Source organism: Saccharopolyspora oryzae (assembly GCF_027853915.1).
GTDB classification, from domain to species: Bacteria; Actinomycetota; Actinomycetes; order Mycobacteriales; family Pseudonocardiaceae; genus Saccharopolyspora; species Saccharopolyspora oryzae.
Genome location: NZ_JAQGLA010000002.1, coordinates 114,650 through 229,992, shown reverse-complemented (window position 1 = coordinate 229,992; position 115,343 = coordinate 114,650). Strand labels below are relative to the sequence as shown.

General features: G+C 69.2%; 101 protein-coding genes and 1 pseudogene (1 of these 102 cut by a window edge). 57 read left to right on the top strand and 45 right to left on the bottom strand.

Annotated features, from left to right (window positions below):
- The 16 genes from OU415_RS02335 to OU415_RS02260 form a co-directional block, all read left to right on the top strand.
- A protein-coding gene (locus OU415_RS02335; RefSeq protein WP_270946818.1) for a hypothetical protein crosses the window boundary here: on the top strand, positions 1–437 show its 3' portion. 202 nt of this gene lie to the left of the window's left edge; only the last 437 of its 639 coding nucleotides appear in the window; its start codon lies beyond the left edge, outside the window; it ends in the stop codon at positions 435–437.
- Positions 434–883: a hypothetical protein gene (locus tag OU415_RS02330; protein ID WP_270946817.1), complete on the top strand. Its 450-nt coding sequence runs from the start codon at positions 434–436 to the stop codon at positions 881–883. Before OU415_RS02335 ends, OU415_RS02330 begins: the two co-directional genes overlap by 4 nt.
- An 18-nt stretch (positions 884–901) precedes the next feature.
- Positions 902–1,099 (top strand): hypothetical protein, encoded by a 198-nt coding sequence (locus tag OU415_RS02325; protein ID WP_270946816.1) that lies wholly within the window; start codon positions 902–904, stop codon positions 1,097–1,099.
- Positions 1,099–2,082 carry a phage tail tube protein gene (locus OU415_RS02320; protein ID WP_270946815.1) on the top strand — a complete coding sequence of 328 codons (984 nt, stop codon included), beginning with the start codon at positions 1,099–1,101 and terminating at the stop codon, positions 2,080–2,082. The genes OU415_RS02325 and OU415_RS02320 overlap by 1 nt, the downstream gene beginning before the upstream one ends.
- Entirely contained in the window at positions 2,083–2,472 is a 390-nt protein-coding gene (locus OU415_RS02315) for a hypothetical protein (RefSeq protein WP_270946814.1), read from the top strand.
- Positions 2,473–2,482: 10 nt separating this feature from the next.
- Positions 2,483–2,959 (top strand): hypothetical protein, encoded by a 477-nt coding sequence (locus tag OU415_RS02310; protein ID WP_270946813.1) that lies wholly within the window; start codon positions 2,483–2,485, stop codon positions 2,957–2,959.
- Between the two features lie 200 nt (positions 2,960–3,159).
- A complete protein-coding gene (locus tag OU415_RS02305) occupies positions 3,160–8,418 on the top strand; it encodes a hypothetical protein (RefSeq protein WP_270946812.1) in 5,259 nt (1,752 codons plus the stop codon).
- Positions 8,418–9,926, top strand: a complete 1,509-nt coding sequence (locus OU415_RS02300) for a phage tail family protein (protein ID WP_270946811.1) — start codon at positions 8,418–8,420, stop codon at positions 9,924–9,926. Before OU415_RS02305 ends, OU415_RS02300 begins: the two co-directional genes overlap by 1 nt.
- 10 nt (positions 9,927–9,936) lie before the next feature.
- Positions 9,937–11,148 (top strand): Gp37-like protein, encoded by a 1,212-nt coding sequence (locus OU415_RS02295; protein ID WP_270946810.1) that lies wholly within the window; start codon positions 9,937–9,939, stop codon positions 11,146–11,148.
- Complete coding sequence (locus OU415_RS02290; RefSeq protein WP_270946809.1) at positions 11,148–12,161, top strand: hypothetical protein; 1,014 nt, start codon at positions 11,148–11,150, stop codon at positions 12,159–12,161. The genes OU415_RS02295 and OU415_RS02290 overlap by 1 nt, the downstream gene beginning before the upstream one ends.
- A complete protein-coding gene (locus OU415_RS02285; protein WP_270946808.1) occupies positions 12,161–13,159 on the top strand; it encodes a hypothetical protein in 999 nt (332 codons plus the stop codon). Before OU415_RS02290 ends, OU415_RS02285 begins: the two co-directional genes overlap by 1 nt.
- Positions 13,160–13,177: 18 nt before the next feature.
- Positions 13,178–13,402, top strand: coding sequence for a hypothetical protein (locus tag OU415_RS02280; protein WP_270946807.1), 225 nt, complete (start codon positions 13,178–13,180; stop codon positions 13,400–13,402).
- Positions 13,395–13,613 carry a hypothetical protein gene (locus OU415_RS02275; RefSeq protein ID WP_270946806.1) on the top strand — a complete coding sequence of 73 codons (219 nt, stop codon included), beginning with the start codon at positions 13,395–13,397 and terminating at the stop codon, positions 13,611–13,613. The genes OU415_RS02280 and OU415_RS02275 overlap by 8 nt, the downstream gene beginning before the upstream one ends.
- A complete protein-coding gene (locus tag OU415_RS02270; RefSeq protein WP_270946805.1) occupies positions 13,614–14,606 on the top strand; it encodes a glycoside hydrolase family 25 protein in 993 nt (330 codons plus the stop codon).
- Between the two features lie 70 nt (positions 14,607–14,676).
- Entirely contained in the window at positions 14,677–14,904 is a 228-nt protein-coding gene (locus tag OU415_RS02265; RefSeq protein ID WP_270946804.1) for a hypothetical protein, read from the top strand.
- 239 nt (positions 14,905–15,143) lie between these two features.
- A complete protein-coding gene (locus tag OU415_RS02260) occupies positions 15,144–15,284 on the top strand; it encodes a hypothetical protein (protein ID WP_270946803.1) in 141 nt (46 codons plus the stop codon).
- 232 nt (positions 15,285–15,516) lie between these two features.
- Here the strand turns inward: OU415_RS02260 and OU415_RS02255 are convergent, their stop codons facing one another.
- Genes OU415_RS02255 through OU415_RS02245 form a run of 3 tightly spaced genes read right to left on the bottom strand, consistent with a single transcriptional unit; the run spans position 15,517 to position 17,968 of the window.
- Positions 15,517–16,668 (bottom strand): methyltransferase domain-containing protein, encoded by a 1,152-nt coding sequence (locus tag OU415_RS02255; protein ID WP_270946802.1) that lies wholly within the window; start codon positions 16,666–16,668, stop codon positions 15,517–15,519.
- Positions 16,665–17,639, bottom strand: a complete 975-nt coding sequence (gene tgmB, locus OU415_RS02250; RefSeq protein ID WP_270946801.1) for an ATP-grasp ribosomal peptide maturase — start codon at positions 17,637–17,639, stop codon at positions 16,665–16,667. Before tgmB ends, OU415_RS02255 begins: the two co-directional genes overlap by 4 nt.
- Positions 17,636–17,968: a hypothetical protein gene (locus OU415_RS02245; RefSeq protein WP_270946800.1), complete on the bottom strand. Its 333-nt coding sequence runs from the start codon at positions 17,966–17,968 to the stop codon at positions 17,636–17,638. Before OU415_RS02245 ends, tgmB begins: the two co-directional genes overlap by 4 nt.
- A 599-nt stretch (positions 17,969–18,567) precedes the next feature.
- On the opposite strand from OU415_RS02245, the gene OU415_RS02240 reads away from it, so the two are divergent.
- Positions 18,568–19,659, top strand: a complete 1,092-nt coding sequence (locus OU415_RS02240) for a helix-turn-helix domain-containing protein (protein ID WP_270946799.1) — start codon at positions 18,568–18,570, stop codon at positions 19,657–19,659.
- A gap of 56 nt (positions 19,660–19,715) precedes the next feature.
- Here the strand turns inward: OU415_RS02240 and OU415_RS02235 are convergent, their stop codons facing one another.
- Both OU415_RS02235 and OU415_RS02230 read right to left on the bottom strand, forming a co-directional pair.
- The gene (locus OU415_RS02235) at positions 19,716–20,357 is read right to left on the bottom strand and encodes a SprT-like domain-containing protein (RefSeq protein ID WP_270946798.1); all 642 of its coding nucleotides are present in this window, start codon (positions 20,355–20,357) and stop codon (positions 19,716–19,718) included.
- 279 nt (positions 20,358–20,636) lie between these two features.
- On the bottom strand, positions 20,637–21,131 hold the full coding sequence (locus OU415_RS02230; RefSeq protein WP_270946797.1) for an MmpS family transport accessory protein: 495 nt from the start codon (positions 21,129–21,131) through the stop codon (positions 20,637–20,639).
- Positions 21,132–21,201: 70 nt separating this feature from the next.
- Between OU415_RS02230 and OU415_RS02225 the strand changes: the two genes are divergently transcribed.
- The 3 genes and pseudogenes from OU415_RS02225 to OU415_RS38285 form a co-directional block, all read left to right on the top strand.
- Positions 21,202–22,104: a glycosyltransferase family 2 protein gene (locus tag OU415_RS02225; protein ID WP_270946796.1), complete on the top strand. Its 903-nt coding sequence runs from the start codon at positions 21,202–21,204 to the stop codon at positions 22,102–22,104.
- Entirely contained in the window at positions 22,104–24,566 is a 2,463-nt protein-coding gene (locus OU415_RS02220) for a GtrA family protein (RefSeq protein ID WP_270946795.1), read from the top strand. The genes OU415_RS02225 and OU415_RS02220 overlap by 1 nt, the downstream gene beginning before the upstream one ends.
- A pseudogene (locus tag OU415_RS38285) lies at positions 24,563–25,165 on the top strand (PIG-L family deacetylase); the annotation flags it as partial. The gene OU415_RS02220 and the pseudogene OU415_RS38285, both read left to right, overlap by 4 nt.
- A gap of 477 nt (positions 25,166–25,642) precedes the next feature.
- Here OU415_RS38285 and OU415_RS02215 read toward each other — a convergent pair.
- The 3 genes from OU415_RS02215 to OU415_RS02205 form a co-directional block, all read right to left on the bottom strand.
- Positions 25,643–26,254 (bottom strand): hypothetical protein, encoded by a 612-nt coding sequence (locus OU415_RS02215; protein WP_270946794.1) that lies wholly within the window; start codon positions 26,252–26,254, stop codon positions 25,643–25,645.
- A 48-nt stretch (positions 26,255–26,302) separates the two neighbouring features.
- A complete protein-coding gene (locus OU415_RS02210) occupies positions 26,303–27,655 on the bottom strand; it encodes an MFS transporter (protein ID WP_270946793.1) in 1,353 nt (450 codons plus the stop codon).
- A 148-nt stretch (positions 27,656–27,803) separates the two neighbouring features.
- Positions 27,804–28,592, bottom strand: a complete 789-nt coding sequence (locus OU415_RS02205; RefSeq protein ID WP_270946792.1) for a DeoR/GlpR family DNA-binding transcription regulator — start codon at positions 28,590–28,592, stop codon at positions 27,804–27,806.
- Between the two features lie 123 nt (positions 28,593–28,715).
- Between OU415_RS02205 and OU415_RS02200 the strand changes: the two genes are divergently transcribed.
- From OU415_RS02200 to OU415_RS02175, 6 genes are all read left to right on the top strand, one after another.
- Positions 28,716–29,414 (top strand): HAD family hydrolase, encoded by a 699-nt coding sequence (locus OU415_RS02200; RefSeq protein ID WP_270946791.1) that lies wholly within the window; start codon positions 28,716–28,718, stop codon positions 29,412–29,414.
- 111 nt (positions 29,415–29,525) lie between these two features.
- On the top strand, positions 29,526–30,584 hold the full coding sequence (locus tag OU415_RS02195) for a 2-hydroxyacid dehydrogenase (protein WP_270946790.1): 1,059 nt from the start codon (positions 29,526–29,528) through the stop codon (positions 30,582–30,584).
- Positions 30,581–32,044 (top strand): FGGY-family carbohydrate kinase, encoded by a 1,464-nt coding sequence (locus tag OU415_RS02190; RefSeq protein ID WP_270946789.1) that lies wholly within the window; start codon positions 30,581–30,583, stop codon positions 32,042–32,044. The genes OU415_RS02195 and OU415_RS02190 overlap by 4 nt, the downstream gene beginning before the upstream one ends.
- Positions 32,045–32,066: 22 nt before the next feature.
- On the top strand, positions 32,067–33,806 hold the full coding sequence (locus OU415_RS02185) for a dihydroxyacetone kinase family protein (protein ID WP_270946788.1): 1,740 nt from the start codon (positions 32,067–32,069) through the stop codon (positions 33,804–33,806).
- Entirely contained in the window at positions 33,803–34,297 is a 495-nt protein-coding gene (locus tag OU415_RS02180; RefSeq protein WP_270946787.1) for a ribose-5-phosphate isomerase, read from the top strand. Before OU415_RS02185 ends, OU415_RS02180 begins: the two co-directional genes overlap by 4 nt.
- A gap of 13 nt (positions 34,298–34,310) precedes the next feature.
- On the top strand, positions 34,311–34,958 hold the full coding sequence (locus OU415_RS02175; RefSeq protein ID WP_270946786.1) for a class II aldolase/adducin family protein: 648 nt from the start codon (positions 34,311–34,313) through the stop codon (positions 34,956–34,958).
- Positions 34,959–34,971: 13 nt separating this feature from the next.
- Here OU415_RS02175 and OU415_RS02170 read toward each other — a convergent pair whose 3' ends face one another.
- The gene (locus OU415_RS02170; RefSeq protein WP_270946785.1) at positions 34,972–36,372 is read right to left on the bottom strand and encodes an HNH endonuclease signature motif containing protein; all 1,401 of its coding nucleotides are present in this window, start codon (positions 36,370–36,372) and stop codon (positions 34,972–34,974) included.
- 730 nt (positions 36,373–37,102) lie between these two features.
- On the opposite strand from OU415_RS02170, the gene OU415_RS02165 reads away from it, so the two are divergent.
- On the top strand, positions 37,103–38,371 hold the full coding sequence (locus OU415_RS02165) for a GNAT family N-acetyltransferase (protein WP_270946784.1): 1,269 nt from the start codon (positions 37,103–37,105) through the stop codon (positions 38,369–38,371).
- On the opposite strand, the gene OU415_RS02160 is transcribed toward OU415_RS02165, so the two are convergent.
- Positions 38,307–39,212, bottom strand: coding sequence for a DMT family transporter (locus OU415_RS02160; protein ID WP_270946783.1), 906 nt, complete (start codon positions 39,210–39,212; stop codon positions 38,307–38,309). The genes OU415_RS02165 and OU415_RS02160 overlap by 65 nt on opposite strands.
- 137 nt (positions 39,213–39,349) lie before the next feature.
- Here OU415_RS02160 and OU415_RS02155 point away from each other — a divergent pair, with 137 nt between their 5' ends.
- The gene (locus OU415_RS02155) at positions 39,350–40,240 is read left to right on the top strand and encodes a LysR family transcriptional regulator (protein ID WP_270946782.1); all 891 of its coding nucleotides are present in this window, start codon (positions 39,350–39,352) and stop codon (positions 40,238–40,240) included.
- Between the two features lie 127 nt (positions 40,241–40,367).
- Entirely contained in the window at positions 40,368–41,735 is a 1,368-nt protein-coding gene (gene dctA / locus OU415_RS02150) for a C4-dicarboxylate transporter DctA (RefSeq protein WP_270946781.1), read from the top strand.
- Positions 41,736–41,787: 52 nt separating this feature from the next.
- Here dctA and OU415_RS02145 read toward each other — a convergent pair whose 3' ends face one another.
- Both OU415_RS02145 and OU415_RS02140 read right to left on the bottom strand, forming a co-directional pair.
- Positions 41,788–42,786: an iron-siderophore ABC transporter substrate-binding protein gene (locus tag OU415_RS02145; protein ID WP_270946780.1), complete on the bottom strand. Its 999-nt coding sequence runs from the start codon at positions 42,784–42,786 to the stop codon at positions 41,788–41,790.
- A gap of 62 nt (positions 42,787–42,848) precedes the next feature.
- Positions 42,849–44,195: a CitMHS family transporter gene (locus OU415_RS02140; protein ID WP_270946779.1), complete on the bottom strand. Its 1,347-nt coding sequence runs from the start codon at positions 44,193–44,195 to the stop codon at positions 42,849–42,851.
- Positions 44,196–44,360: 165 nt separating this feature from the next.
- On the opposite strand from OU415_RS02140, the gene OU415_RS02135 reads away from it, so the two are divergent.
- Both OU415_RS02135 and OU415_RS02130 read left to right on the top strand, forming a co-directional pair.
- Positions 44,361–45,965 carry a sensor histidine kinase gene (locus OU415_RS02135; protein WP_270946778.1) on the top strand — a complete coding sequence of 535 codons (1,605 nt, stop codon included), beginning with the start codon at positions 44,361–44,363 and terminating at the stop codon, positions 45,963–45,965.
- Positions 45,962–46,624 carry a response regulator gene (locus tag OU415_RS02130; RefSeq protein ID WP_270946777.1) on the top strand — a complete coding sequence of 221 codons (663 nt, stop codon included), beginning with the start codon at positions 45,962–45,964 and terminating at the stop codon, positions 46,622–46,624. The genes OU415_RS02135 and OU415_RS02130 overlap by 4 nt, the downstream gene beginning before the upstream one ends.
- Positions 46,625–46,683: 59 nt before the next feature.
- Here the strand turns inward: OU415_RS02130 and idi are convergent, their stop codons facing one another.
- The 3 genes from idi to OU415_RS02115 all read right to left on the bottom strand — a co-directional run bounded on the left by idi (position 46,684) and on the right by OU415_RS02115 (position 49,968).
- Positions 46,684–47,262 carry an isopentenyl-diphosphate Delta-isomerase gene (idi, locus tag OU415_RS02125; RefSeq protein WP_270946776.1) on the bottom strand — a complete coding sequence of 193 codons (579 nt, stop codon included), beginning with the start codon at positions 47,260–47,262 and terminating at the stop codon, positions 46,684–46,686.
- Positions 47,263–47,295: 33 nt separating this feature from the next.
- Positions 47,296–48,279 (bottom strand): zinc-binding dehydrogenase, encoded by a 984-nt coding sequence (locus OU415_RS02120; protein ID WP_270946775.1) that lies wholly within the window; start codon positions 48,277–48,279, stop codon positions 47,296–47,298.
- A gap of 102 nt (positions 48,280–48,381) precedes the next feature.
- Positions 48,382–49,968 carry a helix-turn-helix domain-containing protein gene (locus OU415_RS02115; RefSeq protein ID WP_270946774.1) on the bottom strand — a complete coding sequence of 529 codons (1,587 nt, stop codon included), beginning with the start codon at positions 49,966–49,968 and terminating at the stop codon, positions 48,382–48,384.
- 159 nt (positions 49,969–50,127) lie between these two features.
- On the opposite strand from OU415_RS02115, the gene OU415_RS02110 reads away from it, so the two are divergent.
- Positions 50,128–52,164, top strand: a complete 2,037-nt coding sequence (locus tag OU415_RS02110; protein ID WP_270946773.1) for a hydantoinase/oxoprolinase family protein — start codon at positions 50,128–50,130, stop codon at positions 52,162–52,164.
- Between the two features lie 3 nt (positions 52,165–52,167).
- On the top strand, positions 52,168–54,141 hold the full coding sequence (locus OU415_RS02105) for a hydantoinase B/oxoprolinase family protein (RefSeq protein WP_270946772.1): 1,974 nt from the start codon (positions 52,168–52,170) through the stop codon (positions 54,139–54,141).
- Positions 54,142–54,195: 54 nt separating this feature from the next.
- Here the strand turns inward: OU415_RS02105 and OU415_RS02100 are convergent, their stop codons facing one another.
- Positions 54,196–55,515 (bottom strand): NupC/NupG family nucleoside CNT transporter, encoded by a 1,320-nt coding sequence (locus OU415_RS02100; RefSeq protein ID WP_270946771.1) that lies wholly within the window; start codon positions 55,513–55,515, stop codon positions 54,196–54,198.
- Positions 55,516–55,681: 166 nt separating this feature from the next.
- On the bottom strand, positions 55,682–56,692 hold the full coding sequence (locus tag OU415_RS02095; RefSeq protein ID WP_270946770.1) for a metallophosphoesterase family protein: 1,011 nt from the start codon (positions 56,690–56,692) through the stop codon (positions 55,682–55,684).
- Positions 56,693–56,924: 232 nt separating this feature from the next.
- Between OU415_RS02095 and OU415_RS02090 the strand changes: the two genes are divergently transcribed.
- From OU415_RS02090 to OU415_RS02080, 3 genes are all read left to right on the top strand, one after another.
- Positions 56,925–57,902, top strand: coding sequence for a M28 family metallopeptidase (locus OU415_RS02090; RefSeq protein ID WP_270946769.1), 978 nt, complete (start codon positions 56,925–56,927; stop codon positions 57,900–57,902).
- A 193-nt stretch (positions 57,903–58,095) separates the two neighbouring features.
- Positions 58,096–58,470, top strand: coding sequence for a DUF3592 domain-containing protein (locus OU415_RS02085; protein ID WP_456300257.1), 375 nt, complete (start codon positions 58,096–58,098; stop codon positions 58,468–58,470).
- A 222-nt stretch (positions 58,471–58,692) separates the two neighbouring features.
- Positions 58,693–60,354 (top strand): ABC-F family ATP-binding cassette domain-containing protein, encoded by a 1,662-nt coding sequence (locus OU415_RS02080; RefSeq protein ID WP_270946877.1) that lies wholly within the window; start codon positions 58,693–58,695, stop codon positions 60,352–60,354.
- Between the two features lie 77 nt (positions 60,355–60,431).
- Here the strand turns inward: OU415_RS02080 and OU415_RS02075 are convergent, their stop codons facing one another.
- Positions 60,432–60,680, bottom strand: coding sequence for a hypothetical protein (locus OU415_RS02075; RefSeq protein ID WP_270946767.1), 249 nt, complete (start codon positions 60,678–60,680; stop codon positions 60,432–60,434).
- A gap of 431 nt (positions 60,681–61,111) precedes the next feature.
- On the opposite strand from OU415_RS02075, the gene OU415_RS02070 reads away from it, so the two are divergent.
- Complete coding sequence (locus OU415_RS02070) at positions 61,112–61,960, top strand: helix-turn-helix domain-containing protein (protein ID WP_270946766.1); 849 nt, start codon at positions 61,112–61,114, stop codon at positions 61,958–61,960.
- Positions 61,957–62,130: a DUF397 domain-containing protein gene (locus OU415_RS02065; protein ID WP_270946765.1), complete on the top strand. Its 174-nt coding sequence runs from the start codon at positions 61,957–61,959 to the stop codon at positions 62,128–62,130. The genes OU415_RS02070 and OU415_RS02065 overlap by 4 nt, the downstream gene beginning before the upstream one ends.
- Before the next feature lie 132 nt (positions 62,131–62,262).
- Here the strand turns inward: OU415_RS02065 and OU415_RS02060 are convergent, their stop codons facing one another.
- From OU415_RS02060 to OU415_RS02045, 4 genes are all read right to left on the bottom strand, one after another.
- A complete protein-coding gene (locus OU415_RS02060; protein WP_270946764.1) occupies positions 62,263–63,615 on the bottom strand; it encodes an NAD(P)-binding domain-containing protein in 1,353 nt (450 codons plus the stop codon).
- Between the two features lie 55 nt (positions 63,616–63,670).
- Complete coding sequence (locus tag OU415_RS02055) at positions 63,671–63,802, bottom strand: putative transporter small subunit (protein ID WP_270946763.1); 132 nt, start codon at positions 63,800–63,802, stop codon at positions 63,671–63,673.
- Between the two features lie 34 nt (positions 63,803–63,836).
- The gene (locus tag OU415_RS02050; protein ID WP_270946762.1) at positions 63,837–65,420 is read right to left on the bottom strand and encodes a sodium:solute symporter family transporter; all 1,584 of its coding nucleotides are present in this window, start codon (positions 65,418–65,420) and stop codon (positions 63,837–63,839) included.
- Between the two features lie 595 nt (positions 65,421–66,015).
- Positions 66,016–66,735 carry a DinB family protein gene (locus OU415_RS02045; RefSeq protein WP_270946761.1) on the bottom strand — a complete coding sequence of 240 codons (720 nt, stop codon included), beginning with the start codon at positions 66,733–66,735 and terminating at the stop codon, positions 66,016–66,018.
- A 505-nt stretch (positions 66,736–67,240) separates the two neighbouring features.
- Between OU415_RS02045 and OU415_RS02040 the strand changes: the two genes are divergently transcribed.
- A complete protein-coding gene (locus OU415_RS02040) occupies positions 67,241–68,038 on the top strand; it encodes an SGNH/GDSL hydrolase family protein (RefSeq protein ID WP_270946760.1) in 798 nt (265 codons plus the stop codon).
- A 55-nt stretch (positions 68,039–68,093) separates the two neighbouring features.
- Here OU415_RS02040 and OU415_RS02035 read toward each other — a convergent pair whose 3' ends face one another.
- The 5 genes from OU415_RS02035 to OU415_RS02015 form a co-directional block, all read right to left on the bottom strand.
- A complete protein-coding gene (locus tag OU415_RS02035) occupies positions 68,094–68,807 on the bottom strand; it encodes a Mut7-C RNAse domain-containing protein (protein WP_270946759.1) in 714 nt (237 codons plus the stop codon).
- Positions 68,808–68,856: 49 nt separating this feature from the next.
- A complete protein-coding gene (gene helR / locus OU415_RS02030; protein WP_270946758.1) occupies positions 68,857–71,040 on the bottom strand; it encodes an RNA polymerase recycling motor ATPase HelR in 2,184 nt (727 codons plus the stop codon).
- Between the two features lie 167 nt (positions 71,041–71,207).
- Positions 71,208–72,665: an amino acid permease gene (locus tag OU415_RS02025; RefSeq protein ID WP_270946757.1), complete on the bottom strand. Its 1,458-nt coding sequence runs from the start codon at positions 72,663–72,665 to the stop codon at positions 71,208–71,210.
- A 249-nt stretch (positions 72,666–72,914) separates the two neighbouring features.
- Positions 72,915–73,058, bottom strand: coding sequence for a hypothetical protein (locus OU415_RS02020; RefSeq protein WP_270946756.1), 144 nt, complete (start codon positions 73,056–73,058; stop codon positions 72,915–72,917).
- Positions 73,055–74,182, bottom strand: a complete 1,128-nt coding sequence (locus OU415_RS02015; protein WP_270946755.1) for a Gfo/Idh/MocA family protein — start codon at positions 74,180–74,182, stop codon at positions 73,055–73,057. Before OU415_RS02015 ends, OU415_RS02020 begins: the two co-directional genes overlap by 4 nt.
- Before the next feature lie 535 nt (positions 74,183–74,717).
- On the opposite strand from OU415_RS02015, the gene OU415_RS02010 reads away from it, so the two are divergent.
- From OU415_RS02010 to OU415_RS01960, 11 genes are all read left to right on the top strand, one after another.
- A complete protein-coding gene (locus OU415_RS02010; protein WP_270946876.1) occupies positions 74,718–75,812 on the top strand; it encodes a DegT/DnrJ/EryC1/StrS family aminotransferase in 1,095 nt (364 codons plus the stop codon).
- Positions 75,809–76,525, top strand: a complete 717-nt coding sequence (locus OU415_RS02005) for a sugar transferase (RefSeq protein WP_270946754.1) — start codon at positions 75,809–75,811, stop codon at positions 76,523–76,525. Before OU415_RS02010 ends, OU415_RS02005 begins: the two co-directional genes overlap by 4 nt.
- Positions 76,526–76,591: 66 nt before the next feature.
- Positions 76,592–77,584, top strand: coding sequence for a glycosyltransferase (locus OU415_RS02000; RefSeq protein ID WP_270946753.1), 993 nt, complete (start codon positions 76,592–76,594; stop codon positions 77,582–77,584).
- Entirely contained in the window at positions 77,581–78,630 is a 1,050-nt protein-coding gene (locus tag OU415_RS01995) for a GNAT family N-acetyltransferase (RefSeq protein WP_270946752.1), read from the top strand. Before OU415_RS02000 ends, OU415_RS01995 begins: the two co-directional genes overlap by 4 nt.
- 63 nt (positions 78,631–78,693) lie before the next feature.
- Entirely contained in the window at positions 78,694–79,965 is a 1,272-nt protein-coding gene (locus tag OU415_RS01990; RefSeq protein WP_270946751.1) for a nucleotide sugar dehydrogenase, read from the top strand.
- A complete protein-coding gene (locus tag OU415_RS01985; RefSeq protein WP_270946750.1) occupies positions 79,962–80,762 on the top strand; it encodes a phosphatase PAP2 family protein in 801 nt (266 codons plus the stop codon). Before OU415_RS01990 ends, OU415_RS01985 begins: the two co-directional genes overlap by 4 nt.
- 163 nt (positions 80,763–80,925) lie before the next feature.
- The gene (locus tag OU415_RS01980) at positions 80,926–81,630 is read left to right on the top strand and encodes a GumC domain-containing protein (RefSeq protein WP_270946749.1); all 705 of its coding nucleotides are present in this window, start codon (positions 80,926–80,928) and stop codon (positions 81,628–81,630) included.
- Entirely contained in the window at positions 81,627–83,228 is a 1,602-nt protein-coding gene (gene murJ, locus OU415_RS01975) for a murein biosynthesis integral membrane protein MurJ (RefSeq protein WP_270946748.1), read from the top strand. The genes OU415_RS01980 and murJ overlap by 4 nt, the downstream gene beginning before the upstream one ends.
- Positions 83,229–83,296: 68 nt before the next feature.
- On the top strand, positions 83,297–84,667 hold the full coding sequence (locus OU415_RS01970) for a hypothetical protein (RefSeq protein WP_270946747.1): 1,371 nt from the start codon (positions 83,297–83,299) through the stop codon (positions 84,665–84,667).
- Between the two features lie 200 nt (positions 84,668–84,867).
- The gene (locus OU415_RS01965; RefSeq protein WP_270946746.1) at positions 84,868–85,701 is read left to right on the top strand and encodes a glycoside hydrolase family 18 protein; all 834 of its coding nucleotides are present in this window, start codon (positions 84,868–84,870) and stop codon (positions 85,699–85,701) included.
- 48 nt (positions 85,702–85,749) lie between these two features.
- Complete coding sequence (locus OU415_RS01960) at positions 85,750–87,096, top strand: phenylacetate--CoA ligase family protein (RefSeq protein ID WP_270946745.1); 1,347 nt, start codon at positions 85,750–85,752, stop codon at positions 87,094–87,096.
- A 40-nt stretch (positions 87,097–87,136) separates the two neighbouring features.
- On the opposite strand, the gene OU415_RS01955 is transcribed toward OU415_RS01960, so the two are convergent.
- The 4 genes from OU415_RS01955 to efeU all read right to left on the bottom strand — a co-directional run bounded on the left by OU415_RS01955 (position 87,137) and on the right by efeU (position 91,324).
- Positions 87,137–87,829: a class I SAM-dependent methyltransferase gene (locus tag OU415_RS01955; RefSeq protein WP_270946744.1), complete on the bottom strand. Its 693-nt coding sequence runs from the start codon at positions 87,827–87,829 to the stop codon at positions 87,137–87,139.
- A gap of 311 nt (positions 87,830–88,140) precedes the next feature.
- Entirely contained in the window at positions 88,141–89,370 is a 1,230-nt protein-coding gene (gene efeB, locus OU415_RS01950; protein ID WP_270946743.1) for an iron uptake transporter deferrochelatase/peroxidase subunit, read from the bottom strand.
- On the bottom strand, positions 89,367–90,476 hold the full coding sequence (efeO, locus tag OU415_RS01945; protein WP_270946742.1) for an iron uptake system protein EfeO: 1,110 nt from the start codon (positions 90,474–90,476) through the stop codon (positions 89,367–89,369). The genes efeB and efeO overlap by 4 nt, the downstream gene beginning before the upstream one ends.
- Positions 90,473–91,324, bottom strand: coding sequence for an iron uptake transporter permease EfeU (efeU, locus tag OU415_RS01940; protein ID WP_270946741.1), 852 nt, complete (start codon positions 91,322–91,324; stop codon positions 90,473–90,475). Before efeU ends, efeO begins: the two co-directional genes overlap by 4 nt.
- Before the next feature lie 570 nt (positions 91,325–91,894).
- Here efeU and OU415_RS01935 point away from each other — a divergent pair.
- The 3 genes from OU415_RS01935 to OU415_RS01925 all read left to right on the top strand — a co-directional run bounded on the left by OU415_RS01935 (position 91,895) and on the right by OU415_RS01925 (position 94,118).
- Positions 91,895–92,149: a biotin/lipoyl-containing protein gene (locus OU415_RS01935; RefSeq protein WP_270946740.1), complete on the top strand. Its 255-nt coding sequence runs from the start codon at positions 91,895–91,897 to the stop codon at positions 92,147–92,149.
- Between the two features lie 57 nt (positions 92,150–92,206).
- Complete coding sequence (locus OU415_RS01930) at positions 92,207–93,286, top strand: J domain-containing protein (RefSeq protein WP_270946739.1); 1,080 nt, start codon at positions 92,207–92,209, stop codon at positions 93,284–93,286.
- A gap of 145 nt (positions 93,287–93,431) precedes the next feature.
- On the top strand, positions 93,432–94,118 hold the full coding sequence (locus OU415_RS01925; RefSeq protein WP_270946738.1) for a dienelactone hydrolase family protein: 687 nt from the start codon (positions 93,432–93,434) through the stop codon (positions 94,116–94,118).
- Positions 94,119–94,220: 102 nt separating this feature from the next.
- On the opposite strand, the gene OU415_RS01920 is transcribed toward OU415_RS01925, so the two are convergent.
- From OU415_RS01920 to OU415_RS01905, 4 genes are all read right to left on the bottom strand, one after another.
- On the bottom strand, positions 94,221–95,381 hold the full coding sequence (locus OU415_RS01920) for an NAD(P)/FAD-dependent oxidoreductase (protein WP_270946737.1): 1,161 nt from the start codon (positions 95,379–95,381) through the stop codon (positions 94,221–94,223).
- The gene (locus OU415_RS01915; RefSeq protein ID WP_270946736.1) at positions 95,378–96,817 is read right to left on the bottom strand and encodes a sodium:solute symporter family protein; all 1,440 of its coding nucleotides are present in this window, start codon (positions 96,815–96,817) and stop codon (positions 95,378–95,380) included. The genes OU415_RS01920 and OU415_RS01915 overlap by 4 nt, the downstream gene beginning before the upstream one ends.
- A 16-nt stretch (positions 96,818–96,833) precedes the next feature.
- On the bottom strand, positions 96,834–97,970 hold the full coding sequence (solA, locus tag OU415_RS01910; protein WP_270946735.1) for an N-methyl-L-tryptophan oxidase: 1,137 nt from the start codon (positions 97,968–97,970) through the stop codon (positions 96,834–96,836).
- Positions 97,971–98,079: 109 nt separating this feature from the next.
- On the bottom strand, positions 98,080–98,802 hold the full coding sequence (locus tag OU415_RS01905) for a GntR family transcriptional regulator (protein ID WP_270946734.1): 723 nt from the start codon (positions 98,800–98,802) through the stop codon (positions 98,080–98,082).
- 186 nt (positions 98,803–98,988) lie between these two features.
- Between OU415_RS01905 and OU415_RS01900 the strand changes: the two genes are divergently transcribed.
- The gene (locus tag OU415_RS01900) at positions 98,989–100,140 is read left to right on the top strand and encodes a CaiB/BaiF CoA transferase family protein (RefSeq protein ID WP_270946733.1); all 1,152 of its coding nucleotides are present in this window, start codon (positions 98,989–98,991) and stop codon (positions 100,138–100,140) included.
- A 50-nt stretch (positions 100,141–100,190) separates the two neighbouring features.
- Here OU415_RS01900 and fabG read toward each other — a convergent pair whose 3' ends face one another.
- The 6 genes from fabG to OU415_RS01870 form a co-directional block, all read right to left on the bottom strand.
- Positions 100,191–100,919: a 3-oxoacyl-ACP reductase FabG gene (gene fabG, locus OU415_RS01895; protein WP_270946732.1), complete on the bottom strand. Its 729-nt coding sequence runs from the start codon at positions 100,917–100,919 to the stop codon at positions 100,191–100,193.
- A gap of 11 nt (positions 100,920–100,930) precedes the next feature.
- On the bottom strand, positions 100,931–102,079 hold the full coding sequence (locus tag OU415_RS01890; RefSeq protein WP_270946731.1) for a thiolase: 1,149 nt from the start codon (positions 102,077–102,079) through the stop codon (positions 100,931–100,933).
- Positions 102,079–102,456, bottom strand: a complete 378-nt coding sequence (locus OU415_RS01885; RefSeq protein WP_270946730.1) for a Zn-ribbon domain-containing OB-fold protein — start codon at positions 102,454–102,456, stop codon at positions 102,079–102,081. Before OU415_RS01885 ends, OU415_RS01890 begins: the two co-directional genes overlap by 1 nt.
- A 25-nt stretch (positions 102,457–102,481) precedes the next feature.
- Positions 102,482–104,524, bottom strand: a complete 2,043-nt coding sequence (locus OU415_RS01880) for an acetate--CoA ligase family protein (protein ID WP_270946729.1) — start codon at positions 104,522–104,524, stop codon at positions 102,482–102,484.
- Between the two features lie 106 nt (positions 104,525–104,630).
- Complete coding sequence (locus tag OU415_RS01875; protein ID WP_270946728.1) at positions 104,631–105,812, bottom strand: acyl-CoA dehydrogenase family protein; 1,182 nt, start codon at positions 105,810–105,812, stop codon at positions 104,631–104,633.
- A gap of 12 nt (positions 105,813–105,824) precedes the next feature.
- The gene (locus OU415_RS01870; RefSeq protein ID WP_270946727.1) at positions 105,825–107,120 is read right to left on the bottom strand and encodes an MFS transporter; all 1,296 of its coding nucleotides are present in this window, start codon (positions 107,118–107,120) and stop codon (positions 105,825–105,827) included.
- A gap of 254 nt (positions 107,121–107,374) precedes the next feature.
- On the opposite strand from OU415_RS01870, the gene OU415_RS01865 reads away from it, so the two are divergent.
- The gene (locus OU415_RS01865) at positions 107,375–108,280 is read left to right on the top strand and encodes a LysR substrate-binding domain-containing protein (RefSeq protein ID WP_270946726.1); all 906 of its coding nucleotides are present in this window, start codon (positions 107,375–107,377) and stop codon (positions 108,278–108,280) included.
- Between the two features lie 221 nt (positions 108,281–108,501).
- A complete protein-coding gene (locus OU415_RS01860) occupies positions 108,502–109,824 on the top strand; it encodes an MFS transporter (protein WP_270946725.1) in 1,323 nt (440 codons plus the stop codon).
- A gap of 118 nt (positions 109,825–109,942) precedes the next feature.
- Here OU415_RS01860 and OU415_RS01855 read toward each other — a convergent pair whose 3' ends face one another.
- From OU415_RS01855 to OU415_RS01840, 4 genes are all read right to left on the bottom strand, one after another.
- On the bottom strand, positions 109,943–110,545 hold the full coding sequence (locus OU415_RS01855) for a TIGR03086 family metal-binding protein (protein ID WP_270946724.1): 603 nt from the start codon (positions 110,543–110,545) through the stop codon (positions 109,943–109,945).
- A 58-nt stretch (positions 110,546–110,603) separates the two neighbouring features.
- Entirely contained in the window at positions 110,604–112,139 is a 1,536-nt protein-coding gene (locus OU415_RS01850; RefSeq protein ID WP_270946723.1) for a UxaA family hydrolase, read from the bottom strand.
- A 97-nt stretch (positions 112,140–112,236) separates the two neighbouring features.
- Positions 112,237–113,145 carry a GlxA family transcriptional regulator gene (locus OU415_RS01845; RefSeq protein ID WP_270946722.1) on the bottom strand — a complete coding sequence of 303 codons (909 nt, stop codon included), beginning with the start codon at positions 113,143–113,145 and terminating at the stop codon, positions 112,237–112,239.
- 73 nt (positions 113,146–113,218) lie between these two features.
- Positions 113,219–114,556: a GntP family permease gene (locus OU415_RS01840; protein WP_270946721.1), complete on the bottom strand. Its 1,338-nt coding sequence runs from the start codon at positions 114,554–114,556 to the stop codon at positions 113,219–113,221.
- A gap of 203 nt (positions 114,557–114,759) precedes the next feature.
- On the opposite strand from OU415_RS01840, the gene OU415_RS01835 reads away from it, so the two are divergent.
- Complete coding sequence (locus OU415_RS01835; protein ID WP_270946720.1) at positions 114,760–115,101, top strand: MmcQ/YjbR family DNA-binding protein; 342 nt, start codon at positions 114,760–114,762, stop codon at positions 115,099–115,101.
- Positions 115,102–115,343: the final 242 nt, after the last annotated feature.

Genomic DNA, 115,343 nt, shown 5'->3' with positions numbered 1-115,343 from the left:
ACCTGTTCCCGGTGGTGTCGGTGACCCAGGTCATCGAGTACAGCGACACCACTTCGACGGTGCTGACCGCGGAGTCGAACGCGGTGAAGCCGGACGAGGCGTATCTCCTGGAGCGCTACGACGTGATCCCGTCGCTGTGGTCGGGCCGGCTGTTGCGGCGCAGGGCGGGCAGACGGGCCCGGTTCGAGTCGGGGCAGGCGAACGTGGCCGTGTCCTACGTCGCTGGGCGGTGCGCGTCGACGGCGGAGGTCCCCGAGCGGTACAAGCTCGCGGCGAAGTTCATGCTGGAGAACTTCTGGCGGTCCCAGCTGGATGCCACCGGCGGGGTCAACGAGTTCGACATGCCGCAAGCCAACTTCCCGCGCTGGGGCATCCCGATGGCCGCGCGGCAGCTGGTGTCCGGTGAGATCCAGGAGCCCCGGCAGGTGGTGCTGTGAGCACCGGAACCACGCTGGTGGCGTTTAAACGAGCGCTCGTCGAGACCCTGCAAGCGCGCCCCGGGTTGGTCGGGGTGCAGATCTCCTACGGGTTCCCCGAAACCGAGATCTGGGACGAGTCGATCTGGATCGAGGACGCACGCGCCGAGCTGGGCATCCCGACGATGAAGATGGGCACCAAGCGCGTCGAGGAGAACTACTCGCTGACGGTGGCCTGCCAAGTGCTGCGTACCCAGGCCGAGGGGCAGGACGTCGCCGACGACCGGGCGGCTGAACTGCTCATCGAGCTGCAGCAGATGTTGGCCGAGAAGCCCGAGCTGATCCCAGAAATCTTGTGGGCCGAGATCGACGGTTGGACCCACCACGTCGGCGCGCTGGCGAAGAGCGATGGGCACGGCTCCCGTTTCGATGTTCGGGTCCGGGTGCGGGCTCGTCTTCACCCATAGGGAAAGGAAAGAGATCCCGTGCTGATCGTCTACAAGGGACGGTATGACGCCGTCGAGGTCCCCGACGTTGGGGGCGTCGTCCTCGAACATGGCGTGCCCAAGGAGATCGCTGACACCCCGAAGTCCCGCCAGCTGCTCGAGCAGCCGGACTTCGAGGAAGTGAAGGAAAGCAAGGCGAAGCCTGAGCGCGTCGCTAAGAAGGAGGACGACCGGTAATGGCTCTGTACTCGGGCCTGTCGGCGCAACTCGGTTTCGCCGAAGAGACCACCTACGGCACGTACACCGCGCCTACCCGTTTCTACGAGTTCCTGTCCGAGGAACTGAAGATGGAGATCGAGCGAGTCGAGTCCGAGGCCCTGCGCGCCGGCACCCGCACGCTGCGCTCCGACCGCTGGACCCCCGGCAAGAAGAACGTCGAAGGTGACGTCGAGCTGGAGCTGATGACCAAGGGCGCTGGGCTGATGCTCAAGCACATGCTCGGCGGGGTCACCACGACCCAGCCGGACGTGGCCAACTCGCCGACGGTCTACAAGCACACCTTCATTCCCGACGAGGTTCCGACCGGCCTGACGTGCCAGGTTGGCCGTACGTCCATCGATGGTGTGACCCGGCCGTTCTCCTACGTCGGCTGCAACATCAGCGAGTGGGAGCTGGAGGCCGGTGTCGGTGACCCGGTCAAGCTCACGGTCTCGCTGCTGGGGCGGGACGAGGCCACCAGCCAGCCGCTGGTGACCGCCACCTACCCGGCGAACAACCACATCTACACGTTCATCCACGGCTCGTTGACGATCGACGGAACCCCGCTGGACGTCAAGGAATTCTCGCTGTCGGGTGAGAACGGGCTGGATGACGACCGGTACTTCCTGGGCAGCCAGCTGCGCAAGAAGCCGGTGCAGGCGGAGCTGTTGAACTTCGAGGGCGAAGTTGCCACCGAGTTCAACAACCTGGACCTCTACAACAAGTTCATCCAGGGCCAGGAGGCGGCGCTGGTGCTCACCTTCGACTCGGGGGTGGTCATCGAGGATGCGCTGACCTACAAGCTCGTGGTGACCTGCAACGTCCGTTTCGACGGCGAGACCCCGACGGTGCAGGGGCCCGAGGTGCTGGAGCAGAACATCGCCTACAAGTGCATCGACTCGGGCTCGGGCCCGGGGTCTGCGGTGAAGTTCGAGCTGTTCACCAGCGAGGCGACTCCGTAAGTGGCAACGTGCAAGCGCCTGGACTGGGATTGGGATTCCCGGTTCGCCCGTGTGCAGGCCGCGATCCAGGAAGCGTCTGAGGACGCACTGGAGGCCGCCGCGGACAAGGCGTTGGCCGACGCTGATGTACCGGTCCGATCCGGAGCGTTGAAACGCTCCGGCCGGGCTGACGTGGCGTTCCCTGTCGCGGTGGTCCACTTCGGGTCCACCGGTAGCGACCCCCGCGGCAGGGGCACCGAGCACTACGCCATCCCGCAGCACCAGCGCTACGACTACACCCACCCCAGGGGCGGTAGCGCACGGTTCCTCGAATACGAGCTGTCCCCAGGGCGGCGTCTGTACGAGGTCATGGCCGATCGCATTCGGCGAGTCATCGAAGGCAAGAAATAGGAGCCCCCTCATGCCCACTGCACGTCAAAAGGTCGATTCGCAGTTCGACGTCGCTGCTTTCATGGAGTCCAAGGCACCCAAGGAGTCGATCAACTTCTTCGGTGTGTCCGTCCCGGTGCCCACCGACACCCCGCTGGGGGTGACGTTGCAGGCCAGGATGGCGCAGCAGTCCGAGGAAGAGGCCACCCAGCAGAACGTTCTGGAACTGCTGGCAGGGCTTCTCGGCCAGGACATCGCCGACCAGATCGAGGCAGCCAACCCCGGTGTGAAGGCGTGCGGTGTCCTGCTGCTGTGGGCCTACCGCAACGCGGGCGGCGAGAAGATGGGCTTCCCCGAGGCCTTCGAGGAGTACGAGGCCAACGAGGCGGCGGCTCGTGAGGCCGCGGCCGGCGAGGTTGAGGGAAAAGCAGCGGCGAATCGGGCGGAGCGGCGCGCCGCGGCCCGTACGACCCGGAATGGGAAAACCTCCGGCGGCACTTCACGCTGATTCTCGCCGACTTCCGGCGTGAATACGGGCTCACCCCAGACGAGATCTGGGAGATGCCCACCCGATTGTTCAAGTGGTATCTGAACGGGCTGAGTCTCGAGTCCCGGTTCATGAAAGCCATCGGCGAGAAGAAGCAGACGCGGGTGGCGACCCGCAGGGCGCGGAAATAGCGGAATAGCGGGGGTTTCGGCTCAATGGCAATGTCGGTCGGAACCCTGCTGGGACAGCTGCGCCTGGACAACGATCACTACCTGCGCGGGTTGCGGACGACAGAGGCCGCGACCCGCGCTTCCGCGCGTTCATCGGCCGATGAGGTCGAGAAGGCGTCCAAGCGAGTGGAGACCGCGCGCAACAAGGAACTCGACGCGGCCGGCAAGGTCCGGGTCGAGGAATCCAAGCTGGAGGAGCTGCGCGGCAAGTCCAACGTCTCGGCGTCGCGGTTGGCCACCGCCGAGGAGCGGTTGGCGTCGGCGCGTCGGGCGCACACTGCGGCCACCCGTGAGTCGGAGCGGGCCACCGCCAGCCACGACACGGCGATCAAGAAACTGGGCGAGTCGCTGGAGCAAGCCGCGAAGCCGCGGACCGCCCGCATTAACGTCGACACCAACCAGACGGTGCTGCGCGACATTGCCGCGCGGATCGACCAGGCGTCACGTGATCGTGCGGCGAAAATCGGTGTGCAGCTCGAGGGTCAGGCGGTCGCCAACTCGCGGCTGGACATGCTGGCCCGGGGGCGCACGGCCACGATCAACGTCGACGTCGACATGGGTGCGGCGTTGCTGGCGATGGCGGCGCTGGATGCGGTGGTAAGTCGCGTGGGCCGCAGCTCGGTGCGGGTGGCGGCTGGCGCGAGTGCGGCGGTTGTTGCGGTCGCCGCGCTCGGCGCGACGTCCTCCGGGGTCGCAGGGCTGGGTGCTGCTCTGGTGGCTGCGTCGGCGGCGGCGCTGATGATCCCCGGCGCGATCGCCGTGGGGGTGGGGGCTGCGGCCACCCTGGTCGTTGGTGTCCGTGGCGTCGGTGCTGCGTTGAGCGCGGTCGCGTCCGGTGACGCCGCGAAGCTCGATGAGGCGCTGCGGAAGCTGGCCCCGTCGGCACGCGAGTTCGTGCTGGCCGTGGCTGGGATTCGCGGAGAATTCGTCGCCCTGCAGCAGCACGTCCAGGGCGTGCTGTTCCAGAACCTCGCCGCCCCGTTCCGCGAGATGGCCCGTGCCTTGCTGCCGGAGCTGCACGCGGGAATGGGGCGAGTCGCCGACCAGATCAACACCCTGATCCGGCGAGTGCTCGAGTTCTACACCCAGGCCAAGACCGTGGCCGACGTGCGTCGGATGTTCGAGTCGATCGACCTGATCGTGCGCAACCTCGGCACGCAGGCCATGCCGTGGCTGCTGGCCGCGTTCCGCGACATCGGCGTGGTTGGCTCGCAGGCACTGGCCGACCTGACCGGTGGTGCGGGTGCTGCGGCGCAGCGGTTCGCCGAGTTCATCGCTCGCGCGCGGGAAACCGGGCAACTGCGCCAGTGGATTGACCAGGCGCTACAGGTGCTGCGCGACATGGGCGCGACGCTGGTCAACGTCGGTCGCATCGTCGGTGAGGTGTTCTCGGCGGCCAACCAGCACGGCGTCGGGTTCTTCCAGGTGCTGCGGCAGGTCACCGACCAGATGGTGGCGTTCCTGCGCAGTGCCGAGGGCCAGGCCGGGCTGCACAACTTCTTCAACACGTTGCGCCTGGTCGTCGACGCGGTGGCCCCGGGCCTGTCCGCAGTGGTGCGCATGTTCGGCGAGATCGTGCGCAGCCTCGGCCCCGCGCTGCCCGAGGTCGGGCGCGCCTTCAGCCAGCTCGCGATCGAGCTGCAGCCCGTGGTGACCGGGCTGGCTCACCTGGTCGCGGCCGTTCTTCCGCCGCTGGCCCGGATGATCGGTGACCTGGCCCCGTTGATCGTCCCGTTGGTCGGCGGGTTCGTCGGGTTCAAGCTCGCGTTGTGGGCGACCACCACGGCGGTCGGTGGGCTGCACGGTGCGCTGACGTTCCTGTCCACGCACCCGCTGGTGGCCGCCGCCGTGGCGGTGGGCACGCTGGTCGGCGCGATGGCGACGGCGGTCATCAAAATCAACGAGCAGGCCGCCGCCACCCAGGCCGCGACCGGGCGCGTCACCACGTTCTCCGACGAGATGAACCACTCCCAGATGGCCGCCGACCGCGCCAGCGGCGGTATCGGCCAGCTGGAGGCCGCACACCTGCGGATGGGCATCCAGGTCGACAACTCGGCGGTCAAGGCCCGCCAGCTGGAGGATCAGCAGCGCCGGACGGCCGAGGCGACGCGGGCGCACCTCCAGGCTGTGGTCGACCTGCGCAACGAACTGCTCAACGGCTGGGACAAGGACCTGCAATACCGGCAGGCCCTGCTGAGCGAGGAGCAGGCGCAGCGCTCCGCCGCCGACGCCGCACGCAACCACGGCGCGGGCAGCCTGGAGGCCCGCCAGGCCGGCCTGCAACACGAGCAGTCGATGCTGGCCGTGATCCGTGCCGCCCAGGAAGAGGCCCGGTCGCACTTCGCGGTCAAGGACTCGGTGGAGGCCAACCGGGCGGCTGTCGATGCGGGCACCCGGTCGCTGCTGGAGATGGCGGCGCAGGCGGGCGACAACCTGCCGCCGAAGCTGCAGGAAATGATCGCCAAGACCGACGCCGCTTCGTTGGCGGCGGCCGGGGCGCGGATCAAGACCGATGAGTTTGGCCACGCCGTGGCGGTGCTGCCCAGCGGCAAGGTCGTAAAGATCGACGCCGACATCGACATGGCCGTGGCCAAGATCGGCAGGCTGCATCAGCTGCTCATCGACCTGCCCGACGGCAACGTCGAGGCTGGGCGCGCCATGAACCGCATGGATGTGGCCCGCCGGATGGGTAACGCCCACGGCGCGATCGTCCAGTACGCCTCGGGAGGCATGTGGCGGGACCAGGCGCGGGCGCAGGGGCTGACGCCGATGTCGTCGCAGGTGGCCACCACGGTGCCGCCGAACACGTGGCGGGTGGTGGGCGACCGGGCCCGCGACGATGAGGCGTTCATCCCGATCAACAACGACCCGCGCTCGCGCGCGATCCTCGCTGAGACCGCCGCACGGATGGGCTTCGGGCTGACGAGGCTGGCCGAGGGCGCGATGCTCGGCGCTGCTGCAGCGAGCACGGCACCGGCGGATGGGGCCGCCCCTGCGGGCTCAGCGACGGGCGCGCCCGGCACGGCCGGGATGCTCCCGCTGGACGCTGCCGCCATCGCCGCGATCACGGCGGCCGTGCAGGCGCTCAACCTCGCCCTGCAGACCCTCGACCAGACGCTGGTCACGGTCAACACCCAGGTCACCGTGGCCAACACGACGCTGGCCGGGCTGTCGTTGGCGTTGGCCAACCACGGCGCGGCGCTGCCGCCGCTGACGCTGGCCTACCAGCTGTTCGGCCAGCAGGTCGCCGGAGCCTGGACGCTGATCAGTACCCAGACCGCAGCGTCAGTCGCGACCATCACGGGCGTGCACTTCACCGGCCTGCGGTTGGGGCTGACCGACCTGGGCATGGCGTTCGGCGCGTGGGCGCTGGCCGCGATGGATGCGTTTACACGCACCACGGGACACATCGGCGCGTCGACGGCGACGGTGAACGGCATCCACTTCGTGGGCCTGAAGACCGGGCTGGGCGACCTCGCGCTGTCGTTCGACCTCACCGCACAGTCGATCAACGGCGCCTGGGACCGGACCACCCAGCACATCGGCTCGTCGGCGCTGGTCATCACCGCCACCCACTACGGGACGCTGAAGGCGGGCAACGCCGACCTCGACGCCAACACGAACCTGCTGTCGCAGTCGGTGAACAACTCCTGGACCAACACCACCGGGCACATCGGGGTGAAGGTCGGCGAGATCCGCGGTCTCTACGACCAGCTGAACGGTGCGACGGCCGGGGTGGGCGAGATGTTCGCCCGCACCGCCGAGGGCATCCGCATCAACTGGGATCGCATCCGGGGCTACGCGGCCGAACCCATCCGCTGGGTGATGGACAACGTCTGGAACAAGGGTCTGGTGCCGATTTGGAACGACGCCGCCAAGGTGTTCGGCCAGCCCGAGCTGCAGCCCAAGCCCATCCCGTTCGCCACCGGTGGCCCGGTGCCGGGCGTGGGCAACAAGGACAAGGTGCCCGCCAAGCTGATGCCCGGCGAGTACGTGCTGAGCAAGAAGGCCGTGGCGAACATGGGCGGGCTCGGCGCGGTCGACGCCGCGCACCAGGCTGCCCGCGGCGGTCAGAAGACCCCCGCGCCGCGCCTGCTCGGCGGGGCGTCGGGAGACGGACCGGGCGGTGGCCCGGTGTGGGGGTTCGCCAGCGGCGGCCACACCTGGCAAGCGATGTCGAACATCGCGCGCCAGATGGGGATGACGGTGACCTCGGCGTACCTGGACCGCATTGGGCATTCCGGCTACCACGGTAAGGGACAGGCCATCGACGTCGTCCCGGCTGGGGCGGGAACGGCACAGCGGATTTTCGAGCGGTTCCCGAACGCCACCCAGATCATCTCGGCGCAATGGCGCGGTGGTACGGGTGTCCTCAACGGACAGCCGCACTTCTACGCCAAGGACAACGCCGACCACTGGGACCACGTGCACTGGGCGATGACCCCGGAGGCGATGGGTGGTGCGGTTGACCCTGGTGGGGCTGCGGGCATCGACTTCGGGCCGCACCCGGCGGCGGTGGAGGCAATCCGCAAGCTCAACGAGTTGAAGGCCAAGGTCGACCCGGGCGTGAACGGGGCGTGGTGGTCGCCGAACAAGGGCAACCTGTGGCCGGACCTGGTGCGCCGCACCGCGCACAAGATGATCGACGGCGCGATCGGCAAGCTCAACCAGGTCGGCATGATGGCCGGTCCGATCTCCGGCGGCGCGGCCCCGCCCGGCGTCATCAACGGCTGGATCATGGAAGCGCTGCGCATCCTGGGCTGGCCCGCCAACTACGCGCTCGGCCTGTTCCAGCAGATCATGTCCGAGACAGGTGGCCGCAACATCATGCAGCAGGTCCAGGACATCAACTCGGGGCCGAACGCGGCGCGCGGCGTCATGCAGGTCATCCCCACGACGTTCGCGGCCAACGCCCTGCCGGGCCACACCGACATCTGGAACCCGGTGCACAACATCATCGCCGGTGCCCGCTACGCCATGCGGAAGTACGGCGCGAGCTGGTTCAACCCCGGCCCGCACCACAACCACGGCTACGACTCGGGCGGCTGGCTGGATCCGGGCACCACGGCCGCGGTGAACAAGACCGGCAAGCCCGAGGCGGTGCTGACCGCTGAGCAGTGGCGCGCGGTCAAGGGCGGCGGTCTCGGCTCGAAGACCGTGAACTACCACCTCACCGTGTACAGCGCCGGGAACGACGAGATCGACCTGCGGGAGCAGTTCCGGCGCATGGAAATCCTGGGCGGTATCTGATGGCAATCCAGTTCCGCTCGGCGGCGTCCGCGCAGGCCGAGCTGACCCCGACGGTCACGGTGGCGAAACCGGCCGGGGTGCAGGTCGGCGACGTGCTGGTGGCCACCCACTTCGCCACCGGAGATCCGGAAGACATGGCCGCCCCGGCTGGCTGGTTGCAGGCCGGGGCTGATGGGCTGCAGTCCGGGGTGTCCAACGGCAAGGTCTGGTACCGCATCGTCGACGGCACCGACGGTGCGAACTACACCTTCACGATGACCAGCAGCGCCTCGTGCACGCTGGTCGTGCAGGCGTTCTCCGGGGTCGACCACGCGGTGCCGGTGCCGACGGTGGTGTGGGGCGGGGCGGCGTCCACCACCAACCTGCACGTCGCGCCGTCGGTCCAGCCGACCCTGCTGAACTCGATGCTGATCTGCGCGTGGGGCGCGACCGCCGGCGGTGGTGGCCGCGTTTACACGCCCCCGGCTGGGATGACCGAAGACGGCGATCTCGCCTCGGGCTGGTCCTTCGGGGCGGTCGCACACGAGCAGGTCACCGCCACCTCGCCGACGGGGCCCCGGACCGCAACGTGCGGAGTGTCGACGATCGGCCACCTGTCGGTGTCGCTGGCGCTGAGCCCGGCGGTCTCGTCGTTGACGTCGTCCGAGGGCGAGGTCATCTGGTGGATCGACCCCGAAGGCACCTCGACGGTGCTCGGGGTGTCCTGGGGCGTCTCCGGCCGATTCGCGCCACCGCCGAAGTACGACGAGGAAGTGGTGCCCGGCGAACCGGGCGCACGGGTGCGGTCGGTGCGCCACGACGTCCGCGAGTTCACCCTGCCGCTGTGGCTGGGCACCTACAGCTCCGAGGCTGAGCTGCGCCGCGAGATGCGGCGCATCGTCGCCCTGATGGACCCGGTGCGCGGCGAGGGCAAGATTCGGGTGCAGTCGCCGGCGGGCGACCAGCGGGAGATCCGCTGCCGGTACGCGGCCGGGCTGGAGATGGACGAGTCGCTGGGCGACAACACCGGGTTGCGGGCGCAGAAGGCCGCGGTGGTATTCCGGGCCCACGACCCGTACTGGATGGACGTCAACGACACCATCGTCACCCTCACCATCGGCGAGACCCCGAAGTTCTTCCCGATCTTCCCGATGCGGCTCACATCGTCGGAGATCTTCACCGAGTCCTCGATCGACAACCCCGGCGATGTGGAGGCGTGGCCGGTGTGGACCCTGCAGGGCCCGGGGTCGTCGATCGTGCTGCGCAACCTGACCACCGGCAAGAAGCTGGAGCTGTCCGCCAGCGGCGGGCTGGCGCTCAACGCCCGCGAGTCGCTGATCATCGACACCCGGCCCGGCAAGAAAACCCTGGTGCGCAGCGAGGGGACCAACCTGTGGCCCTACGTCTCCAACGACTCGGCGCTGTGGTCGCTGCGGCCCGGCGGCAACCTCGTGCGGCTGGAGATGTCGGGTTCCAACACGGATTCGTACCTGCGCGCCGCGATCCGGCCCCGGTACCTGACGGCGTAGGGGAGCGGCATTGGGCGCGGACTGGTCGATCTACGTGCGCGACCGTGCGCTGCGGCGCGTGGCGCAGGTCAGCGACTTCCGCTCGTTCGAAGCGGTCCTGAAGTTCAACGACATCGGCAAGTGGACGATGGAGATCGACGAGCGGGTGCCGGAAGCGATCCCGCTCACCACACCGGGTTTCGGTATCCAGGTCATCTCCAACGTTACCGGCAACACCCTGTTCACCGGGCCGATCGAGGGCCGTGAATTCACCCACGACGTGAACAAGAAGACGATCCGGTTGGAGGGCGTCGACGACAACGCCCTGCTGTCGTGGCGGCTGGGGCACCCGGTTCCGACGGCCAGCCAGCCTCCGTACAGCTCGCAGGAGAACCACGTGGTCACCGGCACCTGCTCGACGGTGCTGCGCACCTACGTGAACGCCAACCTCGGTCCCGGCGCGAACTCCGAGCGCCGCATGGACAACGTGGTTCTGCAGGCAGCAGACCCGCTGATCGGCAAGACGGTCACCGGCAAGCTGCGCTGGCAGAACCTGCTGACCGCGCTGCAGGACCTCGCGGTGTCCGGTGGCGGGCTGGGGTTCCGATGCGTGCAGGTCGACGACCAGATCGAGTTCCAGGTGTACGAGCCCGTCGACCGCACCGAGACCGTGAAGTTCGGCGAGGAGCTGGGCAATCTGATGGGCTACCAGTTCCGGTCGGTGGCCCCGGAAACCACCTACGTCTACGCCGGGGGCCAGGGGGAGGGCACCGCCCGCAAGATCAAGGAAGGGCAGAACTCCGGGGAGCGCATCACCTGGGGCCGCCGGGAGGAGTTCGTCGACCGCCGCGACACCAGCGACGACAAGGAACTCGATCAGAAGATCACCGAGACGCTGGAAGATAAGGGCGAGTCCGGCGAGCTGTCCATCACCCCGATCGACACCGAGGGCTGCGCGTTCGACGTGCACTACAAGCTCGGCGACAAGGTCACCGCGATCCTGTCCAGCCCCGGCCCCACCGACACGCTGATCAGCCAGCAGCAGGCCGACTCGCTGTACCTGGGCCGCAAGTTCGAGGGCGGGCACATCCAGGAGGTCGTCCGCGAGGTCAAGGTGTCGATGACGGCGGACAAGCAGCGGATCGAGCCGAAGATCGGCACCCCGAACAAGCAAGACATCTTCCGACTGTTCCGCGAGTTCCGCCGCCTGGCGGCGCGGGTGAACAACCTGGAGCGACGCTGATGGCCGTTTCCCTGGACGACTTCGCACCGTTCGACGCCGGATCCGGTGCGGACGTGGCCGAGGCCGAGTGGCGCAAGATGATGGGCCACACCCGCGACGACGGTGTGATCGCACGCCGCACCGCCCCGGTCGACGGTGAAAGCCCCAATGAGCTGGAGATCTACGCCAACTCCACCGGCATGAACGTCAAGGCCAAACCTGGCGAGGTGTGGATCCAGGGCCACTGGGGCGAATGCACCTTCGAGAAGACGCTGGCCATCACCGCCGCGAACCCCACCAACCCGCGCATCGACCGGGTGGTGGCGCGCGCGGACTTCGTGAACAACCGGGTGGAGCTGGACGTGCTCACCGGCACGCCGAGCACCAGCCCGGTCGCGCCGTCGATGGCGCAGAATTCGTCGATCTGGGAAATCCCGATGGCGCAGGTGCGCGTCGACGCCGGGGTGACCACGATCGCCGCGAACAAGGTCACCGACGAGCGGCGTCGCCGCGGTGTCGGGGTGTTCAACCACTTCGACCCGCCGCTGTACTACGAGGGCAGCACCTTTGGGTCGCTCAACGAGAACGTGGTGAACCTTGGCAGCGGCAGCGCGAAGTACTGCCGGTGGTTCATCGTCGGCAAGATCCTGCAGGTCCGCTACGACTTCCGGTGGGGCCCCACCGAATCCGAATGGTTCGGCGGCACCGGGCGCATCTTCACCAAGCTGCCCGCCGGCCTGAAGGCCGCACCTACCGGCGACCACCGCCTGCCCGCGCACCTGTGGACCCATTCCCGCGACCCGAAGGGCACGGGGGCCTTCACCGACCGGGACTGGCTGGGCACCGCCCTGGTGCCGTGGGCCAGCGAGCGGGTCTTTCCGTTCTTCCCGCTTTCCGAGTCCAACTGCCGCATCACCTGGATGCGCATCGACCACGAGGTGTCCAGCTCGCCAGCCGTGCCCGACGTCGGTGGGCTGGATGCCTTCCCCGAGGGCGGCTCACTGGTGATCAGCGGAACCCTGGAGGTGCAGTAGTGGCCACCACCCTCGACGTCTATGCCCCGTTCGATGCTGGGCCGGGGGCGAACGTCATGGAGTCGACCTGGCGCGGGTTCGCCAAGTACATGCTGGAGACCGGCATCATCCGCAACGGCGACGACCACTTCAAGGTCATCGCCGATTCCACCGGCATGCAGGTCAAGGTCGGTACCGGGCACTGCTGGATTCAAGGGCACTGGGGTGAGAACGCTGCCCAGAAGACCCTGCCGATCGTCGCGTCCGACCCCACCAACCCGCGCGATGACCTGGTGGTGCTGCGCGCGGACTTCGTGAACAACCAGATCGTGCTCGACGTCAAGACCGGTACCCCAGCGGCCAGCCCCACCGAACCGGCGCTGACGCAGTCGACGTCGTTGTGGGAGATCAGGCTGGCGCGGGTGCGGGTGGCCGCCAATGCCGTGACCATCACCGCGGCCAACGTCACCGACCGGCGGGAGCGCTACACCTCCAACGAGTACGGGCCTGGGGCGCTGATTGCGGAGGTCATCCCGACAGCGAGCACGACATCGATCGTGTTCGACAACATCCCGCAGACGTTCCGGCACCTGCAGATCGTGGCGTCGGTGCTGTCGTCGAACACCACGGCCAACCAGGCGATCTGGTGCCGTTTCAACGACATCGCGACCGCCTCCTATGACCTGCAGTGGACCAGCGCCCGCGCGGCGTCCGTGACTGCCGGTGAGATCGACGGTGCCACGCGAGTGGAGGTCGGGCACGCCTCGTCGAACGACTCCGGTGGGGACGTCAACCTCAGCTCCAGCGAGTGCCTGATCCCCAACTACAGCCGGACGCAGCGGCACAACACCCTGTCGCGCTCCAGCTTCACGACCCCCGGCGGCGGGACTCTGACGTGCTGGTCCTCGGCCGGGTGGCTCTGGGGCTCCAGCAGCCCCATCGCGAAGATCACGCTGACTCTCGCTGACGGGAGCAGCTTCAAGGTCGGTTCCCAAGTCAGCCTCTACGGGCTCGGCTGATCGAAAGGACGTTGCCCCGTGGACGTGATCGAGGTCGACTGCACCACCGGCGACCGGCACTGCCGCCCCCTGACCAACGACGAGCAGGCGCAGCGCAATACCGATGTGGCTGCGGCAGAAGCCGAAGCACAGCAGTTCGCGGACGAGGCCGCCGCGCGCGCGACGACGCTCACCAAGGTCGCCGCCGCAGCCGGCGTGAGCATCGCCGAGCTTCGCACCGCGCTGGGAGTGCCGCATGAGTGAAGACGGCGTCACCATCTCCTTCGCCGAGATGTACGGCGAGGTCCGCCAAACCCACGACGAGGTGCGGGAAATGCGCGCTGAGCTGCGCGCCATCACCGACCACGAAACTCGAATCCGTTCGCTCGAAAGGAAAATCTGGCTCGCCTGCGGCTGCGCGGCGGGCGTGAGCGCCGGACTCGCCGAAGCCATCCGGCTGATCGCAGGAGGTTGAATGCGCGGCATCGACGTCGCCAGCCATCAGGGCTACCCGAACTGGGGCGCGGTGAAGAACTCCGACGTCCACTACGCCTACATCAAGGCCAGCGAAGGCGCGAACTACGTCAGCACCCACGTCGACCGGCAGTGGGCCGAGGCGACCGGTGCGGGCATCGTGCGCGGGCTCTACCACTTCGCCCGCCCGGACCTCAACGGCCCGGAAGGCGAGGCCGAGCTGTTCGCGCGGATGGTCAACGCCAAGGGCGCGAAGGGCCCCGGGTTCCTGCCGCCGTGTCTGGACATCGAGGTCGGCGGCGGTCACCTGGGCTGGTGGGTGCAGCGGTTCATCACCCGGCTGCGCCAGCTGATCGGCGACCACAAGGTGATCGTGTACGCGGGCGGTTCGTTCTACCGCAACCAGGTCGGCGACGCCGCCTTGCCGCCCAACACCGTCGCGTGGGTCGCGCACTACAACGGTGCGCCGGGCAACTCGCCGTATCTGACGCCGCGGACCGTGATGCACCAGTACTCGGAATCGGGCCGTGTAAACGGCGTCGCGGGCAACGTCGACCTGAACTGGGCAACCCGCCCGCTCAGCGAAATCACCGGCGGGGGAACGGTTCCGTCGCCACCGGCACAAGGAGATGATGACTTGACGCCAGAGCAGGACACGATGCTGCGGCAGGTGCTGCACGAGCTGCTGGGCCCGCGCGGACCGCAGGGCCAGATTCAGGGCTGGGGCACCGAGAACGGGCCGCGCACGGTCGTGGCCATGCTGGTCGACATCGTCAACACCCTCGACGACGTCCGCGGGGCCCGCGCCGAAGCCGCCTCCGCCAACGCTCGCGCGGCTGACCTGCAGGGCCGGGTCGCCGAGGTCATCCAGAAGATCGAGGCCGGCCAGCACGCCGACGCCGCTGCGGTGAAGTCCGCCCTGGTGGCGGCGCTGGCGGAGAACCTGGTGCGCGTCGACGTCACCGTCAGCGGCCAGGAACCCGACGCCGCCTGACTCCCGGACTGCCCGTCCCCGGTCCAGGGCTCCTGGGGGCGGGCACCTTCTTCACAACTGGAGAACGTGCATGCTCAGCCTGAATCTGGCGCGGTCGCTCGCCGAACGCGCGCTGAATGCCGCACTGGTGGTGTTCATCGGTGCGGTGTCCGGCGACGCGCTGGACCTCTTCCAACTCGACTGGCCACAGGTCGGCAAAGCCGTGCTTGGTGCCGCCGTCCTCGAGGCCGCTCGCGGTCTGCTCGCCGCGACCGGAATGGTCGGGGACAAGGGGTCGGCGGCGACATTCAGGGAGTAGGCCGACCAACACATTCCGCGTTCCTACGTTCGAACTGTCCCGTGCCGTAGCCCCAGGCCTTTCGCTGAAACGTTGGTAGTGCAAGTGGTAGTGCAAGTGGTAGGGCAAGAGGCCTGTTTGCGCTACCGGTACGATCAGCACTGCCGCTGAACGACCTTCAGTGGTGAACGTGGGCATTGCTCCGCCCTTACCGCTGTGCACCGCAAGTAATTTGGCAGCGAGTGCTAAGGAGGAGCTGAATGCCCGCGAAGCGTGGGAAGAAGCCCGGGCCGACACGACCGTGGTGGGATGGTCGGCCCGGACTACTTGCAGTGGTGGCGCAAGCCGTCCTGTTCGCGATCAAGGTCGCGTGGGACATCGTGAACCGCTACCACCGGTAGTTAGGAGTCGTCCGGTTGGTCAACCAGCCGGACGGCTTCCCTCCCGTTGGAACGCCCCTAGTCAAGTGATAAACCGCGTAGGCGCGCTCCGGTTGACTACGATAGCTCAAATTACCTGTTTTAATGTCGTTAGAGCCCCATCAACTGGTTTACCAGCTAACTGGTATTCTGATCGGCTTTCAATCATGATTCGATCATGACTGAATCATGACTCGATCAGGACGTACCCCAGCTAGCGCGGCTCTGGGAGTGGCCACCGATGCCCGTCCGGTTCGTCGACCCAGACGGTCTGGTGGTCGGCAGTGACCGTGAGGCCGAGGCGTTCCCAACCCGGGTGGCGGAGACCCGCCCATGCCGTGTAGGCGTTCTCGACGGCGTCCCAGAGGTTGCGGTCGCCGCCTTGCCGTACGCGGCGGGGCTTGCCGTCCACACGCAGGTCGACCTCACACCAGCTGCCATCGACGTCGACCAGGTGAGTCCCGTCCGGCCTGCCCAGCGTCGAATCCATGGTCACGCCGAACGTCGCGCCTGCCTGCACCGTGCCGTCGAGATGGAGCATGAACCAGGGGACCAGATCGTCGAACCACGGCGTGCCCTCGATCAGGGTTGTTCGCTCCCGGACCTCGCCGGCTGAGCGCTCCTGCTGTGCGGGCGGATCGAGGGTCGCGGCGGGCTCCGGGCGCAGCGACATGAAGCTCCCCCAGCGGTTGACGAACCTTCCCTCAAGGCGATCAGGCAACCGGCGCAGCAGGACCAGGTTGCCCGCGTTCATGCCGAGCTTGAGATCGGCAAGCAGCAGGCCGTAAGTCCGCAGCTGCTCGAACCACGTGAGCGGGATGTGCGGCACCGAGCAGGTCGCGATGATGCGGTCGAACGGCGCGTGATCGGGCATGCCGTCGGCCCCGTTCATAGCTCGTAGGGTTGGCTTGTACCCAGTCTCAGCGAGTCGCTGTCGGGCAAGCTCCACCAGCTCGGGTTCGACGTCGACGCTGAACACGTGCGCATCGCCGAGTCGCGCGGACAACAGTGCCGCGTTGTACCCGGTCCCGGTGCCGATCTCCAGGACATCGTGGCCGTCGTGCACGTCCAGCCAGTCCAGCATTCGCAGCATCAGCGTCGGCGTGGTCGATGACGAGGTGGGCTGGCCATCGGTGACGTGGGTGACCAGCGTCTTCAACGAATAGGTGGCTTCCAGTAGCTGTTGACGGCGGGAGACCTTGCGCCACTGGTTGCCCTGCTGTTCGTAGAACTCCGGCACCAGCACGTGGCGGGGGACCGCTCCGACCGCAGCCCGCCACTCGGCGGACAGCGGCACGCCGGCCTTCTCGATGTCGTCGGCGAGTGCCGCGGCACGTGCAGTCCAGTCTTCGCTGGTGGTCGTCACGATGCGCTCCCGGTGGCGAGTAGGTCGGCGAGAGAGTCAGTGATGGGCACGGCCGCGGGCTCTTCCAGCCACCCATACTGGCCGCCGGGGTTGCACTCCAGGAACACCCACCGGTCATCCGGGGTAACGACGAAGTCGAACGCGCCGTACACCAGACCCATGGCGCTGAGATATCGGTGCACCCCGTCGGCGACCTCGGCGGGCGTGTCGATCTGTTCATAGCGTAGGGCGTCGTAGTCGGTGCGCCAGTCCACTTTCGACGATGCGCTGCCCGCGTGGATGGCTACCGAAAACAGCCGGTCGCCAACGGCGGTCAGCCGCACCTCGTACGCCTTCGGCACCCAGTCCTGCAGCTGGTGGGCGGTCGTCTCAACGCCCCGCAGGTCGGCTAGGTCGTCCTCGCCGAGGCGATGCGTGTGCGCTACGCGGCGCACGTCGCGGCCGTCGACGTGCTCGATCAGGCTGGTGCCGCCGAAGAGCTTGCGGACCGTCCCGGTGCCCGATGCTGCGGCAAACTCGCGGACACCGGTCTGCTCGTTCGATACCAGAGTCCGCGGCACCTCCAGGCCGCACCGGGCTGCGGTGACCAGCTGCAACGGCTTGTAGGCGGCGTCGGCGGCCCGCGCCGGATGGTTCACCCACAGCACGTCGATGCTCGCGAGTACGCCGCCGAGCCCGAGTTTCGCCTCGACGAAGGCGACGCGGCGTTCCTCGGCGGTCAGCCCGTCCGGGAACTGGAAAGCGGTAGGTGCGCGGTACCAGATGCTGTGGATGTCCTCGAGGTTGATGGTGTGGGCGGGGGTGTGCAGGTGCCCGGCCCAGTGGCTGCCGCGCAGCTCAGCGGTGAAGCTGAGCTGCGCGGGGAACCACCCGAGGTCGACGCGGAACACGTCAACGCTGCGACGCTGCAACGCGCGCACCATGTAGTCGGCGCTCACGTCGCTTTCCTCGGTGAGGATCAGAACACTCATACCGGAGACGGGTCCTCCGGCGCGTAGTCGTTGTTCCAGTCCTCAGAGCTGGGCCCATCTTCACCATCCACCGAGGAGGTCGTGTTCGCCGTCGGCGGGCCGGCCCGCAGTCCGTCGATCAGCGGCGCGCCGTCGCGGTCGACGTTCATCTGCAGCTCGTGGGAGTACTCGCCGAGTACCCCGCTGCAGGTGCCGTTGGCCGAACGGACGTTGCTCAGCGCCCAAGGGCGCGCGCCGACCTCCGACGGTTCTTCACCTTCCGGAGGTGCCGATGCCGGTCGCGTCAGCGGGAACTGGCCACTGATCGAGGCCATTGGATCGCTGGTCATCTGAGCCAACTGCGATCTCCTTCCTGATTTCGTCGTGCCCGTGGCCGGACACGTCCTGCGATCGCCCCGAAGGGTTCTTAGCGGGGCGTGGTGACCCGCGCCCGGTGCTGGTCGGGGGGGGATCAACAACACCGGGCGCGGGAGCCTTCAGAGATGGATGGCGTGCCGGATCGCGTACTTGACGCAGCCCTCACAGCCTTCGCGTGGCCAGGGCTCGTAGCCGTCGTCGGCGACGACCACCAGCAGTCCGCACAACGTCATCGCGAGCGCGCCAGGCCTGCGGGCGTGTACCAGGCGCGACCCCGGTTCCACCCACGTCTTATGGGCAGTGGTCTGGATCGGACGACGGATCACAGATAGACCCGGACCCTGCGGCGTTCCCGCTCCCTGCGGGCCCGCCAGACACGTGCCCACTCCTTGATCCTCTTGCACCATCGCCAGCGTCTCCACACGTCGTCCCTCCCGCGTTTTTGCTGGCGGCACTCCCGGAAAGGTCGGGGAATCTTCCTGGAAGTGCCGCCGTTAAGTAGCTTCGGGGCTACAGAACGTGGGCGATAGGGTTTGGCTGTTCACAGGTGTTCACAGCTGGAGTCGAAGGAATGCTTGCCGGTTCAGATCTGCGTGCTAAGCGGGAGGCGGCGGGCCTGAGCCTGAGCAGGATGGCTCAGCGGACCCATTTCGCCCGCTCGTACCTGAGCATGATCGAAACCGGTAAGCGGCCGGTCGCCGACGACGTGGTCGCAGCGTACGAGCAGGTGCTCGGGGTGCCCCTGGCGTTGAACCCGGGTGACCCGCTGCGCGTTGCGCACGAGTGGCTGGTCAACGACTCCCCAGTGGCAGTGCATACGCGGTCCGGACGCAAGGTGAGCGAATCGCTGGCCAGCGAACTGGAACAGCGAGTGATCGAGCTGCGGCACCTCGACGATGTGGTCAGCTGCCGTGACTTGTTGCCAGCGATCACCAAGGAGCTAGGCGAGGCTGAGCAACTGGTTAGCACCGCCAGTTTCAAGGAACCCGTTGGGCGGCGGCTGTTCGTCGCCGTCGGCGAACTGTCGCAGCTTGCAGGGTGGGTCGCGAGCGACGCTGGCGAATACGCGCGGGCGCAACGGTTTTACATGTCGGGAGTCGGTGCAGCGCGTGAAGCGCGCGACCGGGTCCTTGGAAGTCAGCTCCTGTCGAGTCTCAGCTACCAGATTGCCAACATCGGCGACCCGGCCGAAGCGGCGTTGCTCGCCCGGACTGCGGTCATGGGAGCCGAAAGCGCTACTCCGGCTGTTCGCGCACTGCTGCTGGAGCGGGTGGCGTGGGCATCGGCGCGAGCCCGAGAGACCGACGCGACATGGCGCGCGCTCGACGCGGTCGACGACTCCTTTGAACAGCGCGGCGACGGCGAACCGGAATGGGTTTACTGGCTCAACCGCAACGAGATCGACGTGATGGCGGGGCGCTGCATGATCGAGCTGGGCCGGCCGAACGACGCCGAGCCGCTGCTGGCCAACGCCATCGCCAACTACCCGCCGGAGCACGCCCGTGAAGTCGCGCTCTACCTGACGTGGCTCGCCGAGTCGCATGCGCGGGCAGGTGACCTTGATGCCGCGCGCCAGGCCATCCAGCGTGCGCGAAGCTACGCCGAAACCGTGTCGTCTGCCCGAACTGATCTGCGACTCGAAGCGGTGCAGCGGCTCGTGTGATGGCACCACCCCACAAGGAGAAGCGCCCGGTCCGAGTGGACCGGGCGCTTTCGTTTTCAGAGGCTCATCTCCTCGCCTGCGGGGCACCGGGGCATCCCCCGCTCCAGCCACTTGGCGGTGGTGCGGACGGTGTAGCCGCAGTGCCCGCAGGTCAGCTTGAGCATCCGGGTGCCCTGCTTGCGTGGACCCGAGTGGACCTTGGGGGGAAGCGGCCCGCCCGCGGGCACTGGGGTGGGGGCGGCGACCGGAACCGGGTGCAGCGCGCCGTGCGGGTAGTCGCCGAGGGTTTCGGCCAGGCACATGAACTCGGCGGCCAGTTCGACCGAGGCGGTGGTGGCGGTCATCCGGCCTTCCAGGCCCAGGCGGGTGGCGGCCTCGGCGAACTTGCCCTTGTGACCGGAGTCGTTGTTGTCGGCGGCGTGGATCAGCTCGTGCAGCAGGGTGGCCAGGACCTGACCGGTGTCGGCGATCTCCGGGCTGATGAAGATGTGGTTCACGCCGTCGTCGGAGGCTTCGCGCTTCCAGCACTGGCCCAGGATCTTGGCCGACTCGCGCTTCGCGCCGTAGCCGAAACCGACGCTGACGTGCACGCGCTCGGGAAGCGGGAGGCCGACCTCGGTGAAGCGGGGACGCAGGGCCTCGATCGCGTCTTCCAGCCAGAGTTCGCGGGTCCGAAGGTTTCCGTTCGCTGTGGTCATTGCACTCGCCCCCAGAAGTCCAATGATGGGATGACCGGATGTATGCATATAGCTTGACCTGCGATTTTCATGAACACAAGACGTTTAAACGAAGTCGGGACTTAAGGCCCGGTCGGTGCCGGATGGCGATCAGTCGAAACTATGTTCTAAGCTGCGGTCGCGCGGTTCGCGCACCATCGGCCGCCCACTGCACACCGACCGGGGCGGGGCGATGGGGGAGCCCCGGGAGAGTCGTGCAAGGGGAAGTTGCACTGCTCAGCCCGGGGCTTCATCGCGTTGCTAGCTCGTCGTGCACGACACGACGGCGTACTGCCCGCTGCTGGAGTTCTCGACGGCGACCTTGCCGTTGATCGTGATCCGGCATCCGATCGCGCCGGCGCCCGCGGTGTGCTGCGCGTTGATCGTCACGGGCCGGATCGCCGCCTTCTCGAACTCGATGGTCTTCGACCAGGGCAGGTCCACGCCGGTCTCCTGGGCGATCGAGAAGTTCGAGTCCGAGCTGTAGGTGACCATGCCCGTACCCGACCCGGTGATCTCGAACACGATGCTGTCCGTGCCCGTGAAGTCCGGGATCGCCGGGTAGCTCGGCGGCGTGTAAACGTACGGCGTCGCGGGCTGCGGGCTGGCTGCCCGGCTGTCCGCTGCTGCTGGGGCTGAACTCGGCGCAGAAGTGGGGCCCCTGCCGCCAGCGATACCTGCGATCACGCCGGCGGCGAGCAGGCCGATGGCGGGCAGCACGATGAAGTTGCGGACGCGGTGCTTCTTCTTGTTCATGGGACTGTCCCTTCGTGCTCTTAGTGCAGTAGGCCCATCCCATCCCATGTATGTCCCATGATCTTCATAAATGTGCTGGTCAGAAGCATGGGGCCGGGATTACGAGGTGATCCTGGTCGACGACGGCAGCACCGACCGGACGCTGCGCGAGGCCCGTCGGCTGGCGGCGGCGAACCCGCGTTTCCGCTACGTGTCGCTGAGCCGCAACTTCGGGAAGGAATCGGCGATGCTGTGCGGATTGCGGCACGCGCGCGGCGATCGCATCGCGCTGCTGGACGCCGACCTGCAGCACCCGCCCGAGTTGCTGCGCCGGATGCTGCCGCTGCTGGACTCCGGTTACGACCAGGTCGTCGCCCGCCGGAGCAGGAGCGGGGAGCGGCGTTGGCGGTCGACGCTGGCCAGGGCGTACTACCGGGCGGTTCGTCGCTTCGCCGGGGTCCGGTTGCTGGACGGTGCGGGTGATTTCCGGGTGCTGTCGCGGCGTGCGGCGGACGCGGTGCTGTCGTTGCCCGAGCACCACCGGTTCTCCAAGGGGCTGTTCTCCTGGATCGGTTTCGACACCGCCTACGTGTCCTTCCGGGGCGTGCCGAGGCGCGATGGTCGGTCGAAGTGGACGTTCGGCGCGCTGCTCGAGCACGGCATCGACGGGCTGACCTCGTTCAACGCCAAACCGCTGCGGATGTCGATCTACCTGGGGGCGCTGGTGGTGCTCGCGTCGGCCGCGTGGGTGGTGCGCGCGGCTTTCGAGACCATTGTGGACGGTTCAGTGCTGCCGGTGGACGAAGCGCTGCTGGTCGGGCTGGCCGGAATGGGCGGCCTGCAGCTGTGCTTCCTCGGGGTGCTCGGGGAGTACCTGGGGCGGAGCTACTTCGAGACCAAGTGCCGGCCGCACTACCTGATCAAGGAACGCAGCCCGGAACTGGGCACGGACGTCGTGGCGCGCCGGTTGCGCCCCGCTGAGCTGGTGTCGTGATGCGGTGCGGGACGCAGCTCGGGCGGTTCGCGCTGGTCGGCGGGGCGAACACGACCGTGCACTGCGCGGTCTACTTCACCCTGTTCGCGCTGGTGCCGTACTTGCTGGCGCACGTGGTCGCGACCGCGGTGGCCACGCTGTGCTCCTACCTGCTCAACTGCCGGTTCACCTTCGGGGTCCCGGTCGGGGCCCGCACCTTCGTGCTGTTCCCGCTGGCGAACCTGGTGCTCATCGGGTTGAGCACGGTGGCGGTGGCCGTTGCGGTCGCGGTGGGCGTCGACCCGGTGCTGGCGCCGTTCGTCGGGGGTGCCGCAGTGCTGCCTGCGACGTTCTTCGCCAGCCGTGCGGTGCTGACCGCGCGGCGCGGGCCGGCTTCCGGCGGTGGTGCGGGTTTCGGCGACTGGCCCGCGGCTGCCGGGGTTGGCGCGTTGGTCGCGGTGCTGAGCCAGATCCCGCTGCTGGTGAACCCGTCGTTCTACTTCTGGGACGACAGCGCGGCGCAGTTCCTGCCGATGTGGCACCGGTTGGGGGAGCGGCTGCTGGCCGGTGAGTGGCCGCTGGCGCTGGACCTCGACTCGTGGATGGGCGGGAACCTGGCCGCCGAGGCGCTGTTCGGGATTTGGAACCCGGTGCACCTGCTGGACTTCCTGCTGGTGGTGTGGATCGGTGATCTCGCGGTCGCCGCCGCGGTGGTGAAGACGCAGTTCCTCGTCGTCCTCGGTGTCGGCACCTTCGTGCTGTGCCGGAGCCACGGTGCGACGCGGGGGATCGCCTCGGTGCTCGGCGCAGCGCTGCCGGTGTCCGGGTTCGTGCTGTTCTTCCAGGCCAGTTCGTGGGCGGGCGGGCTCATGGGCTTCGCCTGGTTGCCGTGGGCGTGGTGGGCGCTGCGCACCGACCGGGTGCCACCGGTCGTGGCCTGGCTGCTGTGCTTCCTCTGCGTCTCGGCCGGTGACCCCTACAGCGTGCTGGCGCTGTGCTTGGTCTTCGCCGGGCTGCTGGTCGAGCGAGCCGGGGACCGGTTGCGGCTGGTGCTGCTCGGCGTGGCGGTGGGCGCCGCGTTGCCGCTGGTCTACGGCCCGGTGCTGGCGGCGTCGGCGGTGGGGTGGCGGTCCGGGTACGAGTTCTTCAACATCGGTCAGCTGGTGCCGGGCATCGGTGATCTGCTCAACGCGAGCCTGCCTTCCTTCCTCCCGCAGATCTCCACGTTCGGCACGTTCCGGATGTCGGTGCCCGCGACCTACTTCGCCTGGTTCGCGGTCCCGTTGCTGGCCTGGCTGGATTGGCGCGCCATCCGGTGGCGGAGCTGCGCTGTCGTGCTCGCGGGCTGCTACTTCCTGCTCTGCCTGGGGCCGTCGAACCTGTGGATGTTCCGCTGGCCGCTGCGCAACGTCGTGGTGCTGCACCTGGCCGTCGCCGTCCTGCTCGCCGTTCTGCTGTCCCGAGGTCTGCGCACCGACCGGTTCAAGGTGCGGTTGGCCTGTTCCGCTGCATCGTTGCTGGTCGGCGGGTACCTGGCGGTCGCCGCGTGGCCTGCGCAGGCGCCGAAGCACCTGGTGTCCCTGGTCGTGGTCGGTGGCCTGCTCCTGCTGGCGTTGCGCACTCGGATGCTCGTCGCGGTGCTGCACTTGGGCACGGTGTGCGTGCTGGCGCTGCAAATGGCGTGGTTCCCGGCCAATCGCGACGTCGCGGCGTACAACTTCCCCGCAGATGTGCGGGAATTGCGCGCGCATTTCGCCCCGTTCGGTGACGGCACCGTGGTGCAGGTCGCCGATCGCGGCTTGGTTCCACCCGAGCAGATCGCATCGCGGCAGGCGTGGTCGCAACTGCTGTTCGGCAACATGCCGGCGGCGGCCGGCACGGCGAATCTGGTGTCCTACACGGGAATCGGGTACGACGCACTGCACACCGAGCTCTGCCTGGGCTACTTCGGCGCCACTTGTCCGCGCGCCTACGACCGGCTGTGGGGACCGGACGGGTTGGCCGACCAGCTGCGCGTCGAGCACGTCGTGGTGCAGCGCCGGTTGCGCGAGGTTTCGGTGCCGCCTGACGGGTGGCGCGTCGCACGACGGGACCCCGAAGTCGTCGTGCTCAGCCGGAACGCGCCCGTCCCGTGGCCGAACGGTCGGGTGAGCTCGGCACGCGATGTGCGGGTGCTCGATGACGTGGTGCAGGGGCAGACCCGGGAGACCGTGCGCTTCGCAGGTGCGGGGGAGCGGTCGGAGCTGGTGTTCGCCCGCCTCGCCTGGCCCGGTTATCGCGCCGAGGTGGACGGTCGTCCGGTTCCGGTCGGGCAGACCGGTGCCGGGCTGCTCAGGGTGAACGTCCCGAACGCGTCCAGCGGTGTGCTCGTGCTGTCCTGGAGCCCACCCGGTTTCGCCTGGTACGTCGTGCTGATCTGCGCCGGAGCGGCGCTGGCCGCGGTGCTTTCCGCGCCACCGCTGGCACGGAGGTGGGGGCGATGAGAGCGGTCGTCCTCGTCGTGGTGGCGCTTCTCCTGGTGCTCGCCGCGCCGGTCGCTGCCGATCCGCAGCGCTCGCACATGCAGGTCGTGGCGCACCCGGACGACGACATCCTGTTCATGAACCCGGATCTGGCGGTGTCGGTGCGTTCCGGGGCCGAGGTGACGACGGTGTTCCTGACGGCGGGCGAGAGCGACGTGCAGCCGGCCGCGCAGTACGCCGCGAATCGTCGCGCCGGGACCCGTGCCGCGTTCGCGGCCATGGCAGGGGTCGTCGACGACTGGCGGGTCACTGCGCTCCGGATCGGCGGTGGGGAAGTCGAGATGCACGCGTTGCGCGCCCGGCCGGGAATCCGGTTGATCTTCCTGAACTTGCCCGACGACAACGATCCGCAGGCCACCGGTGGCAAGCACGCGCTCACCCGGCTTTGGCGGGACCCGACCGCTCGGGTCGCCACGCTGCGGCCGGACGGCTCTCCGGTGGCGGTGGTGGAGCACGACCGGGCCTCGATCATCGGGCTGCTGGCCGATCTCCTCCGGCAGGTCGAGCCCACCATCGTCCGCACCCACGATCCCGAACCCGATCCCCGGAACCAGCCGCAGTGGGGAGAGCACCACAACCACCCGGACCACGTGATGACCGCGCGATTCGCCGAGACCGCGATGCGCAGCGCCGCGTTTCAAGCGCATCTCGTGCACTACCGCGACTACGACATCGCCGATGCGCCGCCGAACCTGCCGCCGGAGGTCGTGGCGGACAAGCGGGCGATCTTCGAGCACTACGCCCGGCACGACCCGGTGGTCAGCCTCGACGAGCCGTACGCGACTTGGCTGCGGAGCATGAGGCAGCGCTGGCCGTGGGGCCCGAACTGGATCGTGACCGACAGCAGCGGTCGGGAAGTGCACGTCTTCGTGCGCGGTGACCGGTTGATCGAGGGATCCGGATCCGCGGAGTCGGTGGTGGCTACCCCGGGATTCGTACCGCGTTCGGCGGTTCTCGTGGACGCGGGCACGATCGTCGCGCAGGACCGCTACACCGGCGAGATCTTCCTGCGGGAGAAGGGGAATCCGTGGCGCGCGCTAGGTGCGCCGCGTGCAGGCGAGCAGGTGACGCACGTCGGGGCACCGGCAGCCGCTGCTGTTCCCGGCGGTCGAACCGTGGTCGCTGCGAAGAATCCCTCGGGTGGGGTGAGCATCCGCTTCGCCGACGCACCGGCGTGGACCGATCTCGGTGGGACCGGTGTCCGCGACGGCGTCTCGGTGCTCGTGACGGGGGCAGGGGAAGTGCACGTGCTGGCTGCGGCGGACGTGGGATTGCTGCATTGGAGGCTGACCGCGTCCGGGCAGGCGGAGCTGGTCTCGTCGCCGTCGGCGCACCGCCCGGCCGGGGCGGTAGCGGTGGCGCGCGGGCAGTTCGCGTTCGCCGCGTTTCGCGAGGTGGGGACCGGGGATCTGGTGGTGCTGGGGGAGCAAGCCGGGTGGGCCGTGGTCCGCCGGGTCGAGGCCTCGGCCACTTCCGACCCGGCGTTGGCGGCGGGGAATCCGCCGGTCCTCGCGGCCCGCAACGCCGATGGTTTCGTCGAGGTCTTCGACGAGACCCGGACTGCCGTGCTCGGACCGGCGGTCGGTGATCCGTCCTTCACCCCGGACGGCCGTTTCGTGGCCGCGCTGGGCGACGACGGCCGGATGCACGTGAGCCCGCGCCCCCCGAAGGGGACGCGGGCTCATCGATCAGTGCGATCAGGCCGCGGGAACGGTCTGCGCCGCCGCGCTCAGCTTGCGCGCCTCGCCCGGGTCGGACGGGTCCTTGACCTTCAGGCTCAGCAGCGCCACCAGGATGTAGAGCACGCTGAAGGCGATCGCCACACCACCGCCGCCGACCAGCGGGAACAGGATGGTGACCACGACCGGGCCGACGAACGCGGCGCCACCGGCACCGAGGTTCAGGATGGCCAGGGCCGCGCCCTTGTCCTTGGGGGAGACCATCGACGGCATCAGCGCCGACAGCGGGACGAACCCGGCCAGCAGGATGCCGTAGACGACGCCGAAGGTGGCCGTCACCGCGAAGCTCTGGGTGCTCACCGCGGTGAAGTACCAGAGCGGGGTCGCGATGGCGCAGCCCACGCAGCCGAACCAGGTGATCGTGCGCCGCCAGCCGAAGCGGTCGGCGAAGACCCCGAAGAACAGGTTCGCGGCGATGTTGGCGCCGTAACTGATCGAGGCGAGGGTCGCCACCTCCGAGGAGGTGAGGAATCCGCCGCCCGGCGTGGCCGGCCCCAGCACGAACGGGAACATCGCGAAGAAGCCGTACTGCGGCGCGGTGTTGACGATGCGGATCAGGCCACCGGCCAGGGTGCGGCGGTCGCGCCACAGGATGTCGACGCCCTCGGCCAGCCGCTTGAGGCTGCGCGGGTTCTCGACGGTCTCGTCGGCGATCGGCAGCAGGCCGTGCTTCTCGCGGACCGCGAAGCTACCGATGAGCACACCGGCGGTGACCACGACCAGCGACAGCACCAGGGTGCCGTGCTGGTCCAAGCCGAAGACGCCCATCGCGACCGCGGCCAGCGCCGCGCCCAGGGTCGGCAGACCACCGGTGAAGGCGAACCAGAACCAGCCGGCGACCGAGCCGCGCATCTTGACCGGGCTGGCGATCTGCACCCACACCAGGAACGCGAAGGCGAACAGCGGGTAGGCGAAGCCGCGGAGGCCGTAGGTGGCGACGATCAGCGTTCCGTTGTGCGAGGGCAGCGCCACGAACAGGAACAGCAGCTCGAACACGACCCACCAGGCGCCACCGAGCCACATCACCCGGCGCGGGCCCCAGATCGCGGAAAGCGTCCCGGAGAACCAGGAGGCGATCATCGCCGCGACGCCGTAGATGGTGACCGTGGCGAAAGCGGCAGTCGACCCGGGCAGTCCGCCGCCCTCGGGCTGCTGGAGGTAGTCCGAGAGGAAGGTGGTCTCCACGCCGTCGCCGATCATGAAGATCAGCACGGCGACGAAGCCCCAGAACAGGGGCTTGGGAATGCCGATGCGGTCGAGTCTGCTGGCCGGGCGGTTCGCCTCGGCCTCCGCTGCGGTCTGTTGGGACATCACTGTCTCCAAGGAGTGGAAGTTCTCGGCGCACGCTCACAGCGGGCCGGTCTACGAGTGCTGGCTATCATGCACCTCGTTCATATTAACGCGCAAGACGTTAATTTAAACGATATCTACCGCGGCTCCGGGTGGGCGGCGCAGTCGATCACTCCACGGGAGCGAGCCGGACGTCGGTCTGCTCGCGCATCTCCTCGACCAGGGTGGGGTCCAGCTCGCCGGCCAGCAGGACGTGGTCGAAGGCGCTGACCGGGGCGAACTGGTGCAGCGCCGAGCGGGCCACCTTGCTGGCGTCCATCATCAGCACCTTGGTCGTGGCGCTGGCCAGCATCGCCCGCTTGACCAGCACGATCTCCTGCTCCTGGTGGAAGGTGAGCCGCGCGTTCATCGCCGAGGTGGACAGGAACACGATGTCCACCGAGAAGGCGTTGATCATCTCCTGGCAGGGCAGGCCCAGGTAGGAGTCGTGGGTTCGGGAGTACTCGCCGCCCAGGCCGATCAGCCGGATGTCGGGCACGTCGCGCAGCGTCTCCTGCACCTGCCGGTAGTTGCTGACCACGGTCAGCGGGCCGACGTCGGGCAGCAGCCTGGCCAGCGCGAGCGCGGTGGTCGAGTCGTCCAGCATCACCGACATGCCGGGGGTGATGAACTGCAGCGCGTCCCTGGCCAGGGCTTCCTTCTCCGCGGTGTGGGTGTGCAGGCGGAAGTCCGAGCTGCTCTCGAACACCGTGGACGGTTGGGCGGAGACCCCGCCGTGGTACTTGCGCAGCAGGCCCCGGGTGACCAGGTCGTCGAGGTCGCGGTGCACGGTCATCAGGCTGACCCCGGTCAGCTCGGACAGCTCCGCGGCGCTCGCGAAACCCTGCGCGACCACGTGGTCGATGATCTTCTGCTGCCGCAGGATTCGGGGGGACTGCTTCTTCGGTGCGGACGCCATGCGGTCATCTTGCCCCGCGCGGGGGCCTGTTCGGGAGGTGACGCCGAACTATCAATCAAAGGGTGACAATTAACGTTGGTCATGTTAATTTGAGCCGTACCAGTGTTTGGCGGGAGGTTTGAGATGACCCAGTCCGAGGGGCCGAACGGCGTCCACCGCGCGGTCGTGTTCGACATGGACGGCGTCCTGGTCGAGAGCGAACACCTCTGGGAGCGGATGTGGGCCAAGTTCGCCGCCGCTCGCGGCAAGACCTGGACGGTGGCGCAGACCCGGCAGGTCCAGGGCATGAGCGCCCCCGAGTGGTCGGCGTTCCTCGCCGAGTTCGCCGAGGCGACCGAATCCGCCGAGGCCACCGAGAAGATCGTGGTCGACGACATGATCGCCGCGCTCGACGGCGGTGAGATCGAGCTGCTGCCGGGTTCGGCCCGGATGGTCGAGGAGTCCGCTGCCCGGGCCCCGATCGCGCTCGCCTCCTCCGCGCCGCGCCGCCTGATCGACGCCGTGCTGGACCGCCACGGCCTGGTCAAGCACTTCAGCGCCACGGTGTCCAGCGCCGAGGTGCCCAAGGGCAAGCCCAGTCCGGACGTCTACCTGGCGGCCGCCGAGAAGCTCGGCCAGGACCCGAAGCAGTGCCTGGCGGTCGAGGACTCCAGCAACGGCCTGCGCGCGGCCGCGGCCGCCGGGATGACCGTGGTGGCCATCCCCAACGCCGACTACCCCCCGGCCGAGGATGCGCTGGCCGGTGCCAGCTACGTCGCCTCGGACCTCGACGACGTCCGGCAGCGCCTGGTGGGCTCGCTGCCGGAGCCGGTCGGCAGCTGACCCCCCGTTCCTCCCGTCCGCGCCGCCCCGCTCCTGGGCAGGTAGAACGGTTCTGATCACGCAGAATCGGGGCAGCGCAGCAAGACAGCCTTTGTGACAAAGGAGTCCTCCATGACCAGCGTTCTGGCCGCAGGCGACCACTTCGTCGCCCCCGAGGTGTTCGTCGACGCCCTCCGCGACAGCGCGGGTGCGCACGACCTGCAGTTCAGCACCCTGAAGCTGCCGTGGCCGGTGGAGCCGTTCGGCCCGGTCGGCAACGTGCTCGAGGCCAGCGGAACCGAGCAGCAGCTGCTCGACGCGTTGGGCGACGCGGAGATCGTGGCCACCCAGATGGCGCCGTTCACCTCCGACGTGCTGGCCGCCGCCCCGAACCTGAAGTTCGTCGGCGTCTGCCGCGGCGGGCCGGTGAACGTCGACCTGCAGGCCGCCACCGACAACGGTGTGATCGTCAGCTACGCGCCGGGCCGCAACGCCGCCGCGGCCGCCGAGTTCGCGGTCGGGTTGACCCTCGCCGCGCTGCGCCGCATCCCCGGTTCCGACGCGGAGCTGAAGTCGGGCAACTGGCGCGGTGACTACTACGCCTACGAGAACGCCGGCATCGAGCTCGAGGGCGCCACCGTCGGTCTCGTCGGCTACGGCGCGATCGGCAAGATCGTGGCCCGCGTGCTCAAGGCCTTCGGCTCGCACGTGCTGGTCTCCGACCCGTTCGTCAAGACCGAGGACGCCGCGCGCGACGGCGTCGAGCTGGTCGAGCTCGACGACCTGCTGCGCCGCAGCTCGGTGGTCAGCCTGCACGCGCGGCTGACCCCGGAGACCAAGAACCTGCTCAACGCCGACAACCTCAAGCTGCTGCCGGAAGGCGCGGTGCTGATCAACTCCGCGCGCGGTGGCCTGCTGGACTACGCGCCGCTGCCGGAGCTGCTGAAGTCCGGTCGGCTCGGCGCGCTGGCCGTCGACGTCTACGACATCGAGCCGCCGCCCCGCGACTGGCCGCTGTTCGACGCGCCGAACGTCATCACCACCCCGCACCTGGCCGGTGCCACCCGCCAGACCGCGCACCGAGCCGCGCAGATCGTGGCCGGCGAGGTCGCGCTGTACCTCGAGGGCAAGCGCCCGCGCTTCGTGGCCAACCCGGACGTGCTGGCGAAGTTCGAGGGTCTGCAGCCATGATCATCGGGGTTGACGTCGGAACGTCCGTGACCAAGGCGTCGCTGCTCAACCGCAACGGAACCGCCCTGGTCACGCACAGCATGCGCAGCACCCTCAACCGGCTGCCGGGCGGCCGGGTCGAGCAGGACCTCGACGAGGTCATCGGTTCGGTGGTCCGCGTGGTGCGCGAGGTCGCTGCGGTCGCCGAGAGCACCGGCGAAGTGGTCGAAGCGCTGGCCATCACCGGCCAGGGCGATGGCCTCTGGCTGCGCGACCACCAGGGCCAGCAGGTCGGCCCGGCGATCTCGTGGCTGGACGCCCGCGCGGCCGGTGTCCTGGACAGCTGGGGCGAATCCGGTGTGCAGCGGAAGGTCTTCGAGCTCACCGGGTCGGGGATGTTCCCCGGTTCGGCGGGGCCGCTGCTGGCGCACCTCGCCGAGCACGCCCCGGAGCGCCTGGAGCGGGCCGCCGTCGCCGGATACTGCGTCGACGCGATCGTGCAGCGCTTCACCGGTGAGATCACCGTGGACGCCTCCGATGCTTCGCTGCCGTTCCTGGACGTGAAGGAGCGCGCCTACTCGCAGGCCGCGCTGGAGGCGTGCGGGATCGCCGAGCACCGGCGGCTGCTGGCCGAGCCCGCACCGCGCAACAAGCTGTTCGCGCTGGACGGCAAGGCGGCCAAGGAACTCGGTCTGCCTGCGGGACTTCCGGTGTCGGCGGGTCCGTTCGACCTGCCCGCCTGCGCGTTCGGTTCCGGCGTCAGCAATGTCGGTGACGGCAGCCTGGTGATCGGCACGACGCTGGGTTGCCAGGTGCTGCGCGACGACGTCGCCATCGACCCGCACGGCGAGGCCGCGGGCATGTGGCTGGCGACCCCGCTGGAGCAGCGCTACCTGCGGGTGATGCCGGCGATGGTCGGCACCGCCAACCTGGACTGGGTGCTGGCCATGGTGGGCGCCGGGGTGGACCAGCTGGAGACGTTGCTCGCCAGCAGCAAGCCCGGTGCCGGCGGTGTTTCGGCGCTGTCGTTCCTGTCCACCTCGGGCGAGCGGGCGCCGTTCGTGGCCCCGCACGCGCGCGGCCAGTTCACCGGGCTGTCGCTGGACACCGCGCAGGCGGACCTGGTCCGCGCGATGTGCGAGGCGGTGGCCTACGCGGCCCGGCACAACCTGGAATCCGCTGGTCTGACCGGTGAGGTCTCGGCCTGCGGTGGTGGGGCGCGTTCGGCGGCGTGGAGCCAGATCTTCGCCGACGTGCTCGGCCGTCCGCTGCACGTGCCCTACGAGGAAGGCGTGGGCGCGCGCGGCGCGGCCATGACCGCGTGGGACTCGCTGGGCGAGCCGGTGGACCGCGAGCTGTGGGCCCAGGGGCGGCGTACCGTGCAGCCGCACCCGAACGCGGTGGAGTTCTACGAACGCGGCTACCGCGAGTACCTGGTTTCGATCGACCGCGCCCGCCCGCACTGGGGCGCGAGCTCCTGACTGCTGCTTGAGGAGAAGTGCGATGACGCGCTTGTACGACGACCCGGCGACGTTCACCGAGGACATGGTGACCGGTTTCGTGGCTGCGCATCCTTCCTACGTCCGGCAGGTGCCGGGCGGTGTGGTGCGGGCCAAGCGGCCGCGGCGGGGCAAGGTCGCCGTGGTCACCGGTGGCGGATCTGGGCATTACCCGGCGTTCTGCGGCGTGGTCGGGCCGGGCTTCGCCGACGGTTCGGTCATCGGCAACATCTTCACCTCGCCGTCGGCCGATGACGCGTACTCGGTCGGCCGCGCGGTGGACCGCGGTGCCGGGGTGGTGTTCTCCTTCGGCAACTACGCCGGGGACAACATGAACTTCGGTCTGGCCGTGGAGCGGTTGGAGCGCGAAGGGATCCGGGCGCACAACGTGGTGGTCACCGATGACGTGGCCAGCGCTCCGGCGGCGGAGCAGAACAAGCGCCGCGGCGTGGTCGGTGACTTCGTGGTCTTCAAGGTCGCTTCCGCGGCGGCCGAGGAGGGCTACGACTTCGACGAGGTCATCCGGGTCGCCGAGCACGCCAACGCGCGCACCCGCAGCCTGGGCGTGGCCTTCGACGGCTGCACGCTGCCGGGCCAGGACCACCCGCTGTTCGAGGTGCCGGAGGGCCGGATGGGCCTCGGGCTGGGTATCCACGGCGAGCCGGGCGTCTCGGAGCGGGAGCTGCCGTCGGCCTCGGAGCTGGCGAAGATCCTGGTCGACGGTCTGCTCGCGGAGGCTCCGGAGACCGGATCCCGTCGGGTGACGGCGATCCTGAACGGTCTGGGCGCCACCAAGTACGAAGAGCTGTTCGTGGTGTGGGGCACCGTGTCCCGCCTGCTGGCCGAGGCCGGGATCGAGGTCGTCGCGCCCGAGGTAGGCGAGCTGGTGACGAGCCTGGACATGGCGGGTTGTTCGCTGACCCTGACCTGGCTGGACGACGAGCTGGAGCGGCTGTGGCAGGCCCCGGCGGATTCGCCGGCGTACCGCAAGGGCAACGTCGAGATCGCCGCCGCGGACGCGGAGGTCGAGGACGAGGAGCTGCCGGAGCTGCCGGAGAAGGTGACCGTGGTGGCCCCGGCGGAAGGCCAGGCGACCTCGGCGACCGTGGTGAAGGCACTCCGCGCGATCGCGGATCTGCTGCACGACGAGGAAGAGGAGCTGGGCCGTCTCGACGCGATCGCCGGCGACGGCGACCACGGCCGGGGCATGACGCGCGGCAGCGCGGCGGCGATCGCGGCTGCGGAGGAAGCGGCGGCGAAGGGCGTCGGCCCGGCGGCGGTGCTGGTCGATGCCGGTGACGCCTGGGCGGCGAAGGCCGGTGGCACCTCGGGCGTCCTGTGGGGCGCGGCGCTGCGGTCGTTCGGCGACATGCTGCCGGACCACCGCGCGGCACTGCCGGGCGATCTGACTTCCGGTGCGTCGGCGGCGTTGGCTTCCGTGCAGCGGCTGGGTCGTGCGGAGCTCGGCGACAAGACGCTGGTCGACGCGATGGTGCCGTTCGTGGAGGCGCTGCGCCGCGAGGTCGACGGCGGTGCGAGCGGCCGCGAGGCCTGGGCCCGCGCGGCGGAGGTCGCCACGGAGGCCGCGGCGAAGACCGCAGACCTGCGCCCCCGCACTGGTCGTGCTCGACCGCTGGCGGAGCGCAGCGTCGGAACGCCGGATCCCGGTGCGACGTCGTTGGCGCTCGCGCTCACCCGGATCGGCGAGGTGCTCGCCGGTGACAGGAAGGACGAGGAGAAGTGACTGAGCAGGCGCCGCTGCGCATCGTGGTCGGTTCCGACGACGCGGGGCTGCAGTACAAGGACGCGTTGAAGAAGGACTTGGAGAACGACCCGCGCGTGGCCGATGTGGTGGACGTGGGCGTGGGCTCCGATGAGCACACGGCTTACCCGCACGTGGCGGTCAACGCCGCGCGTCTGGTCGCCGAGGGCAAGGCGGATCGCGCGCTGCTGGTGTGCGGCACCGGTCTGGGCGTGGCCATCAGCGCGAACAAGGTGCCGGGCATCCGCGCGGTCACCGCGCACGACAGCTACTCGGTGGAGCGCTCGATCCTGAGCAACAACGCCCAGGTGCTGTGCTTCGGCCAGCGGGTGGTCGGTTTGGAGCTGGCTCGCAAGCTGGCGGGGGAGTGGCTGGGCTACCACTTCGACGAGTCGTCGGCGTCGGCTGAGAAGGTGGCGGCGATCAGCGGTTACGAGTCGGCGGCGTCGGAAGTTCCTGGCGTCTCGTGTTGAACGAAGGTGTGAAGTGAGCAGTTCGCGACTGGCCGCGCAACGGAGCGAGGTCATCGCCATCGCCCAGCGCATGACGGCGGACCGGCTGGTGGTGGGCACGTCCGGCAACGTGTCGGTGCGCTGCGGTGATCTGGTGGCGGTGACGCCGTCGGGCGTCGATTACGACGATCTCCAGGTGGCGGACATCCCGGTGGTGAACCTGGATGGTGTGGTGGTCGAGGGCGAGCTCAAGCCCACCTCGGAGCTGCCGATGCACCTGACGGCGTACCGGGAGCACGACGCGGGTGCGGTGGTGCACACGCATTCGCTGCACGCGACGGCGTTGTCGTTGCTGCGCAACGAGGTTCCGGCGGTGCACTACCAGCTGGCGGATTTCGGCGGCCCGGTGCGGGTGGCGGATTACGCGACGTTCGGCTCGGACGCCTTGGCGGAGTCGATGTCGAAGGCCTTGGCGGATCGCACCGGCTGCATCCTGCGCAACCACGGCACGGTCACCATCGCGGATTCCTTGCCGAAGGCCTACAACCGAGCCCGCCAGCTGGAGTGGCTGTGCGAGTTGTGGCTGACCGCAACGCGAGTTGGTGACCCGAGTCTGCTCAGCGAGGAGGAGCTGGCCCGCTGCGCGGAGCTGTTCTCCGGATACGGCCAGCAGCCGCGCTGAGCGGAAAAGCGCGTCACGCGATGCCCTCCGGGGCCCTGGGTGCAGGGATGAGATCCCGGAGGGTGTCGCGGTAGGCGGCGGGCAGTGCTCTGCCGCCTGGCCTCGGTGTTCGCGAAGGGTCCACATCGGACGGTGGTGTGAACACGGGCCGCCCGCTGTGCAACGCGATCCGCCACTGCTGACTGTGGATGATGCGGTGGTGGTGCCCGCACAGCATGATCATGTTGTCGACGGTGGTGGGCCCTCCGTCGATCCAGTGCGTGACGTGGTGCGCTTGCGGTGTCCCAGGCGGACGGTCGCACCCCGGGAACGCGCACACCCCATCACGCTGCAACAACGCCGCCCGGATGTGCGTGGGCGCCGTCCGCTGGGCCGTTCCGACGTCCAGCGGGAGGCTGTCGCCCCCGAGAACGACGGGCAGGACCTCGCAGTCGCAGGCGATGCGACGGACGTTCTCCGCGGTGATGGACTGCTCGGTGGCCTGCAGAGTGCCGGGCATGCCCTCGTCGCCGAGCAGCAACCCCCGCTTGAGGTCGTCGAAGTCGACGGTGATGTTCAGATGCGGACGCTGACCCCCGGTGCGCGGCATCTGCTCGGAGTTCAGCACGAGATCGACCATCGCAGCGAGCCCGTCGGCATTGCGCTGCCCGGCATCACGCGGATCCTTCTCGCCGTCCGCTTCGGGACGGGGAGCTGACAGCGGCCGGATGGCTTCCACGAACTTCGCGCCGGTCTCCCGGTCGAGGCGCGCCTTGATGACCAACATGCCGTCCCGCCCGGTGGCATAGTGCAGTTCCCGCGCCTCGTACTGGGCTTCCTCGTCGCGGTAAGCCCCGTCCTGGTCCAGCAGGTACTTGATGCGCTCAGCGAGCTTGGCGAGATCACGCGGACACATGCGACGAGCGTTGTCGGCCAGGAGTGCGTCGATGTCGGCGGTGTGATGCACGCGCGCGTACTCGGGCATGCTGCGCACGCAGCGAGAAACCACCCGCGCATGCTCGATCCCGATCGCCCCGTCGTCGAGGGCATCGGCCGTAGCGGGCAGATCGGCGGCAAGCGGTTCGCCGTAGCTGCTCGTCTGCCGCTCAACATCGCGAGCGACGACAACACGAGTCTTCGCCTCGGACAGGTCAATGCGGAGCAACTCCTGCAGCCACACCTGCGCAGAACGCGCGCCCTGCTCCGACGGCAACCTCCGATGCTCGGCCTCGGCGATCAGCTGCAGCTGCCGCATCCGAGCAACACGAACGGCCCGCTCGATCTCGGCGATCTCAGCAACGAGCTCGGCATCGGAGCACCCCACCGCCGGACAAGACTCGACAACCACGCCAAACCCAGCAGGCGCAGTCGGAGTCGCCGCCGCGCCAAAAGAGGCGTCGGCGCCAACATCAGTGGACGTCATCAGCGGTGCCATGCCTCAAGTGTCCCACGAATCGAACATAGATTCGATCAAATAAAGGTAGCTCGATAAGGTGATCAAACCCCGCTCGCAGCGGTTCTCGCCCCGGGAGAACGGCACCCCCAGCCCTGGAGCGCGATCGCTGTCGCTTCTGGGGGCAGACGGCCATCTCAAGCAAGAGGCAACTTCACCCAAACCTGCCAAAGGTTTTCCCAAAACAAGCCCCTGCGAAAGCCGTCTTCACATGAGATCAACGAGCGATGAAACAGATCGAAAAGTCAAACCACCAAAGAAAAACACAACCCCGAAAGCACGAAACAACAGTCAACACAACAGGTTCCGAAGAAAAACACGCCGCCAGGCGACAACACCCACCACCCTCCGCAAAGCCCCAACCACCCACGAGCCAGAAACCCCCCACCCCACAGGCGACCGTCCCACACCAGGGCCATCCCCGTGACCCAAAGCCAAACCGGGGCTGCGGACCGGATGTCAAGCCTGAAACCCCGAAGGGGCGGCCGAAAGGCCGGGCTTGACATCCGGTCCGCAGCCCCCAAAATCCCCAAATCACGGGGATGGCCAACAAACAACGGAACCAACACAAGTCCCAACCACCCCGAAAACCGCAGCTGAACTCCACCGCGTCGTCCACGATCCAAACCGACGCCCAGTGTGATCTAGCCCGTTAACCCAGGTGCAACCGCAGTTCGAACGGATGCAACACAGCACCGCAACCATGGAACCCATGCCGCCCACATCGCACCGCCACCAGCGCGGGAACTGGACCCGCGAACTCGTCGAGCTCGCCGCCCTGTTCCTGGCGGCGGGCGCGGTGAACCTGGCCATCACGCACACTCCGACGATCAGCTCGACCGCGCTGGTCGTGATCGGCGCACTCCTGCTCGCAGCCGCAGCGTTCCGCCGATCAGCCAAACGCCCAGCCCGGCCCGAAGCCCCAGCAGCGGAACCAACTCCGGAAGCCGCAGAAGTCCGCCAAACCCTGTGGCGCCTGCGAGCCTCGGTCACCGACACCCCGGGCAGGCTCGCCCGCCTGGCCGGCGGCTTGGCCGCACTCGGCGCCGACATCCGAACCATGCAGGTGCACCCGGTCGAGGACGGCGCAGTCGACGAGGTCCTCCTCCATGCGCCGGACCGCATCACCCGCTGGGACCTGATCAAAGCAGTCGAAGCGGCGGGCGGAAGGGACGTCGTGGTCGCCCGAGCAGACGTGCGGGAGCTCGAGGACGTCCCGACGCGCACCGCGAACCTGGCCGCAGACCTGGTCGGCGGCTGCACGGATCTCGTCCAGGCCCTGCGCGCACTCCTGGGCAGGGTCGACGTCCGCTGGCAGGAGGAGTCCCCGGAGGTCGGCTCGTTCACCGGCCAGGAGATGCACCTGACCGCACCGGGCGGCGGCGTCCTGGTCCTGACCCGCCCAGGCGGGTCGTTCACCCCGGCCGAGTTCGCCCGGGCCAGCGCGATGGTCGACCTGGCAGCCACCTGCCGCGCACGCCTGCGCCCGATGTCGGAATCCGTCCGAACGTCGAGCGGCGTGGACCTGACCATCCGCCAGGCCGATCGATCGGACGTCGACCTGGTCGCCGAGTTCCACGAGCGCTGCTCCAGCGCGGCCCGCTACCGGCGCTACTTCGGTCCCGGCCCGGCCTCCGGCGAGCGTGGTCTGCAACGCCTGCTCACCCCGGCGCTCGGCCGCTCGCTGCTGGTGCTGTCGCCGGACGGAGACGTCGTCGGCATGGGAAACCTGATGTACGACGGCGACGGCGGTGAGATCGCCCTGCTGGTCCGGGACGACTGGCAGCGCCGGGGGATCGGCACGGTCCTGGCCGAGGAGCTCGTCGACCACGCCCAGCGGCTCGGCCTCCGCACCCTCACCGCGCACACCCACCTCGACAACACCGCGATCGCCCGAACCCTCCGCGGCGCAGGGCTCAAGCTGGTCGGCGCGCCGGAGCCGGGGGAGTGGTCGTGGTCCCGCGACCTCCAGCCGTCATGACGGGGGCGCGGCCGGCGAACCACACGGCGGCGACCACCACGGCGCATCCGACCAGCTGGCTCGCCGCGGGAGTTTCCGAGACGACGATCATGCCGAGCGCCACGGCCAGAACCGGCTGCAACAGCAGCAGCGAGGCGGAGGTGTTGGGTGCCAGCCGGGGAATCGCCGCCGCCATCAGCAGGAATGCCGCGACCTGGCCGACCAGCGCCAGCACGACCAGCCACGACCAGGACGCGACCGGCAGGTCGAGGCTGATGCCGGTGGTGGCCGCGCCGATCAGCCCGGCCACCGCCGCGGCCGAAGCCGTCGCGACGCACACCGGAGTCACCACGTGCCGCGGACTGCGCTGGCCGGAAAGGCGGTTCAGGTAGAGGTAACCGGCATAGGCGGCACCGGCCGCCAGTCCCAGCAGCGTCCCGCGCACCTGGTGCTGCGCGTTCGGGTCGTGCGAGAGCGCACCGCCGACCAGGACGATCCCGGCGAGCATGACCGGGCAGGTGAGCAGGAAGCGCCTGCGGATCGGGGTTCCGCCGAAAATCCGCGCCAGCGCGGGGAAGATGACCACTTGCACGTTGATGAGCACGGTGGAGATCCCGGCCCCGACGTCGAGGACGCTCGCCGTCCACATCACGTAGTCCAACCCCAGGAGCGCACCGGCGGTGAGGGCGCACCACACCAGCCACGGCTCGAACCGGCCGTGCCGTCGGCATTCCCGGACGGCCAGCGGCACGAGCGCGATCAGCGCGAGCGCGCAGCGCAGGAACGCCGCTGTCCCGGCGTTGACGTCCGCGAGCTTGACGACGATCGCGGAGAAGGACAGGCAGCCGGCTCCCGCGATCATCAGCAGCACCGGACCAGTGGTCCTGGTGGGTTGCGAGATAGGAGGGGTAGTCGTGACCACGATCCTCACTGTGCCAACCAGTAGGTGAAAGCACTATTGACCAGTTTTTGCGCATCGGCGTTAGCCTGGCTTACGTGATGAACTGGGAGCGTCTTCGGGTCTTCGCCGCGGTGGCGGAGCAGTCGTCGGTCACGGCCGCTGCGGAAGCCCTGCACCTCACGAGGCCGGCGGTGTCCCAGCACCTGCGCAAGCTCGAGCGCGAGACCGGGTGCCGGCTGGTCGAGCCCGCGGGCCGGGGGATCCGGCTGACCAACGCCGGGCAGGTGCTGGCCGAGGCGGCGCGGTCGGTCACCGCCGCGGTCAGCGCTGCCGAGCACGACCTGGCCGACATCCACCAGCAGATCATCGGATCGCTGCGCATCGGCGCCGTCGCCAGCGCGCTGCGGCTCTTCGTCCTGGACGCGCTGCGGGCGCTGACCGCCGAGCACCCGAGGCTGCGCCCGACGGTGCGCGACGGCGAGGGCGTCGACCTGATTCCCGCGCTGCGACTGGGAAAGCTGGACGCGGTCGTCTTCGAGAGCTGGACCGGCTGGCCCGCTCGCATGCCGGCGGGGGTGGAGCTGACCGAGCTGCTCACCGAGGACGTGCAGCTCGCCGTGGCCGCGGATCATCCGCTGGCCGAGCGGGAATCGGTGCGCGTCGACGAGCTGGCCGGGCTGCGATGGGCGAGCTGCGCGCCCGGATCCGAACCGCACGAGGCATTGGTCCAGACGTTGCGCTCGCGCGCCGTCGACGTCGAGGTGGACCACTGCGTGACCGATTACGCCACCATGCTGTCGATCGTCGCGGCAGGGCTCGCGGTCGCGCTGGTCCCCGGCATCGCGCAACGGCTCGACGAGCCCGGAGTTCGCTACCTGGACTGCGAGCCGCGGATCCGCCGCACCGTAGCGGTGGCTACCCTGGAGGGCCGCAGCACCCCGGCGGCACGGGCATTCGTATCCGAATTGTCCCGCACGGCAAATATTTAAACGTTTTGTTGATTTTCGTGAATTCGCGAATTCAACGTCCGGACGGTCTTGACTGGCGCGTTCTGGCTGCGGAAACTCGTTGCTCGCATGGCGAAATCGATTTTCCGCAGGACGAAAGAGCGTGATCATGCGCGAAACCGAACGCAAGACCTCCGGTGGTAGAGCGAAGAAGATCCTTTCCTCGCTGTTCATCCAGGTCCTCATCGCGGCGGCCATCGGCATCGCCGTCGGTCACTTCTGGCCGGACTTCGGTTCGGCGCTCAAGCCGATCGGCGACGGGTTCATCCGGCTGATCAAGATGGCGATCGCGCCGCTGATCTTCTGCGTGGTCGTGGTCGGCATCTGCAAGGCCGGGGACATGCGTTCGGTCGGGCGCATCGGGCTCAAAGCGCTGATCTACTTCGAGGTCGTCACCACCGCCGCGCTGGCGCTCGGGCTCATCGCCGGCAACGTCCTGCAGCCCGGCGCCGGTCTCGACGTCAACCCGGCCACGCTCGACGCGTCCGGCGTGGTGGCGAAGACCCACGGCGAGCAGATGCCGGGGCCGGCCGAGTTCGTGCTGCACATGATCCCGGAGAGCGCGGTCGCCGCGTTCGCCGAGAACCAGCTGCTGCAGGTGCTGCTGTTCGCCGTCCTGTTCGCCGCCGGTCTGCTGCACGTCGGGGTCACCCGCGCTCCGCAGGTCTTCGCCTTCGTCGACCAGACCGGCGAGATCATCTTCAAGATCATCGGCTACGTCATGCGCCTCGCGCCGCTCGCGGTGTTCGGCTCGATGGCCTACCTCATCGGTCAGTACGGGCTGTCGTCGCTGAGCACCTACGCGAAGCTGATCGCCGCTTGCTACGGCGCGGCGCTGCTGTTCTGCTGCGTGCTGGGCATCCTGCTCCGCGCCTTCACCGGTCTCAGCTTGTGGCGCTTCCTGCGCTACACCCGGGAGGAGTTCGCCCTGGCCGTGGGCACCGCCTCCAGCGAGGCGGTCATGCCGCGGATGATGGAGAAGCTGGAACGCGCCGGTTGCCGCAAGGAAGCCGTCGGGCTCGTCGTGCCGACCGGCTACTCGTTCAACCTCGACGGCGCCTCCATCTACCTGTCGCTGGCGACCCTGTTCATGGCCCAGGCCGTCGGTGTCGACCTGACCTTCGGCCAGCAGCTGACCGTGATCCTGGTGCTGGTGCTCACCTCGAAGGGCATGGCCGGGGTGCCGGGGTCGGCGTTCATCGCCTTGTCCGCCACCGCGTCCGCGGTCGGCGTCATTCCGGTGGCCGCGGTTGCCCTGATGCTCGGCGCGGACCGCTTCATGGACACGATGCGCGTGGTCACCAACCTCCTGGGGAACTGCGTGGCGACCTTCATCGTGTCCAAGTGGGACGGTGCCTTCGACCGGGAGCAGGCCCGCAAGGTCCTGGCCGCGCCCGCGGGGTCGCCCGACGCGCCGGCGCAGGACCACGGTGTCCCCGCCGCGCGCACTCCGGACTCGGACACGACCAAGCTCTGAGCGGCTGGGCGATGCCGTGCCGGGCGGAAAGCCCGGCACGGCATCGCGCGTTTCACCGGTCGGCGAGCTTCTCGGCCAGCATCGGGACGATCGTGTCCAGCGAGTGCGGGATGCTCAGGACCGTGTTGTGCGCCAAGGCGATTCCGTCCTCCATGAACGGGATCGTGATCACGTCGCCCCGCTTGGCCACGTCCAGCCGCTGGAACAGCGGGTCCTGGGCCAACCGCTGCGTGTCGCCCTTCTGGTCGATGAGCACCAGCACGTCGGAGTCCAGCTGCGAGGTCTTCTCCGGGCTGAGGTCGACGTAGAACGACTTGCCGTCGTCGAGCTGCTGCACGCCGGGCGGCAGCTGGAAGCCCAGTCCGGCGAGGAACTGCCCGCGAGCGTCGTTGCGGGTGTACGGCCAGTACCCGCCCTGGGGGTTGATCAGCGCCACCGCGCCGGTGGCGCGGGCGAATTCCGGGTGCTGCGCGGCGACCTGGTCGATGCGGGCCTGGGTGTCGGTGATCAGCCGCTCGGCCTGTTCGGACTTGCCGACCGCCTTGCCGATCATCCGGGTGGTGTCCTGCCACGGCGTGCCGTAGTCGGGGTAGCCGTCGGGGCGCACGATGGTCGGCGCGAGCGCGGAAAGCCGCTTGTAGAGCGATTCGTCGACCGCGGCGTTGACCGCGACGATCAGGTCAGGTTCCAGCGAGGCGACCTTTTCCAGGTCGACCTCGCCCTGGGTCTGGAACAGGTACGGCTGCGCGCCGTGCAGCCGGTCTTTCGCCCACGAGCCGGGCCCCTTCAGATCGCCCCACGGGCGCATGGCCACCGGGACGACGTCGAGCGCGAGCAGCGGGTCGACGTCGGTGTAGCCGAGGGCGATGACGCGCTCGGGACGCTTGGGGATCTCCGTCGTGCCCTGGGAGTGCTGAATGGTGACGGGGAAAGTGCCGTCGCCGGGCTGCTGCGGGTCGGGGCTCGCACTTCCGCAAGCGGTGACCAGCAGCAGCCCGGCGAGCGCGCTGAGGAGGGAAGCGGTTCGTCGCCGCAGGCGCGCTGGGTGCATCGGAGAACCTCGCATTCTCGGTCAGGTTAGCTAAGGCTAACCTGACCGAGATGGAGGTCTGCTCAGTGGATCGAGATGACGCCCAGGGCGAAGCCGGTGGCGATCACCACCGCGGACACCACCAGGGCCCACTTGATCGCGAACCGGTGGTGGTCGCCCAGGTCGACCTTGGCCAGGCCGATCAGCACGTACATCGCGGGCACCAGCGGGCTGAGCATGTGGATCGGCTGGCCCAGCAGCGAAGCGCGGGCGATCTCGATCGGCGCGATCCCGTGCTGGGCGCCCGCCTCGGCCAGGATCGGCATGATGCCGAAGTAGAACGCGTCGTTGCTCATGAAGAACGTGAACGGGACGCTGAGCACCGCGACGATCACGCTGAAGAACGGGTACAGCCCGTCCGGCATGGCGGTCAGCAGGTAGTGCGCCATCTGCTCGATCATCCCGGTGCCCGACAGCACGCCGGTGAACACCGCGGCGGCGAACACCATCGACACCACCGAGACCACGCTGTCGGCGTGCGCGGCGATGCGGGTCCGCTGCTGCGCCAGGCGCGGGTAGTTGACCAGCAGCGCGAGTCCGGTGCCGAGCATGAACAGCACGGCGATCGGCAGCACGCCGACGATCAGGCCCACCAGCAGCGCGGCGGTCAGCGCCGCGTTGAACCAGATGAGCTTCGGGCGCAGCGACTCGCGGTCCGGGGCCAGCACGTCGAAGTCGCCGTCGGCGAAGTCACCGGTGCTGCCGCCCGTGCTGGGAGTGCTGGGACCACCGGCGCCGGCGAGGACCAGCTCGCCGCTGCGCACCCGGGCCCGCTCCCGCAGGCCGAGCATCCAGGCGAGCACGAAGACCGTGGCCAGTCCCGCCACCAGCGGCAGGATCATCGGCACGAACAGCTCCTGCGGGTCCAGCCCCAGCGCGCTGGCGGCGCGGGCGGACGGACCGCCCCACGGCACCACGTTCAGGATCGCGTTGGTCAGGCAGGCCAGACCGGTCATCAGCACCGGGCTGATGCCCAGCTTCTTGTACAGCGGCAGCAGCGCGGACACGGTGATCATGAACGTGGTGGTCCCGTCGCCGTCCAGCGACACCACGGCGACCAGGGCCACCGTGCCCACGATCAGCCGCAGCGGGTCGTTGCGGGTCAGCCGCACCACCGCGCGGGTGATCGGGTCGAACAGGCCCGCGTCGATCATGATCCCGAAGTAGAGGATCGCGAACAGCAGCATGGCCGCCGTCGGCGCCACCGACTTGATCCCGTCGGTGATCATGTCGCCGAGGTCCGGCGCGAAGCCGCCGAGCACCGCGAACGCCGCGGGCACCACGACCAGCGCCACCATCGGTGATAGTCGTTTGGTCATCACCAGGAACAGGAAGACGGTCACCATGCCCAAGCCGAGGAGAGCGATCAACGCCTTCCTCCTTCCCACCGGACCGGAGTGGTCCGCGTAACAGCGGCGTTTCGTTTGGCGAGACCGTAGGTGAACGGATCGGGCGCGGGGAGTCTTGTGCGCGTTGTCCGCCTACATCGCGTTCTCCGCGTTCTGCTCGTATTGCTCGCGGGTTAGGGTCGACGCATGTCACGCCGGCCGATGCGGTTCGCGCGGCAGGCATTGCTGCTGCAGATCGCTCTGATCGCGCTCGTCGTCGGGATCGGTTTCGTCCTCGTCGCGTCGTTGCTGGACCGCGCCCTGGTCGACCAGTTCGGCCAGCGGGCGCTCGCGGTGGCGCGCGCCTCGGCCGCGGACGTCACCCTCGCCGATGCCGTGGCCCGCGAGGACCGCAGCGGAACCGTGCAGGACCGGGCGGAGCGGATCCGGGCCACCACCGGTGCGCTGTTCATCGTCGTCGCCGACCGCAACGGCATCCGGCTGGCGCACCCGAGCCCGGACCAGATCGGCAAGCCGGTCAGCACCGATCCGAGCTGGGTGCTCGCCGGTCACGAGGTCGTGGACGTGCAGCGCGGCACGCTCGGGTTCTCCGCGCGCGGCAAGGTGCCGCTGCGCGACCGCACCGGGGCGGTGGTCGGGCAGGTCAGCGTCGGGTTCGACACCGAGGACATCGACCACGCCCTGCTGCGCCTGCTGGGCACCACGGCGGCCTTCACCGGCGGTGCGCTGGTGGTCGGGGTGCTCGGCGCGGCGCTGCTCACCCGCGGGCTCAAGCGCCGCACCCTGGGCCTGGAACCGCACGAGCTGGCCGACCTGGTGCGCGAGCGGGAGGCGGTGCTCTACGGCATCGGGGAGGGTGTGCTGGCCGTCGACGCCGAGGGGCGGGTGTCGTTCGCCAACCAGGAGGCCGAGCAGCTGCTGGGCACCGCCGTCGCGCCCGGCACCCCGGTGCGCGAGCTCGACCTGCCGTCCCGGCTGCGCAGCGCGCTGGACGACCGGCAGCCGGTGCAGAACCTGATCACCGTCGCCGGGGACCGGGTGCTGGTGGCCAACCACCGCCGGGTCAGCCGCGACGGTGCGGACCTGGGCAGCGTGCTGACCCTGCGCGACCGCACCGACCTGGAGGTGCTCAACCGCGAGCTGGAGTCGGTGCGCGGCATGACCGACGTGCTGCGCGCCCAGCGCCACGAGTTCAGCAACCGCCTGCACACCCTGTCCGGACTGCTGCAGACCGGTCACCAGGACGACGCCGTGGCCTACCTGCAGGCCCTGACCAGCGGGCCGGTGACCGGGCTGGGGCCGGCTGCCGATGCGGTGCGGGATCCGGTGCTGCTGGCGTTCCTGGCGGCGAAGAAGGCCGTCGCGGCGGAGAAGTCGGTGGAGCTGGAGCTGGGGGAGACCAGCTGGGTGCCGGGCCGGGTGCGCGCGCCGGTGGAAGTGACCACCGTGGTCGGCAACCTGGTCGACAACGCCGTGACCGCGGCGCAGTTGGGGGAGCGGCGACCGGCCTGGGTGGAGGTGGACCTGCTCGCGGACGGTGCGACCCTGCACGTGTCCGTTGTGGACAGCGGTGGCGGAGTTCCGGAGGAGATGCGCGAAGATCTGTTCGTGGAAGGCGTGTCCACGAAGGACGGTGACCACGGGCTGGGCCTGGCGCTGTGCAGGCAGGCCGCCCGCAGCTTCGGCGGCGACGTGCGGCTGGTCGATCCGGGCGATCCGGCCGAGCGCGGCGCGGTGTTCCACGCGTGGCTGCCCGGCGCGGTGGCCGAGACCGAGGAGGAGGATCGATGATCCGCGTGCTGGTGGTGGAGGACGACTTCCGGGTGGCGCGGGTGCACGCCGAGTTCACCGAGCGGGTCGCCGGGTTCCAGGTGGTGGGCACCGCGCACTCGGCGGCCGAGGCCCGCGACCTGATCGTCTCCAGCAACCCCGACCTGGTGCTGCTGGACAACTACCTGCCCGACTGCTCCGGCATCGCCCTGCTCGGCGACCTCGACGTCGACGTGATCATGCTGACCGCGGCCGCCGACGCCGCATCGGTGCGTGCGGCCCTGTCCGCCGGAGCGCTGAACTACCTGGTCAAGCCGTTCACCGCGGAACAGCTCGCGGACCGGCTCAGCGCCTACGCCCGCTACCACGCGCGCCTGTCGCCCACCGGGGGCCAGGTCGGCCAGGACGAGATCGACCGGGCGATGCGCGTGCTGCACGAAGGAGACCAGCCGGGCGCGCCGAAGGGCCAGTCCGCGGTGACCTCCCGACTGGTGCAGGACGCGCTGAACGCGGCGGACGGCCCGCGCTCAGCAGTGGAGATCGCGGCGGAACTGGGCATCGCCCGCGCCACCGCGCAGCGCTACCTCGCCGGGCTGGCCCAGGACGGCAAGGCCCGAATGACGCTCCGCTACGGCGCCAGCGGCCGCCCGGAGCACCAGTACGAGTCCACCGGCGCCTGAAGACGCAAATTCCATTGAAATCGCACCTTCGATTTCAATGGAATTTGCGGACCGCCGGGTCAGGCGACGTGGGCTGCCGGGGGGAGGTCGGTGCGGGGGCCGGTGGGCCACTGGGCCGGTTCCGGGCCGAGTTCGACGAGCTGGCGGACCTGCAGCCGGCACCAGGGCGAGACGTCGGCCTCGCCGGAGAGCACCCCAGCGCTGAACTCCTTCCAGCTCACCCAGCGGGTCTCGGCGACCTCTTCCGGGTTGGGCTCCGGGGTGTTCTCGGTGAACGCGAAGAACACCGGGCACATCTCGTTCTCGACCACGCCGTTGGGCATCTCGGCGCGGTAGCGGAAGCCGGGCAGCGCCAGCTCCAGGCCGCGCACGGTGAGCCCCAGCTCCTCGCCCAGCCGCCGGACGATCGCGGCCTTCATCTCCTCCTCGGGAGCCGGGTGGCCGCAGCAGGTGTTGGTCCACACGCTCGGGAAGGTGACCTTGTGGTGGGCCCGCTGGGTCAGCAGGAACTCGCCCCGGTCGTTGAACACGTAGCACGAGAAGGCCAGGTGCAGCGGGGTTTCCCGGTGGTGCACGGTCGTCTTGTCCTCGACCCCGATCGCCTGACCGGACTCGTCGAGCAGTACCACCTGTTCCACTGGTGCGACCTCCATGGTTCTTCGCGTCGTCGATCAGTGCCGTTCGGGCACCAGGACCACTTTGCCGTAGGTCTGCCGATTTTCCAGCGATCGGTGCGCTTCGGCAGCTTCGCCGAGCGGGAACGGCGTCCCGACCAGCGGCTTCATGGTCCCATCGGCCAGCGCCGCGAGCGCTTCGTCCTCCAGCGCCCGCATGCCGCCGGGCACCTTCAGCAGGGCCGGGCCGAGGGCGACGGTGGCGGTCAGCGCGCGGGCGAGCAGGTCGTCGGAGGTGAACCGGTGCTCGCCGAGCTCGCGGCCGTACATGACGATCCGGCCGCCCGGACCGAGCAGGTCGAACGCCGCCCTCCCGTAGGCGCCGCCGGCGCCGTCGAGCACCAGGCTCACCGGCTGGTCGAGCTCCTCGCGAACCCGGTCCGCCCAGTCGGCCTCGGTGTAGTCCACCGACAGGTCAGCGCCCAGTTCGCGGACCTTGTCGACCTTGGTCGGCCCGCCTGAAGCGCCCACGACGGTCGCGCCGACGTTGCGCGCGTGCTGGATCGCCAGCGCACCGATGCCCCCGGCGGCGGAGGTGACCAGCACGACGTCGTCGGCGCTCGGCCGCGCGGTGCGCAGGATGGACATCGTGGTGCGCCCGGTGCCGATCATCGCCACCGCCTCGGTCGGATCGGTGCTCTCGGGCACCACCTGCACCGCCTCCACCTCGCGCACCGCGAACTCCGCGTAACCGCCGCTGGCCATTCCCAGGTGCGCCACGACGTGCCGCCCGAGCCACTCCTCGGCCACGCCCTCGCCGATCTCGTCGACGACCCCGGCCACCTCGCGGCCCGGGGTCATGGGCAGCTCGGGCAGCGGGAACGGGCTGCGGCCGCCCTGCCGGATGGAGGTGTCGACCAGGTGGACCCCGGCTGCGGCGACCGCGATGCGGACCTGCCCGGCACCCGGGTGCGGATCGGGGACCTCCTCGTAGCGGAGGACCTCCGCCGGGCCGAACTCGTGCTGCCGGATCGCGCGCATGTCGTGCTCCTCGTGGAAGTCGGCGTGAACGCGGATCCGCGCTCACGCCGACGACGTTAGGAGTTCGACTTAACTGGAGATCAATGCCGTTCGCCGGGAACTTCAAAGCGGTTTCGGTCGCCCGCCGGTCTCGGCGCGGGCCAGGATGTCGTCCTGGAAGGCGAGGTAGAGGTTCGCGACGACCTTCGCCGACGAGATCCGCCCGCCGACGAGCTGCTCGACGTTGCGGAGGCGGTAGCGGACCGTGTTGGGGTGGATGAACAGCAGCTCGGCCGTCCGCTTGACGTCCTGGTCGCACGCGAGGTAGAGCACCACGGTTTCCACCAGGTCCGGTGAGGTGAGCAGCGCGCCGAAGTGCCGCTCGAGCCGATCGGCGACCTGGGCGTCGTCGCGGCGGGTGAGCAGCCACGCGGCGAAGTCCACCTCGTCGAGCCGCACGATGGTCCGGTCGCTGCCCCGGCCGTGGCGGCGTCCGGCGAGGTGCCAGGCGGTGCCGGCCTCCTGGACGTAGCGCCCCGCGACCGTGAGATCGCTGAACGGGCCGCTGACGCCGACCAGGTGGGTGCGCGCGAGCTCGTCCAGCCAGGCATCCGCCGCGCCTCGGTCCGCGAGCACAGCGGTCAGCTCGCCGGACTCGTCCTGGCGGACGGCGTCCAGGATCAGCGGCACGCCGTCGACGTCGGCCTGCTCCAGCAGCGCTTCGACCGGGTTCCGGGACCGGTCGCCGATCGGGCTCGCCGACACCACGCGGAGATCGTCGCCGACGCGGAAACCGAAGGCCCGCAACCGGTCCCAGGTCTGGCGCACCTGCGAGGCGGTCAGCCCGCCGCGCAGTGCCGACACGATCCGGGCCGCTTCCGCCCGCTCCTGGCTGATCACCAACGACCGCGACGCGCCGGCGGCGGCCAGCACCCGCTCCGCGGTCTCCAGCAGCTCGGGGCTGATGTCGTCGAGCAGCGCGCTGTTGCGCGAAGCCACCGCCAGCTGGAACCGCACCCCGCGGAGCAGGAAGGGCCGGGTGGTGACCGTCCACTGCCCGACGGTGAACCGCTGCGACTCGCCCTGGCGGGCGCTGATCTCCTCCCAGACCAGGCGCAAGGGACCGTGGCCGGTCGAGGCGACGATCCGCCCATCGCCCTCGTAGAGCACCGCCGTCCCCTTGCACAACGTGCCGAGCCGGACCACCAGTGCGCTCACCGGATCCGAGGCCGCCAAGGCGTGCAGCAGGTCGTTCTGCAACCAGACCGTCCGCTTCAGCAGGTAGGTCTCCGCGGACAGCGCCCCGCTGCTGATGAAGTCCGCGACGAGGTCGAACGAGGTCTCGCTCGCATCCACGCCCAGCACCGGGAAGTTCCGTTCCCGCGCCGCGGCGCGCAGGCCGTGCGGCACCCGCTCGAAGTGGACGCCCGTGCCGAACAGCAGGGCCGCTGCGTCGGCCGCGACGAGATCGGCGATCAGCCGCTCCTGCGGTTCGGGATCGTCCGGGGCGGAGGCGAACCGCAGCCCGGTGGTGAGCATGATCGCGCCGGGGCGCGGTCGGTTCGCGGTGTCGACGACCTCGACCGAGTGCGCCGCGCGGACCACCTTCGACAGGTCCCCGGGCTCCACCACGGTCAGCTGCAGGCTCGGCTCGTCGACGAGGTGGCGCAAGGTCAACTGCGACCACCCGCCGCGGCGCTCCCCGGTCACCGGCCTTCCCTCCCGCCCGTGGTTGTGCGGAGTGACAGATCATCGCCACCGCGTTTGTGATTTTCACAGTGACAGCGAGCACAGCGTGGGGCAACCTTCATTTCCAACCGCAGCCGGCAGCGGACCTTTCCCACCCGCACCACCCGAGGAGGCACCCGCATGGCCAAGCAGCGCGTGGCCGTCGACGTCGGAGGCACGTTCACCGACGTGTGCGTTTTCGACGAGGACGCGAAGAGCATCCGGGTCACCAAGGTCCCGTCCACCCCGGACGACCCGATGCGCGCGGTGCTGGACGGCATCGAGCGCGGCGGCGTCGACCTCGCCGACGTGTCGCTGTTCTCGCACGGCACGACGGTCGCCACCAACGCACTGATCACGCGGAACTTCCAGCCGGCCGCGATGGTCACGACCACCGGGTTCCGCGACGTCATCGAGATCCGCGACGGCACCAAGGACGACCTCTGGGACGCCTACAACGACGTGTCCCCGCCTTACGTCCGCCGCCGGGACCGCTTCGAGGTCGCCGAACGAATCGACTACGCGGGCAACGTGGTGACCCCGCTCGACGAAGCCGGGGCCCGCCGCGTCGCGGCGCTGCTGCGCAAGCGCGCGGTCCGGACCGTGGCGATCTGCTTCGTCAACTCCTACGTCAACCCCGCCCACGAGATCCGGATGCGGGAGATCCTCGAGGAGGAGCTGCCCGGGGTGACGATCTGCGCCAGCGCGGAGATCCTCCCGGAGATCTTCGAGCACGACCGGTTCAACACCACCGTCGCCAACGCCGTGCTCGCGCCGCTGGTCAGCGGCTACGTCAACCGGTTGGCCGAGGAGCTGGCGGCGGGCGGGTACCGCGGCGACCTCCTGCTGCTGCACTCCGGTGGTGGGTCGATGACACCGCGCATGGTGGAGCGCTATCCCGTGCGGCTGGCCGCCTCCGGCATCGCCGCGGGTGCCATCGCCGCCCGGCACGTCGCCGCCCAGTGCGGCTACGCCAACGCGATCGGCCTCGACATGGGCGGCACGAGCACCGACATCGCGATGGTCCACGGCGGTGAGCTGCGGGTGACCAAGGAGTGGTCGGTCGAGTACGGCTACCCGATCATCTTCCCGTCGATCGAGGTGCTGACCATCGGCGCGGGCGGCGGTTCCATCGCGCACATCGACGAGGCCGGTTCCTTGCGCAACGGGCCGCAGTCGGCAGGGGCTTCACCAGGCCCGGCCTGCTACGGGGCGGGCGGCACCGCCCCGACCAACTCGGACGCGAATCTGGTGCTCAACCGGCTCGGCACCGCCCTGGCCGGTGGGGCCAAGGTCCTGTCGCCGGAACTGGCCGAAGGCGCGCTCCTCGACCACGTCGCCGGGCCGCTCGGGCTTCCGCTGGAGGAGGCCGCGAGCGCCGTCCTGCAGGTCGCCAACGCCAACATGGCCGACGCGGTCCGCCTGATCTCCATCCGGCGCGGCTACGACCCCCGCGACTTCGCGCTGATCGCCTTCGGCGGCGCCGGTGCGCTGCACGGCGCGGAGGTGGCGCGCGAGCTCAACATCCCGACCGTCGTGGTGCCGCCGAACCCGGGCGTGACCTCCGCGCTCGGGTGCCTGCTGGTCGACATCCGCCACGACCTGTCCGCGATGTTCAGCGCGGTCGGGGACGAAGCCGACGCCGAGGAGTTCGAGAACGCGTTCGCCGGGCTGGAGGCCGAAGCGTCGGCGCGGCTGCGCCACGAGGGCGTCAGCGCTGAAGACGGCGTCCTGCAGCGGACGGTCTCGATGCGCTACCTGGGCCAGTGGCGGTCGCTGACCGTCAAGTGCGGCAGCGGGCCGAACGCGCTGCGCGAGGCGATCGAGCTGTTCCACGAGCAGCACGAGCGGGAGTACTCGTTCCGCCGGGACGACACCCCGGTGCAGATCTACCAGCTGGGCCTGACCGCCATCGGCGTCACGCCGAAACCGGTCGTCGCCCCGCACGAGGTCACGCCCGGTGCGGCACCCGCGGCGCGACAGACCCGCAAGGTCTACTTCGACGGCCCCGGCTGGGTCGACACCCCCGTGCACGACCGGTTCGAACTGCCCGCCGGAACCCGGTTGACCGGCCCGGCCGTCATCGAGCAGCTGGACTCCACCACCGTCGTGCCGCCGGACGCGCGCGCCGAGATCGACGAGTGGCTGAACATCCGCATCCACCTGACGGAGGCCTGAACCATGACGACCAACGAGCAGGTGACCCCCGCGGGCCTGGACCCGGTGACCTTCGAAGTGCTGAAGAACGCCTTCGTCACCGCGGTCGACCTGATGAGCGAGCAGATCATGCGGACCTGCTACTCCTTCGTCATCTACGCGCGGGACTTCTCCTCCGCGCTGTGCGACGCGGCGGGCAACACCGTGATGCAGGGCAGCGCGGACATCGCCGTGCACGTCGGCACGCTGCACTTCCAGTGCAAGGCGGTGCTGGAGGAGTTCGGCGAGGACATCAACCCCGGTGACGTCTTCGCGGTGAACGACCCGTACCGCGGCGGTACGCACTTCAACGACGTCAGCTTCATCCGGCCCATCTTCGTCGGCTCCGAGATCATCGGCTTCGCCCAGAACAAGGGGCACTGGGCCGACGTCGGCGGCAACGTCCCCGGTTCCTTCGACGTCAACGCCAAGGAGCACTTCAGCGAGGGCCTGCGCATCACTCCGGTCCGGTTGTGGCACCGCGGCAAGCAGCTGCGCGACGTGGCGCAGCTGCTGGTCTCCAACACCCGGTCGCCCTACAGCTGCATGGGCGATCTCAACGCGCAGGCCGAAGCCACGGCGGTGTGCGAGCGCGAGCTCCTCCGGCTCGTCGGCCGCTACGGCAAGGACACCGTGGTGGCGGCGATGGAGGGGGCGCAGGACTACGTCGAGCGCATCGTCCGGCACAAGCTGGCCGAACTGCCGCGCGGGGAGTGGGAAACGGTCGACTACCTCGACGCCGACCCCAGCAAGCCGGAGGGGCTGGTGCCGATCTCGGTCAAGATGCGCATCGACGACGCCGGCATCCACTACGACCTCTCCGGCAGCGCACCGGCGGTGTCGACGTTCCTCAACTCCGGGTACGGCACCACCCACTCCGCGCTGTACGCGGGGACGAAGACGTTCTTCCCCGACGTGCCGCTCAACTCGGGGCTGTACCGGGTGGTGCACGCCGAGCTCGGTCCGGAGGGGACGGTGGTCAACGCCGCCTGGCCGACCGCGGTCACCGGGTTCTGCTCGGGGCCCTACGAGAAGTTGATGAACGCGCTGTTCGAGATCTGGTCGCAGGTCATGCCCGAACGCGCCATGGCGTGCGCGTTCAACCTGGAGTACCTGCTGGTCGGCGGCCGGGACGGTCGGACCGAGGACCGGCCCTACTTCATGTGGTACGACTGGATGGCCGGTGGCTGGGGCGGCCGGGCGACCAAGGACGGATCCGGGGCGACCGCACCGGTGTTCGGGCCCGGGCTCGCCGTCCAGCCGGTCGAAGGTCAGGAACGGCTCTCCCCGGTGCTGACCAGCCAGCACGCCATCGTGACGGACTCCGGAGGTCCGGGGCGGCATCGCGGCGGCTGCGGTCTGGAGAAGGGCGGCGTGCTCACCGACTGCGAGAGCACGGTCATGTCGTACTGCTGCGATCGCGCCAGGTCGATCACCTGGGGAATCTCCGGCGGGCTGCCCTCGTTGCCGCACGGCGTCTGGCTGAACAAGGGCACCGAGGACGAGCGGTTCCTGGGCGCCACCTTCTCCAACGTCGCGATCGAGCCCGGCAACTCCTTCACCCGGCCCTCAGCGGGCGGCGGTGGTTACGGGGATCCGCTGACCAGGGACCCGGATCTCGTCGTCGAGGACGTCATCGACGGCTACGTGTCGGTCGAACGCGCGGCCGCGGACTACGGCGTCGTGGTGCTCCCGATAGACCCGGAGCTGGACCAGTACGAAGTGGACACCGCCGCCACCGCGGAGCTGCGGACCTCCATCGCCGCGCAGCGGCGGGACTGGTTGGCCGAGGACCCGCACGCGGTGGCCCGGCGGTACCGCGCGGGCGAGCTGGACATGCTCGACGTGATCCGGAGGTACGGGGTCATCGTCGACTGGGGCACCGGCGAGCTGCACGAGAACACGACGCGCCAGTACCGGGAGCTGCTCCAGAAGCGAGCAGCGGCGCACTGGAGCTGAAAAAGCGCGTGCGCAACGGCCGTCGAATGCCGTTGCGCACGCGCGGTCTTCTCGTCAGGCGGCGACCAGGATGCCCGCGATGGTGGCGCTGAGCAGGTTCGCCAGGGTGCCGGCCAGGATCGCGCGGACGCCGTCGCGGGCGATCCAGCTGCGCTTGGACGGGACCATGCCGCCCAGGCCGCCGAGCAGGATGCCCAGCGAGCCGAGGTTGGCGAAACCGGTGAGCGCGAAGGTGATGATGGTGGCGCTCTTCTCGCTGAACTGGTGGATCTGCGGGCCGAAGTCGGCGAACGCGACGAACTCGTTGAGCACGATCTTCTCGCCGACGAAGCCGCCCGCGGCCACCGCTTCGTTCCACGGAACGCCGATCACCCACATCAGCGGGGAGAACACGTAGCCCAGGATCTGCTGCATGGTCAGGTCTGCCAGGCCGAACAGGCTGCCGACGCCGCCGATGAGCAGGTTGACCAGCGCGATCAGCGAGACGAACGCGAACAGCATCGCGCCGACGTTCAGCGCCAGCTTCAGACCGTCGGAGGCACCGCTGGCCGCGGCGTCGATGACGTTGCGCGGCTTGTCCTCGACGGCTTCCTCGACCTCGGTGCGGGTCGCCACCGCCTGGGTCTCAGCGCCATCGGCTTCAGCGGGCGCAGCGTCCTTCGAGTCCTCAGTGGCCTTCGCGGCCGAGCCGCCGGTGACTTCGGCGGTCGCCTGCTTCTCGGTCTCCGGGACGATGATCTTGGACATCAGCAGACCGGCCGGTGCCGCCATGAAGCTGGCCGCGATCAGGTGGTCCAGGCTGGCACCGAGCATCGCGTAACCGACCATCACGGTGCCGGCCACGGTGGCGAGGCCGCCGCCCATCACGGCGAAGAACTCCGAGCGGGTCATCTTCGGCAGGTAGGGGCGGACCATCAGCGGCGCCTCGGTCATACCGAGGAAGATGTTCGCGGTCGCGTTCAGCGACTCCGGGCGCGAGGTGCCCAGCACCTTGCTCAGCCCGCCACCGAGGATGCGGACCACCCACTGCAGGATGTTCCAGTGGTAGAGCACCGCGGTCAGCGCCGAGATGAAGATGATGATCGGCAGCACCTGGAAGGCCACCACGGTGCCCTCGGTGGGCAGGATCGGCCCGACCATGAACTCGATGCCCTCCTTGGAGGAGTCGAGCACCTTCTGCACCGCGTTGCTCACCGCGGACAGCGCCTGCTTGCCCAGGTCCCAGCGCAGCACGACCACCGCGAACAAGATCTGGATCGCCAGCGCACCCACCACGGTGCGGGGATTGATCGCGCGCCGGTTCGTCGACAGCGCGAACGCCAGCAGCAGCACCACGAGCATGCCGCCGAGACCCCACAAGACCTGCACCTGCATCAGCCTTCTTTCCGGTGAACGCCGCGAATGCGACGTGGACGTGGAAACCCGGGCGATGCTCGCATGCAGGTCAGAGGTTCTGCACAGGGGACCGGCATTTGTGATGGGCATCTCGCGGCGCCCGGGTGCGGCGTCTGGTGGAACCGCACCCGGCGCGACGGATCGGTTACATCGGGTTGTGCAGCGGGACGGTGGCCTGCTTCAGCCAGGTCCCGGTGGTGAAGTCGCGGGCCTTGATCACCACGGTGCGCGCGTCGACCTCGATCTGCAGGCCCTGGTTGAACGCCCCGCCGAGGGAGACCTCGCCGCCCTTGCCGTCGTCCTCCCAGCCGACCTGGATGGCCCCGGTGTTGATCACGTTGAAGCCCTCCAGGTTGCCGGTTTCCCGCACCACGCGGCGGACGACCCAGTCGGACAGGTCCAGGTTCCAGTGCGTGTGCCCGGAGAACAGGAACACGTCGGGGTAGCGGCCGAGCAGCTGCAGCAGCTGGTCGGCCTGCAGGTAGTCGTTGCGGTACAGCTTGTTGTGCGTGCCGGAGACGGTGTTCGGCAGCGGGTGGTGGGTCAGCACCATGACCGGCTTGCGCCAGCGGGCCCAGAACTCGAGGCGGTCGGCGAGCCAGTTGAACTGCTGGTCGCTGATCCACACCTCGTCCCAGAGGCTCTGGTCGTGGTAGTGCGAGTAGCGCTCGGTTCCCAAGCACAGCACCGGGATCCCGCCGAACGAGGTCTCGGAGTAGACGGTGTTGCGCGCGGCGAAGCGGTAGAAGCTGCGGAACAGCGAGTCCTCGGTGGTGCCGTTGGGCCAGGTCTCCTGCGCCAGGGTGTTCGGGTCGCGCCACTTCGGCACGTAGAACTCGTGGTTGCCGATCGCCCACGCCACGTTCTGCGGGTGCGGGTGCTGGTCCAAAGTGGACTGGACGGCGGCGTACTCGAAGTCGTAACCGCGCGGCGTGATGTCCCCGGCGATGCCGAGCCCGGCGCTGTTCGGGTTGATGGTGGCCAGGTCGTCCAGCGCGCGGCCGAAGTCGGCGAGGTCGCCCTGGATGTCGCTGATCACGTTGAACCGGACCTTGTCAGCGGAGGTCGGTGGAGGCGCGGCCTGCGCCGAGGTGCTCAGCGCGGCGGTGGCGGCGAGCGAACCACCCGCTCCGACCAGGAATGATCGACGGTCCATCTGGGGTTGACTCCTCGTCTTGCTAGTGCTGGGGCTGGTCGGAAGGTAGGCCGCCGCGGCGCCCGATCGGTGGACTCTCCGCGTCCGCTCGGTGGATTCCTGCCGAACATCCGAATGGCACCGGTGAATCCGGTAAAAACACGTGCTCCGGCGACTTCCCGTCAAACCAGCCGCCGCCCGGGCGGGGGTGGATACCTTCCGCTGCGGCTTGGCCAGGACGAAGGGAAGTGGCATGCCGAAACGACCAGTACTGGCGACCGCCACCGCGTTAGCCGCGGTGTCGGCCCTCGCGCTGCCGGCCACCGCGGCGAGCGCACCGGCCGCACCGCTGACCGGGGTCGCGGCGGTGCAGGACCACCTGCAGGAGCTGCAGAAGATCGCGGAGGCCAACGGCGGGAACCGGGCGGCGGGCCAACCCGGCTACAAGGCTTCGCTGGACTACATCAAGGCGCAGCTGGACGGGGCCGGTTTCACCACCTCGGTCCAGGAGTTCGACTCCATGGGCGGCACCACCTACAACCTGCTGGCCGAAACGCCCGGTGGCGACGCCAACAACGTGGTCGTGTTCGGTGCGCACCTGGACAGCGTCAGCCGCGGCGCGGGGATCAACGACAACGGCACCGGGTCGGCGGCGATCCTGCAGGCCGCGCTGGACTACGCGGGCAGCGGCGCGACCCCGAAGAACAAGCTGCGCTTCGCCTTCTGGGGCGCCGAGGAGGAGGGCCTGGTCGGCTCCACGCACTACGTGGAGTCGCTGCCGCAGGCCGAGCGGGACCAGATCGCCGCGTACCTGAACTTCGACATGGTCGGTTCGCCCAACGCCGGTTACTTCACCTACGACGGCGACGACTCCGACGGCGAGGGTGCCGGGCCGGGACCGGAAGGTTCGGCGCAGATCGAGAAGCTGCTCAACGACTCGCTGGCCGCGGCCGGGGTGGAGACCGAGGGCACCGACTTCGACGGCCGCTCCGACTACGGCCCGTTCATCGAGGTGGGCATCCCGGCGGGTGGCACCTTCACCGGCGCCGAGGAGACCAAGAGCGAAGAGCAGGCCCAGAAGTGGGGCGGCCAGGCGGGCGAGGCGTTCGACCCGTGCTACCACCAGGCCTGCGACACCATCGACAACGTCGACACCCAGGCCCTGGACCGCAACCTCCAGGCCATCAACGCCGCGGTGACCACCTACGCGGAGCAGTTCCCCCAGCCGTAACGCGCAAACGGCTGGTGTGAACGAGGGCGGGCGGCTTTCGAACCCCGGAAGCCGCCCGTCCTCTTTCGCGTTTCTCAAATCGGCCCGGAATGCTGTCGCGGGACGGGCAGGCGCATTACGCTTCGAACGCGCAGCCGGTCTCGGAATCCGCCTGAAATGGGAGAGAAGCGTTTTGTGGGTAATTTTGGGCGGTTTGGTCTTCGTCCTGGCCGGTGGATGGGCGGCTTACCAGGGCTGGCGGCTGAACCGGACGGGTGAGCGCGTGCCCGGGACCGTGGTGGACCTGCACTGGCGGCACAGCACGGGTTCCCATCGCAATAGGAGGATCTGCTACCCGGTGGTGGAGTTCCGGACCGCCGAGGGGCGGCTCGTCCGGGCGAAGACGAGGGTCGGCGGTAGCTCCAGCCCCGAGAAGGGAGCCCAGGTTCAGGTGCTCTACGACCCGGCCAAACCGGAAGAGGTCGTGATCGACACCGCGTCGGGCCGGGCGAACTGGCTACCCCTCGTTGCCGTCGTGGTCGGGTTGGGGCTCATCGTCTGGGTGATCATGCACCCCGGGAAGTTCTGAGCTCGATCCGGACTTGCACGGGAATCCGTGGACGGACAGGGGTGATCTTGCGGGCCCCGGTGAGCAGCGAGGTGCTGTCTCGCCGGGCAGATCACCTGCGATCACCGCGACGGCGACCCTTGGTGACCGGAGCTCGGCGCCTCCGGTGCAGCGTCCGGAAAAATCGTTCGCCACGGACATCTCGGGCGCGATAGCTTCCGCGGCATGAGCTCGTCAGCCGCCATGGGGCACGTCGACCTGCAGAAGGTGAACTACGTCTTGCCCGATGGCCGGGTGCTGCTGGACGACGTGTCGTTCCGCGTGGGAGACGGGGCGAAGACCGCTCTGGTCGGGCCGAACGGCTCGGGCAAGACGACGTTGCTGCGGCTGGTCTCGGGCGATCTGACGCCGACCGAGGGCAGCATCGCCCGATCCGGTGGTCTCGGCGTGATGCGCCAGTTCATCGGGCACGCCCGCGATGATTCGACGGTGCACGACCTGCTGGTCTCGCTGTCCGCGCCGCGGATCCGCGCTGCGGCGGAGAAGCTGGAGCGGACCGAGAACCGGCTCATCGAGCAGGACGACGATGCTGCTCAGATCGCCTATGCCGAGGCGATCGCGGAGTACACCGACGCGGGTGGTTACGACGCGGAGGTGCTCTGGGACGTCTGCTGCACGGCCGCAATCGGGATCCCGTACGACCGGGCCCGGTTCCGCGAACTGCGGAAGCTCTCCGGTGGTCAGCAGAAGCGGCTCGCGCTGGAAGCGCTGCTGCGCGGCCCGGACCAGGTGCTGCTGCTCGACGAGCCGGACAACTACCTCGACGTGCCGGGCAAGCAGTGGCTCGAGGAGCAGATCCGGGAAACCCCGAAGAGCGTGCTGTTCGTGACCCACGACCGGGAACTGCTCAACCGCACCGCGAACCGGATCGTGACGGTCGAGCTGGGTGCGGTGGGCAACCGGACTTGGGTGCACGGCGGCGGTTTCGCCACCTACGACCAGGCCCGCGAGGACCGGAACTCCAGGTTGGACGAGCTCCGCCGCCGCTGGGACGAGGACCGGGCGAAGCTGGTCCGGCTGGTCCAGATGCTCAAGCAGAAGGCGTCGTACAACGACTCCATGGCCGCCCGCTATCAGGCGGCGCAGACCCGGCTGCGCAAGTTCGACGAAGCCGGCCCGCCGGAGGCGGTGCCGCGCAAGCAGAACGTGAAGGTGAAGCTGGCGGGCGGGCGCACCGGCAAACGCGCGGTGGTCTGCGAGGACTTGGCGCTGGACGGGCTGACCAAGTCGTTCACCACCGAGATCCGCTACGGCGAGAGAATCGCAGTGCTGGGCGCCAACGGATCCGGCAAGTCGCACTTCCTGCGGCTGCTGGCCCGGGGCGGCAGCGATGATGTGCCCGTACCGGACCAGGAAGCGCTGACACCGGTGGCGCACACCGGTCTCGCGCGCCTGGGCGCGCGCGTGGTGCCGGGCATGTTCGCGCAGACCCACGAGCACCCGGAGTTCACCGGCCGAACGTTGCTGGAACTGCTGATGGGCGGGGGAGAGCGGCGTGCGGGCATGACCCGCGAGGAAGCCAGCCGCCTGCTCGCCCGCTACGACATCGTGCAGGGAGCGCAGCGCCCGTTCGACACGCTCTCCGGTGGTCAGCAGGCCAGGTTCCAGATCCTGCTGCTGGAGCTGGAAGGCGCGAACCTCCTGCTCCTGGACGAACCCACGGACAACCTCGACCTGGTCTCGGCGGACGCGTTGCAGGCGGGCCTGGACGAGTTCGACGGAACGGTGATCGCGGTGACCCACGACCGCTGGTTCGCCCGCTCCTTCGACCGCTTCCTGGTCTTCCACGCCGAAGGCCAGGTCCGCGAGTCGCCGGAACCGGTCTGGCAGGAGGGGCCCCGGTAGCCGGGCGGGGTCGGGGGCAGTGCCCGGCTACCGGGAGGACCGGCGCGTGTCGGGGAGGGATCGACGCGCCGGCCCGGTCAAGGGGTGTTCGGCGGAGGCCACACCACAGCTTCAGCGGACACCGAGCTCTCGCCGGACCACTCGCGAAGCCGATGTCGTCCCGCGTACTCGGCAGCCCGCTCGGCCTCGACATCGCCGATCAACCGCCACACGTCGTAAGAACCCTCGCCAGCATCCCCGTGCTGCCGATGCGACGACGGTAAGAGCAACATCCCCCAGATGACGAGGTTGATCGCAACGAGAGTGCCGAGCTGAAGCCAGAACACGGGAAACCTCCATCCGTCCGAAGTAGACTCTCAACGACGCGCCCGCTTGACGCATTCCTGTTCGCGCAGCTGGCCAGGCCCACGCCGAGTGCTGCGAGGCCGAGCAGGGGCAGTGGCCCGCGTCGAGGCGATCTGCTCGCAGATCCAGCAGTGCGGCCGAGTGGTGGTGGGATGCCCAACGGCGGCCCACATGACAACGGCCCCGCAAGCCCCGTCCCCACCCGGCCGAGCAACGAAGTGCGTCTCCAGACCCCGCAACCCAGGCGAAGGCAACCACCGCGGCCAAACCTCAACACCGAACATGCGCACCTCCGTGGTTTCGACTGATGTCTCTGGTTGCGTAGACACCATGCTGGTTGGTTGCCGGGGTGCACCACTAGTGATCTAATTGGGTGATCTGTTTGCGCAGGTCAACCGATAGGATGTGGTGCATGCCCGCAACCGCAGGTACGCCGCGTGCCAGGGCATTGTCGGCGGCTCTTCGCGAAGCCCGGCTGGCGAACGGCATGGGCTCACGTGAGCTGGCAAGACATCTGGAGCTGTCCCACACCCAGATCTCGCACTGGGAGAACGGCCACCGCGTACCCAACGTCGAAACCGTCGCGATGATCCTCACCGCGCTGCGAATCTCGCCGCGCGAACGCGAGAGAATCTTGGATCTGGCGCGGAACGTGGCAGAGCCGAACTGGCTCACAGTCGGGATGAACGGCATTCCCCAACAGCTGGCGGGCGTGGTCGAGTGCGAGCGGTCAGCGTCCTCCATCGTCGAGTGGTCGCCGATCGTGATCCCAGGTCTGCTCCAAACCTCGGACTACACCAGGGCGATCAAGGTGGCTGCGGGGTTGAAGCAGACTGATGTCGAGCTGCGCGTCATGCTCAACGTGAGCCGTCGCGAGGTGCTCACTCGCAGGGATCCGGTGAACTTCCACGCGTTGATCGGCGAGGCAGGGCTCTACGAGCCGATCGGTCCTGATGGTGTGGTCCTCGACCAACTTCGGCACTTGGCTCAGATGGCGGCGCGTCCGAACGTGGTGGTGCAGCTGATGCCGCAGCGGATCGGCTGGCATCCAGGGTGGTCGGGCCCGTTCGTCTTCTACGAGTTCCCGGACACGTCTCCTGTCGTGCACTTCGAGCACCACAGCTCGGGTGCGTTCATCCCGACGGAGCACGACGTCGCTGAGTACAGGAAAGCCGTCGACTGGCTCCGGGACATCGCGATGGACGAAGCAGAGTCGCTGGCCCTCATCGAGAAGGCCGTCTTGCAGTGGGAGGAAAGATGAACGGAACCACCTGGCGAAAGTCCAGCTACTCCAACGCCAATGGCAACTGCGTGGAGTTATCCGACCCGCGCGGCTTGATCCGGGACTCGAAGGACCCGGAGGGGCCGGTGCTTTCCGTTGACATCACGGGGTTTTTGCGGGCTGTGAAGACTGGGCGGTTCGAGCGGTGAGTGCGTGGGTCGTGAGTGTGAAACCGTGTTGGAGCACTGTTTCACACTCACGACTCCGTTCGGGTGGTGAGTGAAGGGCACCTTTGACGACTTACTCGGTCGAAGGTGCCCTTCACTCGGTTCAGATCAGCGTCAGCTCTGCTTGGGAGCGTTGAGGAACGTCTCCAGGGAGTCGTCCATGGCTTCCCACCACGGGGTGTGGTGGGTTGGGGCTTCGGTTCCCGTGCAGGGGGAGGGGAAGCCTCGGTCGCGGTAGCCGGTGATGGATTCCTGCTTGTCGTGCTCCCAGTCGCGGAAGAGCTTGCGGGTCAGGTCGAGGTCGAACTTCGGGTAGTCCACCTCGGCCAGGAGTTCCGCCACGTGGTCGGCCTGGAAGTCGATCATTCCCGCGTCGTCGGTGAGCGTCGACTCGCGCTGGACCCACGCCTCGATGTCGGCCGCCATCTCCTCGCGGGACGGCAGGGACACCCGGCCGAGCACGTAGTCGCGGGCGTACCAGGCCTCGGCGTCGAACAGGGTCATCGTGTAGAACTGGTCCTGCATGCCCAGGTACATCAACTTCGGGTTGTCCAGCCAGAACACGCCCTTGTACAGGTTCGCCGGGTAGAGCACGTTCTTGGTGCGCAGGCGCAGTTCGTCCGCCAGGAACGGGAAGTGGTGCTTGTACCCGGTGCACAGCACGATCGCGTCGATCTGGCGGGTGGTGCCGTCCTTGAAGCGGGCGACGTCGCCGTCCATCCCGACCAGCTGCGGGACCTCTTCGACGCCTTCCGGCCACTTGAAGTCCATCGGCGCGGTGCGGTAGGTGATCGTCACCGACTTCGCGCCGTACTTCTTGCTCTGCAGCGCCAGGTCCTCCGCCGAGTAGCTGCTGCCCATGACCAGCACGTTCTGGCCGGCGAACTCGCGGGCGTCGCGGAAGTCGTGGGAGTGCAGGATCCGGCCGGGAAACGACTCGAAACCGGGGTAGTGCGGCACGTTCGGCACCGAGAAGTGGCCGGTGGCGACGATGACGTGGTCGAACACCTCCTGCCGCGTCTCGTTGCTGCTGAGGTCCTCGACCGTCACCGTGAACCGGTCGGTGGTCGCGTCGTGCGACACGAAGCGCACCGCGGTGCTGAACTGGATGAACCGGCGGACGTCGTTCTTCTTCGCCCGGCCCAGGATGTAGTCGGCGAGGACCTCGCGCGGCGGGAACGACGGGATCGCCTTGCCGAAGTGCTCCTCGAAGGTGTAGTCGGCGAACTCCAGGCACTCCTTCGGCCCGTTCGACCACAGGAAGCGGTACATGCTGCCGTGCGCGGGCTCGCCGAACTCGTCGAGCCCGGTGCGCCACGAGTAGTTCCAGAGACCACCCCAGTCGCTCTGCTTCTCGAAGCACACGACCTCGGGCACGTCAGCGCCCTTCTTGCGCGCCTCTTCGAAGGCGTGGAGCTGGGACAGGCCGCTGGGGCCGGCGCCGATCACCGCGATGCGGGACGTCATCGGTTGCATCTCCAATGCGAAGTAGTTCGATCAGATCGGGGTTCGAGGGGACCGCTCAGACGACCGACCGGTTGTTCTTCTTGGCGTCCCGGTGGTCCTTGGCCACCGCCACGCACATCACGATCAGCACGATCGCGGTCAACGCCGGCCACACCAGGATGTAGGCGGCCAGAATCAAGTTCTCCACGGCACGTACTCCGTTCTTCGTCTCAGACCGGTGCTCAGCGGGCGGCTTCGGCCGGCTCGGGCCGGTCCTTCAGCTGGAACTCGGTGACGCGCTCGTTGATGAGCGCGAAGTCGAACCGGTCCTTGTTGGCCATGCTGATGGCGACGCACACGACGGTGCTGACGCCGTAGGACACCAGCGAGCCGAGCAGCGTCGGGTAGTCCCGCAGGAAGCCCATGATCAGCGGGAACAGCACCACGCCCGCGATGCCGCCGACGGTGAAGCCGACCTGCTTGCCGAACAGGCCGAAGGCCATGAAGCCGAACACCACCGCGCCGCCGATGACCGCGGCGAACTCCATGACGAGCGCGACGATCCCGGTGAGCGGCAGCAGTTCGAAGCGCGCCACGAGGAAGAACCCCAGCGCGACGACCACGGAGACGGTGAACGCGAGGTTGGTGATGCGGTCCCAGTAGAAGCTGGCGATCACCGGGAACACCAGGGCGCCCCACAGCGCGCCGACGAACACCAGCAGGTCGAGGATGTTGAAGTTCGACACCGCGAACATCACGCCGAGCGCGGTGGCCGCGATCATCGTGATCCGTCCGATGTGGAGCATCGTGCGCGGGTTGACCTTGCCGCGCGCCAGGTTCTTGCCGTAGATGTCGGTCATCACCAGCGAGGACAGCGCCGCGAGGTCGGAGTCCGCGGTGGACGACAGCGAACCGATCACCATGATGAACAGCAGACCCACCATCACCGGGGACAGGTACTCGGAGGCCATCTGCGGGATGATGTTGTTCATGTCGCCGTTCATCGGCTGCAGTCCGACCATCACGGCCAGCAGACCCAGCATGCCCAGGCCGATCACCGTGCCGGCGTAACCGAGGGTCGCGGTGATGAAGGTGCTCTTGATCCGGTCCTGGCGCACCGCGAACAGCCGCTGCGCGATGGTCTGGTTGCCGATCGCGTAGGCCAGCACCGCGGCCAGGTACGGGCCGCCCTGCTCCAGGAACGCCTCACCGGAGAAGAAGTTCGCCTGTTCGTCGGTCAACCCGGCCATGCCCTGGTCCAGGGCGCTGATGCCGCCGGTCGCGAAGAACACCATCGGGACGATGAGCGCGGCGGCCAGCATCATCGCGACGAGCTGCGCGAAGTCGGTCATCACCGAAGCCCGGAAGCCGGACCACAGGGTGTAGGCGAGTACGCCGATCGCGGCGATCAGCACGCCGTGCAGGAAGCTGAACGGCGTCAGGATCTCCATCAGCGCGCCGGCGGCGGTGAAGTTCGCGGTCAGGCTGATGACGCTGCCGACGATGTTGGACACGGCCAGGATCAGCTGGCTGGAACGGCCGTGGCGCGCGTGCATCACCTCGGCCAGGGTGTGGGCCTTGGGCGCCACCTTGCGGAAGTGCCGACCGAACGGGTAGATGCACAGGATCATCAGCGCACCCCACAGCCCGTAGTGGATCGGCCCCGACACACCGTAGGTGTAGCCCGAGCTGGCCGCCGCGTAGAGCGAGGCGGCCCACACCCAGGTCGCGGTCATGCTCGCGGCGGAGATGCCGAAGCCCACCGCGCCGTTGGAGACCATGAACCCGTCGACGTTCTCCTTCTTCTCCCGAATGGTGAGAGTCATGAGGAACGTGAGCCCGTAGAACGCGAGCAATAACAGAGCGGTCGATACCGCACTGAGTTGAAACACTACTCCTCCGAATTCGTTCTCAGTTCTCGCGCAATTCTCCAGCCGGGTGGGCGAAAATGCGCGATTCCCAATAGTGCCTATACGAAATTTCGGGAGATATGAACCCGGAAGTAACTTTTGCCACAACTCGTGCGCTGCACGTTTCCGCATTGTGAAAGTAAAGGTAACGTTTACGTCGCGTTTCTTCGTTGCGCTAGACAACTGGTTGCTCGTCAGGTCTGATAGATCGCCCCGGTCGTTGCGCCGAGAGGGAGTCGATTTCCCGGATTCGGCAATCACGTCAATGAGGTGATCTCAACAAGATCGGCTTGATGTAAGCGGTTCTGCCTGTGCCTGTGGGGATGGCTGGCTTTAGCGGTTTGATCTACCAGCTCGCCGCGCTCCCGACGGCCGCCCGCCCGGCCAGCACCCAGGTCAGGCCCTCCGGGTGCTCGAGAAGTACCGCGTCCAGCTCTGGGCCCAGTAGCTCGGCACCGCGCAGACGGTCAGCGATGCCCGCATCCGCAAGATGCTGAGTCGGTAGCCGGCCCTACTCAGCGTCCTGTGCCTCGATCAGATCGAGGTCGCGGACGCAGAAGCTGTGGTGCTCGAAGGTCTCGTTGAGCACCGTGCCGAGGCACTGCCGCACCAAGCGGCCCCGGGCGTACGGCGGCCAGACATCGTCGTCGGGCACCGGTGCTCGCGCTGCGAGCTGCACAGCGGTGACCTCGTCGAGCCAGGCCTCGAGCTCGGCGGCCTGTGCATCACGCACGCTCACGATCTCGTCGAGGCCCGGATCGAGCGAGAGGTCAAGCCCGTGCGCTCCACGGTAGGGCTCGACGGTCGTCCCGATGCTCATCGGCGTGAACAGCTCCGTCGAGCCCAGGCAGCAGCGGCGGAACCACGAGTCGTGGACGAAGACCAGATGGCGCATCGTCTGCACCGCCGACCACTCGTCGTTCACGCTGCGGCGCTCGATGCCGGGCGTACGGCGGATTCGCTCGATCGTGGCGGCCCAGTCGGCATGGAGCTGACGCGATGCCTCGCGCAGATCGACAGGGTCCTCGGAGCGGATCAGCACCCGCACCGGATGACGTCGGTCGAGCTCTGCCTCGACGTACTCGGTGACCTCGACACCATTCACCACGAGGTTGGTGATGAGCCCGTCGATCACGGCATCCTGCATGACGACGCCGATCAGGCGTGCCCCGGTCAGATCGCACTCGCGGAACTCCGCACCGTGCAGATCCTCGTCGGCATACCGCGTCATGCTCCGCATACTAGGTCCGAGCACCGACAAACCAGCCTCGCCGGCTTGATTTGGCCTCTTCCAGGTCCTGACCGAGCGCGAAGAACGCAACAGCGTCGCGATCGGCCAGATCAAGCCGTCAAGCCGGGGCCAAATGAGATCGTCATAGCCAGGATGGCCGCGGGTGGGCCTGAAGGTGGGCGTGGAGTCCCTGGTAGAAGTCACCTGAAGTAGGTGAGATCACGTCAATGCGGTCGGCGTGATTTCGGCGCTCGGTCGCGCGCCTGCTTTCACACGTGATTGCGGCGTGCTCCTGCTGGTCGGAGCCGTCCCCGGCTCGCCGCGGTCGTGTTGCCGGTGAGCGCCGAGCACGTCTGGGAACAGGTGCACCCGGTTGGCGGCTGGCGGCAAGGGCTTTCACGTGCCGCAGCGGTCATTACTGGCGGGTACTCGCCAATTTCTCCGGTTTTCGGCCGGATGCTCCTTGAATGGTGACGCTTTTTCGATCTCTCCGATCGGAGGAAGAATGCGTCACTTACGGCACGTCCTCGGTGCCGCGGCGGTGGTGGCGACGGCGAGCACCGCGCTGGCCGCACCGGCGTTCGCGACATCCGCCGCCGAGAACTACGCAGCACTGGGCGACTCCTACGCCTCCGGGGTCGGCACCCGCGAGTACTTCGAAGACAGCGGGGACTGCCTGCGCAGCCCCAAGGCCTACGCGCAGCTGTGGGCCGACTCGCACGACGTCGCCAACTTCGACTTCGCCGCTTGCTCGGGCGCGGTGACCGACGACGTCAACAACAACCAGCTCGACAAGCTCAGCGCCGACACCACGCTGGTCACCCTCTCCATCGGCGGCAACGACGTCGGCTTCTCCAGCGTGATCCAGGACTGCTTGCTGGGCACGGACGAGAAGTGCGACTCGGCGGTCGCCGGGGGCGAGGACAAGGCCCGCAACGAGCTGCCCGCCAAGCTCGACACCACCTACGCCAACATCCGCGAGGCGGCCCCCAACGCCAAGGTCGTGGTGCTCGGCTACCCGCGCCTCAACTCGCTCGGCGAGTGCGGCGTCCCGTTCTTCTCCGAGGCCAAGCGGCAGCGCATCAACGACGGTTCGGACGTGCTGGCCGGGGTGATCTCCGAGCGCGCCGAGGCGGCCGGGTTCACCTACGCCGACACCCGGGACGCGTTCGACGGCCACGGCGTCTGCGCCTCCGAGGAGTGGATCAACGGACCGAGCAACCCGCTGGTGGAGTCCTTCCACCCGAACGTCAGCGGCTACGCCAACGGCTACCTCCCGGTGCTCAACGCGATCACCGGCTGACAGACCGCGAGGGGTGGTGGTTTCCCCGACGTCCTGCCACCCCTCGCGCACCAGCTCAACCGCCGGGGTACGCGTCTAGGGCGGAGCGGATGATCGCGTTGATCCGCCGGGAGTGCGCGCCGCGCCAGTACACCCGCTCGCAATCCCGGCACCGCGCGTACTCGTCGTAGTTGCGCCGGGTCCCCGGCTCCACCTCCGCCTCGACGTCCTCTTTGGACACCCGGGCCAGCAGTCCGTTGCACGAGGTGCAGCGCGTCCACGGCGCCAGCGGGGGAGCGAACCGCTCGACGACGTCCACCAGCTGCCGTGCCGGATCGGAACCCCGGACGTAGGCACCGGCCCACAGCGCTCGGCGCTGCAGCAATCCCCGGTCTTGGGTGAGCAGCACCCGGTGCGCCTGCGCGGCCTCCGCGATCAGCTCGTCATCGTCGGCGTCGTTGCGGTAGGCGGTGTCCACGCCGACCAGCCGCAGCCGCCGGGCGAGCTTGCCCAGGTGCACGTCCAGCAGGAACCGCGGGGGAGCGGCCTGCGGGCGCTCGACCGGCCGGATCTCGACGGTCGCCGCACCGCGCGGCTGGTACCCGGGATCGCGCGGCACGCCGTCGGCCAGCAGCGCCCCGACCTCGGTCAACGGCACGCCCAACGACTCGGCGACGTGCCCGAGCGTCGCCGTGCCGTCGTAGGCCACCTCGACCACGTCGCCCCGGTTCCGCGGAGCGGCGAAGAACCGCAGCTCCGGGGCGATGCGCACGCGCAGCGTCGGTGCCATGTGCACATGGTCGGCCGGTGACCCCGCTCGCGCCATCGCCCCGGCTCCGCTACGAGCGCGCGGGCACGGCCTCGTCGAGCCCGCTCAGCGCCTGCGGCAGCGCGCCCCGGTGCAGGACGCCGAGGCGCTGGGTGGCGCGGGTCAGGGCTACGTAGAGCTCCGCCGCACCGCGCGGACCGTCGGCGAGGATCCGCTCCGGATCGACCACCAGGACCGCGTCGTACTCCAGGCCCTTCGTCTCCGACGCCGGCACCGCGCCCGGCAGGTCCGGTGGGCCGATCACGACGCTGGTGCCTTCGCGACCGGCTTCGTCCCGGGTGAACTCCTCCACCGCGGCGATCAGCTCGTCACCGCCGACCTGCCGCGACCACGGCTGGACACCGCAGGAGCGGACCGAGTCCGGTGGTGCGACCTCGGGCGCGAACTCGGCGAGGACCGAGGCCGCGACGGCCATGATCTCGGCCGGCGTGCGGTAGTTCACCGTCAACGACCGGTAGACCCAGCGGCCGGGCACGTACGGGTCCAGCATCGCGCCCCACGAGGTCGCCCCGGCCGCCGAGCGGCGCTGGGCGAGGTCCCCGACCACCGTGAACGACCGGCTCGGGCAGCGCCGCATCAGCACCCGCCAGTCCATTTCGGACAGTTCTTGGGCCTCGTCGACCACCACGTGCCGGTAGGTCCAGTCCCGGTCCGCGGCGGCGCGCTCGGCCAGGTCGCGGGTGTCGCGCTCGACGAAGCGGTCCGCCAGCTCGTCGGCGTGCAGCAGGTCCTGGGCGAGCAGGTGGTCCTCGTCGTCCATCATGTCCTGGCGCTCCACCTGGAGGATTTCCATGACACCGGCGGCGTACTCGGCCTCCCGCTCGCGCTCCCGCTCAGCTTCCCGGTCGGCCGACTTGACGCGTCCCAGCATGTCGACCAGCTCGTCCAGCAGCGGTACGTCCGACACGGTCCACGCATCGCCCTGAGCCCGCAGCAGCGCGTCGTCCGCGCCAGCCGCGCGCAGGCGCTCGGGGGATTCGTACAGCGGCGCCAGCAAGGTTTCGGGTGTGAGCACGGGCCAGAGCTCGTCGAGTGCAGTGGTGAACGCGTCGTTGCGCGCCAGCTCCTCGAGGAGGTCACCGCGCAGCTGCTCCCAAGCCTCCTTGTCGTCCCTGGTCAACCAGCCCCGGCCGATCCGCCCGATGGCCCGCTCGGTGAGCACGTAGGTCACGATCTCGGTGAACACCGCACGCGCTTCGTTGTGCGGCGCACCGCTGTCGCGGGCTTCCTGCCGGGCCCACTCGGCGGTCTCGGCGTCGATGCGGACCGTGACGTCGGACAGCTCGATGCGGATCGGCTGCTCCGGCAGCCGCTGCCGGTCGGCGATCGCCGCGGCCAGCACGTCCAGCACCTTCAGCGAACCCTTGATCCGCGCGGCCTCCGGGGTGTCCTCCGCGGTGACGCGCAGGCCGGGCACGAGGCCGCCGGTGGTCGTGAACACCACGTCGGACTCGCCCAGCGAGGGCAGGACGCGGCCGATGTGGTTCAGGAACGCGGGATTGGGACCGACCACGAGCACGCCGTGGCGTTCCATGCGCTCGCGCTGGGTGTAGAGCAGGTAGGCGACGCGGTGCAGGGCCACCACGGTCTTCCCGGTGCCCGGACCGCCCTCGATGACCAGCACGCCCGGGTGGTCGAGGCGGATGATCTCGTCCTGCTCGGCCTGGATCGTGGCCACGATGTCGCGCATGCCCTCGCCGCGCGGTGCGTTGACCGCCGCGAGCAGCGCGGCGTCGCCCTGCGCGTCGCCGTCGGGACGGCCGAGCAGCTCGTCGGTGAAGTCGACGATCCGGCGCCCGCGGGTGTGGAACTGGCGGCGCCGGCGCATGTTCTCCGGGTTCGCGCCGGTGGCGGTGTAGAACGGGCGAGCGGCCGGTGCCCGCCAGTCCAGCAGCATCGGCTCGTAGTCGTCGTCCTCGTCGAAGATGCCGATCCGGCCGATGTAGGAGCGCTCGCCGGAAGTGCTGTCCAGCCGGCCGAAGCACAGCCCGTTGTCGGCGACGTCCAGCCGCTTGGCCTCCCTGGCCAGCGCGCGCACCTCGACGTCGCGTTCCACCGCGCTCCCGCCGTGATCGCGCAACGCCGTCCGGAATTCGCCCTTCACCCGCGTTCGCTCGGCGTCGAGCCGTGCGTAGAGCTCGGCCACGTAGTCCTGCTCGGACCGCAGCTCGTCCTCGTATCCGTGATTTGACACTTGCCCCTCGCAGCGGCTATTCTGGTACCAGATTCGGCGGAGTCCCCATTGGATAGTGGTGGACACGCCGATTTTTCATTTTCCCCCTCGTGTCAAATCCGCTGGCGGAACACGAAGATGAGCGGTGCCCAGCCGGACTGGGCACCGCTCGCTGCGTTTTCGGGCGATTACCGGCTGAGTTCGAACTCGTCGGTGGCCAGGCGGCTGTTCTTGATGCTGTAGGTGAAGTACAGCGTGAGCGCCAGGCCCAGCCAGATCGCGAACATCAGGTACGTCGTCCACGGCAGCTGCGAGATCAGGTAGACGCAGGCCAGGATGCTCAGCGCCGGGACCACCGGGTAGCCCGGGACGCGGAAACCGCGCTGCAGGTCCGGGCGGGTGCGGCGCAGGATCACCACGCCGACGGAGACGACCGTGAAGGCCACCAGCGTGCCCATGCTGGTCAGGTTCGCCAGCGTGTTCAGCGGCACCACCGCCGCCAGCACGCCGACGAAGCCCGAGACGATCAGCGTGTTGCGGATCGGGGTGCGGCGGCGCGGGTGGACCGTGTGGAAGACCTTCGGCACCATGCCGTCGCGACCCATCGAGAACAGGATCCGGGTCTGGCCGTAGATCGTGGTCAGGGTGACGCCGAAGATCGACACGACACCGCCGGCGGCGAGCACGATGGCCGGCCAGCCCGAGCCGGTGAGGTTGCCCAGGATCGCCGCCAGGCCCGCGTCCTGGCCCTCGAACTCCTGCCACGGCTGGGCGCCGACCCCGGCCAGCGCGACCAGCAGGTAGATGCTGGTGACGATCACGACGCACCAGAACAGCGCCAGCGGCAGCGTCCGCCGCGGGTTCTCGACCTCCTCGCCGGCGGTGGAGACGGTGTCCATGCCGATGTAGGAGAAGAACACCATCGACGCCGCGGCGCTGACACCGGCGGCACCGTAGGGCGCGAACGGGTTGAGGTTGTCGGAGTTGAACGCGGTGAACGCGACCGCGACGAACAGCAGCAGCACCGCGAGCTTGATGCACACCGTGATCGCGTTGATCGTGGCCGACTCCTTGGCGCCCCGCATCAGCAGCACGCAGCAGGCGGTGACCAGCACGGCGGCGGGCACGTTCAAGATCCCGCCCTCGCCGGGCGGTGCGCTGAGCTCGGCGGGCAGCTGCCAGCCGAAGACGTCGCCGAGCAGCGCGTTGAGGTACTCGCCCCAGCCGACCGCCACGGCCGAGGCGGCCACCCCGTACTCCAGCAGCAGGCAGGCACCGACGACGAACGCGATGAGCTCGCCCATCGTGGCGTAGGCGTAGGTGTAGGACGCGCCGGCGACCGGGATGGTGGAGGCCAGCTCGGCGTAGCAGAGCGCGGTCAGCGCTGCGGTGATCGCGGCCAGCACGAACGAGAGGACGACCGCCGGTCCGGCCTTGGGCACGGCTTCGTTGAGCACGATGAAGATGCCGGTGCCGACCGTGGAGCCGACACCGATCATGGTCAGCCGGGCCACGCCCAGCGACCGCTTCAGCTCGCCGCCGCCGGAGTCGGCGCCGGTCTCGGCGTTGAGCAGGCTGATCGGTTTGCGCCGCATCACCCGGCCCCAGCCGGTGGCGGGTTCAGCGGTGGGCGCGGAACCGGACATGCTTGCTCCCCTGTGGATCTCCGATGGTCGTGCGCAGCGGGAAAATGGTGAAGCACCGGCCCCGGCGGTCGGACACCGGGGCTCGTCGACGTGCTGGGCGTACCAGGCTCGAACGCTATGGACGACAGGAACGACCGTCAACGCGGACGAGCGCAGAAGATTCTTCGGCTGGCGTAAAGTTCTCACCCCGCATTTCCGGTCCGGTCGAGTGTGTCCTGCAGCACCCGCTCGGAGTGGCGCAGATCGCTCCTACGGTGCCGTGGTGGCCGCGCGGCCGTAGCGGCCTTCCAGCCGGACGACGTCCGCGCGCCACCCCGGGCCCGCCGCGGAAGCTTCCAGGAGGACGGCGTCCGACACCGCCGCGATGTCCGGTGCCGCGACCGTCCTCGTCATGCCACGTCGCCCCTCTCCTGCTGGAACGGGGAGACCACGCGCATCGGAACGTTCCACGACCTTCCATCCGCGTCGACCGCCTTGGGGCGCCTGAACTGCCCCGCGGCGCTGTCGATGCGCACCGGCTTGCCCGCGGACTGGGCCAGGTCCGCTGCGGCCAGCGAGTGCACGACGTTCAACCCGTCCTCGCCGGAGGTGCGCGGCCAGGCGTTCCCGCGGACGCAGTCGACGAAGTGCTCGTCCTGGACGAGGAGCGGTTCCCGGAACGCCACGTGCGGCGAGACGATGTCCCCGGAGCGGTAGGTCACCGGCATCGCGTAGGAGTTCTCGGCGCCGCCGGGGTTCCGGAGGTCGACCCCGGAGTCGTAGATCCGGACGCGGTCCTCGTCGAGGAGATCGTTGTAGATCGCCATCTTCCGGTCACCGACGACGGTGACGCGGCGGACCTTCTGCGGGTTCAACCAGCTCACGTGGACGAATGCCGAGATCGCGGAGTTCGCCAGATCAAGCCTGAGGTGCGCCACGTCGGCGTGCCGGCCGCTGACGTTGTGCTGGGCCCACGCCGCGACCGAGCTCGGGGTGTCGTCCAGCAGGTAGGAGATGATCGACAGGTCGTGCGGCGCCAGGTCCCAGATGACGTTGACGTCGTGCTGGTAGAGCCCGAGGTTCAACCTCGACGTGTCGATGTAGAAGATCTTCCCGAGCTCTCCGGAGCGGATGATCTCGCGCAGCTTGTGCACCGCGGCGTTGTACACGAACGTGTGGCCAGCCATGAGGTGGAGCCCGCGCTGCTCAGCGGCCTCGACCAAGCTGTGCGCATCGCGCACGGAGGTGGCCAGCGGTTTTTCGACAAGCGTGTGCTTGCCGTGGTCCAACGCCTGCATCGCGATCTCGGCGTGCGTCGTGGGCGGTGTCGCGACCACCACGGCGTCGACGAGGTCGGAGACCTGCGCCAGTTCCGACGCCGCGGTCACCGCCGGGAAATTCCGCTGGGCCTCGGCCCGCCGAGCCGGGTCGGCGTCCACCACGACGACGTTCACGTCGGGCAGAGTGCTGAGGACTCGAACGTGCTTCGAACCCCAATAGCCATATCCGACTACGGCTACCCACGTAGTATTACTCAATTCTTTAATCCCCCCCAGGTTGTGCGATGCCTTTTTAGGTAGGTCATCGCAATTTTCGTGCGGCGAACCGGGATGCCTCCAGCGGAGCTGCGGTCCAGTCGGGACGCATGCCCACGCGCGAGATGGCGGCTGAGGGCCGATGTTCGGGCCCACCTGCGGTTGCGCAGCACAGACCATAAACGACGCGGGTGAACGATGTCCTTCCGTTCGTCCGGCATCACTCGACCGGTGAAAGGTTGGATTGTTGCTGGTGATATGCCGAGGAGCGCCGATATGCTCCTAGCCACTGGGGGTTCTTTCCACTTTCATCATGCGCTCGGATCAGAGAGCGGTTCTGCGGCTTGCACGCCGGTCTGACCGAATTCCACGAGCGGTGGTGGGGATGCGGATATCACGCCCGTCCAATTTGGATCATCAGTCGGCTCGCAGAAGTCGTTTCCACGCATCGAGCACCCGTGCCGGCGCTCATCCCGTGGTGGTCGGCTTTCCGCGCCGCAGAACGAGAAGCACGAGGAGACCGATGAGCGCAGCAAACCTGTCCGTGCCGTTCTTGGACCTGAAGGCCGTCCACCACGAACTGCGCGACGAACTCGATCTGGCCTGGAAGTCGGTGGTGCAGCACGGGCATTTCCTGGGCGGCCCGGAGGTGGAACGGTTCGAAGACGAGTTCGCGGCCTATTGCGAGACGTCGAAGTGCGTGGGCGTCGGGAACGGAACGGATGCGCTGGAGCTGATCCTGCTCGCGATCGGCGTCGGGCCCGGCGATGAGGTCGTGGTCCCGGCGAACACCTTCGCCGCCACCGCCGAAGCGGTGCGCGCGGTCGGCGCTCGACCGCGGTTCGCGGACGTCCTCCCGGACACCTTGCTCCTGGACCCGGATTCCGCTGCTGCCGCGATCAATTGGCGCACCGCGGCGTTGATCGGGGTGCACCTCTTCGGCCAGCTGGCCGACGTGTCGCGACTGGAAGCCCTGGCCGCCCGCCACGGTCTGGCGTTCATCGAGGACGCAGCCCAGGCGCATGGCGCTCGGCTGGACGGTCGGCGCGCCGGAAGTGCCGGTCACGCCGCGGCTTTCAGCTTCTACCCGGGCAAGAACCTGGGAGCGCTGGGCGATGGGGGCGCTGTCGTGACGGACGACCCCGCGCTGGCCGACCGGGTCCGGCAACTGGCCAACCACGGACGGTCGGCGCGCGACCGCAACTGCCACGAGGTGTCCGGCCGCAACAGCAGGTTGGACACCCTCCAGGCGGCGGTGCTGCTGGCGAAGCTCTCGAGGCTGGACCGCGACAACGACCGGCGGCGTTCCGTGATGGCCCGCTACCGCGCTTGGCTGCCGGACTGGTGCACGCCGGTCGCGGTCGCACCTGGCGCTGCTCCGGTGCACCACCTCGCGGTGGTCCGCACCGCTGACCGCGAACGGGTCGCGGAAACGCTGACAGCCGCGCAGATCGGATGGGGCGTGCACTACCCGGTTCCGTGCCACCTGCAGCCGGCCTTCGAGGAGTTCGGGGAACGGCTTCCGGTGGCGGAACGAGCGGCCGGTGAAATCCTGTCGCTCCCGATGTCCCCCTCGCTGAGCGACGGTGAGGTGGCGCGGGTCTGCGAGGTGTTGCGAGGTGCTCGGACATGACCGAGCTGAGCTGCCCCAGCCCTGAGCTCACCGGTGACCGGTTGCCGGTGCTCACCGCGCCGGACGGGCCGGCCGCGAACGCCAGTCCGTCCACATGGGACGATCGGTTCCGGCGAGCGCTGGACGTGTCGCTGGCGAGCGCCGCTCTGGCAGTGCTGTCCGCGCCGATGTTGTTGATCGCCCTGTGCATCCGGTCGACCAGCCGCGGCCCGGCGCTGTTCCGCCAGCAGCGCGTCGGGTTGAACGGGCGGCCGTTCACCTTCTACAAGTTCCGCACCATGCGCCTCGACAGCTCCGATGCCGCGCACCGGGAGCTGATCGTCCGGGAGTTGCACGGCGAGGACACCAAGGTCAACGGGAGCTGCAAGCTCGCCGCCGACCCGCGCATCACCCGCTTCGGCGGGTGGCTGCGCCGCACCAGCCTCGACGAGCTCCCCCAGCTGATCAACGTGCTGCGGGGCGAGATGACGCTGGTCGGCCCCCGTCCGTGCCAGGAGTGGGAGGCGGCGATGTTCCCGGCGGAGTTCCAGGACCGCTTCACGGTGCTGCCGGGGCTGACCGGGCTGTGGCAGGTCCGCGGGCGAAGCGCGCTCGGCACCCTGGACATGCTCAAGCTCGACGCCGAATACGTCCGAAGCCGGACCGTGCGGCTGGATCTGCGGATCCTGGCGAGCACCCTCCCGTCGATGTTGCGCGGTGACGGCGCGCGGTGACGCGCTCGTGCGCGATCCCGCGGGTTCCTGGAAATCCCTGGCGCCGCCGCAGATTCTGGAGATCCGATGACCACGTTGTTCGTCGCCACCACCGGTGGCCACCTGACCCAGCTCGAAGGTCTGGCCGACCGGCTCCCGCCGGACGGTGACGCGCTGTGGATGACCCCGTCCAACGCGCAGAGCACCTCCCTGCTCGCGGGGCGGGACGTCGAGTTCATCCACGACGTCAACAGCCGCGACCTCTGGGGCGTGCTGCGCTGCGTGCCGATCGCGCACCGGCTGTGGCGGAAGCGCAAGCCGACCCGCGTGGTCTCCACCGGCTCGGGCATCGCGGTGGGAGTCCTGCCGTACCTGGCGCTTCGCGGCGTCGAGTGCCACTACATCGAAAGCGCGGCGCGGGTCAGCGGACCTTCGCTCACCGGGCGCATCCTGCGCTGGGCACCGGGGGTCCGGGTCTACACCCAGCACCCGTACTGGGCTCGCGGCCCTTGGCACTACGGCGGCAGCCAGTTCGACCGCTACGAGGCGGTGACCGCGACGCCTCGGATCGGCGACCGGATCCGCGTCGTGGTCACCGTCGGGGGTTCCCAGTTCCCGTTCCGGCGCCTGATCGCCGCCCTGGTGCCGCTGCTCGCCAGCGGGGGTGCGCTGGAGCGCGCACTGGGACGCCCGGTCGACGTCCTGTGGCAGACCGGGGCCGGCCAGGTGGCGGACCTGCCCATCGACCCGACCCCGTTCCTGCCCGCTGCCGACCTCAAGGCCGCGGTATCCGCGGCGGACATCGTGATCAGCCACGCCGGAACCGGATCCGTCGTCACGGCGCTCGACGCGGGCCGGTCACCGGTCCTGATCGCCAGGGAGGAACGCCACGGCGAGGCCACCGACGACCACCAGCGCGAGCTGGCCGGCGAACTGGACCGCCGGGGCCTGGCCCGGCACCGCGATGCGGGTTCCATCACTCCCGACGACCTGATGGCCGCGCTGACCACGTCGGTGCGGCAACGGCAGTCACCAGCACCGTTCGCACTGCGTTCGCGATCCAGCCGGAGAAGCTCATGACCACGATTGCTCCCATCACCACCGTCGATCCGCGCAAGGACGAGCTCTGGCGCACCCTGGCCACGGGTGAGCACGGAGACCTGTTCACCTCGCCACCGTGGATCGACGCGGTCTGCTCGACCTACGGATTCACCCCGGCCGCGCGGATCGCGCTGGACGCCGACGGCACGCCGCGGGGTGGGCTGGCCTGGGTTCCGGTTTCGGACCTCCGCGGAGACAGGTTGTGCAGCCTGCCGTTCTCCGACTGGGCCGATCCGGTCGCACCGGACACCGCGACCTGGAACGCGCTCGTGGACGGCCTGATCGAACCGGGCACCAGCCTGACCTTGCGCTGCCTGCACGCGGCGGAACCCGTCGCGGATCCCCGGTTGCGGATCACCGGCGAAACCGTCCAGCACACCACCCGGATCGATGCGCCGATCGAGGACATCCACCGCAGGATCGACCAGGCAGCCCGGCGGAACATCGCCAAGGCCGACCGCGGCGGCATCCGCGTCGAGGCGATCAGCGGCATCCGCGGCGTGCAGCAGTTCCACCAGCTCCAGGTCGGCTTGCGGAAGCGGAAGTACCGCATGCTGGCCCAGCCCGTCGAGTTCTTCGAGAACATCTGGGACAGGTTCAGCGCGGACGGCTCGGTGGTGACCATGCTCGCCCGGCACGCCGAGGACACCGTGGCAGGCGTGGTCTTCCTGGCCTGGAACGGAATCCTGCACTGCAAGTTCGCGGCGTCCCGACCCGACTACCTGGCCATGCGACCCAACGACGCGGTCTACTGGGCAGGTATCCGCTGGGCCGCCGAACGCGGCATGCGCGCCGTCGACTGGGGCGCCAGCGATGTGGACCAACCCGGCCTGATCCGCTTCAAGAGCAAGTACGCCACCGACGAGAAGCGCATCGTCGCCCTGAAGTCGGCCGGTGAACCGTCGCCGGCACAAGCCGAGGCGGGCCGGGTGCTCGGCGACATCACCCGGCTGTTCACCGACGAGTCGGTTCCGGACCGGATCACCGACGAGGCCGGGGCTCTGCTGTACCGGTACTTCTGCTGATTCCGCAGTTCCACCACCGCAACGAATCTCCGCGAGCGCGCAGCTCGTGCGAGGAGGGGGAAAATGATTACCAGCACAGGCCACCGCGTGGTCGTCATCGGGCAGGGCTACGTGGGACTGCCCCTCGCGATGCGCGCCGTCGAAGTCGGTTTCGACGTGGTCGGTTTCGACACCGACAAGAACCGCGTCGACCTGCTCGGCCGGGGGAGCACGTTCATCGACGACATCGGGGATGCCGAGCTCACCGCGGCACTGGCGACGGGCAGGTACCTGCCCACCAGCGACCACAGCGCGATGGAGGGGTTCGACACGGCCGTGGTCTGCGTGCCGACACCGCTGCGCGAAGGCGCTCCCGATCTGGACTGCATCGAGCAGGCCGCGCGGACGCTCGCCGGCCACGTCACGCCGGGCTGCTGCGTGATCCTGGAATCCACCACGTACCCGGGCACGACCGACGAGGTCTTCCTGCCCATCCTGGAGGCCGGTTCAGGGCTGCGCGCGGGTGTGGACTTCGCCGTCGGCTACAGCCCGGAGCGGATCGACCCGGGCAACCCGGCCTGGCAGTTCCACAACACACCCAAGATCGTGTCCGGTGTGGACGGTCGATCGCTGCGCGCGGTTCAGGAGTTCTACGACGAGCTCGTCGACCGCACCGTTGCGGTGCGGGGCACCCGCGAGGCCGAGCTGACCAAGTTGCTGGAGAACACCTTCCGGCACGTCAACATCGCGCTGGTCAACGAACTGGCCATGTACTGCCACGGATTGGGCGTGGACGTGTGGTCGGTGATCGACGCGGCGGCCAGCAAGCCGTTCGGGTTCATGCGGTTCTCCCCGGGGCCCGGCGTCGGTGGCCACTGCCTGCCGATCGACCCGTCGTACCTGTCCTGGCAGGTCCGCCGTTCGCTGGGGAAGGCCTTCCGGTTCGTCGAAATCGCCAACGACGTCAACGAGCACATGCCGGACTACGTCGTGGCCCGCGCCGTGGAGCACCTCAACCGGCGGCACATGGCGGTCAACGGGAGCCGGATCCTGCTCCTGGGCCTCTCGTACAAGGCCAATTCGAGCGACGCGCGGCTGTCCCCGGCGATGGGCGTGGCCAAGCGCCTGCACGCGCTCGGTGCCGAGTTGCGCGCGGTCGATCCGCTGATCGACGAGGCGGAGGTTCCGGTGGAGGTGGCGATCGTGCCGTGGGGCCCGGAGCAGATCGAGCGCGCGGACCTGGTGATCGTCCTGACCGACCACGACGCGTTCGACTGGGTGCTGCTGGAGCGCCACGCCGATCGGGTCTTCGACACGCGCAACCGGCTCCGCGCCGCTGAGGTGGAGCGGCTGTGAAAGCCGACCGGGTTCCTCGCGCGGACGTCGGCGAGGAAGAGCGGGCCGGGCCATCGCCGAACGCAGCCGGGCCGGTGGTGCGGCGATCGGTGCTGATCGCACCGCCGCTCAGGTGGCCCTTGGCGCTGGTCGCGGGTGCCTGCCTGCTGGTCCTGGTCGCGCTCAGCGTGCGCTACGCCGGGCACACCGAGCCGAGTGCTCTCGACCTCGCCGCTCGGCGCTGGTTGCGAGCGCACATCGCCGATCAGCACATCGGAGCACTGCACGAGATCGGCGAACTCGGGAACCACCGACCCGCGCTGGCGGCGACCGCCCTCATCTGCGGTATCGGATATCTCAGCGGTCGCTGGAAGCAACTGCTGCTCCCGGCGATCGGCCCGCCTGCGGCCATCGTCCTCAGCCAGCTGCTGAAGCCACTGATCGGCCGCACGATCAACGACTACTGGGCCTTGCCCAGCGGACACACCACCGCCCTGGTCGCCCTCCTGACGACCGCGGGCGTGATCTGGTTCCACCGCACGAGCATCACCGTCACGGTGCTCAGCGGACTGGCCTTCTTCGGCCTCGGCTGCGTGACCACCGCCATGGCCACGTCCATGACCTCGCTGAACCTGCACTACGCCACGGACATCGTGGCGGGAGGTTGTCTGGGCTTCGCAGTCGTGGTCGCGGTGGCTCTGGCGCTGGACCACCTCGACGGGAACAGGTGGCGGGTTCCGCTGCGCTTCGCTCGCCGGACGACATCGAGGAACTCGACACCGACTTGCACTGCGAAACATCGAGGAGCGACGAAGTGACCCAGGCCAGCGACGTACTGAAAGGTGCATGACCATGACCGACCTGCGCGATTCCGCAATGAAGAACGGGCATTTGAGCCTTGGATCTCCGTCCGCGGCTCCTAGCGGAAAGGCTGAGCACGGACCCTCCGACAACGCACGGGTGTCCCTTCCCCGGCGATTGGTGACCAGGCTGGCTGTGGTCGCCGCCGTGATCGTGCTGCTGGGCACCGGGATCGGCCTGGCGAGCGCGTTCGTACTACCCGCGCAGTACGCGGCTCGCGCGGAGATCCTCTACGAGGTCAGTTCGGAGAAACCCTCCGAATTCCTGCGCCAGGACCGCGGTTTGACGACCCAGCTGGTGATGTTGCACAGCAGGCGGGTGCTGGGGCCGGTGGCCGCGAGCGAGCACATCCGGGTCGAGGACCTGGAGAAGCAGGTTTCCAGCGTGGTGCTCTCGGAGAGCGAGGTCATCCAGGTCGAGGCGCGAGCGGACTCCCCCGAGGCAGCGATCCGGCGTTCGAAGGCCGTCGTCGACGGCTACCTGCGGGAAGCGCAGCGGAACAGCACGTCCAATGCGGACCAGTACCTGCGTGAACAGCTGGCTTCCGTGCAGCAGGACCTGACCGCGGCGAGGGCCGGGCAGTCTCCCAGCGCCACGGGTCTCGCCGACCGCGAGCAGCAGTTGTTGAGCCAGATCGACAAGCTCAACGCCGAGCAGGGCGGCGGTCCGCAACTCCTGACGCAGCCGTACCCGGTCGACCAGCAGGTCAGCCCGCAGCCGTGGCTCACCACCTTGACCGGGGCGCTGGCCGGACTCCTGGTAGCGGCCGGGGTCGTCGCGGTGGCGGCGCGTCGCTGGACCCGGGCGGTGAGGTACGTCCCATGACCAGCAGCCGGCAGTCCGACTACGCCACCGGGACGGCTCGGCATTCCGCCCTGGTAGCGGGAGGAACGCTGATCAGCCGGCTGACCGGGCTGGTCCGAATCGTGGTCATCGGCGCGGTGCTGGGCCCCACCTACTTCGGGAACAGCTTCGTCACCGCCAACCTCCTGCCGACGCAGGCGTACTTGCTGATCGCGGGCCACGCGCTCGCGCCGATGATCGTCCCGGCCGTCCTCCGGGCCACCGCGCAACGCGGACCGGCCCACGCGACCGAGTTGCTCGGCCGCGTCGGCGGATTCCTGGTCACCGCGTCCGGCGCGATAACCGGGCTGCTCTTGATCACGTCGCCGCTGCTGGCGTGGGTTCTCACTTTCGGCATCGACGATCCAGTGGCTCGCGGTACGGCACAGGAACTCACGGTGGTGATGATCCTGCTGATGGCGCCGCAGGTGATGTGCTACACCGCAGCCGCTTTCGGGACTGCGGCCCAGCAAGCGCGTGGTCGGTTCGTGCTGGCCGCCGTCGCGCCGGTCGTGGAGAACCTCGTCGTGATCGGTGTGGTGCTGTTCGCCGGCGCGATGTGGGGCACGGGCCTGGAGGTCGGTGACGTTCCGCTCGGGCTCCTGCTGACCTTGAGCATCGGCAGCACGCTGGCGGTTGTCGCACATGCTTGTGTGCAGCTGTTCGGTGCTGCCCGGGTGGGGCTACCGGTGCGACCGCGGATGCAGTGGCGGGCGGATCCGGAGACCGTGGACGTCGCGCGGCGCATCGGCAAGTCGGTGACCGTCGCGATCACGCCGACCGCGGGCATGCTCCTCCTGGTGGCGGCCGGAACGACGGTGCCGGGCGGGGCCATCGTGGTGCAGACCGCTTACCTGGCGTACAGCAGTGCGCTGGCGTTGGGCTCGCGGGCAGTGTCCACTGTGATCCTTCCCGGGATGTCCGCTGCGGTGGAACGTGGTGACAGCACCGGATTCGCGGCTGCGTGGCGCAAGGCGCTCAGCTACGCGGCGATCACCGGTCTGCCACCGCTGCTCCTGCTGGGCATGCTCTCCCACCCGATCGCCACGGCGCTCGCCCACGGCGAACTCCGCTCCGCTGCCCTGATCGACCAACTCGCCGGGTGCCTGGTCGTGGTCGGGTTGGCCCAGCTGGTGGCGGGTGTGCACCTGATCGGCCGCCAAGCGCTGTACGCGCGGCTGGACATCGTCGGGCCGCGGCGTGGTGCCGCGATGACCCTCGGCGTCAGCTTCGCGGTGGTCGTCGGATCGCTGTTCGCGCCGCCTGGTGAGGTTCGACTGGTGATCCTGTGCGTGGCCTTGTTCGCCGGAGAGCTGGCCGGGGTGACCCTCGTGCTGGCCAGGTTGCGCCGTGCGATCCGCTCCGAGCGGTTGGTGGAGTGGACGGAGATCGTGGGCGTGGTGGCCGCGGCCGTCGCGATGGCCCCGGTCGTGGTCGTCGGGCGGTGGTTCCTCGATTCCCAAGGGGTTGACCAGATCGGAACGGTCGCGATGTTGGGGGTGTGCGGGTTGCTGGCGCTGGCGATCTACGCGTTGGTGTTGCGAACGAGTATGAATCTGTGGACAGGACGTACCTCATGACTGCAGCGACTCCACTGCTGGCGGTTCGTTCAACGCACGCGCGTTGGGCCATATCCGCGCTGATGTGCATGACGTTCGCCGGACTGCTCAGCCTGATCGCCGGTCCGGCGGCACTGGGTGTGCTCGGGGCCATCGGCTTGGTCGCCGGCGCGGCCTACCGGCCGATCTGCGCCACTTATGCCTACGTTCTGCTGTTGCCGTTCGTCGCGGGACTCGGCCGTGGCACGCTGATCCCGTTGGTGCGGCCGAACGAGGCACTGCTCGCCCTGTTGCTGCTGGGTGCCGCTGTGGGCGCGTACGTGCGGTTCCTCCGCGGCGCCTCGGTGCGGATTCGCTTGCGGCCACTGGATGTTCCACTCATCGCCTTCGTTCTGTTGAGCACAGTGTGGCCGCTGGAATCGATGCTGTTGCGAGGCGTCCCACCGGCAGCCTCCGACATCATGGCGGTGGCGCCGGTGTGCAAGCTGGTCGCTTTGCTGCTGCTGGTGCGCTGCACCGTCCTGTCGGAGGAGCAGCTGGTCCGCTGCATGCGGCTGATCGTGTGGTCGGCGGCGGCGACCGGGCTGATCGCGGTGCTGCAGGTGTTGCAGTTTCCGCCGGTGGTGTCGGCGCTGGACTCGATGTGGTCGTCCGATTCCGCGGCGCTCGCCGAACGCGGCACCTCGACGTTGAGCTCCTCGATCGCGACCGGCGACTACCTCGTCATCGGACTGACGTTGATGGTCGCCTGTGCCGTGCGGGGTATTGTCGGACGCCGGGAGGCGACGCTGCTGGGTCTCGTCTTCGGCGCCGGTGTGCTCGCGACCGGCCAGTTCTCCACCTGGATTTCCCTGGTGGTGGTCGGTGTCGTGGTGCTGCGCCGCTTTCCGGGCATTCGCCGGAAGATGCTCCGGATCGCGCCGGTTGCCGCCATCGCGCTGGTGGTCGGCGCGCCCGCGTTCCTCACCCGGTTGTCGGAGTTCGGCACGAGAGGCGTTCCCCAGAGCTGGTACGGGCGGTGGGACAACCTCGTCACCTTCTACTTGCCGCATCTGACCGATTTCGGCTTCGTCTTGGGAATTTCGCCGAACTCGGTGCTGCGCGCACCGGAGACCTGGCGCGAGGAGATCTACCTCGAATCCGGGTACCTGCACTTCCTGTGGGTGGGCGGCATTCCGCTGCTGCTCGGGTTCATCTGGCTCTCGGTCGCGGTGCTCCGCGGAACCGCACTGCTGCGGTCGCGCAACGACGTGGTCGGTGCGTATGCGACCGCGCTCGAAGCGTTCTGGTGGACGATCCTGGTCCTCTCCGTCATCGACATCCACCTGGTGATGCGCGGCGTGGGCGATCTGGTGTTCGTGCTGCTGGCGATCGTCTCGGCACGTCTGGGAGGAGATCGCGCCCCGGTCACCACGCCGGCCGAACGGGCCAACGCGATTGCCGGACCATCCACGTGGTGACGCGGCATTCGCCTGCAGCAGCGGAAGGGGAATCTCACATCATGCCGAAGATAGGCGCGTGTCTCGCCGCTCTCGCCATCGGTTGGGCGTGCATCTCTTGCGGAACGCACAGCAACGACGTTTCCCGGGGTCCGGCCACGGTGACTTCGTCGCCGTATCTCTTCTTCGGGTGGGGCGACCCCCCTGACCCGGTTGCGGTGATGAAGGAAACCGGCGTCAAGGCGTTCACCCTCGCTTTCATACTCGCCGGCAACGGCTGCGATCCCGCATGGGACGGCGAACGGCCGCTGGACGGCGACGATGCCGCTCAGATCAAGAGGATCCGCGACGCGGGCGGTGATGTCGTCGTTTCCATGGGAGGCAGCGACAAGGAGGGGCGGAAGCTGGGCGAGGTCTGCCCGGACGAGCAGTCCCTGGCGAACGCGTACCAGAAGGTCATCGACGCCTACCAGCTCAAAGCGATCGACATCGACATCGAGAAGGGTGAATTCGAATCGCCCGCGGCGCAAGATCGCGAACTCGGCGCGCTGAAGATCCTCAAGCAGCGGAACCGCGACCTGAAGACGATCGTGGTGTTCCCGGTGGATCGCTCGGGTCCGAACGACGACGGCAAGCGGCTCATCCGGCGAGCGCACGAGATCGGCTCCGACGTCGACGTCTTCACGATCATGCCTTTCGCGTTCGGGGGCACCGACATGACCCGCGACACGATCTCGGCCACCGAAGGGCTCGCGAGGGAGATCGCCGGCACCTTCGCGATACCGCTCGAAGAGGCGTACCGCAAGGCCGGGATATCGTCGAAGAACGGGGGAGTCGAGGAAACCGTGTGGTTGGAGGACTTCCACAACTTCCTGGACTACGCCACCGATCGCCGCCTCGGCCGGTTCACCTTCTGGGCGGTCAACCGCGACCGTCCCGGTGACCCGAGCGATGACTCGGGGAGCGGGATCCCCCAGCGGGATTGGGACTTCACCAAGGTCGTGGCGCGCTACTCCGGAGCTCTGGTCGATCCGGCCCGAGAACCGCAGAACTGATCCTGTCCGCCGCAAAAGATGTGCTGATCGAACAGTCCGGGAGGTCGGATGATGTCCTCGTTGCGCCCGCGCGTGGTCTCCGCCGTTACGCGCGGTGTTGTGGAGCCCGTTCTCCGGGCTCCCTACCTGAGCACGGCGCGATGGTTGCCGGAGTTCTTCGCATGGTCCGAGCACGAGCGGCGAGCTTGGCAGCGGGACCGGTTGCGCGCCGTCTTGGGACACGCGCAGGCAGCGGTGCCGTTCTACCGCGACGTGCTGGCCGGGCGCAGCGTGGACGAGGTGGATCTCGCCGAGCTCCCCGTGGTCGACAAGGCGATGATGCGGCAACGCATGGACGACTTCTTGAGCAGCGGCTGGCGGGGCATTCCGCACATCGCCAAGAAGACCGGTGGTAGTACCGGCGAACCGTTCCAGTACCCGCTCGACAAGCGCGCCTGGACGCACATCTACGCGGCGAACCTGTACTTCTGGGAAGGCACCGGCTACCGCTACGGGGACCGCCTGGTACTGCTGGGCAATCCGCCCTCCTTGCAGTCCGAGAGCGAGGGTGTGAAGTCTCGCTTGCGGGCTCATCTGGAGGGCCGCGTGGTCTCTGCGACCGGATGGATCATCGACCGGGAGACGAGCCTGGAACGCGCACTCACCGCGGGGCGCGCGCGAGGGGCGCTCTGGTACGGATACGCGAGCACTGTCGCGGCGATGGCCGACGCCGTGCTGGAAGCGGGTGTGCGCGTGCCGCCGCCGATGGCGATCGTCACGACAGCCGAGCCGTTGTTCCCGACCTGGCGCGAGCGCATCGAGCAGGCCTTCGACGCGCCACTGCACGACCAGTACGGGTGCAACGACGGCGGCATCATGTCGCAAGGATGCTCGCACGGTCGGCTGCACATCGCCGAGAACGTGTCGATCGTCGAGATCCTCGACGACGCCGGACGCCGGTGTCGACCGGGCGAGGAGGGTGACGTGGTGGTGACGAACCTGCACGCCCGGACGCTGCCCTTCTTGCGGTACCGCGTCGGGGACCGAGCTGTGCTCGGAGCGGGGACGTGTCCTTGCGGCACGGGAGGCACGTTCCTGGAGCGGGTGGCCGGTCGGCAGGGAGATGCGTTGCACTTGCCGAACGGCAGGCGCGTTTCCATGCTCTCGCTCGTCCGGTGCTTCCGCGATGCCCGCCACGTGCGTCGCTACCAGTTCGTCCAGCCCGAGGCCGGTCTCGTCCAAGTGCGCCTTGAGGTGGAACCGGGTTTCGACGCGGACGAGCGCTCCAAGCTGCTCGGCAAAGTTCGACGGCTGGTGGACGGCGCAGTCGAAGTCGCCCTGATGACCGACGAGCCGATGGAACGCACCCGGGGCGGTAAACACCGCGTGGTCGTGCGGACCTTCGACGCCGCGTGACCTGGAAGCGTCACGGCCGCTGAGGGCGTCGACCGATCCCTCAGGTTCGGTTGCCCTTCCGCGCCGTGACGAGAACCCAGGGGCTCAGCAGGGCCAGGCGGTCGAGCCCGGTGGCCTTCTCCAGCTTTGCGGCCACTGGGATGAGGCGGGAATCGCTGGCGCGGCTGAACGGGAACCAGCACAGGCCTTGTTCGGAGCAGATTTCGAAGCCCGCGGCGCGCAGCTTGCGCCGCAATGCGTGGTACGAATGGCCGTAGAACGGATGCGGTTTGCGGTCGCGCAGCCGGGAGACGGCGCAGGCGGCGAGCCCTCGTGGTGAGCTGCGGTTCCACGCGGTCACAACGAGCATCCCGCCTGGAGCGAGCACCCGAGCAGCTTCCTCGGCGAACCATTCGCTGCTGACCACCGCGATGACTTCGATGCACAGAGCGAGGGAGACCGACGCGTCCGCCAGCGGGAGCCTCGTATCGCTCGGGTTCACCCGGATGCATTGGACCTGCGGTAGTTGTTCGGTGCACAGGCGGATCGCGTCGTCGTCCACATCGGTGCAGGTGACCTTCCACCCTCTGCGCTCGAGCACGCGGGCCCAGCGGCCTCCGTCGCATCCGATGTCCAGAGCGCGTCCTGGGGCGCCGACCTGATCACCGGCGAGCACGATCGCCCGCTCCTCCTCGGCGGTGATGTAGCGGCCCCAACGGGATTCGGCGACTCGTTCCCAGTAGGTCAATGCCATGGGACTTCCCACCTCCGTGACCGACGCCGCTGCCGGCGTTTCCGACACGAGCCGGTCCCATGCGTCGAGAGCGCTTCGCCATCCGATTCGCGCACAGGTGGCCGATTGCCATTCGACGGGAGTTTAAGCCGCGGTGGGCAGCCGGGCAGACCGATCTGCGACGACGCCACCAGCTGCCATTCTTGTGGGTTACCAGCGCGTTTTCCCAGTGCCTGGGGGTGAGGTGTCCTTCGAACACCGCTGCGGATGCAGGTGCTCGAACCGAACGCGGCGGCCCGCACTCCGGCGGAGTGCGGGCCGTCCAGGAGGGCTCACGCGAACAGGCTCTGGCCCCAGTGCTCGCCGGGTTGGACCCCGGGTGGGCAGGCGAAGATCGCAGAGCCGTTGTGCTCCAGGTACTCCGACATCGCGTCCTTCTTGGCCAGCAGGTTCTGGACCGGGATGAACTGGGTGCGCGGGTCCCGGTTGAAGCACACGAAGAACAGCCCGGCGTCCAGGCGGCCGAGGCCGTCGGAACCGTCGGTGAAGTTGTAGCCGCGGCGCAGCATGCGCGCCCCGCCGTGCCGCTCGGGGGCGGCGAGGCGGATGTGCGCGTTGTCGGCGATCAGCGGCTCGCCGTCCGAGCCCTTCGCCTTCAGGTCGACCGGGGCGAACTCCTCGGCCGCGCCGTGCGGCGCGCCGCTGCCCTTGGTGCGGCCGACGATGGCCTCCTGCTCGGTGAGCGGGGCGCGGTCCCAGGTCTCGATGTGCATCCGGATCCGGCGGGCCACCAGGTAGCTCCCGCCCGCCATCCACTGTGGACCATCACCCGGCTGCACCCAGACGTGCTGGTCCAGCTCGGCGGTGTCCTCGGCCTTGAGGTTGTTGGTGCCGTCCTTGAAGCCGAAGAGGTTGCGCGGTGTGGTCTGCGACCGCGAGGTGGTGGAGGTCCGGCCGAAGCCGAGCTGCGACCAGCGCACCGCCACCCGGCCGAAACCGATGCGCGCCAGGTTGCGCACCGCGTGCACCGCCACCTGCGGGTCGTTCGCGCACGCCTGCACGCACAGGTCGCCGCCGCTGCGCGCCGGGTCGAGGTTGTCGCCGGGGAAGTGCGGCAGGTCGGCCAGCGCGGGCGGACGGCGGTCGGCCAGGCCGAACCGCCCGTCGAACAGCGACGGCCCGAACCCGATCGTGAGCGTCAGCGAGGAGGCGGGCAGGTCCAGCGCCTCCCCGGTGTCGCCCGGTGGGGCTTCTGCCACGCCGCCGACCGCGCCGTTCTCGACCGCTTCCAGCCCGGCCGTCATCCGCTCGGCCGCCTGCGTCCACTCGCGCAGCAGGTCGACCAGCTCGCCGCGGTCGGTGGTGGTCACGTCGAAGGCCACGAAGTGCATCCGGTCCTGGGCGGGGGTGGTGATGCCCGCCTGGTGCGCACCGCGGAACGGCTCGACCTGCGCGGGCTCGCCCTGGCGCCCGGTGAAGTAGCCGGCTCCGGCGCCCGCGCCGGCGATCGCGAGCGCGCCGCCGGTCATGCCGAACAACCGGCGGCGCGACACCCCGGTCATTTCGCGACCGCGCCCGCGGTCTGGCTCAGCGGCTCGCTGAGCGCGTCGACGGCGGCCGCCAGCTCGCGGACCTGGTCGGGGTTGAGGTCGGTGTAGGGCTTGAAGCCCTCGCCGTCCCGGTAGCGGCCCAGCAGGCCGTTCACCGCGGCGAACTTCTCGTCCAGGGTCGCCAGCAGCTTCGGGTCCTTGCCGGTCAGCACCGGTCGCAGCGAGGTGATCACCTGCTGCGCACCGTCCACATTGGCCTGGAAGTCCCACAGGTCGGTGTGCGAGAAGATCTCCTCCTCGCCGGTGACCTTGCCGGTGGCGACCTCGTCGAGCAGGCCCTTGGCGCCGTTCGCCACGCCGGTCGGGGTCAGCTCCACGGTCCGGGACTGCGCCACCAGGTCGCGGACGTCGGCCATCAGCCGGTCGGCGATGGCGGCGGAGTCGGGCTGCAGCCCGGTGACCCACAGGTCCTTCTCCAACCGGTGGAACCCGGTGAACTCCTGGCCGGGCTCCAGGTCGGCCTCGCGGCCGTCGATCTTGGGGTCCAGGTCGCCGAAGCTCTCCGCGACCGGCTCGATGCGCTCCCACGGTTCGCGGGCCTGGGCGTAGAGCTGCTTGGCGCGCTCGACGTCACCGGCCTTGACCGCGTCGACGAACTGCCCGGTCAGCTTCTCGATCTCCCCGGCCTGCTCGTCGACGTAGCCCTTGTAGGCCGTCACGGCCTGCGCCGCCGCGCCGTCCTGGGCGGCGGCCGCGCCGGTCACGGTGAAGTCGGAGCGGATGCCGTCGCCCTGCATCCCCGGCTTGCACGCGGCGGTGTACTTGCCGCCCTGCGGGACCTCGGCGACGAGCTGGCGGGTGAGCCCGGGGCCGATGTTCTCGACCTCGCTGATGATCCGGTCGCCCTCGCCGTAGAGGTAGAACTCGGTGACCTGGCTGCCGCCGTTGGTGACCTGGAAGTGGATGGTGCCTGCCGGGGCGGACGCCGCGGAGAGCGTGCACGCGTCGTCGGTGGCCTGCACGGTGATGGCATCGGGGGAGCCCTGCTGCGAGCCGCAGCCGGCGAGCAGGGTGGCGCAGAGCGCGGCGGGGACCAGGACGCGGGTGTGGTTGCTCATTCGGTCACTTCCGAGGAGGTGGCGGCGGGCTGGACGGCAGCGGTACCGCGGTGCGGGCGGAGGAACAGCGGGAGCACGACCACGACGTAGCCGAGCCAGGCGATGGCTTCGACGACCGTGGTCTGCGGCGAGAAGTTGAAGATGCCCTTGAGCAGCGCGCCGTACCACGAGGTCGGCGAGACGTAGGCGCTCACGTCGAAGGCGAGGGTGTGCAGGCCCGGCAGCAGTCCGGCCTCCTGCAGGTCGTGCAGGCCGTAGGCGAGGACTCCGGCGGCCACGAAGACCAGCAGCACGCCGGTGACGGTGAAGAACTTCGAGAGGTTGATCCGCACGGCCCCGGCGTAGAGCAGGAACCCGAGCAGGACCGCCAGCGCGATGCCGACGACGAAGCCGATCAGCGGCAGCACCGTGCCGCCGCCCGCCGACTGCACGCTGGAGAAGAAGAACACGGCCGTCTCCATGCCTTCCCGGCCGACCGAGAAGAACGCCACGGTGATCACCGCGGCCGGGCCGAGCTCCAGCGCCCCGTCGAGCTGGCCGCGCAGCTGCGCGGCCAGGGTGCGGCCGGCCTTGCGCATCCAGAAGATCATCCCGGTGACGAACACGACGGCGACGATCGAGGCGATGCCGCCGAAGGCCTCCTGGGCTTCGAAGCTCAACGACGCCGCGGTGTAGGTCAGCAGCGCGCCGAGGCCGACCGACAGCGCCACCGCGACCGCGACGCCGATCCAGACCAGCGGCAGGGCCCGGCGGCGTTCGGTGCGGACCAGGAAGGCGACCAGGATGCTGACCACCAGGACGGCTTCCAGGCCTTCCCGCAAGCCGATCAGGGCATTACTGAGTAGCATTCACGTTTCCCTCTTCGTGCGACTGCGGGTGACCGGAAACCTAGGTAAGGCTCACCTTGGTGTCAAACAAGTGTGAACACCGCGACTCCGCGGCGCGATTTTTCCTCCCGTAAGGTCGTTTCATCCGCTTTGACCAGGCGATTCGTCCTGAGTGCGAAATGTGCGAAAAGTGTCGACCCGGCGATGTCCGGTCCGTCCTGGTTGAGGTGCGGCGAGCCGTCCGTCACGTTGGGCCCCCACGGCGCCGAACTTCGGCTAGGGTGATCCACGGCACCGGTGGGTCGATCCCGCCGGTCGATGGACTTGGCGGTGTCGGACGAGTCGTCCGGAGCTCCCTCCCGGCTCCGGACCGCGAATCCGGCGGTGCACCGCACAGCTAGCCGAGCCGGTTCGAGGCGCCACCGAGGACCGAGCCCGGCTGTTCCGGGTGGTCAAAAGGGAGGGGCGGCCCCGCCGTCCCGGCCATCCGCGTGGAAGAGCCCGCTGACCTGGAGGTCAGCGGGTTTTTTCGCGTTCGGGGTGCGCACGCGCGAGTGGCGGTCGGCGCTCGCCGCGCGCACGGTTACCAGCATGTCCACAGTCAAGGCCCAGCAGCCGGGCGTGTTCTACCGGCGACCGGCTCCCGAATCCGACCCGTACGTGAGCGAGGGCGGCCACGTCGACGCGGGCCAGACCATCGCCGTGATCGAGGCGGTCAAGACCTACAACCCGGTCAAGGTCGACAACCCGGGCACGGTGCGCCGGTTCCTGCTCGCCGACGGCGCCCACGTCACCCGAGGGCAGGACGTTGCGGAGCTCGTCGACGAAACACCCCACCGCGGTTGATCTTGCCTCCGGCGCAAGCCCTATCATGGCCGCGCAGTCGTGGGAGGCGGGAGGGCCGTGCGCGGGGTCGACTATTACGAGCTTCTCGGCGTGCAGCCGGATGCGAGCGCCACCGAGATCAAGTCCGCGTACCGGACGTTGGCCCGCAGCATGCACCCCGACGTCGGTGGCACTGCGGGAACCTTCCGCCTGCTGCAAGAGGCCTACGAAACCCTCAACGATCCGGTGCGCCGCGCGGGCTACGACGGCGGTGCGCAAGAGCGGCGCGCCCCGGAGCCCAAGGTCCGCCGTCCCCGCCGGAACTTCGGCGACGATCCGAACTACGTGCCGCGGTTGCCCCGGCTGCGCCTGGACGACATCGCGTGGTGGGACGGCGTCGACCCGGACGCGCGCATCCGCTACCTGCCGGTGGTCGGCCCGGAGCGGATGCCCACGCTCGCGCTGGTCGGCGGCTGGTCGCTGCTGCTGATGGCGGGGCTGGCCGTCGATCTGACCGCCGCGCTGCTGGCCGGTTGGCTCGCGCTGCTGGTGGCGGCCGGGGCGGTGATCGTGGTGCTGCTGCGCAAGCACATCCGCGCGCACCGCGCCGACCGGTTGTTCGCCGCGGACTTCGGCGGGCGCCGGACCTTCGGGTCGCACGACACCGCTGATCCGGCCAACCGCGCGCAGCAGCTGACCGCCGATCTGTGCGCCAAGTACCTGACCCGATTGCCCGGGGTGCGGGTGTTCCACGGCCTGGCCTGGCCCGGCTCGGTGTTCGAAGACGTCGACCACGCGGTGCTGTGCGGGCGCCGGCTGGTGCTGGTGGAGTCCAAGACCTGGCTGCCCGGCCACTACACGGCCGACGAGGAAGGCACGTTGTGGCGCAACGGGCACCCGTTCCGCGGTGGCGCGACCCGGCTGACCGAAGGCGTCGAGGCGTTCGAGGAACTGCTGCCCGGTGTCGAGGTGCGCGGCGCGGTGCTGATCTACCCGAGCCGTTCCGGTGAGGTGACCACCGTGGAGCAGGACGAGCAGGTCTCGCCGATGACCCCGGCGCAGTTCGTCCGCGAGATCGGCCGCTGGCTGGCCGAGGATCCGGCCACCGTGGACCGCGAAGCGTTCACCGCCGTCCTCGATCAGGTCATCGCCGACTGATCGGCGGTTGGCAGCCGGGGCGCACCTCGATACGGTGTTGATCTTGCCGGGGGCTTCGGCGCCCTGGCAGAGCGCGTGCGATCAGCCTGGCCCGGCGCGACCATGTGCCGGTCAGCCCACCGGTCCCGGTCAGAGGAGTGCCAAGGTGACGAACCCCCACCAGAACGTCAGCTTCCCCAGCAACGGGCGCACCGCGCACGGCTACCTGGCGACACCGTCCGGAACCGGGCCGGGCGTGGTGGTGATCCAGGAGTGGTGGGGGCTGACCGACCACGTCGCGGACGTGGCGAACCGGCTGGCGGCAGAGGGATTCGTCGCACTCGCCCCGGACCTCTACGGCGGGCACACCACCCACGACGGCAAGGAGGCCGCGCGGCTGATGCAGCAGCTGCCGGTCGACCGAGCGGCCCGGGACCTGGCGGGTGCGGTCGACTTCCTGCTGGGGCACGAGCAGGTGAGCAGTTCGTCGGTGGGTGCTGTCGGGTTCTGCATGGGCGGCAAGTTCGCGATCGTGCTCGCTGCGCAGCAGGGCGATCGGGTCGGCGCCGCGGTGCCGTTCTACGGCATGCCTTCGGTGGCCGACACCGACTTCTCCGGTCTCACCGCCCCGATGCTGTGCCACTTCGGCGAGTACGACCGCACGATCAGCGAGGACGCGGTCGGCGAACTCCGCGACAAGATCCAGCAGCAGTCGCAGGTCCGCCCGCAGATCTACTTCTACCCGGCGGGCCACGCCTTCTTCAACGACCAGAACCCCGCCTCGTACCACGAGGAATCCGCCCAGACGGCCTGGCCCCGCACCCTCGACTTCCTCCGCCGCCACCTCACCTGATCGTGCCCCGGTTTTCCCAGGTGGTCGTCCATTTCGCGAGAAGTCGACCAGCCTCGTCCCGCTCGGGTGGTGAGCCGGGATCGCCACCCGAGCGGGGCTGGATCACTGCTGGCCGGCGAAGCGGGCCGGTTTCAGCGGCGGCAGGTCGGACTGGCCGATCAGGCGTTGGGGGCGGAAGTCTGCGAGCGCGTCCTCCTGGTTGCCGGTGAGCAGTTCCCGGGCGGCCAGGCGACCGAGCAGCGGGCCGAGGGTGATGCCGCTGTGGGTCGCCAGGGTGTAGATCTTGGCGCTGTCGCTCAAGAATCCGGCGACCGTGAGGCCGTCGGCGGGCATGGCGCGTTGGCCGACCCGGAAGGACTCCAGGCCCGCGCCTTCGGTGCCTGCCAGGAGGTCGTTCAGGCGGTTGCACAGGGTTCGGGCGTGGTCGCCGTCGGGGGACGGCGGGTTGGCCGGATCCGCGTCCGCGTCGAGGTCCAGGCCTTGCAGGATCAGGCGACCTGCGCCGTCCGGGCGGACGTTGAGGTTCGGCGTGGTCAGCACCCGGTCTAGGCGGGTCGCGACCGGGCGGGTGAAGCCGAGCAGGCCCACCGTCGCCGAGCCCGCCGCGTCCGGGTCGGCCATCGGGACGCGGTATCCGGCCGATGCGGTCAGGGTTTCGGTCCAGCGACCGGTCGCGAGCACCACCGCGTCGAAATCGGCGGTGCCGTCGGACAGCTCGATCCGCACCCCTCGGTCCACTTCAGACACACCGAGAACTGTTGCCGGGCAGCGTAGTTCGGCTCCGCGATCCCGCGCCTCACCCCACAGCCGGGCCACCAGCAGCGCCGGGAAGATGTGCCCCTCGGTCGGGTAGAACGCGATGTCCTGGACCCCGCTCGGCACCCGCAGGTCGGGCACGAGTTCCCGGGCCCGTTGCGGGGTGATCCAGGAGACCGGGTAGTCGCGCCCGATGAGGTCCGCGACCGACGCGGCCAGCCGCTCGGCGCCCGCCGGGTCCTCCGCCCACTCCAGGTTTCCGCTGCGCACCAACCAGTTCGCCCGGGATTCCGCCGCCAGCTCGTCGTGCTCGGCCATCCCCGCGGTGTTCAGGTCGTGGTACGAGCGCGGTTCCTTGCTGTGCGAGTTCGTCCAGGCGAACGACGTGCCGGTGGTTCCGGCGAGCGGCGCGGCGGCCTCGAAGACCGTCACCTCCGCACCGGCCAGCGCCAGCGCGCGGGCAGTGCTGGCCCCCAGCACGCCGAGACCGATAACAGCGACCTTCATGCTTCCCTCACCAGTTCCTTCGCGGGGGTCGGAGTGCGCTTCTCAGAAGTCGTCGCGGCCAACAGCAGCAGCACCGCGGCCGACGCCCCGATGCCGTACACCGCGTACGGCACGGTCGTGTCGAGCACTTGCGCGACGCCGCAGCCGATGATGCCCGCGATCATGCTGCCGAGCGCCGCGACCGGCTTCAACCGGCGGTGCTTGTGCAGCAGGTAGCCGAGGAAGATCGGTGCGGCCAGTGCCGCGGCCGAGTAGGCGTAGGTGGCCACCAGCCAGGAGAGGGCCTTCGGGAACACGACCGCCAGCACTGCCGCGAGCACCGACACCGCAACGGTGATCAGCCGGGACAGCGCAACGGTCTTGCGCTCACCGGTCTGCTTGCCCGCGATGTTCTGGTAGACGTCGCGGATCAGGTTGACCACCACGGACTGCAGCGCCGCGCCGCTGGTGGCCACGATCGTCGACACCAGGAACGCGCCGAAGACCACCAGCATCCAGGACGGCAGCTGGGTGAGCAGCCAACCGGCGGCGTCCTCCTCATCGGCCAGGTTCGGGTTCATCGAGCGCACCGCCAGTCCGATGCAGCCCGCGTAGACACCGCTCACGAGCATCGTGATCCCGGACAGCCCGAGGCCGAGGCGGGCGTCGGAGATCTTCTTGGTGGCGAACACGCGCTGGTAGTAGAGCTGGTTCGTCAGGGTCCCCGGCACGATCGCGGCGATCCACAGCCAGATCTGCTGCCAGCCGACGGCGGTCACCCCTTCGAGGGCCCACAGCCGCTGCGGGACGGTTTCGGTGATGTGGGACCAGCCGCCGGCCAGGTGGATCCCGTAGATCGCCACGCCGATCGCCATCACGATCTTGAACAGGCCGAACACGAAGTCGGCCCACGCCACCGAGGTCAACCCGCCGGGCAGCACGAACACCAGCGACCCGAGCATGATCACCGCGACGAGCACGGGCATCGAGATCCCGGTCAGCTGGCCGAACAGCTGCGCGAAGGCGACGAACTGGGTGGCCAGCCAGCCGAAGGGCACCACCAGCGCGGCCAGCGCGGCGATCGCGGTGACCGCCCGGTTCTGCCCGAACAGGCGGGTGATGACATCGGGCACGGTGGTGAACCGCTGCTGGCGCAACCACCGGGCGATGAGCATCAGCAGCAGGAAGCCGACGAGCACGCAGGCCTCGTAGACGAAAACCGACCACCCCGACTTGTAGCCGATGCCGACGTGGGCGATGAGCACGCCACCGCCCGCGGCGGCGGCGAACTGGGTGATGACGACGACGAACAGCGGCAGCGACTCGGTGGCGCCGAGCCAGTCCTGCGAGGTCTTCGCCTTGCGTCCGAAGTAGACGGACATGGCGGCACCGAGGCCGATCACCACCAGGCTGGCGATGATGACCCCGGCTATCTGTCCGGTGGATCCTGTGGGCATGGTTCGCCTCCGGTGGTCACGCGCGCGCGAAGCGGGTGGGGGCCAGCTGGGTGATGTCGTGCTCGGTGCTCCCGCGCAGCGCGAGGTCGGCACCGATCTCGCCGAAGACCGGGGCCAGCTTGAAGCCGTGGCCCGAGAAGCCGGTCATGACGGTGGCGTTGCGGTGGCCGGGCAGCGGACCCAGCAGGGCGTGCTCGTCCGGGGTGAACCCCTCGACGAAGGTGCCGATGCGCACCGGGTGCGGGGTCACGCCGGGCAGCAGCCGTTCCGCGGCGGCCGAAGCCGCACGGGCGAGCTCGGTGCCGGCGCTGCGCGGCAGGTCGTCCGGGTCCTGGAGGACGGGCCAGCCGAGGTGGTGCGGCACGATCTTGATGGAAACCCCGTCCAGCAGCGGGAAGCAGGAGAACCCGGCTTCCCGGTGGCGGCGGATCGCGATCGGCAACCGGTCCGGCCGGTGCGCGGCGGGATCGTGTGCGGCGAACCAGCAGGCGGTGATCTGCCTGATCTCGATCGGCAGCGCGCTCAGCGGTTCGAGCCCGCGTGCCCACGGACCGGGGGCGAACACGACGTGGTCGACGTCGAATTCCTCGCCCTCGCTGGTGATCCGCCACCCCTGCGCGGTCTCGGCCACTTCGGTGATGGGGCGGTAGGGGAGGATCTCGGCGCCCGCCTCCGCAGCTGCGCGCAATGCCGCCTGCACAGCGGGTTCGGGGCGCAGCACGCCCGCGTTCGGGTCGAGCACCATCACTTCGTCGTCGTCGATCCGGTGCTGGGGGAAGCGTTTTCGGGCGAGTTCGGCGTCGAGGACCTCGTGGTCGAGGTCGTGCTCCTCGGCGCACCGCCGCACCGCCTGGACGTCGGGGTGGTCGGCGGGGCCGATGGTCAGGCCGCCGCACATCGTCAGCAGTTCGGCCTTCGTCGTGCGCTCGAGTTCGCGCCAGAGCCGTCCGGCCCGCTGGAGGAGCGGGACGTAGTTCGACCCCTCCTTGTAGGCGGTGCGGAAGATGCGGGATTCCCCGGCGGAGGCGCCGCGGTCGTGGCCGGGGGAGTAGGTGTCGAACGCGAGCACGTCGGCTCCGCGCTCGGCGAGCTGCCAGGTGGTCATGGCACCGATGACGCCGGTGCCGATCACTGCGACGCGAGGTTGGCTCATGGCCGCTCCAGGTGTGCTGGGACAGCGCAGTTTCGGGCAGAACTGCGCGGAAAACGGGTTGCTCCAGATGGCCGGCTCTGGGCTGAACCGGCCGGTCAACGGATGTAGGTCAGGAGTCCGGTGTGGACAGAACCGTCTGCTCGATGAAGAACTCGACCAGGTCCGGCCGGATGATGTGCCACATGGCTTCGGCGAGCTTGCCGTCGGTGAGCCAGGTCAACCGGCGCAGCCGGATCACGGCTCCGCCCGCGGCCAGGTGCAATCGGGCGGCGGTGGTCTCGTCGAGCAGGACGGGGTCGATGTAGACGCGGGATTTCGCGGCGGGGATGTCGTTTCGGGCGAAGTAGTCGTGCACGGTCAGGTGGGCCAGGTCCTCGTCCAGCATCCGCGGTGCCAGCGAGAACGGGACCGCGGAGAGCTCGACGGCGATCGGGTTGTCGTCCTCGTCGAACTTCAGCCGCCGCAGCTGGCTCACCGGCGCGTCGTCGGGCACGCCGGGCAGTTCGACGTCGGCGTCGTGCGCCGGGATCACCGCCGCCGACTCCACCGCGTGCCGGCCCGGGATTTCCGGGCCCTGCAACGCGGGGTTCACCACGCGCAGCAGGTTCTCCTGCCGCGCGCCTTCGGCGACGAACGTGCCGCGCCGCCGGTGGCGTTCCACCAGCCCGGCCTGCGCCAGCTCGCTCAGCACCCGTTGCGCGGTAGCGCGGCTGACCGAGTGCTGCTGCTGCAGCTCGGCCTCGGTGGGCAGCCGGGTGCCGGGCGGCAGCGCGCCGGAGCGGATCCGCTGCTCCAGTTCGGTGCGGATGCGCAGGTAAGCCGGGGTTGCCACGAGGTGAAATCTAGCCCACCGCAATTTGACCGGTCAATAGTTGTTTTGCCCTGTCAAAAACGCCGGATATATGTACGGCCATAGCTGCTTGCGCGGCGTGTTTTGGCATTGACACGCAGCTGGCGCGCGGGCAATGCTGACCTGAGATTGGCCGTACAAATCCTCGGCGGGAAGGAGAGCGGGTCGATGCTTCCGCTGGAAGGCGTGACCGTGGTGTCCCTGGAGCAGGCGGTCGCCGCCCCGTTCGCCACCCGGCAACTGGCCGATCTCGGCGCGCGGGTGATCAAGGTGGAGCGCCCCACCGGGGACTTCGCCCGCGGCTACGACACCTCGGTGAAGGGGCTGTCCAGCCACTTCGTGTGGCTCAACCGCAACAAGGAGAGCATCGTCCTGGACCTCAAGGCCGAGGCCGATCGCGAGGTCATGGACAAGCTGCTGGACCGCGCGGACGTGTTCGTGCAGAACCTGGCGCCCGGCGCGGCCGCGCGACTCGGCCTGGGCGCGGCCGAACTGCGGGAGAAGAACCCGCGGCTGATCGTGTGCGACCTGTCCGGGTACGGGAGTTCCGGGCCGTACCGCGACAAGAAGGCCTACGACCTGCTGATCCAGTGCGAAACCGGGCTCGTGTCCATCACCGGCAGTCCCGACGAGCCGGCCAAGACCGGCATCTCGACCGCGGACATCGCGGGCGGCATGTACGCCTACACCGGCATCCTCACCGCGCTGTACGAGCGCGAGCGCACCGGGCAGGGCACGGCGTTCGAAGTGTCGCTGTTCGACGCGCTGGGCGAGTGGATGGGGTTCCCGTACTACTACTCCTACAGCGGCGCTGCTCCGGCGCGGGCCGGGGCGCGGCACGCGGCCATCGCGCCCTACGGGCCGTTCGCCGCGGGCGACGGCGGGAAGGTGTTCCTCGGCGTGCAGAACGAGCGGGAGTGGGTGAAGTTCTGCGAGCAGGTGCTGGAACAGCCGGAGCTGGCCGGTGATCCGCGGTTCGACGCCAACCCGAAGCGGGTGGCGAACATCGTCGAGCTGGGCGTCGCCATCGAGGCGGTGTTCGCGTCGATGAGCAGCGCGGAGATCGAGCAGCGGCTGGAGCGGGTCGGCATCGCCAACGCCCGGATGCGCACCGTCGCCGAGTTCGCCGACCACCCGCAGCTGGAGGCCCGGGACCGCTGGCGCGAGGTCGACTCCCCGGCCGGACCGCTGCGCACCCTGCTGCCCCCGGTGACGGTGCCGGGGCGCGAGCCGCGGATGGATCCGATCCCGGAGGTCGGCGAGCACACCCGGGCCATCCTCGCCGAGCTCGACGGCCACCCCGAACCGCCCCGCGACTGAGGAAGACCCCAGCGGGCGGAGCGCGCGGTGGTGCGCCCCGCCCGGTGGGGTCAGAGGTGGCGGCCGCCGGTGATCTCCAGGACGCAGCCGGTCATGTAGGAGGACAGGTCCGAGGCCAGGAACAGCACCACGTCGGCCACTTCGGACGGTTCGCCCGCGCGCTGCATCGGGATCTCCTGCAGCTTGGCGTTCCAGACGTCCTCGCGCAGCGCCGCGGTCATGTCCGTGCGGATCAGACCCGGCTGCACCGCGTTGACCCGCACGCCCTTGTGCGCGACCTCCTTGGCCGCGGCCTTGGTCAGGCCGACGATGCCGGCCTTGGCCGCGCTGTAGTTGGTCTGGCCGATCATGCCGACCTTGCCGGAGATCGACGAGATGTTGACGATCGCTCCGCTGCCCTGCTCGCGCATCACCGCCGCCGCGGCCCGGGTGCCCAGCCAGGCGCCCTTGACGTGCACGTCCAGGACGGCCTCGAAGTCGTCGAGGCTCATCTTGCGCATGGTGGCGTCCCGGGTGATGCCCGCGTTGTTCACCATCACGTCCAGCGAACCGAACTCGCCGGTGGCGGCCTCGACCGCCGCCTGCACCGCGTCCGGATCGGTCACGTCGCAGTCCACGCCGAGCGCAGGTCCGTCGAGTTCGTCCGCGGCCTTGCGGGCCTGCGCGCCGTCGATGTCGGCGAGCACCACCTTCGCGCCGTGAGCGATGAAGTTCTCCGCGATGGCGAACCCGATCCCCTTCCCACCGCCGGTGATCACCGCGACCTTGTCCTGCAGCATCAAATCCTCCTTCAGAGCGCGCTTTCGGTGCCGAAGATCGCGGTGACCTGGCTGGACAGCACGCCACCGTTGCCGTGCGCCAGCGCGATGCCGGCGCCTTCGACCTGGCGTGCGCCGCACTCGCCGCGCAGCTGGCGCACCGCTTCGATGATGGTGAAGATCCCGTACATGCCGGGGTGGCAGTAGGAGAGCCCGCCGCCGTTGGTGTTCACCGGCAGCTTGCCGCCCGGCGCGATGCGGCCCTCCGAGACGAACGAGCCGCCCTCGCCCTTCGCGCAGAACCCGAGGTCCTCCAGGAACAGGACCGGGTTGATGGTGAAGGCGTCGTAGAGCTCCACCACGTCGACGTCCTGCGGTCCGAGCCCGGCCATCGCGAACGCCCGCTCGCCGGACTCGGCCGCCGCGGTGACCGTCAGGTCCGGCATCGCCGAGATGCTGCGGTGCGAGACGGCTTCGCCCGCACCGAGCAGGAACACCGGCTTGCCGGGCCGGTCGCGGGCACGATCCGCGCTGGTCAGCACCACCGCGCCGCCGCCGTCGGTGACCAGGCAGCAGTCCAGCTTGGTCAGCGGATCGCTGATCATCCGCGCCGCCAGCACGTCCTCGCGGGTCAGCGGATCGCGCGCGAACGCCACCGGGTTGAGCTGCGCCCACTGGCGCGCGGCCACGGCCACGTCGGCCAGCTGCTCGCGGGTCGTGCCGTACTGGTGCATGTGCCGCGCGGTGGCCATCGCGTACATGCTGATCGGGTGGCGGGCCCGGTAGGGCGCCTCGTACGGGTTCGGCTTGGACGGCGAGACCAGGCGCCCGCCGTCGGAGCGCTGGGTGCTGCCGTAGACGATCAGGGCCGTCTCGATCGCTCCAGCACTGATCGCTGCCGCCGCGTGCAGCACGTGCGAGACGAAGGAACTGCCGCCGATGGTCGAACCGTCGACGTACTTCGGCCGGATGCCCAGGTATTCGGCCGTGTCCATGCCCGACATCGGGTAGTAGGAGGAGGCGGTGAACAGTCCGTCCACATCGGACTTGTCCAGCCCGGCGTCGGCGAGCGCGCGCACCGTCGCCTGCCCGGCCAGGTCCAGCGGGGTCAGCCCCGGTGCTACCTGCCCGAGATCGGATTCGGCCACACCGACTACAGCGGCCCTACCGCGCAAGCTCATCACGACACCTCCCGGAACACGGCGACGGGTTCCCCGTCCTGCTCGACAGCGGCGAACTCGACGCGGGACCCGATGACCACCCGATCGGCGTCGACGCCCTCGACCCGCGACATCATCCGGAAACCCTCGTCCAGATCGATCAGCGCGACGTTGTGCACGCCGTCCCGGCCCCGCACCGCGGTGGTGGAGTAGACCGTTCCGAGTCCGCTGCTGCGCTCCCAGCCCAGCTCGTCGCTCCCGCACCCCGGGCACAGCACCCGGGGCTGGAACACCGCGGCGGAGCACTCCCGGCAGCGCTGGAACCGCAGCTCACCGGCCGCCAGCCCTTCCCGGAACACGCTTTCCGGCGCCTCGACGAGAGGCGTCACTTCACTCATCCCTCCACACCTTCCTTGGATCCGATCAGTCCGCGGGGGTCAGCACGGCGAGGCAGTCCACGGCGATGACGCCCTTGCCCGCCTCGTCGAGCAGCAGCGGGTTCACGTCGAGTTCCGCGATGTCCTCGGCGAGGTCGTGGGCCAGCCAGGACAGGCGGGCGACCGCGTCGGCCGCGGCGTCGAGGTCTCGCGGCGGTTTGCCGCGCACTTCGCCGAAGAGCCGGCTGCCGCGCAGCGAGAGCAGCAGGCGTTCGGCGGCGTCGGGGTCGAGCGGGGCCACGCCGACCTGGCTGTCGGCGAGGACGTCCACCAGGACACCGCCGAACCCGACCACCACGACCGGGCCGAACGCGGGATCGTGCTTGAGGCCCACGATGAGCTCGGTGCCGCCGCCGGCCATCCGCTGCACCAGCAACCGGGCATCGGGATCACCGGCCGTCTTGGCGATGTCCAGCAGATCTCCAGCCGCCGCAAGGATTTCCGCGTCGCCGGTCAGGTTCAACCGCACCCCGCCGATGTCGGACTTGTGCCCGATGCGGTCGGACAGCAGCTTCACCGCCACCGGGCCGCCGAGGTCGTGCGCGGCGGCGACCGCGGCATCGGGCGTGGCGGCGGGGAACGCCCCCGCGCACGGGATGCCGTAGGCGGCGATCAGGCGGCTCGACTCGTGCTCGTCGAGCTGGGTGCGGCCCTGCGCCCGGACGTCCTCGACGATCGCGCGGACCACCTTGTCGTCGATGTCGGCCGGGCGTTCGGGCGCGGGCAGCGGCGGGCGCAGGCTGAAGTCCGCGAGCTTGCTCAGCGCCGCAGCCGCCCGGCCGGGATCGGTGAAGCACGGGATGCCCAGCTCCTGCAGCCGCCGGCGGGGACGTCCGCTGCCACCGGTCCACACCACCACCAGCGGCCGGTCGGTGCTCCGGAACGCCTGCTCGATCGCGTCGATCAGCTGCGCGGACGCGTTGTCTGCGTTGCCCAGCAGCACCGCGATCATGTCGGTCCCCGGGTGCTGCACGGCGACCTCCAGACCGCGTCGCAGCAGGTCGGTGTCGCTGATCAGCATCGCGGTCAGGTCGATCGGGTTGCGCGGTGAACCGTAGGGCGGGATCACCTCGGCCCCGCCGGTCAGCGACAGCGTGCTGAGCCGGCGACCGCGGGTGCGCCGCCCGTTGGCGAACACCTGCGCGGTGTCGAGCAGCTCCTCCTGCCCGGCGAGCCGGACGATCCCGTGCTGGCGGGCCGCGCCGTCGAACACGGCGTCCTCCCCGGCCAGCGAGGCGGTGTGCGACTGGGCCGCGCGCGCCCCGGCCTCGGAGCTGCCGACCTTCACCACCAGGATCGGCTTGTCCAGCTCGTGCGCCCGGCGCGCCACCGACATCAGCTCGTGGCCCTGGTGCACGCCTTCGAGGTAGGCCATCAGCACCTCGACCCCGTCGGTCTCCAGCAGGCCGCCGAGCACCTCGGCCACCGACAGGTCGGCTTCGTTGCCGGTGTTGAGGAAGTGCGAGATGCCCAGCCCGGCCTGCTGCGCCGCGCTGAAGATGAACGTGCCGAAAGCACCGCTCTGGCTGACGAAGGCCACCGGCCCGCCGACCAGCTCGGCGCTCTCGTCCATCGCCGAGGTGAACGTCGGCATCGCGCGGTCGCGGACGTTGAACATGCCGAGGCAGTTCGGCCCCAGCACCCGGATGCCGGTCTCGGCGATGACCGCCTCCAGCTGCTGCTGCAGCTGCTCGCCGCGCTCGCCGATCTCGGCGAAGCCGGACGCTCCGACGATCGCCGCGGGGATGCCGCGCGCAGCGCAGTCGCGCAGCCCGTCGACGACCTTGTCCGCGGGCAGCATCACCATGGCCAGGTCGATCTCGCCGTCGATCTCGTCCAGGCTGCGGTAGGCGGGCAGGCCCTGGACCTCGGAGCGGCGGGCGTTGATCGGCAGCAGGCGACCGGCGTAGCCGAACCGCTTCATCAGCTCGATCGGCCGCCCGGACAGCTTGATCGGGTTGTCCGAGGCGCCCAGGACGGCGATCGACCGCGGGTGCAGCAGTCGCTGGATCGCGGAGTTGGCGACCACGAATTCCTCCTCGCAGCGGGAAACGGGTGGAGTGCTCGGGTGTCCGGTTCCGCAAATTCCATTGAAATCGGACGTGCGATTTCAATGGAATTTGCGGAACGACGGGTCAGGAGAACTGGCGGAGGAGCTGCTTGGCGATGATCAGCTTCTGGATCTCGCTGGTGCCCTCGTAGATGCGGAAGACCCTGGCGTCGCGGTAGAAGCGCTCCGCCGGAACCCCGCGCATGTAGCCGGAACCGCCGTGCACCTGCACCGCCCGGTCGGCCACCCGGGACACCATCTCGCTGCAGAACAGCTTCGCGCACGACGGGGCCAACCGGGTGTCGGCGCCGGAGTCGTACTCGCGCGCGGCCTCCAGCACCATCGACCGCCCCGCGTAGTACTCGGCCTGCGATTCGGCCAGCAGCGCCTGCACCAGCTGGAACCGGCTGATCGGCTCGCCGCCCTGCTCGGCCTGGGCGGCGAAGCGCACCGACTCCTCGACGATCCGGCCGGCCAACCCGACGCAGATGGCCGCGATGTGCAGCCGACCGCGGGTCAGCGACGACATCGCGGCGCTGAACCCGGTGCCCTCCTCGCCGCCGACGAGCGCGGAGGCGGGCACCCGCGCGTCGTCGAAGAACACCTCGGCGGTGTGCGCCCCGGCCTGCCCCATCTTCGCGTTCGGCGGCCCGATCCGGACCCCGTCCAACCCGGTCTCGACCAGGAACACCGAAATGCCCTTGTGCGCCTCGACGTTCGAGTCGGTCCGCGCGAACACGACCAGCACGTCGGCGTGCGGAGCGTTGGTGATGAACCGCTTCGCCCCGGACAGCACGTATTCTCCCCCACTCTCGGCTTCGCTCGAGCGGGAGGTGCCCCCCTCGTCCCGGACCGCCTTGGTCTTCACCGAGCTCGGATCCGATCCCGCGCCGTCCTCGGTGAGCGCGAAGGAAGCGATCGCCTCCCCGGCGGCCAGCCGCGGCAGCCACCGCTTCTGCTGCTCCTCGGTGCCGTACTTGACGATCACCTGACCGGCGATGCCGTTGTTGGTGCCGAACATCGACCGGAACGCCGGGACCGCGTACCCGAGCTCCATCGCCAACCGGACGTCCTCGCTCATCGACAGGCCCAGCCCGCCGTGCTCCTCCGGCAGCGCGAAGCCGAACAACCCCATGCCCGCGGCGGCCTCGCGCAACCGCTGCGGGATCGCATCGGTCCGCTCGATCTCGTCCTCGGCGGGCACCACCTCGCCGCGGACGAAGTCGCGCACCGTGCGCAGCACGTCGTCGAACACGTTCGGATCCATCCAGGTCACCAATCACTCGTCACTTGCTCGAACTGTTGCGACTTCGGGGACTTCCGCGACCGCGCGCGCGGAGCGGGTCAGCAGGACTCGGACGCCCACCAGCGACATCAGCACGGTGACCAGCGCCCAGCCGATCACCGGCAGGATCGAATCGAAGGTGGTCAGCAGCAGCTGCCCGATCATCGGGGTGGTGCCGCCGAGCAGCGTCCCGGCCAGGCCGTAGGACAGCGAGATCGCGGTGTAGCGCACGCGCGCCGGGAACGCGTCGGCCAGCACACCGGCGAGGATCGAGTAGAACATCACGTGCGGCAGCGTCGCGAGCACCATGCCCACCACCGACCAGGCGAAGCTGCCGGTGCTGATCAGCAGGAACATCAGCGGCATCACCGGGAGCTCGGCGACCAGCAGGACCGTGACGATCTTGCGGGTGCCGAACTTGCTGGCCAGCACGGCGCCGAAGGGCTGCACGAAGAACTGCACGATGCTGGCGATGAGCACCACGGTCATGAACGTCTCGCGCTGGAAGCCGAGCTCGTTGGTCGCCCACGACACCGCGAAGGTGTTCTTGAAGTACGACGCGGAGAACACGATCGCGCAGGCGAACACGCCGAGCACCACGAGCCCGGTGTGGTGGCGGAAGGTGTCCAGCAGCGGGAACTTGGCGACCTGCCCGGTCTCCTTGAGCTTGGTCAGCTGCGGCGACTCCTCGATGCTCAACCGGATCACCAGGCCGAGCACCACCAGCACCGCCGAGGCCAGGAACGGGATGCGCCAGCCCCAGCTGTAGAAGTCCTCGTCGGGCAGCTGCGAGACGAGGGTGAAGGCCAGCGAGGACAGGATCTGCCCGGACGGCGAGCCCTGCTGGGCCCAGGAGCCGGAGATGATGCTGCGGCCCTTCGGGGCGTGCTCGGTGGCGATGAGCACCGCGCCGCCCCACTCGCCGCCGACGGCCAGGCCCTGCACGACGCGCAGCAGCACCAGCAGGATCGGCGCCGCGATGCCGATGGTGGCGTAGGGGGGCAGCAGGCCGATGCCGACGGTGGTGAAGCCCATCAGCAGCAACGTGATGATCAGCGCCTTCTTGCGGCCGACCCGGTCGCCGAGGTGCCCGAAGACGATGCCGCCCAGCGGGCGGGCCAGGAAGCCGACCCAGAACGTCGCGAACGACACCAGCACGCCGATCGCGGGGGTGACCACGGGGAAGAACAGCTTGCCGAACACCAGCGCGGAGGCGGTGCCGTAGATGTAGAAGTCGTACCACTCGATGCTGGTACCGACGAACGACGCGATACCGGCCTTGCGGCCCATTCTCTCCTGTTCAGAAAGACGTCTCATCGCATTGGCTCCGTCTCCACCGAAGGCGGGTGCCTGCCGGATTGCAGGGCGAAACCCGTTGGCGCACCGGCTGATTCATCATCGCGGCGGCCGGGGCCCACGGGCGCCGCACTGCGATCCCGGTGCCTCGAAGCTAGGTCAGCGAATGTGTTCCGTCTAACACCAAAATCGGCTAGGTTTGATTCGTCGGCGCGACATTATGCGCGCTGACCTGGGCAAAGGTGCTCGTGGTCGGGAGGTCGGGCTTGGAGCTGCGCCACCTGCAGGCGTTCGTCGCCGTCGCCGAGGAGCTGAACTTCCGGCGCGCGGCGGTCCGGCTGCACATGTCCCAGCCACCGCTGTCCCAGCAGATCAAGCGCCTGGAGCACGAGGTCGGCGTGCCGCTGCTGCGGCGGACCACGCGGCAGGTCGCGCTCACCGCGGCGGGGGAGGCGTTCCTGCGCGAGGCGCGCAAGACGCTGGAGTCGGCGGAGGCGGCGCCGAAGCTGGCCAGGCAGGCCGCCGCCGGGGAGATCGGGGTGGTGCGCCTCGGGTTCAGCGGGCAGACCTCGTACCAGGTGATGCTGCTGATCGTGCGCAAGTTCCGGGAGCGCTACCCGGACGTGCGCTTCGACATCGTCAGCCCGCTCTACGGCGGTGAGCTGGTGGACCGCATCCACCAGCAGGAGATCGACGCCGGGCTGCTGCGGCTGCCGGTGCCGCTGGAGGGGCTGAGCGTGCGGGAGCTGGAGCAGCACCAGCTGGCGGTGGCCCTGCCCGACAACCACCGGCTGGCCGACGGGCGCAGCGTCGGGGTGGCCGACCTGCGCGACGAACCGGTGATCAGCTACCCGACGAACCGGGGCTCGGTGGTCAACCAGCTGGTGCAGGCCGTCTGCCTGCGCCACGGCTTCAACCCGAACTTCGTGCAGGAGGCGCCGGACACGCACACCATCCTGTCCCTGGTGGGCGCGGGTTCCGGCGTCGGTCTGGTCCCGGCGACCGCGGCGCACCTGAAGGTGCCGGGCGTGGTGCTGGTCCCGGTGCACGACGCGCCGCCGGTGCCGCTGGCCCTGGTGTGGCGCGAGGGCGATGCGAACCCGGCGCTGGCGGGGTTGGTCGGCCTGCTCGACGAGGTCGTGGCCGAGCTCTAGTTCCCGAGGCAAGAGCGACCGCGGTCACTCCCGACCCGTTGCTCCGCATGTCTGTCCATTGTGGAGTTACTGGCGAGTTTTCCGCCGTTTTCCGGGAATTCGCTAAGTGTGGTGCAGTCCACTCGCGTTCGGCGTAACTCCGCCGCGGCGCGCGGCGACAACCACGGTGGACAACCGATCAACGCTGATCGGTCGAAACATCTGAACAGAGGAGGTCTCTGGTGGCTGCCGACCGACCGGAGAGTCGGGCTTGGTGGATCTGGAGCGCGGCGGTGATCGCCTATCTCGCCGCGGTTTTTCACAGGGGCAGCTTGGGGGTTGCCGGGACGCAGGCGCTGGACCGCTTCGACGTCGGTCCGGCCGCGCTGAGCGCGTTCACGGTCCTGCAGGTCGGCATCTACGCCGGGATGCAGATTCCCACCGGATTGCTGGTGGACCGCTTCGGTTCCCGCCGGGTGATCACCGTCGCGGTGGTCCTCCTCGGGACCGGGCAAGTGCTTTTCGCCGTCGCCGACACGTACGCGATGGGCTTGGCGGCCCGCGCGGTGCTGGGTCTGGGCGACGCGCTGATCTGGGTGAGCATCCTGCGGCTGGTGGCCTCGCACTTCTCCGCCCGCCGCTACGCACTGGTGGCAACGGTGTCCAGCGCGCTGGGGGCGCTGGGGGGCGTTGCGGCCACGTTCCCGCTCGCGATGGCGTTGCAGAACCTGGGGTGGACCGCGACGTTCCTGCTGGTGGGAGCGCTGACGCTGGGGTACGCGGCGGTGACCGGAACGGTCGTGCGCGACGCGGCGCCCGCTGGCGGCCAGCCGCGCCGAAGCGCGCCGGTGCTCCAGCAGGTGCGCAACGCCTGGTCGGTGCCGGGCACCCGGCTGGCGTTCTGGACGCACTTCTGCACGTTGTTCGCCTCCGGCGCGCTGACGCTGCTGTGGGGCTTCCCGTACCTGGTCAACGGGCTCGGGGTGCCGGCATCGACGGCGAGCGTGGTGCTCAGCCTGCTGATCATCGGCCAGGTCGTCGGCGGCCCGGTGGTGGGCGCGCTGATCGGCCGCCGGCCGGAGTGGCGGATGTGGATCGTGATGGGCTACCTGGTGGTCAACGCGCTGTCCTGGGTCGTCCTGCTGGCCTGGCCGCAGGGTCACCCGCCGATCGCGGTGATCGCGGCGGCGTTCTTCGTCTTCGCCCTGGGCGGCCCGGTTTCGTCCGTGGCCATGGTCCTCGTGCGCGACTTCAACCCGGTGCACCAGGCCGGCACCGCGACCGGCCTGGCCAACGCCGGTGGCCACTCGGCGACGGCGCTCGGCGTGCTGTGCGTGGGCCTGGTCCTGGACCTGGCGCAGGGCATGCCGAACGGGGCGGACTACCGGGTCGCGATGCTGGCCCTGGTGGGGCTGCTGCTGCTCGGCGCGTCCCGGACGGTGGTGTGGTGGCGCCGCGCCCGCGCGGAGGTCTTCGCGGCGGAGGCGCGGGGCGAAGGAGTCCCGGTGGTCCTCACCCGGCACCGCTGGGACCTCCGGATCCAGCGCCAAGCAGTCCCGGCGTAACCCGTCCAGGTGGGGCGCCGTCCGCGGAACGACCAAGCGGAAGGCGCCCCACCTGCGCTTTCTCCGCAGCCATCGCCCGGGGCGGTGTCAATTTCGTGCGAAATCGGCACGCCCGGTCCTACGGTCGGCGGCCCGCGCGGCGGAGCACCCGGTGTTGGCGGGTCTCGGCGGTCGGCGGCTGCGCGGGAGCTGCGAAGTGCTCGTACGTGCGGTTCTGGTCCAGCGGGCCTTCGGTCACGCCGGTGTAGAGGTGCTCGAAGTTGTCGTCGATCCATTCGACCAGCTGCGGGTCGAGGTCTTCGGGCTCTCCGGTGGCGCGGGCGAGGTCCCAGGTGTGCACCACCGTGTCGGCGATCAGCAGACCGAGCAGCTTGCGGCCGTCGGCCGGGCCGAAGGGGTAGTCCACCTCCCGGTCCAGGGCGCCGGGTTCGGCGAAGGCGGCCAGGCACTCCTCGGCCGCGGTGCGGAACAGCCCGGCCGGATCGTCGCCGAGCGAGTTCTGCTCGCGGATGGTCAGGAACTCGTCGCTGGTGCCGCCGTGCAGGAGCATCCGGTAGATCACGTTCGCCTGCACCAGGTGGCTCACCAGCGCGCGCACGTCCCAGTCCGCGCACGGCGTCGGGGCGGTCCACTGCTCCGGCTCGACCGATCCCACCAGATCGGCGAAGTCCTCGTTGGTCCGGCGGAGGTGCTCGAACAGCACGTCGTCGGCATTGCGCATGGACGCATCGTGGTGCGCGGGACTTGCCGGTGTCCGGCGGGAATCGGCCGTCGCAGGGTCAGAGCACTGTGGACAGGTGCCAGGGGACGAACTCCTCCTCGCCGTAGCCGAGCTCTTCGCTCTTGGTCTCCTCGCCGGAGGCCACCCGGAGGATGTGGTCGAAGATCTGCGCACCCATCTCCGCCACGGTCAGCTCGCCGTCGGCGATGACACCGCAGTTGATGTCCATGTCGTCGCTCATCCGGTCGTAGAGCGGCGTGTTGGTGGCCAGCTTGATGCTCGGCGCGGGCTTGCAGCCGAACGCCGAACCGCGGCCGGTGGTGAAGCACAGCAGCTGCGCCCCGCCGGCGATCAGCCCGGTGGCGTTGACCGGGTCGTAGCCGGGCGTGTCCATGAACATCAGGCCCCGGTCGGTGATGGGCTCGGCGTACTGCAGGACGTCGACGAGGTTGGTGGTGCCGCCCTTGGCCGCCGCGCCCAGCGACTTCTCCAGGATCGTGGTCAGCCCGCCCGCCTTGTTGCCGGGGGAGGGGTTGTTGTTGATCGAGCTGTCGTCGATCTGGACGTGCTTCTCCCACCAGGCGATCCGGTCCACCAGCTTCTCGCCGACCTCGCGGCTGACCGCGCGCCGGGTGAGCAGGTGCTCGGCGCCGTAGATCTCGGTCGTCTCGCCGAACACCGCCGTGCCGCCGTTGCGGATCAGCAGGTCCGCTGCCGCGCCCAGCGCGGGGTTGGCCGTGATCCCGGAGTAGGCGTCGGACCCGCCGCACTCCATGGCGAGGATCAGCTTGTCCGCGGACACGGTCTGGCGCTGGAAGGCGTTGGCGATCGGCAGCATCTCCTCGATCCGCCGGACTCCTTCGGCCACCGTCTTCTTGGTGCCGCCGAGCTCCTGGATGGTCATGGCGTGCACCGGCATGCCCGGCGGTAGCCGCAGGTCCTCGGTGAGGCTCTTGACCTGGTTGACCTCGCAGCCCAGGCCGATCACCAGCAGTCCGGCGATGTTGGGGTGCCCGGCGTAACCGCGCAGCGCGCGCCGCAGCACCTCGAAGCCCTCGTTGCCCTGCCCGCTGTGCCCGCAGCCCAGCGTGTGCGTCAGCGGGCAGATCCCGTCGACGTTCGGGTAGTCGTCGAGCACGCCGGAGGCCTCGATGCGGCGGGCGATCATCTTCGCCGCGGTCGCCGAGCAGTTCACCGAGGTCAGCACCGCGAGGTAGTTGCGGGTGCCGACCCGGCCGTCGGGGCGCACGAAGCCCTGGAAGGTGGCGCGCTGCGCGCTCGGCACGTACTCGGTGGGCACCACGTCGGCGCCGAACGCGTGCTCCCGGTGGAACTCCTGGTAGTCGACGTTGTGCGTGTGCACGTGCTCGCCCGCGGTGATGGGTCGGGAGGCGAATCCGATGATCTGGCCGTACTTGCGGACCGGCGCGCCCCGCGCGATGTCCACAGTGGCCAGTTTGTGCCCGCGCGGGACCTCGTCGGGCACGTGCAGCCCGGCGTAGGTGCCCGGCGCCACGTCGGTTCGGGCGATGAGGACCGAATCATCGGCGTGCAGGCGGAATCCCAACTCATCCAGCGACGGCAACCGGACCACCCTCACTTCACGGTTATGAAGATATTTCCACGTAGTGAATCCGATGCTAAACAGCCGACCACGGCTTGTCACGGCGTGCGGATACGCCGATCCGGTGTCAGCTGCCGCGAGAGCGCAGGCGGCGGAGCATCCGCGAGTCGGTGAAGCCGACGGCGCGCGCGGCAGCGTCGGTGGTCGCGCCCTGCGCGAGCAGGTGCTCGGCGCGCTCGATGCGCAGCGCCTGCTGGTAGCGCAGGGGCGTCAGCCCCGTGGCGTGCGCGAAGGAGCGCGTGAGCGTGCGCTCGCTGCAGCCCGCGGCAGCGGCGAGCTCGGCGAGCGGGAGCGGTTCCGCGAAGCGGGCGTCGATGAGGTCCTGGACGCGGTGCACCGCGTCGTTGAGGTGCGCGCGGTGGCGCAGCATCGCGCTGGCCTGCTGGTCGTCGCCGTTGCGGCGGGCGTAGACGACCATGTCGCGGGCGACCTTCGCCGCTGCCCCCGGGCCGTGGTCGGTGGCGACCAGGTGCAGTGCGAGGTCGATGCCGCTGGCGATCCCGGCGGAGGTGGTGATCCGGGCGTCCTCGACGAACAGCACGTCGCGCACCACGGTCGCGGTCGGGTACCGGCGGGCGAGTTCGTCCTGCAGGTCGTGGTGGGTGGTGCAGCGCCGGTGGTGCAGCAGCCCGGCCTGCCCCAGGGCGTCCGCCCCGGAGCAGACGCTGGCCACCGCGCCACCGGCGTCGTGGTGCGCGCGGAGCCGCTCGGCGGAGGCTGCGTGCAGCCGCGGCCAGTGCGGCGGATCGGGCACCCTCGAACCCGGCACCAGGACCAGGTCGTCCGGGGTCAGCTCCGGCCACTCGGCGTCGGCGTGCAGCGGAAGTCCTTGTGCGCTCACCACGTTCCCGCCCTGGCCGACGTAGGACAGGGTGTAGTCGTGGCCGTGGTTGGCCGCGGTGGAGAACACCTGTGCGGGACCGGCGAGGTCGAGCAGGTGCAGCCGGGGCAGCAGCAGGAAGACGATGCGTCGCACGATCGCCCCAGCCTACGTGTCGTGAGCACTTCGGGGTGCAATGGCGCCGCGAAGTGCTCACGAGCCCGGCCGCTCAGAACAGGAAGGCCATCACCTGGATCGGGATCATGGCGATGATCGAGGCCGCCGAGACGGTGAGCGTGACCGACTTCAGCGCGCCCCGGGTGGTCTGGGGCAGCAGGGTCTGCAGGAGCCAGAACGTGTTGCTGGTGGCGTGGATGACGAACAGCGAGCCCGCGCCCGCCGCCAGCGCGACGAAGATCGGGTCGATGCCCAGCATCGGCATCACCGGGCCCAGGACACCGGCCGCGGTGATCGAAGCGAGCGTCACCGAGCCGACGGCGATGTGCAGCACCGCCGCCACCGCCCAGACCAGCAGCAGCGGGACGAGCGTGTTGGTCGTGAAGTAGTCCTTCAGCAGTTCGCCCAGACCGACGTCCTTGACCGTCTGCGCCAGCGAACCGCCGACACCGGTCAGGATCAGGATCTGGCCGCTCTCGTGGAAGCCGCGCTTGAACGCCGTTTCGGTCTGCTCCTTGGGCAGCTTCCAGCGGGCGATGGCCAGCGCGCCGATCACGCCGATCAGCAGCGCGATGACCGGGTCGCCGAGGAAGTCGACCACCGGGGAGCTGAACTCCAGCATCTCGGCGATCGCCCCGACGGCGATCAGCACCAGCGCCAGCAGCAGCGGGGCCATCGACAGGGCCAGCGGCGGGAACTTCCGGTCGGCCTCGGCCTCGGGCTCGACGTCGGCGACCGGGAGTTCCTCGGTCTCGTCCAGCTTCGGGTTCCACAGGCCGCGCTTGGCCAGCGCGGTGAACAGCGCGAGCGTGGTGATGATGGTGAACACGGCGGTGATGGCGCCGAAGATGAACATCTTGCCGAACGGCAGGTTCAGCACCCCGGCCAGCGCGACCGCGCCGACACCGGGCACCACGAACACCAGGCCGACCTCGATGCCCAGCGCCATCGCCGCGCACATCCGCGCGGCGCCGTGCGGGCCGATCTGCCGGGACAACCGGCTGGCCAGCGGTGCGGTGATCACCAGCAGCACGTCGGCGAAGATCGACTGCAGCACGGTGCCGACCGTGGTGCCGAAGGCGTAGGGGAGGGTTTTCGGGCCGAAGATGCGCACCAGGCGCTCGACCAGCTGCTCGATCGCGCCCAGCGACGCCATCAGCGAGCCCAGCAGCACGCCGAAGGCGATGAGCAGCCCGACCTCGGTCATCAGGTCGCCGAAACCGGTGGTGATGGACTTGATCGTCTGCTCCGGCCCCAGGCCTGACACCAGGCCCAGGTAGATCGCGCCGAGGACCAGCGCGATGGCCGGGCTGATCTTGACCCGGAGGATGAGCACCACGACACCGACGATGGTGATCGCGGTGTTGGCGAAGACTGCGATGTCCGACATTCGAAGCGTCCGATTCGTCGGGGCCGGCGCGGCCGACTCCAGCTTGTGCCGCGGACAGGGCTCTTTCCCGCCGGGGAAGAGTTGTGCTCGACCGGCGGGGACGAAGGCGGACCGGCACAGCATACACACGGCCGCGAGGTGATCAAGGCCGTCGCCAGCAGGGCGTTCGGCGGCTGTCGGTGGGGTGCGCGATGATGCCGGGCATGGGTGTGGCCAGCAGTCGGTTCTTGCGGATGGTCGACGGACTCGCCGACGTCGAGCAGGGCGAGGGGCGCGATTACACGTCCTTCAGCGTGCACGGCAAGGGCTTCGGCTACTACTGGCCGCGCACCAGCACGGTCGGCCTCAAGCAGACCCTGTCCGAGCAGATCGCGCTGGTCTCGGAGCGGCCTGAAGTGTTCGAGATCCAGTTCACCGCCGGTGGTTTCGGCTGGGTCGTGGTGCACCTGCCCAAGATCGACGCCGACGAGCTCGAAGAGCTGGTCTACGAGGCGTGGCGCCTCTCCGCACCCGACTACCTCGTCGAGGCCAACCCCCTGCGCTGATCCCCGCTCCCACGCAAATTCCATTGAAATCGAAGGTCCGATTTCAATGGAATTTGCGTCGTGGTGCCCACCCCAGGAACATCTATGTGTCCATTGTGGACAGATATGGTCGCGTTGAGTGACCGGGAGTTGTCGGTCGGTAGTCGATCCGCGAGGTTTCCATCAGGGCTGGTCGATCGGGCCTTGTGCGGGCGGATTCGGGCGGCTACGTTCGCTGCTTGTCAGTTTTGGGAAGAGTTTCC

What these genes read in the sequence shown, in the direction of transcription:
- OU415_RS02320 (WP_270946815.1), top strand. Translation starts at nt 1,099, where the DNA reads ATGGCTCTGTACTCGGGCCTGTCGGCGCAACTCGGTTTCGCCGAAGAG.
- OU415_RS02310 (WP_270946813.1), top strand. Translation starts at nt 2,483, where the DNA reads ATGCCCACTGCACGTCAAAAGGTCGATTCGCAGTTCGACGTCGCTGCT.
- OU415_RS02305 (WP_270946812.1), top strand. Translation starts at nt 3,160, where the DNA reads ATGTCGGTCGGAACCCTGCTGGGACAGCTGCGCCTGGACAACGATCAC.
- OU415_RS02300 (WP_270946811.1), top strand. Translation starts at nt 8,418, where the DNA reads ATGGCAATCCAGTTCCGCTCGGCGGCGTCCGCGCAGGCCGAGCTGACC.
- OU415_RS02290 (WP_270946809.1), top strand. Translation starts at nt 11,148, where the DNA reads ATGGCCGTTTCCCTGGACGACTTCGCACCGTTCGACGCCGGATCCGGT.
- OU415_RS02275 (WP_270946806.1), top strand. Translation starts at nt 13,395, where the DNA reads ATGAGTGAAGACGGCGTCACCATCTCCTTCGCCGAGATGTACGGCGAG.
- OU415_RS02270 (WP_270946805.1), top strand. Translation starts at nt 13,614, where the DNA reads ATGCGCGGCATCGACGTCGCCAGCCATCAGGGCTACCCGAACTGGGGC.
- OU415_RS02265 (WP_270946804.1), top strand. Translation starts at nt 14,677, where the DNA reads ATGCTCAGCCTGAATCTGGCGCGGTCGCTCGCCGAACGCGCGCTGAAT.
- OU415_RS02260 (WP_270946803.1), top strand. Translation starts at nt 15,144, where the DNA reads ATGCCCGCGAAGCGTGGGAAGAAGCCCGGGCCGACACGACCGTGGTGG.
- tgmB (WP_270946801.1), bottom strand. Translation starts at nt 17,639, where the DNA reads ATGAGTGTTCTGATCCTCACCGAGGAAAGCGACGTGAGCGCCGACTAC.
- OU415_RS02245 (WP_270946800.1), bottom strand. Translation starts at nt 17,968, where the DNA reads ATGACCAGCGATCCAATGGCCTCGATCAGTGGCCAGTTCCCGCTGACG.
- OU415_RS02240 (WP_270946799.1), top strand. Translation starts at nt 18,568, where the DNA reads ATGCTTGCCGGTTCAGATCTGCGTGCTAAGCGGGAGGCGGCGGGCCTG.
- OU415_RS02235 (WP_270946798.1), bottom strand. Translation starts at nt 20,357, where the DNA reads ATGACCACAGCGAACGGAAACCTTCGGACCCGCGAACTCTGGCTGGAA.
- OU415_RS02230 (WP_270946797.1), bottom strand. Translation starts at nt 21,131, where the DNA reads ATGAACAAGAAGAAGCACCGCGTCCGCAACTTCATCGTGCTGCCCGCC.
- OU415_RS02225 (WP_270946796.1), top strand. Translation starts at nt 21,202, where the DNA reads ATGTGCTGGTCAGAAGCATGGGGCCGGGATTACGAGGTGATCCTGGTC.
- OU415_RS02220 (WP_270946795.1), top strand. Translation starts at nt 22,104, where the DNA reads ATGCGGTGCGGGACGCAGCTCGGGCGGTTCGCGCTGGTCGGCGGGGCG.
- OU415_RS02210 (WP_270946793.1), bottom strand. Translation starts at nt 27,655, where the DNA reads ATGTCCCAACAGACCGCAGCGGAGGCCGAGGCGAACCGCCCGGCCAGC.
- OU415_RS02205 (WP_270946792.1), bottom strand. Translation starts at nt 28,592, where the DNA reads ATGGCGTCCGCACCGAAGAAGCAGTCCCCCCGAATCCTGCGGCAGCAG.
- OU415_RS02200 (WP_270946791.1), top strand. Translation starts at nt 28,716, where the DNA reads ATGACCCAGTCCGAGGGGCCGAACGGCGTCCACCGCGCGGTCGTGTTC.
- OU415_RS02195 (WP_270946790.1), top strand. Translation starts at nt 29,526, where the DNA reads ATGACCAGCGTTCTGGCCGCAGGCGACCACTTCGTCGCCCCCGAGGTG.
- OU415_RS02190 (WP_270946789.1), top strand. Translation starts at nt 30,581, where the DNA reads ATGATCATCGGGGTTGACGTCGGAACGTCCGTGACCAAGGCGTCGCTG.
- OU415_RS02185 (WP_270946788.1), top strand. Translation starts at nt 32,067, where the DNA reads ATGACGCGCTTGTACGACGACCCGGCGACGTTCACCGAGGACATGGTG.
- OU415_RS02170 (WP_270946785.1), bottom strand. Translation starts at nt 36,372, where the DNA reads ATGGCACCGCTGATGACGTCCACTGATGTTGGCGCCGACGCCTCTTTT.
- OU415_RS02165 (WP_270946784.1), top strand. Translation starts at nt 37,103, where the DNA reads ATGCCGCCCACATCGCACCGCCACCAGCGCGGGAACTGGACCCGCGAA.
- OU415_RS02160 (WP_270946783.1), bottom strand. Translation starts at nt 39,212, where the DNA reads ATGATCGCGGGAGCCGGCTGCCTGTCCTTCTCCGCGATCGTCGTCAAG.
- OU415_RS02155 (WP_270946782.1), top strand. Translation starts at nt 39,350, where the DNA reads ATGAACTGGGAGCGTCTTCGGGTCTTCGCCGCGGTGGCGGAGCAGTCG.
- dctA (WP_270946781.1), top strand. Translation starts at nt 40,368, where the DNA reads ATGCGCGAAACCGAACGCAAGACCTCCGGTGGTAGAGCGAAGAAGATC.
- OU415_RS02145 (WP_270946780.1), bottom strand. Translation starts at nt 42,786, where the DNA reads ATGCACCCAGCGCGCCTGCGGCGACGAACCGCTTCCCTCCTCAGCGCG.
- OU415_RS02135 (WP_270946778.1), top strand. Translation starts at nt 44,361, where the DNA reads ATGTCACGCCGGCCGATGCGGTTCGCGCGGCAGGCATTGCTGCTGCAG.
- OU415_RS02130 (WP_270946777.1), top strand. Translation starts at nt 45,962, where the DNA reads ATGATCCGCGTGCTGGTGGTGGAGGACGACTTCCGGGTGGCGCGGGTG.
- OU415_RS02120 (WP_270946775.1), bottom strand. Translation starts at nt 48,279, where the DNA reads ATGCGCGCGATCCGGCAGCACGAGTTCGGCCCGGCGGAGGTCCTCCGC.
- OU415_RS02110 (WP_270946773.1), top strand. Translation starts at nt 50,128, where the DNA reads ATGGCCAAGCAGCGCGTGGCCGTCGACGTCGGAGGCACGTTCACCGAC.
- OU415_RS02105 (WP_270946772.1), top strand. Translation starts at nt 52,168, where the DNA reads ATGACGACCAACGAGCAGGTGACCCCCGCGGGCCTGGACCCGGTGACC.
- OU415_RS02100 (WP_270946771.1), bottom strand. Translation starts at nt 55,515, where the DNA reads ATGCAGGTGCAGGTCTTGTGGGGTCTCGGCGGCATGCTCGTGGTGCTG.
- OU415_RS02095 (WP_270946770.1), bottom strand. Translation starts at nt 56,692, where the DNA reads ATGGACCGTCGATCATTCCTGGTCGGAGCGGGTGGTTCGCTCGCCGCC.
- OU415_RS02090 (WP_270946769.1), top strand. Translation starts at nt 56,925, where the DNA reads ATGCCGAAACGACCAGTACTGGCGACCGCCACCGCGTTAGCCGCGGTG.
- OU415_RS02080 (WP_270946877.1), top strand. Translation starts at nt 58,693, where the DNA reads ATGGGGCACGTCGACCTGCAGAAGGTGAACTACGTCTTGCCCGATGGC.
- OU415_RS02070 (WP_270946766.1), top strand. Translation starts at nt 61,112, where the DNA reads ATGCCCGCAACCGCAGGTACGCCGCGTGCCAGGGCATTGTCGGCGGCT.
- OU415_RS02065 (WP_270946765.1), top strand. Translation starts at nt 61,957, where the DNA reads ATGAACGGAACCACCTGGCGAAAGTCCAGCTACTCCAACGCCAATGGC.
- OU415_RS02060 (WP_270946764.1), bottom strand. Translation starts at nt 63,615, where the DNA reads ATGACGTCCCGCATCGCGGTGATCGGCGCCGGCCCCAGCGGCCTGTCC.
- OU415_RS02050 (WP_270946762.1), bottom strand. Translation starts at nt 65,420, where the DNA reads ATGACTCTCACCATTCGGGAGAAGAAGGAGAACGTCGACGGGTTCATG.
- OU415_RS02045 (WP_270946761.1), bottom strand. Translation starts at nt 66,735, where the DNA reads ATGACGCGGTATGCCGACGAGGATCTGCACGGTGCGGAGTTCCGCGAG.
- OU415_RS02040 (WP_270946760.1), top strand. Translation starts at nt 67,241, where the DNA reads ATGCGTCACTTACGGCACGTCCTCGGTGCCGCGGCGGTGGTGGCGACG.
- OU415_RS02035 (WP_270946759.1), bottom strand. Translation starts at nt 68,807, where the DNA reads ATGGCACCGACGCTGCGCGTGCGCATCGCCCCGGAGCTGCGGTTCTTC.
- OU415_RS02025 (WP_270946757.1), bottom strand. Translation starts at nt 72,665, where the DNA reads ATGTCCGGTTCCGCGCCCACCGCTGAACCCGCCACCGGCTGGGGCCGG.
- OU415_RS02020 (WP_270946756.1), bottom strand. Translation starts at nt 73,058, where the DNA reads ATGACGAGGACGGTCGCGGCACCGGACATCGCGGCGGTGTCGGACGCC.
- OU415_RS02005 (WP_270946754.1), top strand. Translation starts at nt 75,809, where the DNA reads ATGACCGAGCTGAGCTGCCCCAGCCCTGAGCTCACCGGTGACCGGTTG.
- OU415_RS02000 (WP_270946753.1), top strand. Translation starts at nt 76,592, where the DNA reads ATGACCACGTTGTTCGTCGCCACCACCGGTGGCCACCTGACCCAGCTC.
- OU415_RS01995 (WP_270946752.1), top strand. Translation starts at nt 77,581, where the DNA reads ATGACCACGATTGCTCCCATCACCACCGTCGATCCGCGCAAGGACGAG.
- OU415_RS01990 (WP_270946751.1), top strand. Translation starts at nt 78,694, where the DNA reads ATGATTACCAGCACAGGCCACCGCGTGGTCGTCATCGGGCAGGGCTAC.
- murJ (WP_270946748.1), top strand. Translation starts at nt 81,627, where the DNA reads ATGACCAGCAGCCGGCAGTCCGACTACGCCACCGGGACGGCTCGGCAT.
- OU415_RS01970 (WP_270946747.1), top strand. Translation starts at nt 83,297, where the DNA reads ATGACGTTCGCCGGACTGCTCAGCCTGATCGCCGGTCCGGCGGCACTG.
- OU415_RS01965 (WP_270946746.1), top strand. Translation starts at nt 84,868, where the DNA reads ATGAAGGAAACCGGCGTCAAGGCGTTCACCCTCGCTTTCATACTCGCC.
- OU415_RS01960 (WP_270946745.1), top strand. Translation starts at nt 85,750, where the DNA reads ATGATGTCCTCGTTGCGCCCGCGCGTGGTCTCCGCCGTTACGCGCGGT.
- OU415_RS01955 (WP_270946744.1), bottom strand. Translation starts at nt 87,829, where the DNA reads ATGGCATTGACCTACTGGGAACGAGTCGCCGAATCCCGTTGGGGCCGC.
- efeB (WP_270946743.1), bottom strand. Translation starts at nt 89,370, where the DNA reads ATGACCGGGGTGTCGCGCCGCCGGTTGTTCGGCATGACCGGCGGCGCG.
- efeO (WP_270946742.1), bottom strand. Translation starts at nt 90,476, where the DNA reads ATGAGCAACCACACCCGCGTCCTGGTCCCCGCCGCGCTCTGCGCCACC.
- efeU (WP_270946741.1), bottom strand. Translation starts at nt 91,324, where the DNA reads ATGCTACTCAGTAATGCCCTGATCGGCTTGCGGGAAGGCCTGGAAGCC.
- OU415_RS01935 (WP_270946740.1), top strand. Translation starts at nt 91,895, where the DNA reads ATGTCCACAGTCAAGGCCCAGCAGCCGGGCGTGTTCTACCGGCGACCG.
- OU415_RS01920 (WP_270946737.1), bottom strand. Translation starts at nt 95,381, where the DNA reads ATGAAGGTCGCTGTTATCGGTCTCGGCGTGCTGGGGGCCAGCACTGCC.
- OU415_RS01915 (WP_270946736.1), bottom strand. Translation starts at nt 96,817, where the DNA reads ATGCCCACAGGATCCACCGGACAGATAGCCGGGGTCATCATCGCCAGC.
- solA (WP_270946735.1), bottom strand. Translation starts at nt 97,970, where the DNA reads ATGAGCCAACCTCGCGTCGCAGTGATCGGCACCGGCGTCATCGGTGCC.
- OU415_RS01900 (WP_270946733.1), top strand. Translation starts at nt 98,989, where the DNA reads ATGCTTCCGCTGGAAGGCGTGACCGTGGTGTCCCTGGAGCAGGCGGTC.
- fabG (WP_270946732.1), bottom strand. Translation starts at nt 100,919, where the DNA reads ATGCTGCAGGACAAGGTCGCGGTGATCACCGGCGGTGGGAAGGGGATC.
- OU415_RS01890 (WP_270946731.1), bottom strand. Translation starts at nt 102,079, where the DNA reads ATGAGCTTGCGCGGTAGGGCCGCTGTAGTCGGTGTGGCCGAATCCGAT.
- OU415_RS01885 (WP_270946730.1), bottom strand. Translation starts at nt 102,456, where the DNA reads ATGAGTGAAGTGACGCCTCTCGTCGAGGCGCCGGAAAGCGTGTTCCGG.
- OU415_RS01875 (WP_270946728.1), bottom strand. Translation starts at nt 105,812, where the DNA reads ATGGATCCGAACGTGTTCGACGACGTGCTGCGCACGGTGCGCGACTTC.
- OU415_RS01870 (WP_270946727.1), bottom strand. Translation starts at nt 107,120, where the DNA reads ATGGGCCGCAAGGCCGGTATCGCGTCGTTCGTCGGTACCAGCATCGAG.
- OU415_RS01855 (WP_270946724.1), bottom strand. Translation starts at nt 110,545, where the DNA reads ATGCGCAATGCCGACGACGTGCTGTTCGAGCACCTCCGCCGGACCAAC.
- OU415_RS01840 (WP_270946721.1), bottom strand. Translation starts at nt 114,556, where the DNA reads ATGTCGGACATCGCAGTCTTCGCCAACACCGCGATCACCATCGTCGGT.
- OU415_RS01835 (WP_270946720.1), top strand. Translation starts at nt 114,760, where the DNA reads ATGGGTGTGGCCAGCAGTCGGTTCTTGCGGATGGTCGACGGACTCGCC.